The organism is Brevibacterium sanguinis (assembly GCF_003315415.1).
GTDB classification, from domain to species: Bacteria; Actinomycetota; Actinomycetes; order Actinomycetales; family Brevibacteriaceae; genus Brevibacterium; species Brevibacterium celere_A.
In genome coordinates this window covers 115344-230686 of record NZ_QNSB01000002.1, presented here as the reverse complement: position 1 = coordinate 230686, position 115343 = coordinate 115344, and the positions used below count along the sequence as shown (strand labels likewise).

96 protein-coding genes and 1 pseudogene (1 of these 97 only partly in view) are annotated in these 115343 nt (G+C 68.9%); 63 read left to right on the top strand and 34 right to left on the bottom strand.

The window, feature by feature from the left end:
- The 3 genes in view from DFO65_RS03525 to DFO65_RS03515 are tightly spaced (at most 4 nt apart) and all read right to left on the bottom strand, a layout consistent with a single transcriptional unit that may run on beyond the window.
- Positions 1–200, bottom strand: the beginning of a protein-coding gene (locus tag DFO65_RS03525; RefSeq protein ID WP_113903048.1) for a sensor histidine kinase. Its footprint begins 1081 nt before the window's first position; the window shows 200 of its 1281 coding nt (coding positions 1–200); the start codon lies at positions 198–200; its stop codon lies beyond the left edge, outside the window.
- Between the two features lie 4 nt (positions 201–204).
- Positions 205–1224, bottom strand: a complete 1020-nt coding sequence (locus tag DFO65_RS17365) for a response regulator transcription factor (RefSeq protein WP_113903047.1) — start codon at positions 1222–1224, stop codon at positions 205–207.
- The gene (locus DFO65_RS03515; RefSeq protein ID WP_245940446.1) at positions 1224–1916 is read right to left on the bottom strand and encodes a hypothetical protein; all 693 of its coding nucleotides are present in this window, start codon (positions 1914–1916) and stop codon (positions 1224–1226) included. The genes DFO65_RS17365 and DFO65_RS03515 overlap by 1 nt, the downstream gene beginning before the upstream one ends.
- Positions 1917–2005: 89 nt before the next feature.
- Here DFO65_RS03515 and DFO65_RS03510 point away from each other — a divergent pair, with 89 nt between their 5' ends.
- From DFO65_RS03510 to treS, 5 genes are all read left to right on the top strand, one after another.
- Positions 2006–2266, top strand: coding sequence for a hypothetical protein (locus DFO65_RS03510; protein ID WP_113903046.1), 261 nt, complete (start codon positions 2006–2008; stop codon positions 2264–2266).
- 36 nt (positions 2267–2302) lie between these two features.
- The gene (gene glgX / locus DFO65_RS03505) at positions 2303–4492 is read left to right on the top strand and encodes a glycogen debranching protein GlgX (RefSeq protein WP_113903045.1); all 2190 of its coding nucleotides are present in this window, start codon (positions 2303–2305) and stop codon (positions 4490–4492) included.
- 60 nt (positions 4493–4552) lie between these two features.
- Entirely contained in the window at positions 4553–6958 is a 2406-nt protein-coding gene (gene treY / locus DFO65_RS03500; protein ID WP_113903044.1) for a malto-oligosyltrehalose synthase, read from the top strand.
- A gap of 74 nt (positions 6959–7032) precedes the next feature.
- Positions 7033–8847 carry a malto-oligosyltrehalose trehalohydrolase gene (treZ, locus tag DFO65_RS03495; protein WP_113903043.1) on the top strand — a complete coding sequence of 605 codons (1815 nt, stop codon included), beginning with the start codon at positions 7033–7035 and terminating at the stop codon, positions 8845–8847.
- Between the two features lie 53 nt (positions 8848–8900).
- Entirely contained in the window at positions 8901–11186 is a 2286-nt protein-coding gene (gene treS, locus DFO65_RS03490; RefSeq protein WP_113903042.1) for a maltose alpha-D-glucosyltransferase, read from the top strand.
- A 63-nt stretch (positions 11187–11249) separates the two neighbouring features.
- Here treS and glgB read toward each other — a convergent pair whose 3' ends face one another.
- From glgB to DFO65_RS03470, 4 genes are all read right to left on the bottom strand, one after another.
- Positions 11250–15032 carry a 1,4-alpha-glucan branching protein GlgB gene (gene glgB / locus DFO65_RS03485; RefSeq protein ID WP_113903041.1) on the bottom strand — a complete coding sequence of 1261 codons (3783 nt, stop codon included), beginning with the start codon at positions 15030–15032 and terminating at the stop codon, positions 11250–11252.
- A gap of 44 nt (positions 15033–15076) precedes the next feature.
- Entirely contained in the window at positions 15077–17107 is a 2031-nt protein-coding gene (locus DFO65_RS03480) for an alpha-1,4-glucan--maltose-1-phosphate maltosyltransferase (protein ID WP_113903040.1), read from the bottom strand.
- Between the two features lie 176 nt (positions 17108–17283).
- On the bottom strand, positions 17284–17496 hold the full coding sequence (locus DFO65_RS03475) for a heavy-metal-associated domain-containing protein (protein ID WP_113903039.1): 213 nt from the start codon (positions 17494–17496) through the stop codon (positions 17284–17286).
- A gap of 135 nt (positions 17497–17631) precedes the next feature.
- Positions 17632–17922 carry a metal-sensitive transcriptional regulator gene (locus tag DFO65_RS03470; protein WP_113903038.1) on the bottom strand — a complete coding sequence of 97 codons (291 nt, stop codon included), beginning with the start codon at positions 17920–17922 and terminating at the stop codon, positions 17632–17634.
- A 126-nt stretch (positions 17923–18048) separates the two neighbouring features.
- On the opposite strand from DFO65_RS03470, the gene DFO65_RS03465 reads away from it, so the two are divergent.
- The 3 genes from DFO65_RS03465 to DFO65_RS03455 all read left to right on the top strand — a co-directional run bounded on the left by DFO65_RS03465 (position 18049) and on the right by DFO65_RS03455 (position 23212).
- Positions 18049–19791 carry a 2Fe-2S iron-sulfur cluster-binding protein gene (locus DFO65_RS03465; protein ID WP_113903037.1) on the top strand — a complete coding sequence of 581 codons (1743 nt, stop codon included), beginning with the start codon at positions 18049–18051 and terminating at the stop codon, positions 19789–19791.
- A 72-nt stretch (positions 19792–19863) separates the two neighbouring features.
- On the top strand, positions 19864–21906 hold the full coding sequence (locus DFO65_RS03460; protein ID WP_113903036.1) for a sensor histidine kinase: 2043 nt from the start codon (positions 19864–19866) through the stop codon (positions 21904–21906).
- 88 nt (positions 21907–21994) lie between these two features.
- On the top strand, positions 21995–23212 hold the full coding sequence (locus DFO65_RS03455) for an acetyl-CoA C-acetyltransferase (protein ID WP_245940445.1): 1218 nt from the start codon (positions 21995–21997) through the stop codon (positions 23210–23212).
- 12 nt (positions 23213–23224) lie between these two features.
- Here the strand turns inward: DFO65_RS03455 and DFO65_RS03450 are convergent, their stop codons facing one another.
- Positions 23225–23677, bottom strand: a complete 453-nt coding sequence (locus DFO65_RS03450; RefSeq protein WP_113903194.1) for a MaoC family dehydratase — start codon at positions 23675–23677, stop codon at positions 23225–23227.
- 204 nt (positions 23678–23881) lie between these two features.
- On the opposite strand from DFO65_RS03450, the gene DFO65_RS03445 reads away from it, so the two are divergent.
- Positions 23882–24616, top strand: coding sequence for a response regulator (locus DFO65_RS03445; RefSeq protein WP_181778600.1), 735 nt, complete (start codon positions 23882–23884; stop codon positions 24614–24616).
- A gap of 149 nt (positions 24617–24765) precedes the next feature.
- The gene (locus DFO65_RS03440) at positions 24766–26631 is read left to right on the top strand and encodes a penicillin-binding transpeptidase domain-containing protein (RefSeq protein WP_113903033.1); all 1866 of its coding nucleotides are present in this window, start codon (positions 24766–24768) and stop codon (positions 26629–26631) included.
- Between the two features lie 15 nt (positions 26632–26646).
- Here the strand turns inward: DFO65_RS03440 and DFO65_RS03435 are convergent, their stop codons facing one another.
- Positions 26647–28299: a succinic semialdehyde dehydrogenase gene (locus tag DFO65_RS03435; RefSeq protein WP_113903032.1), complete on the bottom strand. Its 1653-nt coding sequence runs from the start codon at positions 28297–28299 to the stop codon at positions 26647–26649.
- Positions 28300–28350: 51 nt separating this feature from the next.
- On the opposite strand from DFO65_RS03435, the gene DFO65_RS03430 reads away from it, so the two are divergent.
- Together DFO65_RS03430 and DFO65_RS03425 are read left to right on the top strand one after the other, a co-directional pair.
- Entirely contained in the window at positions 28351–29598 is a 1248-nt protein-coding gene (locus DFO65_RS03430; protein ID WP_113903031.1) for an amino acid deaminase/aldolase, read from the top strand.
- A 29-nt stretch (positions 29599–29627) separates the two neighbouring features.
- Positions 29628–30971, top strand: coding sequence for a D-arabinono-1,4-lactone oxidase (locus DFO65_RS03425; protein ID WP_113903030.1), 1344 nt, complete (start codon positions 29628–29630; stop codon positions 30969–30971).
- A gap of 34 nt (positions 30972–31005) precedes the next feature.
- On the opposite strand, the gene purB is transcribed toward DFO65_RS03425, so the two are convergent.
- A complete protein-coding gene (purB, locus tag DFO65_RS03420; RefSeq protein WP_113903029.1) occupies positions 31006–32436 on the bottom strand; it encodes an adenylosuccinate lyase in 1431 nt (476 codons plus the stop codon).
- Between the two features lie 252 nt (positions 32437–32688).
- Between purB and DFO65_RS03415 the strand changes: the two genes are divergently transcribed.
- The 6 genes from DFO65_RS03415 to DFO65_RS03390 all read left to right on the top strand — a co-directional run bounded on the left by DFO65_RS03415 (position 32689) and on the right by DFO65_RS03390 (position 39358).
- The gene (locus DFO65_RS03415; protein ID WP_113903028.1) at positions 32689–32934 is read left to right on the top strand and encodes a hypothetical protein; all 246 of its coding nucleotides are present in this window, start codon (positions 32689–32691) and stop codon (positions 32932–32934) included.
- A gap of 17 nt (positions 32935–32951) precedes the next feature.
- Entirely contained in the window at positions 32952–33809 is an 858-nt protein-coding gene (locus DFO65_RS03410) for a hypothetical protein (RefSeq protein WP_113903027.1), read from the top strand.
- A gap of 55 nt (positions 33810–33864) precedes the next feature.
- Complete coding sequence (locus tag DFO65_RS03405; protein ID WP_113903026.1) at positions 33865–35382, top strand: hypothetical protein; 1518 nt, start codon at positions 33865–33867, stop codon at positions 35380–35382.
- Between the two features lie 361 nt (positions 35383–35743).
- Positions 35744–36898: a pyruvate dehydrogenase (acetyl-transferring) E1 component subunit alpha gene (pdhA, locus tag DFO65_RS03400; protein WP_113903025.1), complete on the top strand. Its 1155-nt coding sequence runs from the start codon at positions 35744–35746 to the stop codon at positions 36896–36898.
- Positions 36898–37872, top strand: coding sequence for an alpha-ketoacid dehydrogenase subunit beta (locus DFO65_RS03395; protein ID WP_113903024.1), 975 nt, complete (start codon positions 36898–36900; stop codon positions 37870–37872). The genes pdhA and DFO65_RS03395 overlap by 1 nt, the downstream gene beginning before the upstream one ends.
- A 16-nt stretch (positions 37873–37888) precedes the next feature.
- A complete protein-coding gene (locus DFO65_RS03390) occupies positions 37889–39358 on the top strand; it encodes a dihydrolipoamide acetyltransferase family protein (RefSeq protein ID WP_113903023.1) in 1470 nt (489 codons plus the stop codon).
- A gap of 358 nt (positions 39359–39716) precedes the next feature.
- On the opposite strand, the gene DFO65_RS03385 is transcribed toward DFO65_RS03390, so the two are convergent.
- Positions 39717–40559, bottom strand: a complete 843-nt coding sequence (locus DFO65_RS03385; RefSeq protein WP_113903022.1) for a protein kinase — start codon at positions 40557–40559, stop codon at positions 39717–39719.
- Between the two features lie 526 nt (positions 40560–41085).
- Between DFO65_RS03385 and rpmB the strand changes: the two genes are divergently transcribed.
- The 7 genes from rpmB (at position 41086) to DFO65_RS03350 (ending at position 47064) form a co-directional block, all read left to right on the top strand.
- The gene (rpmB, locus tag DFO65_RS03380) at positions 41086–41322 is read left to right on the top strand and encodes a 50S ribosomal protein L28 (protein WP_113903021.1); all 237 of its coding nucleotides are present in this window, start codon (positions 41086–41088) and stop codon (positions 41320–41322) included.
- Positions 41322–41489 (top strand): 50S ribosomal protein L33, encoded by a 168-nt coding sequence (gene rpmG, locus DFO65_RS03375; protein ID WP_113903020.1) that lies wholly within the window; start codon positions 41322–41324, stop codon positions 41487–41489. The genes rpmB and rpmG overlap by 1 nt, the downstream gene beginning before the upstream one ends.
- Before the next feature lie 6 nt (positions 41490–41495).
- On the top strand, positions 41496–41801 hold the full coding sequence (gene rpsN / locus DFO65_RS03370; protein ID WP_113903019.1) for a 30S ribosomal protein S14: 306 nt from the start codon (positions 41496–41498) through the stop codon (positions 41799–41801).
- A 69-nt stretch (positions 41802–41870) separates the two neighbouring features.
- A complete protein-coding gene (locus DFO65_RS03365) occupies positions 41871–42158 on the top strand; it encodes an HU family DNA-binding protein (protein ID WP_113903018.1) in 288 nt (95 codons plus the stop codon).
- Positions 42159–42379: 221 nt separating this feature from the next.
- Positions 42380–44437 (top strand): bifunctional copper resistance protein CopD/cytochrome c oxidase assembly protein, encoded by a 2058-nt coding sequence (locus tag DFO65_RS03360; RefSeq protein ID WP_245940444.1) that lies wholly within the window; start codon positions 42380–42382, stop codon positions 44435–44437.
- Between the two features lie 422 nt (positions 44438–44859).
- The gene (locus tag DFO65_RS03355; RefSeq protein WP_113903016.1) at positions 44860–46215 is read left to right on the top strand and encodes an MFS transporter; all 1356 of its coding nucleotides are present in this window, start codon (positions 44860–44862) and stop codon (positions 46213–46215) included.
- Between the two features lie 102 nt (positions 46216–46317).
- Positions 46318–47064, top strand: coding sequence for a 3-hydroxybutyrate dehydrogenase (locus DFO65_RS03350; RefSeq protein WP_113903015.1), 747 nt, complete (start codon positions 46318–46320; stop codon positions 47062–47064).
- Between the two features lie 80 nt (positions 47065–47144).
- Here DFO65_RS03350 and DFO65_RS03345 read toward each other — a convergent pair whose 3' ends face one another.
- A complete protein-coding gene (locus DFO65_RS03345; RefSeq protein ID WP_113903014.1) occupies positions 47145–48020 on the bottom strand; it encodes a LysR family transcriptional regulator in 876 nt (291 codons plus the stop codon).
- Positions 48021–48147: 127 nt separating this feature from the next.
- On the opposite strand from DFO65_RS03345, the pseudogene mmsB reads away from it, so the two are divergent.
- The 5 genes and pseudogenes from mmsB to DFO65_RS03325 form a co-directional block, all read left to right on the top strand.
- A pseudogene (gene mmsB, locus DFO65_RS03340) lies at positions 48148–49056 on the top strand (3-hydroxyisobutyrate dehydrogenase); the annotation flags it as partial.
- Between the two features lie 171 nt (positions 49057–49227).
- Complete coding sequence (locus DFO65_RS03335; RefSeq protein WP_113903012.1) at positions 49228–50022, top strand: YggS family pyridoxal phosphate-dependent enzyme; 795 nt, start codon at positions 49228–49230, stop codon at positions 50020–50022.
- Between the two features lie 634 nt (positions 50023–50656).
- On the top strand, positions 50657–51988 hold the full coding sequence (locus DFO65_RS03330; protein ID WP_147233232.1) for a KGGVGR-motif variant AAA ATPase: 1332 nt from the start codon (positions 50657–50659) through the stop codon (positions 51986–51988).
- The gene (locus DFO65_RS16895; RefSeq protein WP_147233230.1) at positions 51981–53417 is read left to right on the top strand and encodes a hypothetical protein; all 1437 of its coding nucleotides are present in this window, start codon (positions 51981–51983) and stop codon (positions 53415–53417) included. The genes DFO65_RS03330 and DFO65_RS16895 overlap by 8 nt, the downstream gene beginning before the upstream one ends.
- An 87-nt stretch (positions 53418–53504) precedes the next feature.
- Complete coding sequence (locus DFO65_RS03325) at positions 53505–55487, top strand: NHL domain-containing thioredoxin family protein (RefSeq protein ID WP_113903010.1); 1983 nt, start codon at positions 53505–53507, stop codon at positions 55485–55487.
- 152 nt (positions 55488–55639) lie between these two features.
- Here the strand turns inward: DFO65_RS03325 and DFO65_RS03320 are convergent, their stop codons facing one another.
- The 3 genes from DFO65_RS03320 to DFO65_RS03310 are packed head-to-tail and all read right to left on the bottom strand — an operon-like array spanning position 55640 to position 59085.
- Positions 55640–56599 (bottom strand): hypothetical protein, encoded by a 960-nt coding sequence (locus DFO65_RS03320; protein WP_113903009.1) that lies wholly within the window; start codon positions 56597–56599, stop codon positions 55640–55642.
- A gap of 32 nt (positions 56600–56631) precedes the next feature.
- Entirely contained in the window at positions 56632–57720 is a 1089-nt protein-coding gene (locus DFO65_RS03315; RefSeq protein ID WP_113903008.1) for an ABC transporter, read from the bottom strand.
- 12 nt (positions 57721–57732) lie between these two features.
- Positions 57733–59085, bottom strand: a complete 1353-nt coding sequence (locus DFO65_RS03310) for an LPXTG cell wall anchor domain-containing protein (RefSeq protein ID WP_113903007.1) — start codon at positions 59083–59085, stop codon at positions 57733–57735.
- A 414-nt stretch (positions 59086–59499) separates the two neighbouring features.
- Between DFO65_RS03310 and dcd the strand changes: the two genes are divergently transcribed.
- The 13 genes from dcd to DFO65_RS03245 all read left to right on the top strand — a co-directional run bounded on the left by dcd (position 59500) and on the right by DFO65_RS03245 (position 72495).
- Positions 59500–60078: a dCTP deaminase gene (gene dcd, locus DFO65_RS03305; protein ID WP_113903006.1), complete on the top strand. Its 579-nt coding sequence runs from the start codon at positions 59500–59502 to the stop codon at positions 60076–60078.
- On the top strand, positions 60075–61097 hold the full coding sequence (locus DFO65_RS03300; protein WP_113903005.1) for a hypothetical protein: 1023 nt from the start codon (positions 60075–60077) through the stop codon (positions 61095–61097). Before dcd ends, DFO65_RS03300 begins: the two co-directional genes overlap by 4 nt.
- Positions 61098–61195: 98 nt before the next feature.
- Positions 61196–64240, top strand: a complete 3045-nt coding sequence (locus DFO65_RS03295; protein ID WP_113903004.1) for a Na+/H+ antiporter subunit A — start codon at positions 61196–61198, stop codon at positions 64238–64240.
- Entirely contained in the window at positions 64237–64761 is a 525-nt protein-coding gene (locus DFO65_RS03290) for a Na(+)/H(+) antiporter subunit C (RefSeq protein ID WP_245940443.1), read from the top strand. Before DFO65_RS03295 ends, DFO65_RS03290 begins: the two co-directional genes overlap by 4 nt.
- A complete protein-coding gene (locus DFO65_RS03285) occupies positions 64758–66341 on the top strand; it encodes a Na+/H+ antiporter subunit D (protein ID WP_113903003.1) in 1584 nt (527 codons plus the stop codon). The genes DFO65_RS03290 and DFO65_RS03285 overlap by 4 nt, the downstream gene beginning before the upstream one ends.
- Positions 66338–66940 carry a Na+/H+ antiporter subunit E gene (locus DFO65_RS03280; RefSeq protein WP_113903002.1) on the top strand — a complete coding sequence of 201 codons (603 nt, stop codon included), beginning with the start codon at positions 66338–66340 and terminating at the stop codon, positions 66938–66940. The genes DFO65_RS03285 and DFO65_RS03280 overlap by 4 nt, the downstream gene beginning before the upstream one ends.
- Entirely contained in the window at positions 66937–67467 is a 531-nt protein-coding gene (locus DFO65_RS03275) for an MrpF/PhaF family protein (RefSeq protein ID WP_113903001.1), read from the top strand. The genes DFO65_RS03280 and DFO65_RS03275 overlap by 4 nt, the downstream gene beginning before the upstream one ends.
- Positions 67457–67852, top strand: a complete 396-nt coding sequence (gene mnhG / locus DFO65_RS03270; RefSeq protein ID WP_113903000.1) for a monovalent cation/H(+) antiporter subunit G — start codon at positions 67457–67459, stop codon at positions 67850–67852. Before DFO65_RS03275 ends, mnhG begins: the two co-directional genes overlap by 11 nt.
- Positions 67842–68594, top strand: coding sequence for a response regulator transcription factor (locus tag DFO65_RS03265; protein WP_113902999.1), 753 nt, complete (start codon positions 67842–67844; stop codon positions 68592–68594). Before mnhG ends, DFO65_RS03265 begins: the two co-directional genes overlap by 11 nt.
- Positions 68591–70024, top strand: a complete 1434-nt coding sequence (locus DFO65_RS17360; protein WP_113902998.1) for a sensor histidine kinase — start codon at positions 68591–68593, stop codon at positions 70022–70024. Before DFO65_RS03265 ends, DFO65_RS17360 begins: the two co-directional genes overlap by 4 nt.
- Positions 70021–70713 carry a hypothetical protein gene (locus tag DFO65_RS03255; protein ID WP_113902997.1) on the top strand — a complete coding sequence of 231 codons (693 nt, stop codon included), beginning with the start codon at positions 70021–70023 and terminating at the stop codon, positions 70711–70713. Before DFO65_RS17360 ends, DFO65_RS03255 begins: the two co-directional genes overlap by 4 nt.
- Positions 70710–71963: an N-acetylglucosamine-6-phosphate deacetylase gene (locus DFO65_RS03250; RefSeq protein WP_113902996.1), complete on the top strand. Its 1254-nt coding sequence runs from the start codon at positions 70710–70712 to the stop codon at positions 71961–71963. The genes DFO65_RS03255 and DFO65_RS03250 overlap by 4 nt, the downstream gene beginning before the upstream one ends.
- 61 nt (positions 71964–72024) lie before the next feature.
- On the top strand, positions 72025–72495 hold the full coding sequence (locus tag DFO65_RS03245) for a cysteine hydrolase family protein (protein WP_113902995.1): 471 nt from the start codon (positions 72025–72027) through the stop codon (positions 72493–72495).
- 134 nt (positions 72496–72629) lie between these two features.
- On the opposite strand, the gene DFO65_RS03240 is transcribed toward DFO65_RS03245, so the two are convergent.
- The 4 genes from DFO65_RS03240 to DFO65_RS03225 all read right to left on the bottom strand — a co-directional run bounded on the left by DFO65_RS03240 (position 72630) and on the right by DFO65_RS03225 (position 76994).
- Complete coding sequence (locus tag DFO65_RS03240) at positions 72630–73538, bottom strand: glycine betaine ABC transporter substrate-binding protein (RefSeq protein WP_113902994.1); 909 nt, start codon at positions 73536–73538, stop codon at positions 72630–72632.
- 107 nt (positions 73539–73645) lie between these two features.
- A complete protein-coding gene (locus tag DFO65_RS03235) occupies positions 73646–74596 on the bottom strand; it encodes an ABC transporter permease (protein ID WP_113902993.1) in 951 nt (316 codons plus the stop codon).
- Complete coding sequence (locus tag DFO65_RS03230) at positions 74596–75891, bottom strand: quaternary amine ABC transporter ATP-binding protein (RefSeq protein WP_245940442.1); 1296 nt, start codon at positions 75889–75891, stop codon at positions 74596–74598. The genes DFO65_RS03235 and DFO65_RS03230 overlap by 1 nt, the downstream gene beginning before the upstream one ends.
- Before the next feature lie 320 nt (positions 75892–76211).
- Positions 76212–76994 (bottom strand): alpha/beta fold hydrolase, encoded by a 783-nt coding sequence (locus tag DFO65_RS03225; RefSeq protein ID WP_113902992.1) that lies wholly within the window; start codon positions 76992–76994, stop codon positions 76212–76214.
- A gap of 187 nt (positions 76995–77181) precedes the next feature.
- Between DFO65_RS03225 and aroD the strand changes: the two genes are divergently transcribed.
- Entirely contained in the window at positions 77182–77955 is a 774-nt protein-coding gene (gene aroD / locus DFO65_RS03220; protein WP_113902991.1) for a type I 3-dehydroquinate dehydratase, read from the top strand.
- A gap of 58 nt (positions 77956–78013) precedes the next feature.
- On the opposite strand, the gene DFO65_RS03215 is transcribed toward aroD, so the two are convergent.
- The gene (locus tag DFO65_RS03215) at positions 78014–80377 is read right to left on the bottom strand and encodes a (Fe-S)-binding protein (RefSeq protein ID WP_113903192.1); all 2364 of its coding nucleotides are present in this window, start codon (positions 80375–80377) and stop codon (positions 78014–78016) included.
- Positions 80378–80585: 208 nt separating this feature from the next.
- On the bottom strand, positions 80586–80885 hold the full coding sequence (locus DFO65_RS03210; protein ID WP_113902990.1) for a DUF4235 domain-containing protein: 300 nt from the start codon (positions 80883–80885) through the stop codon (positions 80586–80588).
- A gap of 223 nt (positions 80886–81108) precedes the next feature.
- Here DFO65_RS03210 and DFO65_RS03205 point away from each other — a divergent pair, with 223 nt between their 5' ends.
- Entirely contained in the window at positions 81109–81336 is a 228-nt protein-coding gene (locus DFO65_RS03205) for a hypothetical protein (RefSeq protein WP_113902989.1), read from the top strand.
- On the opposite strand, the gene DFO65_RS03200 is transcribed toward DFO65_RS03205, so the two are convergent.
- From DFO65_RS03200 to DFO65_RS03190, 3 genes are all read right to left on the bottom strand, one after another.
- A complete protein-coding gene (locus DFO65_RS03200; protein WP_113902988.1) occupies positions 81320–82195 on the bottom strand; it encodes an aminotransferase class IV in 876 nt (291 codons plus the stop codon). The two genes, DFO65_RS03205 and DFO65_RS03200, sit on opposite strands and share 17 nt — an antisense overlap.
- 41 nt (positions 82196–82236) lie before the next feature.
- Entirely contained in the window at positions 82237–83565 is a 1329-nt protein-coding gene (locus DFO65_RS03195; protein ID WP_113902987.1) for an MFS transporter, read from the bottom strand.
- 140 nt (positions 83566–83705) lie between these two features.
- Positions 83706–84860 carry a VIT1/CCC1 transporter family protein gene (locus tag DFO65_RS03190; RefSeq protein ID WP_113902986.1) on the bottom strand — a complete coding sequence of 385 codons (1155 nt, stop codon included), beginning with the start codon at positions 84858–84860 and terminating at the stop codon, positions 83706–83708.
- 365 nt (positions 84861–85225) lie between these two features.
- On the opposite strand from DFO65_RS03190, the gene DFO65_RS03185 reads away from it, so the two are divergent.
- From DFO65_RS03185 to DFO65_RS03160, 6 genes are all read left to right on the top strand, one after another.
- Positions 85226–87247, top strand: a complete 2022-nt coding sequence (locus tag DFO65_RS03185) for a M28 family peptidase (RefSeq protein ID WP_113902985.1) — start codon at positions 85226–85228, stop codon at positions 87245–87247.
- Between the two features lie 237 nt (positions 87248–87484).
- Positions 87485–88579, top strand: coding sequence for a heavy-metal-associated domain-containing protein (locus DFO65_RS03180; RefSeq protein ID WP_181778599.1), 1095 nt, complete (start codon positions 87485–87487; stop codon positions 88577–88579).
- 103 nt (positions 88580–88682) lie between these two features.
- Positions 88683–90959: a heavy metal translocating P-type ATPase gene (locus DFO65_RS03175; protein ID WP_245940470.1), complete on the top strand. Its 2277-nt coding sequence runs from the start codon at positions 88683–88685 to the stop codon at positions 90957–90959.
- Between the two features lie 84 nt (positions 90960–91043).
- A complete protein-coding gene (locus DFO65_RS03170; RefSeq protein WP_113902983.1) occupies positions 91044–91496 on the top strand; it encodes a DUF3817 domain-containing protein in 453 nt (150 codons plus the stop codon).
- Positions 91497–91603: 107 nt separating this feature from the next.
- Positions 91604–93352 (top strand): flotillin family protein, encoded by a 1749-nt coding sequence (locus tag DFO65_RS03165; protein ID WP_113902982.1) that lies wholly within the window; start codon positions 91604–91606, stop codon positions 93350–93352.
- A gap of 81 nt (positions 93353–93433) precedes the next feature.
- Entirely contained in the window at positions 93434–94342 is a 909-nt protein-coding gene (locus tag DFO65_RS03160) for a cation diffusion facilitator family transporter (protein WP_113902981.1), read from the top strand.
- Between the two features lie 60 nt (positions 94343–94402).
- Here the strand turns inward: DFO65_RS03160 and DFO65_RS03155 are convergent, their stop codons facing one another.
- Both DFO65_RS03155 and DFO65_RS03150 read right to left on the bottom strand, forming a co-directional pair.
- Positions 94403–95503: a tartrate dehydrogenase gene (locus tag DFO65_RS03155; RefSeq protein ID WP_113902980.1), complete on the bottom strand. Its 1101-nt coding sequence runs from the start codon at positions 95501–95503 to the stop codon at positions 94403–94405.
- A gap of 101 nt (positions 95504–95604) precedes the next feature.
- A complete protein-coding gene (locus DFO65_RS03150) occupies positions 95605–96486 on the bottom strand; it encodes a LysR family transcriptional regulator (RefSeq protein ID WP_113902979.1) in 882 nt (293 codons plus the stop codon).
- A 90-nt stretch (positions 96487–96576) separates the two neighbouring features.
- Here DFO65_RS03150 and DFO65_RS03145 point away from each other — a divergent pair, with 90 nt between their 5' ends.
- Positions 96577–98202 carry an SLC13 family permease gene (locus tag DFO65_RS03145; protein WP_113902978.1) on the top strand — a complete coding sequence of 542 codons (1626 nt, stop codon included), beginning with the start codon at positions 96577–96579 and terminating at the stop codon, positions 98200–98202.
- Positions 98203–98614: 412 nt separating this feature from the next.
- Here the strand turns inward: DFO65_RS03145 and DFO65_RS17025 are convergent, their stop codons facing one another.
- Positions 98615–99631 carry a hypothetical protein gene (locus DFO65_RS17025; RefSeq protein WP_181778598.1) on the bottom strand — a complete coding sequence of 339 codons (1017 nt, stop codon included), beginning with the start codon at positions 99629–99631 and terminating at the stop codon, positions 98615–98617.
- A 99-nt stretch (positions 99632–99730) separates the two neighbouring features.
- On the opposite strand from DFO65_RS17025, the gene DFO65_RS17020 reads away from it, so the two are divergent.
- Genes DFO65_RS17020 through DFO65_RS03125 form a run of 5 tightly spaced genes read left to right on the top strand, consistent with a single transcriptional unit; the run spans position 99731 to position 103536 of the window.
- Complete coding sequence (locus tag DFO65_RS17020) at positions 99731–101707, top strand: FtsK/SpoIIIE domain-containing protein (RefSeq protein WP_181778597.1); 1977 nt, start codon at positions 99731–99733, stop codon at positions 101705–101707.
- Positions 101704–101970 carry a hypothetical protein gene (locus DFO65_RS03135; RefSeq protein ID WP_113902976.1) on the top strand — a complete coding sequence of 89 codons (267 nt, stop codon included), beginning with the start codon at positions 101704–101706 and terminating at the stop codon, positions 101968–101970. Before DFO65_RS17020 ends, DFO65_RS03135 begins: the two co-directional genes overlap by 4 nt.
- A gap of 32 nt (positions 101971–102002) precedes the next feature.
- On the top strand, positions 102003–103073 hold the full coding sequence (locus tag DFO65_RS03130) for a hypothetical protein (protein ID WP_147233227.1): 1071 nt from the start codon (positions 102003–102005) through the stop codon (positions 103071–103073).
- On the top strand, positions 103063–103251 hold the full coding sequence (locus DFO65_RS16890) for a hypothetical protein (protein WP_147233225.1): 189 nt from the start codon (positions 103063–103065) through the stop codon (positions 103249–103251). Before DFO65_RS03130 ends, DFO65_RS16890 begins: the two co-directional genes overlap by 11 nt.
- Positions 103252–103260: 9 nt before the next feature.
- A complete protein-coding gene (locus DFO65_RS03125) occupies positions 103261–103536 on the top strand; it encodes a hypothetical protein (RefSeq protein ID WP_113902974.1) in 276 nt (91 codons plus the stop codon).
- 38 nt (positions 103537–103574) lie between these two features.
- On the opposite strand, the gene menC is transcribed toward DFO65_RS03125, so the two are convergent.
- Positions 103575–104699, bottom strand: coding sequence for an o-succinylbenzoate synthase (gene menC, locus DFO65_RS03120; RefSeq protein ID WP_113902973.1), 1125 nt, complete (start codon positions 104697–104699; stop codon positions 103575–103577).
- A 162-nt stretch (positions 104700–104861) separates the two neighbouring features.
- Between menC and DFO65_RS03115 the strand changes: the two genes are divergently transcribed.
- Positions 104862–105806, top strand: coding sequence for an FkbM family methyltransferase (locus DFO65_RS03115; protein ID WP_113903191.1), 945 nt, complete (start codon positions 104862–104864; stop codon positions 105804–105806).
- A gap of 10 nt (positions 105807–105816) precedes the next feature.
- Here the strand turns inward: DFO65_RS03115 and DFO65_RS03110 are convergent, their stop codons facing one another.
- Entirely contained in the window at positions 105817–106974 is a 1158-nt protein-coding gene (locus DFO65_RS03110; protein ID WP_113902972.1) for a M20 family metallopeptidase, read from the bottom strand.
- Between the two features lie 48 nt (positions 106975–107022).
- Here DFO65_RS03110 and DFO65_RS03105 point away from each other — a divergent pair, with 48 nt between their 5' ends.
- Positions 107023–108501 (top strand): glutamate-cysteine ligase family protein, encoded by a 1479-nt coding sequence (locus tag DFO65_RS03105; protein WP_113902971.1) that lies wholly within the window; start codon positions 107023–107025, stop codon positions 108499–108501.
- Between the two features lie 69 nt (positions 108502–108570).
- Here the strand turns inward: DFO65_RS03105 and DFO65_RS03100 are convergent, their stop codons facing one another.
- Both DFO65_RS03100 and DFO65_RS17135 read right to left on the bottom strand, forming a co-directional pair.
- Positions 108571–109425 carry an MBL fold metallo-hydrolase gene (locus DFO65_RS03100; RefSeq protein ID WP_181778596.1) on the bottom strand — a complete coding sequence of 285 codons (855 nt, stop codon included), beginning with the start codon at positions 109423–109425 and terminating at the stop codon, positions 108571–108573.
- Positions 109422–109667: a cupin domain-containing protein gene (locus DFO65_RS17135; RefSeq protein ID WP_245940469.1), complete on the bottom strand. Its 246-nt coding sequence runs from the start codon at positions 109665–109667 to the stop codon at positions 109422–109424. Before DFO65_RS17135 ends, DFO65_RS03100 begins: the two co-directional genes overlap by 4 nt.
- Before the next feature lie 437 nt (positions 109668–110104).
- Here DFO65_RS17135 and DFO65_RS03090 point away from each other — a divergent pair, with 437 nt between their 5' ends.
- Together DFO65_RS03090 and DFO65_RS03085 are read left to right on the top strand one after the other, a co-directional pair.
- Positions 110105–111238 (top strand): pyridoxal phosphate-dependent aminotransferase, encoded by a 1134-nt coding sequence (locus tag DFO65_RS03090; RefSeq protein WP_113903189.1) that lies wholly within the window; start codon positions 110105–110107, stop codon positions 111236–111238.
- On the top strand, positions 111235–112173 hold the full coding sequence (locus DFO65_RS03085; protein WP_113902969.1) for a DMT family transporter: 939 nt from the start codon (positions 111235–111237) through the stop codon (positions 112171–112173). The genes DFO65_RS03090 and DFO65_RS03085 overlap by 4 nt, the downstream gene beginning before the upstream one ends.
- 4 nt (positions 112174–112177) lie before the next feature.
- On the opposite strand, the gene DFO65_RS03080 is transcribed toward DFO65_RS03085, so the two are convergent.
- Both DFO65_RS03080 and DFO65_RS03075 read right to left on the bottom strand, forming a co-directional pair.
- Complete coding sequence (locus DFO65_RS03080) at positions 112178–112537, bottom strand: ArsR/SmtB family transcription factor (protein ID WP_113902968.1); 360 nt, start codon at positions 112535–112537, stop codon at positions 112178–112180.
- An 89-nt stretch (positions 112538–112626) separates the two neighbouring features.
- Positions 112627–113214 carry a transglycosylase SLT domain-containing protein gene (locus tag DFO65_RS03075; protein ID WP_245940441.1) on the bottom strand — a complete coding sequence of 196 codons (588 nt, stop codon included), beginning with the start codon at positions 113212–113214 and terminating at the stop codon, positions 112627–112629.
- 172 nt (positions 113215–113386) lie between these two features.
- Between DFO65_RS03075 and DFO65_RS03070 the strand changes: the two genes are divergently transcribed.
- Positions 113387–113638 (top strand): hypothetical protein, encoded by a 252-nt coding sequence (locus DFO65_RS03070; RefSeq protein WP_113902966.1) that lies wholly within the window; start codon positions 113387–113389, stop codon positions 113636–113638.
- A gap of 64 nt (positions 113639–113702) precedes the next feature.
- Here DFO65_RS03070 and DFO65_RS03065 read toward each other — a convergent pair whose 3' ends face one another.
- On the bottom strand, positions 113703–114326 hold the full coding sequence (locus DFO65_RS03065) for a GyrI-like domain-containing protein (protein ID WP_113902965.1): 624 nt from the start codon (positions 114324–114326) through the stop codon (positions 113703–113705).
- Between the two features lie 126 nt (positions 114327–114452).
- Here DFO65_RS03065 and DFO65_RS03060 point away from each other — a divergent pair, with 126 nt between their 5' ends.
- Entirely contained in the window at positions 114453–115190 is a 738-nt protein-coding gene (locus tag DFO65_RS03060; protein WP_113902964.1) for a HEAT repeat domain-containing protein, read from the top strand.
- Positions 115191–115343 lie beyond the last annotated feature (153 nt).

Here is a 115343-nt window from a genome sequence, read left to right as displayed (position 1 = left end):
TCGTCGATGCGGGCGTTGAGGGTGAGCACCCCGGTCTCGGAGAAGATCGTCACCGCGTTGCTCAGCTGCTCGGTCACCGTCGCCCGCATCCGGTCGTCCTCGGCCCGGGCAGCGGACTGGCGCAGGATGATGCTGCACGAGAGCACCGCGATGATCACGGAGGCGACGATGAGGAGGGAGATCTTCCAGCGCAGGGACATCTGATCAGCCTGCGAATCGGTATCCGAATCCGCGCACGGTTTCGATCATGTGCGCCCCGATCTTCTTCCGCAGGCGCTGGATGTGGACGTCGACGACCCGGGAGTCGCCTGCCCATTCGTACCCCCAGACGGTGAAGGCGATCTTCTCCCGGGAGTAGACGTGCTCGGGCTGTTCGGTGAGCAGGAGGAGGACCCGCAGCTCGGTCGGGGTGAGGTGGACCTCCTCGCCGTCGACCTCGACCGTGAGCCGGCCGGTGTCGAGGACGAGCGAGCCCAGCCGGGTGCGGAAGGGGCCGAGTCCGCCGCTGCCGGCGCCCGCCTCGGCGCCCCGTCCCGGCGCCTGGCCGCCGACGGCACGGGTGGGACCGGTGCGGGGATGGGCAGGGGAGCTGCGCGGGCGCGGGGGGACGGCGACGTCGGAGGACGCGCCGAGGAGCTCATCGGGGTCGATGTCGTGCCCCGAGGTGAACTTCCCGCCCTCGCCGAGGTAGGTGTCGTCGGAGTCCAGCTGCGCCCGCAGGCGGTCCCGGTTGTCCATTCCGGGGCTCGGGCCGAGCACCTCGGGGATGCCGTCTCCGGTGATCATGCCGCCGGGGCCGATGACCGTCTCGTGCTCCGAGGAGGTCCCGGTCGTCGGGGAGAAGCCGAGCCAGTCGGTGCCGGTGGTGATGAAGCGGCGGACGACGGCGCGGATGCGGGCGTTGAGGACCTGCATGTCGAAGGGCTTCGTCAGGTAGTCGTCGGCGCCGGCCTCGAGGGCCTGGACGATGTCGATGGCGTCGGAGCGGGCGGAGATGATGATGATCGGGATGGACGAGCGCTCGCGGATGGCGCGGCAGATGGAGGCCCCATTCATGGTGGGCAGCATGAGGTCGAGCAGGAGGACATCGGCGCCGTGGGCCGCGACGAACTCGTAGCCCTCACGCCCGTCGGCGAATGCAGACACCGTGTAGTCGAACCGTTCGAGCCCGATCTGGGTTGTCTCGCGGATGACCTCGTCATCCTCAACCAGCACAATATGCATTATGTTTCTCCATTAAGACGCGTGAAGCGTTGACCCGGTTCAAACCTACCGTCATGGAGGCGGAAAACCTGCACCGACCAGCCCGAAGGGCAGCACGATTCGTCTCCGTCGGCGTACATCGCCTCCTGTACGACGAGGGTGCCGTTCCTGCCCGGGGTCAGGGTGAGCTGGTTCCCGGTGGCGATGAGCTCGAGGCGCGGGCTGCCCTCGGCCTCGCCGACGACGGCGACGGCGATCGTCTCGCTCCGCTGCTTCGGGTTCGCCACCGTCGCGACCTGGAACTTCCGGTCGTCGCCGGTGAAGGGCCTGGCGAACTCGAGACAGGACTCGCAGTCGGCGACGACGGACACCGCCTCGGGTGCCTCCCCGGTGACGGCCCGGCCCGAGGAGTCCTCGATCGCCGTGCGGATCTCGTCGAGGGAGAACGGCTCGTCCGGCGACCCCGAGCTGGCGCCCGGCTGTTCGAACGCGGTGGGGGAGGAGTCCCCGACGTCCTCGACGCGCAGTCCCCGCTCGGGCCCGCAGGCGCCCAGGGCGAGCAGGGATGCGGCCGCGAGCAGGGCGAGGACGCGGGCGCGCCGAGGCGGGACGGCACTCGCGCGCCGGATCGGTGCGGAGGTCCGTCGGAGCGGTGCGGCACTGGGGCTCGCGCGCCAAGGCGATGCGGAGGTCCGCCGGAAAGGGAGGGTCACTCTGTCATTTTCGCCTGCCGGAAGCGGCCAGTCCACCTGCCGTCGTGGTCGAGGACCCGATTCCCAGGTGGACTCGTTAGGCTGGGGGCATGGCAACGACGAACTCACCCCGCACGTCCTCGAGCACGATGTCCTTCAAGGACGCGCTGAAGATCGGACTCGTCTGCGGGATCGCGGTCCTCCTCGTGTCCGTCATCGTCACCCGTGCCTGGCAGGACCCGACGGCGTTCGGCCACAGCTTCCTCTACGCGGCGATCGCCTTCGTCGCCGTCAGCCTCACCGCCTGCGTCCTCAACTGGGTGATGCGCAACGACGACCAGAACGATCAGAGCTTCCCCGTCCTCAAGTGACGGACCGTGCTCGTCGTCGACCACCAAGGAGAACAGATGCAGGTTTGGCCGGGCACCGCCTATCCGCTGGGCGCCACGTACGACGGTTCGGGAACGAACTTCGCGCTCTTCAGCGAGGCGGCCGAAGCCGTGGAGCTGTGCCTGTTCGATGACGACGGCACCGAGACCCGCATCCCGGTCACCGAGTCCGATGCCTTCGTCTGGCACTGCTACCTTCCCCAGGTGGAACCCGGCCAGCGTTACGGCTACCGCGTCCACGGACCCTACGACCCCCAGCAGGGCCTGCGCTGCAATCCGAGCAAGCTGCTGCTCGACCCCTATGCGAAGGCGATCGCCGGGGACATCGACTGGGACCAGGCGATGTACTCGTACGAATTCGGCTCCCCGGAGACCCGCAACGACGCCGACTCCGCCTCGCACATGATGCACGGCGTCGTCATCAACCCGTACTTCGACTGGCAGGGCGATCGCGCCCCGAAGACCCCCTACTACCAGAGCGTCATCTACGAAGCCCACGTCAAGGGCCTGACTGCCCGGCACCCCGAGGTGCCCGAGGAGCAGCGCGGAACGTACGCGGGCGTCGCCCACCCGGCGATCATCGGCCATCTGCAGCGCCTCGGCGTCACTGCGATCGAGCTGATGCCGGTGCACCAGTTCGTCCACGACGACACCCTGCTGCAGAAGTGCCTGCGGAACTACTGGGGCTACAACACGATCGGCTTCTTCGCGCCGCACAACGACTACTCCGCCACGGGGGACGTCGGCCAGCAGGTCCAGGAATTCAAGTCGATGGTCCGAGCCCTGCACAATGCCGGCATCGAGGTCATCCTCGACGTCGTCTACAACCACACCGCCGAGGGCAACCATCTGGGCCCGACGATCTCGTTCCGCGGCATCGACAACGCGCACTACTACCGGCTCGTCGAGGACGACCCCGAGTACTACATGGACTACACCGGCACCGGGAACACGTTCAACGTCCGGCAGCCGCACTCGCTCCAGCTCCTCATGGACTCACTGCGGTACTGGGTGCAGGAGATGCACGTCGACGGCTTCCGCTTCGACCTCGCCTCGGCGCTCGCCCGCGAGTTCTACGACGTCGACCGGCTGTCGACGTTCTTCGAGCTCGTCCAGCAGGATCCGGTGGTCTCGCAGGTCAAACTCATCGCCGAGCCGTGGGACGTCGGGCCCGGTGGCTATCAGGTGGGGAACTTCCCCCCGCAGTGGACCGAGTGGAACGGCAAGTACCGCGACGTCGTCCGCGACTTCTGGCGCGGCGAGCCCTCGACGATCGGCGAATTCGCCTCCCGGATCGCCGGCTCCTCCGACCTCTACGAGCGGTCCGGACGGCGGCCCTTCGCCTCGATCAACTTCGTCACCGCGCACGACGGCTTCACGATGCACGACCTCGTGTCGTACAACGACAAGCACAACGAGGCCAACGGCGAGGACAACAACGACGGCGAATCCCACAACCGGTCGTTCAACTGCGGGGTCGAGGGCCCGACCGACGACCCCGAGGTGCTCGGACTGCGCGCCCGTCAGCAGCGCAACCTCATCGCCACCCTCCTGCTCTCCCAGGGCGTGCCCATGCTGCTCCATGGTGACGAGCTCGGCCGCACCCAGCAGGGCAACAACAACGCCTACTGCCAGGACTCGGAACTGACCTGGATCGACTGGGAGAACGCCGACGAGCCGCTCATCGAGTTCACCGCCGCGATCGTGCGACTGCGCAGCGAGCATCCGACCTTCCGGCGCAGCCGCTTCTTCGACGGGAACCCGGTGCGCACCGGGATCGAGGATCCGCTGCCCGACCTGGTCTGGCTCAACGCGGACGGCGACGAGATGATCACCGACGACTGGAACTCCGGATTCGGCCGCTCGATCGGCGTCTGGCTCAACGGCGACGGCATCCGCGGCGTCGACGACCGCGGCGAGGCGATCACGGACGTCCACTTCCTGCTGTTCTTTAACGCCGACGACGACGAGGTCGAGTTCACCCTGCCCAACGAGGAGTACGGTCCGGCCTGGACCGTCGTCATCGACACCGGCGGCCGGAACACCGACGAGGACCGCTGCCCGGCCGGCACCGGGCTCACGGTGGACGCCAAGTCCCTCGTCGTCCTGCGGGCGCACGCCGAGGAGACCGCCGAGGCCGACCATTCGGTCGAGGCCTCGCTGGCCGGCCGAACCGTCAACCTCGCCGAGATCGACTCCGAGACCTAGAGCACCGAGGCCTGGAGCACCGGCAGGACCGAGAGCACGACGAGCAGCGAGGACATTCGCATGAGAACTCCCCAGTCCACGTATCGCATCCAGGTGCGCCCGTCGTTCGACCTGCACGAGGTGAGCCGGCAGGTCGACTACCTCAGAGCCCTCGGCGCGGACTGGGTCTATCTCTCCCCGCTGCTGGCGGCCGAGCCCGGATCCGACCACGGCTACGACGTCATCGACCACTCCCGGATCGACCCCGGGCGGGGAGGAGCGGACGGGCTGGCCGCGGCAGCCGGTGCCGCCCACGACGCGGGCCTCGGCGTGCTCATCGACATCGTCCCCAATCATGTGGGCACGGCGACCCCGGCGGTGAGCCTCTGGTGGTGGGACCTGCTGCTCCACGGCACGGACTCCCGGTACGCGCAGGCCTTCGACGTCGACTGGGAGTTCGGCGGCGGCAGGGTCCGGATTCCCGTGCTCGGCGACGACGCGGGCCCGCGGGCGGGCAGCGAGCTGGAGAAGCTCACCGTCGAGCCCCTCGATGACGGCACCCCGGTTCTCCGCTACGTCGACCATCGCTTCCCCATCGCCGCCGGAACCCTGCCCGACGACGGGACCGAGATCGATCCGCTCGCCGTGCACGCGAGGCAGAACTACGAGCTGATCAACTGGCGGCGCGCCGACGACGAGCTCAACTACCGGCGCTTCTTCGGCGTCAGCACCCTGGCCGGCATCCGGGTCGAGGTCCCCTGGGTCTTCGACGAGTCCCACGAGGAGATCGTCCGCTGGTTCGCCGCGGGACTCGCCGACGGGCTGCGCGTCGACCATCCGGACGGCCTCCGGGATCCCCGGGGCTACCTCGATCGTCTGGGCGAGGTCACCGGCGGGGCCTACGTCCTCGTGGAGAAGATCCTCGAACCCGGCGAGACCCTGCCGGCGGGCTGGGCGACGGCGGGGACCACCGGCTACGATGCGCTGGCCGACATCGACCGGGTGCTCGTCGACGACGCCGGCAGGCAGGGGCTCGACGAACTCGACGCCGCCCTCTGCGGCGGGACCCGCGACCCCTGGACGGAGCTCATCCACGGCACGAAGCGGACGATCGCCGACGGCCTGCTGCGGTCCGAGGTGCTGCGCCTCGCCCGGCTCGCCCCGGACGTCGAGGACGCGGCCGACGCCCTCGCCGAGGTGATCGCGAACTTCCCGGTCTACCGCAGCTACCTTCCCGACGGGGCCCACCACCTCGCCGAGGCTGTGGAGGAATCGCTGCGCCGCCGGCCCGACCTCGGCGACCCCCTCCGGGCCCTGGTCCCCCGGCTCTCCGACCCGGACGACCCGCTTGCCCTGCGCTTCCAGCAGACCTCGGGCATGGTCATGGCCAAGGGCGTCGAGGACACCGCGTTCTACCGGTACACGAGGCTGACCTCGCTGACGGAGGTGGGCGGCGACCCGAGCGAATTCTCGATCACCCCCGCCGAGTTCCACCGTCGGCAGCTCGACCGCGAGCAGCGGACTCCGGCGGCGATGACGACGCTGTCGACCCACGACACCAAACGCGGCGAGGACGTGCGGGCCCGGATCGACGTCCTCTCCGAGCTGCCCGGGGACTGGGCCGACCTCCTCGGCGAGCTCTCCCGGCGCGCCCCGCTGCCGGACGGACCGCTCGCGAACCTCCTCTGGCAGGCCGTCGTCGGGGCCTGGCCGATCAGCCGCGACCGCCTGCACGCCTACGCCGAGAAGGCCGCCCGGGAGGCCGGGAACTCCACCACCTGGACGGCACCGGACGGCGAGTTCGAGGACGCACTCCACGCCCTCGTCGACTCCTGCTTCGACGATCGGGAGGTGGCCGGGCTCCTCACCGGGTTCGTGGGCCGCATCGCGCAATTCGGCTGGTCGAACTCGCTGAGCGCGAAGCTCATCCAGCTCACCGCCCCCGGCGTGCCCGACGTGTACCAGGGGAGCGAGCTGTGGGAGACCTCCCTCGTCGACCCGGACAACCGCCGGGCCGTGGACTTCGCTGCGCGGCGGGCCCTGCTCGCCGAGATCGACTCAGGCAGGCGCCCGCCCGTCGACGAGACCGGGGCGGCGAAGCTCCTCGTCGTCTCGCGGGCGCTGCAGCTGAGACGAGACCGCCCGGAGCTGTTCTCCGGCTACCGCGCCCTGTCCGCCGAGGGCCCGGCCCGCGCGCACTTCCTCGGTTTCGACCGCGGCGGAGCGCTCACCCTGACGACCCGGCTGCCCGCCCGGCTCGCGGGGCGAGCGACGGGGACGGGCACCGCGGGCGGCGACGCCGGGACGGGCACCGCGGGCGGCGACGCCGGGACGGGCACCGCGGGTGCGTGGAGCACCACCGAGGTCGCCCTGCCCTCAGGATCCTTCGTCGACGTGCTGACCGGGCGCACGCACTCCGGCCGGGCCCGCCTCGCCGAGGTGTTCGCGCAGTACCCCGTCGCCCTCCTGGCACCGGCCGGCCCCTGACCGACCAGGACCATCCGGCCCCCGGGGCGCACCCCCAGGGCAACCGGACCCCCGACCGCAGAGAAGGTGGCACCATGACCTCAGACACAGAGCAGTCGCCGTTCGCCGTCTGGGCACCGAGACCCGAGACGGTCTCCCTGCTCGCCGACGGCGTCGAGCATCCGATGCGGCGCGACGAGAACGGCTGGTGGACGCTGAGCGACCCGGAGGTCGCCGCCGGACTCCGCGCGCTGCCCGCAGTCGACTACGGCTACCTCCTCGACGGCGCTTCCGATCCCCTCCCCGACCCGCGCTCACGACGGCAGCCGGCAGGGGTGCACTCCCTCTCCCGGACCTACGACGCCGCTGCCTTCGCCTGGACAGACGCGGACTGGGCGGGCCGCGAGCTCGCCGGCGGCCTCATCTACGAACTGCACATCGGCACCTTCACCCCGGAGGGCACCTTCGACGCCGCGATCGGCAGGCTCGAGCACCTGAGGTCCCTCGGCGTCGACTTCGTCGAACTGCTGCCGGTCAACGCCTTCAACGGCACCCACAACTGGGGCTACGACGGGGTGCTGTGGTACGCCGTCCACGAGCAGTACGGCGGCCCGGAGGGACACCAGCGGTTCGTCGACGCCTGCCACCGCCACGGTCTCGGCGTCATCCAGGACGTCGTCTACAACCACCTGGGCCCCAGCGGCAACCACCTCCCGCGCTTCGGCCCCTACCTGCACACCGCCTCGGTGAACACATGGGGCGACTCGGTCAACCTCGACGGCCCCGACTCCGACGAGGTCCGGCGGTACATCGTCGACAACGCGCTGATGTGGCTGCGCGACCACCACGTCGACGGCCTCCGGCTGGACGCCGTGCACGCGCTCGTCGACAGCCGGGCGATCCCCATCCTCGAGGAGCTGGCAGCGGCGGCCGATGAGCTGTCGGACGAGGTCGGCAGGCCGCTGAGCCTCATCGCGGAGTCCGATCTCAACGACCCCCGCCTCATCACCCCGCGCGACTCGGGAGGGTGCGGACTGACCGGGCAGTGGAGCGACGACTTCCACCACGCCGTGCACGTCGCCGTGACCGGGGAGACGACGGGCTACTACGCCGACTTCGACTCGCTCGCCGCCCTCGCGAAGGTGCTCACCCGGGGCTTCTTCCACGACAACACCTACTCGTCGTTCCGGCGACGTCACCACGGCCGGGAGATCGACACGGAGCGCACCCCGGCCTGGCGGCTGGTCGTGTGCACCCAGAACCACGATCAGATCGGCAACCGGGCGGCGGGAGACCGGCTGAGCGCGACCGTCGATGAGGGTGGGCTCGCGATCGCGGCGACGCTCAACCTGCTCGGCCCGTTCACGCCGATGCTGTTCATGGGCGAGGAATGGGCCGCCTCGACGCCCTGGCAGTTCTTCACCTCCCACCCTGAGCCCGACCTCGGCGCGGCGACCGCCGAGGGCCGGCTCCGCGAGTTCGCCGCGATGGGCTGGGACGAATCGGTCGTCCCGAACCCGCAGGACGAGACGACCTTCACCGACTCGACACTCGACTGGGACGAGGCGACCTCGGGCGACCACGCCCGCATGCTCGCCCTCTACCGACGCCTCGGACGGCTGCGCCGGGAGATCCCCGAGCTGCGCGACCAGCGCTTCCAGGCGGTGTCCGTCCGGTTCGACGAGGACGAACGCTGGCTGGTGCTGTGCCGCGGCGGCGTCCAGATCGCCGTGAACTTCGGCGTCGGACCGGTCGAGGTGCCCCTGCCGCTCGCCTCCGGCGGTGTCCTCCTGTCCACCGCGGGTGCCGGGGCCGAGGCGCCGGCGGACGACGCGCGAGAGTCCGAGCAGCCGGTGATCCTCCCGGGACGGACCGCCACGGTCTTCCGCCCGTCCCCGGTGGATGATTAGATCGAGTGACAGCGTGCGAACCGGCCTGACGACACCGACGAAGGATTCCACCCATGTCTGACTCACTCCCCCGACAGAGCGACGGCCCTTCCGCGTCCGACACGGCCGGGGATCCCGCAGGGGAACCGGCCGACCAGTCCGCGACCGCCGACATCACCTTCGACGAGGCCTTCTACCCCGCCCGTCCCCGGGCCCTGCGCCCCCGGGCACGGCGCAACCAGCAGTACGGGAACGCCAAGCCGCCGTTCGAACCCGACGGGAGGAACAAGGCGTACGTGGAGTGGCTGCGGAACCAGTCGATGCTCGGCGACGCCAAGACACTCGGCCGGCAGCTCTCCGGCCAGGCGAGCATGTGGCAGAACCCCTACGCCCACCCGAACCCGCGGGCGGCCCTGGAGGCCGCCTCGGTGTGGTTCACCGCCTACCCGCTGTCATTCATCACGCGACCCGGACAGTCATTCCTCGCCGCCCTGGGCGAAGCCGACATGTGGAAGGCGTTCCAGGAGATCGGCATCCACGCGATCCACACCGGACCGGTCAAGCGCGCGGGCGGGCTGACCGGCTGGGACTACACGCCGAGCGTCGACGGTCACTTCGACCGGATCAGCATGGCCATCGACCCGCTGTTCGGCACCGAGGACGAGTTCCGCGCGATGTGCGCCGCGGCCAAGGACCACGACGGCACCATCATCGACGACATCATCCCCGGCCACACCGGCAAGGGCGCCGACTTCCGGCTCGCCGAGATGAACTACCGGGACTACCCGGGCCTCTACCACATGATCGACATCCCCGAATCCGACTGGCACCTGCTGCCCGACGTCCCCGACGGCGCCGACTCGGTGAACATCGACTCCGACACGGAGCGGGCACTGCAGGACGCCGGCTACATCATCGGCCAGCTGCAGCGCGTGATCTTCTACGAGCCCGATGTCAAGGAGACCAACTGGAGCGTCACGCGTGCCGTGATGGACACCACCGGTCGGCTCCGCCGGTGGGTCTACCTGCACTACTTCAAGGCCGGACAGCCCTCGCTCAACTGGCTCGACCCCACCTTCTCCGGCATGCGCCTGGTCATGGGCGACGCTCTTCATTCCCTCGTCGACCTCGGCACCGGCGGACTGCGACTCGACGCCAACGGCTTCCTCGGGGTCGAGAAGGGCGCCGAGGAGATGACCGGCTGGTCGGAGGGCCATCCCCTCTCGGAGGTGGCCAATCAGCTCATCGGCTCGATGGTCCGCAAGGTCGGCGGCTTCACCTTCCAGGAGCTCAACCTCACGATCGACGACATCAAGGACACGTCCGAGGTGGGACCCGACCTCTCCTACGACTTCGTCACCCGACCCGCCTACCACCACGCCCTCGTCACCGGCGACACCGAGTTCCTCCGGCTCACGCTGAACCTCGCCATGGACATCGGCATCGACCAGGCCAGCCTCGTCCACGCACTGCAGAACCACGACGAGCTGACCTATGAGCTCGTGCACTTCGCGACCCGACACAAGGACGACGTCTTCGAGCTCGGCGGCGAGGAGCTCACCGGTGCCGAGGTGGCCGAGACCGTCCAGGAGACGCTGCGCGAGGGAATCACCGGAGAATCCGCGCCGTACAACCTGGTCTTCACGACGAACGGCATCGCCTGCACGAGCGCCAGCGTGATCACCGCGGCTCTGGGCATCACGGATCTCGACGCCATCACCGACGACCAGGTCGAGCAGATCCGCAGCGTGCACCTGCTGCTGGCCATGTACAACGCCCTCCAGCCCGGGGTCTTCGCCCTCTCCGGCTGGGACCTGTGCGGCATCCTCCCCGTGGAGAGGTCGCAGATCGCCACGCTCATCGCCCAGGGGGACACGCGCTGGATCAACCGCGGGGCCCACGACCTGATGGGAGCGAACCCGGGCGCGAAGGCGTCCGCGTCCGGGATGCCCGCGGCCCGCTCGCTCTACGGCAGCCTGCCGGACCAGCTCGCGGACGAGAGCTCGTTCGCCCGTCGGCTGGCCGGGATCCTCGCCGTCCGCGAGGCCCACGGCTTCGCCGCCGGCGTCCTCATCGACGTGCCGGACGTCTCCCACCGGGGCCTGCTCGTCATGGTGCAGCAGCGGGAGACCGGCGCGATCCAGCTCACCGTGCTCAACTTCTCCTCCCAGGACGTCACCGGCAGCGTCAACTCGGCCCACCTGGAATGCGGTGCTCTCGTCACCGACGCCTTCACCGGCGAGGAGATCGGGGCCGTCGACGACCTGCACAGCTTCTTCATCAGCCTGCCGGCCCACCAGGGGACCGCTCTCCTCGTCACTGCGCCCGACGACACCGCCGAGCAGTCGGCCCGAACCTGAGGGATGACCGGCGGACAGGGCCGCCGAGATCGTCAGCGGGCGCCCGCTCCTCCGGACCCGGGCTCACTCCTCCGGGGTCAGGTAGAGCACGCTCAGCGGCGGCAGGCGCAGATCGGCATGAGCCGGCTGACCCAGGTGGTGACCGTCCACCGCGGCGACTTTCCCCAGGTTGCCGACCCCGGACCCGCCGTAAGCCTCGGCGTCGGTGTTGACCCGCTCGAGCCACGTGCCCGCGGACGGCAGGGCCAGCCGGTAGCCCTCGTGCGTCGTCCCGGCGAAGTTCGCCACGCACACCAGCGGCCGGCCGCCGCGGTCCCAGCGCACGAAGGACACGACGTTGCGTGAGGCGTCCGCGCCGTCGAGCCAGTGGAACCCGCCCGGCTCGTTGTCCCGCGAATGCAGCGCCGGCGTGTCCCGGTAGACATCGTTGAGGGTCCTGACCAGGCGCTGCACCCCGGAATGCCGCGGGTCGTCGGTCAGCCACCAGTCGAGGCCGTGATCGTGGGACCATTCGGCCTCCTGCCCGAACTCGGTGCCCATGAAGATCAGCTGCTTGCCGGGATGCGCCCACTGGTAGGCGAGGAACGCGCGGACGTTCGCCAGCTGCTGCCAGCGGTCCCCGGGCATCTTGCGCAGCAGGGAGCCCTTGCCATGGACGACTTCGTCATGGCTGATCGGCAGCAGGTAGTTCTCGCTGAACGCGTAGACGATGGAGAAGGTCAGCTGACTGTGCTGGTACTGACGGAACAGGGGATCCGTGGAGATGTACCCGAGGGAGTCGTGCATCCAGCCCATGTTCCATTTGAGGCCGAACCCCAGGCCGCCGCCGCTGGTCGGGGCGGTGACCCCGGGGAACGCGGTCGACTCCTCGGCGATCATGAGGATGCCCGGGAAGCGCCGATACGCGGTGGCGTTGACCTCCTGGAGGAAGTCGATGGCCTCGAGGTTCTCACGGCCGCCCTCCCTGTTCGGGCTCCATTGGCCGTCGTCGCGCGAATAGTCGAGGTAGAGCATGGAGGCGACGGCGTCGACGCGGAGGCCGTCGATGTGGAACTGGTCGAACCAGTACAGGGCATTGGCGACGAGGAAGTTGCGCACCTCCCGTCTGCCGTAGTCGAAGATCAGCGTGCCCCAGTCCGGATGCTCGCCGCGCTGCGGGTCGGGGTGCTCGTACAGGGCCTCGCCGTCGAACCTCGCGAGCGCGAACTCGTCCTTCGGGAAGTGCGCGGGCACCCAGTCGAGGATGACTCCGATCCCCGCCTGGTGGAGGGAGTCGACGAGGAAGCGGAACTCGTCCGGATGCCCGAAGCGCGAGGTCGGTGCGTAGTAGGACGTGACCTGGTAGCCCCAGGAGCCGCCGAAGGGGTGTTCGGCGACCGGCATGAACTCGACGTGGGTGAATCCGAGGTCGACCACGTAGTCGACGAGTTCGGCGGCGAGCTCACGGTAGCCGAGGCCGAGGCGCCAGGACCCGAGGTGCACCTCGTAGACGCTGACGGGAGCGTCATGCGGGTCGGTCTCCGAGCGGCGGGCGATCCACTCGTCGTCGTGGAACGTGTACCGCGATTCGGTGACCACCGAGCCGGTCGCCGGCGGGACCTCGGTGCCGAACGCCATCGGGTCGGCCTTCTGCAGCCACTGGCCGTGGCGGCCGAGGATCTCGAACTTGTAGACGCTGCCCGCCCCGACCCCGGGGATGAACAGCTCCCAGACTCCCGTCGACCCGAGGGAGCGCATGGCGTGGCCGGCTCCGTTCCAGCCGTTGAAGTCGCCGATCACCCGCACCGCCTGGGCGTTCGGCGCCCAGACCGCGAAGCTCGTCCCGGTGATGTCGCCGTCGGCGCCGGAATGGCTGCGGGGGTGGGCCCCGAGCACGGTCCAGAGCTCCTCATGGCGTCCCTCGCCGATGAGGTGCAGGTCCATGTCGCCCAGCGTCGGCAGGAACCGGTAGGGATCGTCCCTGAGGTGCAGGTCGTCGCCGGTGTAGCTGGTGGCGAGCCGGTACTCGGGAATCCGGCCGTCGGCGGGCCGGAATGCGGCGGTGAAGATTCCGCCGTACTCGTGGGTGAGGGGGATCTCCTCGGTGGGGGTCCGGGCGGCGACGGTCTTCGCCAGGTGCTGGCAGGCGCGGATCGTCACGGTGCCGTCGGCGTCCTGGTGGGCGCCGAGAACCGAGTGGGGGTCGTGGTACGTGCCGTCGGACACCTGGCGCAGGATGTCGTCGGCGACCGGGCGCGGGGCGGGTGGGGCTGCCGTGCCGTCCGCCGGTCCGGACTCCGAGGCAGTCGGTGCGGTGGCATCCGCAGGCTCGGCGGCAGGGCCGGTCGGCTCGGCAGGACCGACCGTCGCGGTCGGCTGATCGGCAGCGTCGGCGGGGCGGCCTGCCGGATTCGACTCGGCGGCAGGACTGCCCGTCGCGGTCGGTTCGGCGGCGGGGCTGCCGGTGACGTCGGATTCGTTGCTCAATATCGCTCCTAGCGGACGTAGCGGAACCTGGAGCCAGCTCGGCCGGTTGCGCAGCTCGTAGACGACTTCGTACAGTGCTTTGTCCAGCCAGTAGACCCGCAGCAGGGGATCGGTGCCGATCGTCGGTCGCCGGGTTTCCCGAGCATATCCGGCGAGGAAGGCCTCCGCTGCTCGCTGCGCCCATGCCGATGTCCGGGCCGACAGCGCCTCGTGGGTCGGGTCCTCGAGTGCGACGACGTTCGCCGCGTAGTCGAACGACCTGAGCACGCCGACGACATCGCGCAGCGGCGAGTCCGGCTCCGAACGCTCCGACAGCGGCCGCAGGGGCTCGCCTTCGAAGTCGAGCACCACCCAGCCGCGCTCCGCGGAGTGGAGCACCTGGCCCAGGTGCAGGTCGCCGTGGATCCGCTGCACCGGACCGATGTCGCCGATCCTCCTCAGCCGGTCGATGTGGTCGGCCAGCTGCTCCCGGTACGGGGACAGCACGTCGCGGGCCTCCGACATGGCCCAGCGCACGCGCTCGGCGAGCCCCTCGACGATGCCGACGGACTGTGCCGGCGTGGGACGGTGGGCGCCGAAGACGTCGGAGAGCGACCGGTGGATGCGGGCCACCGCGAGCCCGAGCTGGTCCGCGGAGTCGCTGAAGTCGACATCGTCCCGCGCCGCATCGACCGCTGCCGTCCAGGCGTCGGTGGAGTCGGCGACGTATTCGGAGAGCACTGCGAGGTGCCCGGACACCTCCTCGTGCGACACCGGGTCGAACCATCTGCCCTCGAGCCACCCCATCGTCCGGGGCACGGCGGTGCAGCCGGCGGCGCTGAGGGCCGCGGTCACCTCGACGTCGGGATTCGCGCCGGCCGACAGCACCCGGAACAGCTTGAGGATGGCCGGCGCCGAGCGGTCGGCGATGACGATGGAGCTGTTCGACTGCTCGCCGGAGAACGCGGCGGTCGGCGCATCGGTGATGGTCGGCTGCGGGACCCCGGCCACGGTGCGGCCGGTGAGTCCCCGGCCGATGTGCGGGGCTCGGCCGGTGATGAGCGTGGCGAGGGATCGGACGAACTGCGGATCGTGGACGCCGTCGTAGACGTGGCACCGTCCCAGCGTCAGATCGTCGACCTCGCCGAGGTGCGCGGAGTCCGGGGCGTCGAGCGGCGAGGTGCGGAACGTCAGCGGAACCTGGATGACGTCCATCCGGTCACCCGAATCGAGCAGGAGGATATGGTTCCTGCCGGTCGCGGTGCCGCCCCGTCCGCGCTCATCGAAGACCTGCACCGTCGACAGCTCGGAGATTGAGACTCCGCGTCCCTTCGCCGGGAACCAGCGCTGCCCCGGCAGCCAGGAGTGCAGGAGCTGGAGCAGTTCGCCGCTGACCGACATGTCCACTCCTCCTCAGTCCGCCCGGTCCGACAGCGGCCGCGCGCTCACGGCCGGGTCCTCACGTGCAGGACATGGGCCGGTTCGACGCGCGGATCGAGCCGCACGTAGTTGTGCTCGCCCCAGGTCCAGGTCTGATCGGACAGCAGGTCGTGCACCTCGAAGTCGGTCTCAGACGCATTCTCGGCCCCGGCGGCGGGGAACAGCTCCCCGAGGTCGAGGTGCACGGTGGTCTCCCTGGTGGCGTGCGGATCGAGGTTGATGACCACGATGAGCGCGTCGTCATCCTTGCGCTTCGAGTACACGAGGATCGAGTCGTCGTCGGCGCTGTGGAGCCGGATGTTGCGCAGATCGCCGAGGGCCGGGTGCTCCTTCCGGATCGCGTTGAGCCGGCGGAGGTAGGGGGCCAGGGATCGTCCCTCGGCCTCGGCGGCGGCGAAGTCCCGGGGACGGTACTGGTACTTCTCGTTGTCGATGTACTCCTCGGTGCCCGGGCGCGGCACGTGCTCGCAGAGTTCGTAGCCGGCGTAGACACCCCACAGCGGGCTCGCGGTGGCGGCGAGGACGGCGCGGATCCTGAATCCCGCGGGGCCGCCGAACTGCAGGTACTCGGTGAGGATGTCGGGGGTGTTGACGAAGAAGTTGGGCCGCAGGAACGCGCCGGAGACGTCGCGGAGCTCGGTGAGGTACTCCTCGAGCTCCTCCCGGGTGTTGCGCCATGTGAAGTACGTGTAGGACTGCTGGAAGCCGAGCTGGGCCAGCGCATGCATCATCGGCGGGCGGGTGAACGCCTCGGCGAGGAAGATGACGTCGGGATGCCTCTCGTTGACGCTGGCGATCAGCCATTCCCAGAACATCACCGGCTTGGTGTGCGGGTTGTCGACGCGGAAGATCCTCACACCGTGGTCGATCCACAGCTCGACGATCCTCAGGACCTCGCGGCTGAGCCCGTCGAGGTCGTTGTCGAAGTTGAGCGGGTAGATGTCCTGGTACTTCTTCGGCGGGTTCTCCGCGTAGGCGATCGTGCCGTCGAGCTGGGTGGTGAACCATTCGGGGTGGCTCGTCACCCAGGGGTGGTCCGGCGCCGCCTGCAGGGCGAGGTCGAGGGCCACCTCGAGGCCGAGCTCGTTCGCCTGCGCGACGAAGTCGTCGAAGTCGTCGAAATCGCCGAGGTCGGGATGGATCGCATCGTGGCCTCCATGCCGGGAGCCGATCGCCCAGGGCGAGCCGGGGTCCTCGGGTCCGGGGTCGAGCGTGTTGTTCGGTCCCTTCCGGTTGACCTCGCCGATCGGATGGATGGGCGGGAGGTAGACGACGTCGAAGCCCATCTCGGCGACGGCCGGCAGCCGTCGGGCCGCCGTCCGGAACGTCCCGGAGATCCAGCGGCCGGTCTCCTCGTCCTGCCTCGCGCCTTCCGAGCGCGGGAAGAACTCGTACCAGCCCGCCCGTCCGGCGAGCTCGCGCTCGACGGTCAGCGGCATCCGCTCGCTGACGGTGACCAGTTCGCGCAGAGGGGCCGCGTCGATCGCGGCCCTCACGTGTGCGCTCGTGGCGGCGGCGAGCCGCTGGTCGGCGGGCAGGTCCGCCGAGGCGAGAGTGCCGATCGCCTCGGCCAGGACGGTGCGATGCTCGGCGGTCCGGCCCGGCAGGTCCTCGGCGGCGGTGAGCAGCTTGAGCCCTTCGGCGAGCATGAGATCGACGTCGACCCCGGCGGGCACCTTGAGGGATGCCGCGTGCTCCCAGGTCGCATTGGGATCGGCCCAGGCCTCGATGACGAAGCTGAAGCGTCCGGTGCTCCGCGGTCGCACTACTCCGACGAAGCGGTCGGTGCCCGGGGTCCGCTCCACGAGCCGGACCCGGTCGATCTCGTCCCCGGCGTCATCGAGCAGGACCGCCTCGGCGCCGATGAGGTCGTGGCCTTCGCGGAAGACCGTCGCGGCCAGCGGGATGTCCTCGCCCACGGTGGCCTTCGCGGGGAAGGCGCCGCCGGCGACCACGGGCTCGATGTCGGTGATGACGATGCGGCCGTAGTGCAGCCGTCGGCTGTCGGGGCTGGGAGCTGCTGAAGTTCTGGTCACATGTACGACCGTATCGGCTCCGCGCACATCCCGACAGTGTCTGCGTCATCGAATCCGCTCACCCGGCGATGATTCCGCACGGACTTCCATGCTCTCGACATCGATTCCGCGCGGTCTTCCGCGCCGGTCGGCGGCTGGTCGGCGGCGCGCAGCGGTCGGTCAGCGGTGCGCGGTCATCATCGGAGGTCGTAACCCGCCTCGTCGACGGCGGCGCGGATCGCCGCGTCGTCGAGCGCGGTCGCCGAGGTGATCGTCACGGGGGAGTCCCCGCCGGTGACGAGCTCGACGTCGACGTCGGTGACTCCCGGCAGCGCGCCGAGCTCCTCCTTGACGGAGCTCACGCAGTGTCCGCAGGTCATTCCCGTGACGGTGATCGTGGTGGTGGTCATGGTCCTTCTCTCTTCGCTGTCAGTCCTCGGGAGCATCGTCGCGTCACGCCGTGTCCGTCGCATCCGGGCGTGCCCGAAGCGTTCGGGCATGCGGGGTCACGCCGTGCCCATCGCATCCGGCCGTGCTCGTCGTCGTCAGCTCTTGATGAGCCGGGCGATCGCGGCGGAGGCCTCCTCGACCTTCCTGCGGGCCTCCTCCTCGCCGGCGGAGGCCGCGTCGACGACGCAGTGGGCGATGTGCTCCTCGAGGAGGTTGATGGAGACCGCGTGCAGCGCGGCCGTTGCGGCGGAGACCTGGGTGAGGATGTCGATGCAGTACTTGTCGTCATCGATCATCTTCGCGATCCCCCGGACCTGTCCTTCGATCCGTTTCATCCGCCGAGCAAGGGCGTCCTTCTGCGGGGTGTATCCATGCTGCTCTGTCATGACCGTACCTTATACCCCAACAGGGTATGGGTCAAGGTGCGTGAGGCGCATCCGCGCGCCCAGGTGCTCGAGTCGCATCCGCGGGCGCGTGGGCGCGCGCACGGGTGCGACTCCTACAATCGAGCCATGCGCATCGCCGAGCTCCACCGCTTCCCCGTCAAGGGTTTCCCCGCCGAGCGGATCGACTCGGCCGACATCCGCCGCGGCCGGGGCATCGTCGGCGATCGCGCCGCGGCGCTGACCAACGGCAGCGTCGACGTCCCCGACGGCTCCTGGCAGAGGTACTCGGCGTTCACGGTGCTCAAGAACGACACCGGCCTGCAGGGATGGCAGGTGAGCGCCTCGCCCGCGTCGGCCGAGCCCGCAGCCGCCGCTGTGACGATCACCCTCACCGCGCCCGACGGCACGGCGACGACGTTCCGCACCGACGATGCCGGACGGCGGGCAGCCTCGGCGCGGTTCCTCTCCGACCGCATCCGGGCCCAGGGACCCTGCCGGCGCAGGCTCGTCGCCGCGGAGCAGGGGATGTTCGACTCCCGGTCGGCCGGGATCTCGATCATCAACCCGGCGACGGTCGCGGCCCTCGGCGGCGACCTCGACCCTCTGCGCTTCCGCGGCAACGTCCTCGTCGAGGGCCTCGCGCCGTTCGCCGAGTTCGGGCTCATCGGCACGATCGTCCGCCTCGGCGAGGCGCGCGTGGCCATCACCGAGTCCATCGAACGGTGCCCGGCGACGACGGTCGACCCCGCCACCGCCGAGGTGGACGTCAACGTCCCGCGGATCCTCGCCGCGACGTGCGGACACCTCCACTGCGGCGTCTACGGCAGGATCCTCGACTCCGGGATCGCGCGGACCGGCGATGCGATCGAGATCGAGGGCGAGGCCCCGGCCGAACTCATCGCCGGGGACCGGACGCCGAGGATGATGAGCGTCGTCGAGCGCACGACGGTCGGGGACGGGATCGTCGAGATCGTGCTGCGCGATGAGCTCGGGTGGATCGGCGGACACGACGAGCCGGGCACGAACCTGCGCGTGCACCTCGATCGGGACGGGCCCTTCTGGCGGACGTACACGATCACCGAGGTCGCCGGGGACGTCGTCCGGATCGCCGTCCGCGTCCTCGGCCGCGGGTCGCGGACGGTGACCGGTCTCGAGGTCGGCGAGCGGATCCTCGTCTCCGGGCCGCATGGGACGATGACCGCCGCCCGGGTGTTCGAGGGCACGACCGCGCTCGTCACCGCCGGAATCGGGATCACGCCCGGGCTCGCGCTCCTGCGCGGCGCCGTGCCGCCCGCGGCCGACAGGATCAGGCTCATCCACGTCGATCGCGGAGGGCGCACGGGTCGGCTGTGGGACCGGGTCCTGGACCGGGCCCGGGGCCTGGGACGGATCGCTGTCGAGGCCCGGCTCCACGACACCGCGCGGTCGGGCCGGCCGAGCCGAGCCGACCTCGTCGAGTGGCTGCGCGGCTGCGACTCCGCGCTCGTCTGCGGCCCTGCCGGATTCACCCGGACGGTCCTCGCCGCGGCCGCCGAGGCCGGAGTGCGCCGCATCCACCGCGAGACGTTCGCGTCCCCGAGCCCCGACCTGTCCGAGGCGGTGGCGCGGTACGGTCCCGCCGAGGTGACCCTCGAGGACTCGGGAACGAGCTTCGTCTGGGAACCGGAGCAGGGCACCCTGCTCGACGCCCTGGAGGCCCGCGGCGTGCCCGCGTCGAGCTCGTGCCGTGGCGGATCCTGCGGCACCTGCGCCCTGCCCCTGCGGGCAGGAGGGGTGGACTATCCCGTGGAACCGGTCGCCCGCGCGGCCGCGGACGAGGTCCTCGCCTGCTCGGCCGTTCCCGCCGGTCCGATCCGCCTCGGGATCTGAGGCTCGGCGACCGCTCCGGGCGGCGATCGCGGTGGGACCGGACGGCGAGTGCGCCGATGGCAGAATGGACCCATGCCCAGGGATCAGCGTGCCGGTGTGTCGGGTCTCCTCGCCGCCCCTGTCAACGGTCTGAGCAGGCGGGTCCGCTTCGGTGTGGCAGGAAGGATCCTGCTCGCGAACTCCGTCATGCTCGTCGGCATCATGGTGCTCACGACGAGCCTGCTCTACATCCAGCTCTCCCAGCTGAACATGAAGCGGGAGCAGGACCTGCTCCGCTCGGCGGCGCAGAGCATCTCCCTGTCGCTGAGCCTCATCGAGCTCGAGGACGCCCAGGCCGGCGCCGAGTTCCCGGCCCCGCCGGCCAAGGAGAAGCTGCAGCCGATGCTCGGGAGCATCATCGACGAGTACGACTTCGACACCGCGGCGATCGTCCCCATCGACTACCTCGACGAACCGCCCTCCCTGGGGACCTCGGGCCGGCAGGAGGATGTCGACTCCCAGCTGGTCACCTCGAACTCGGGAGCCGTCCCGGAGGACTCCCTCGATCGACTCGCGGTGCGGATCGACGGCTCCCGGCTGGCCGAGGGCGGTTCGGCCGTCCGATTCATCGAGGACGGGGGACCCGAGGGCGGGACGATGTACGCCGTGACCCCGATCCTCGCCCGCCACCTCGACTCCTCGGGCCGGCCCGCGAGCGGCACGGCGCCCGGCGCCGGAGGCGAGGAGGTCGTGGGCGCCGTGATCGTCGGCAGCACCGCGGACTCGGTGCGCTCGGGGTTCATCCCGCAGAGCAAGTGGCTCATCGGCATCGCGATCGCGACCCTCGTCATGGGCATCGGCTCGTCGTGGGTGACCTCGCGGGGGCTGCGCCGGGTCACCGGCGACTACGGCGCCACCGAGCTGCGGAACATGCTCGAGTTCTACTCCTCCGTCCTCAAGGCGGTCTCGGAGGGGCTGCTCCTCGTCGACCGCTCCGCCGGGATCGTCCTCATCAACGCCGAGGCGCGCGAGCTCCTCGGACTGCCCTCCGCGGCCCGGGGTACGACCGCCGACGGCACCGGGCGAGGTGGGCCGACCGGAGAAGCCGATGGAACCGTGGTCGAGGGCCCGACGGGAGACGACGTCGAGGATCCGGTCCGCGCGACGATCCCCGCCGAGGCGATGCGCCTGGAGGACCTCGACATCCCCTCGGCGCTGCTCGACCTGCTCTCCTCGGGGCGCTGGGCCCGCGACGAGATCCACTACACCGACGAGCGCGTCCTCGTCGTCAACCAGCAGCCGACGGACGCCGGCAGCGACACCTGGGTCGTGACGATGCGCGATCACACTGAGCTCGCCGAGCTCTCCGGAGAGCTCGTCTCCGTGCGCTCGTTCTCCGACTCCCTGCGCTCGCAGACCCACGAGTACGCCAACCGCCTCCACATGGTCGTGTCCCTGCTCGAGACCGGGCACGTCGACGAGGCGATCGACTTCGCGGCCAAGGACCTCGACGACCTCAACCGCGTCACCGGCGACGGCCAGATGAGCTTCGACCACCCGGTCCTCTCCGCCCTGCTGCGGTCGAAGGTCGCCCAGGCCGCCGAGGCGGGGATCGAGATGACGGTCGACACCGCGGAACTGACGGGTCGCCTCGGCGGGGACGACCGGGACCTTGCGACGATCCTCGGGAACCTCATCGACAACGCCTTCGACGCGCTGAGCCGACCCGACGTGCTGCCGGAGGACAAGAGGGTGCATGTCCACCTCGGCGGGGCGGGTGGGTCCGGCGGCTTCACGATCGAGGTGAGCGACGACGGTCCCGGCATCGACGAGGAGCACCTCGACGCGATCTTCGAGCGCGGATGGTCGACGAAGCACGACGGCATCGACTCCGACCGCGGGCACGGGCGGCAGCAGACCGGGCGGCGCGGGGTCGGGCTCTCCCTCGTCGTCCAGGCGATCCGCCGCCTCGGCGGGGCCATCGACGTCCAGGGCCGCGGTGAGCCCGGCGACGAGTTCAAGGGCGCCGTGCTCACCGTGTGGCTGCCCGATCGCGGGCTTGCGCCTCCGCGCGCGGGGGCGGGCGGCAACCCGCCCACCGGGCCGATCGCCACGGTCTCCGCGGAGCCCGCGTGATTACCGTTGAATGAGATCCGCGGCCGTTGCGGCGAGGAGGGGGCGTAGGCTCCCCTTGAGTCAGTTCGACCGTGCAGGAGGAGGAACAGTGGATCAGGACATCGTCGTCTGCGAACCGTTGCGGACACCGATCGGGGGATTCGGAGGCCAGTTCCGCGACATCCCCGCCCAGGAGCTCTCCGCGACCGTCGTCCGGGAGCTCATCGCGCGCACCGGGCTCGATCCCGAGCTCGTCGCCGACGTCATCATGGGCCAGGGCTATGCGACCGCCGAGGCGCCCTGCATCGGCCGTGTCACCGCGCTGGACGCGGGCCTGCCGGTGACGGTGCCGGGCAAGCAGGTCGACCGCCGCTGCGGATCGGGGCTCCAGGCCGTCATCGACGCCGCCCTCGTCGTCGGCTCCGGCAACGGCGACTTCGTCATCGCCGGCGGGGTCGAGTCGATGTCCCACGCGCCCTTCTACAACGACACGATCCGCTGGGGAGTGCGCGGCGGCAACGCCGAGTTCACCGATTCCCTCAGCCGCGGACGCTCCACCCCGGGCGGCCGGTTCCACCCCGTGGCCGGCGGCATGCTCGAGACCGCGGAGAACCTCCGCCGGGAGTACGGGATCGGCCGGGAGGAGCAGGACGAGCTCGCCCTGACCTCCCACCAGCGCGCGGCGGCCGCGGCCGACGACGGACGCTTCGCCGAGGAGATCGTGCCGGTGACGATCCCCGCGACCCGCAAGACCCCGCAGACCCAGGTCGACAGGGACGAGCACATCCGCCCGGACACTTCGCTTGCGAAGCTCGCGAAGCTGCGCCCCATCCTCGGCGCGGACGACCCCGAGGCGACGGTGACCGCCGGCAATGCCTCGGGCCAGAACGACGGGGCCGCCGCCGCCATCGTCACGACCCGCGCCGCCGCCGAGGCGCAGGGACTCAAGCCGCTGGGTCGCCTGGTCAGCTGGGCGGTGGCGGGAGTTCCGCCGCGGACCATGGGCATCGGTCCCGTCCCGGCTACGGCCCGGGCACTCGAGCGGGCCGGACTGAGCCTGTCGGACATCGACCTCATCGAGCTCAACGAGGCCTTCGCCGCCCAGGCGCTCGCCGTCACCCGGGAATGGGGGCTGGGCAGGGACGACTTCGCCCGGCTCAACGTCAACGGCTCCGGGATCTCCCTCGGCCACCCCGTGGGGGCGACCGGCGGGCGGATCCTGGCGACCCTGCTGCGCGAGATGGACCGCCGAGGCGCCCGCTACGGCCTCGAGACGATGTGCATCGGCGGCGGTCAGGGCATCGCGGCCGTGTTCGAGCGGGTCTGAGCCGGCGCGGACTCACTCGATGACGAGGGTGACCATCTCCGCGATGCAGGCGGGGCGCTCGGCTCCCTCGATCTCGATGACGTGGCTGATGACGAGCTGGGTGCCCTTCGCGGTGCGCGCGACCTCCTTGAGGGTCGCCGTGTCGCGGAGGCGGGAGCCGACCGGGACCGGCTGCGGGAAGCGAACCCTGTTGAGCCCGTAGTTGATCTTCGCGCTCGGTCCCTCGAGGGTGAAGATCTCCGTCGAGAACTTCGGCAGCAGGCTGAGGGTGAAGAACCCGTGGGCGATCGTCGTCCCGAAGGGGCCTGTCGCGGCCCGCTCGGGGTCGGTGTGGATCCACTGGTGGTCGTCGGTGGCGGCGGCGAAGGCGTCGATCGTCGCCTGGTCGACGAGCACCCACTCCGAGGTGCCCAGCTCCTGTCCGACGAGCTCCTCGAGCCCCCCGGTCCCCTGCAGTACGCGCATCGCTTCCTCCATCTTCTCGTCGCCGAGGCGTCCGTGCCCGGTGCGATCACTGCCCATGCTACTGAACGGACGTCCCATCAGCGCGGGAGCCGAGCGCGGAGCGTCGGCCGCTTGCATCCGGGCGTCGCGGGTGTGTCCGAGATGTGCCGGGCTTGGAACACGGATCCCTCAGGTGGCGGGAATCGGCGCGGCTAGACTGACGGCATGCCAGGAACACGAACGTCTGTCTCGAGCATCGGTGTGCTCGTCGTCGAGGACGAGGCTGTCGCGGCACGAGCGCATGCGAAGTACGTCGACCGGATCGACGGCTTCCACACCGCGGGGGTGGCGAAGAACGCGACCCAGGCGATGGCGGCGCTGACGGGCAAGATCATCGGCCTCGAACCCGAGGGCATCGGCCTCGTCCTCCTCGACATGAACCTTCCCGACGGCCACGGGCTGCAGGTCTGCCGCGCGATCCGCGCCCACCGCGTCGACGTCGACATCATCGCGGTCACCGCCGCCCGCGACATGCAGATCGTCCAGGAGGCGCTGTCCTACGGCGTCGCCCAGTACATCATCAAGCCGTTCACCTTCCCCGTCTTCAAGTCGAAGCTCGACGCCTACTCCTCGTTCCGCAACAGCCTCGGCACCGACAGCGGTGAGGGCGAGGTGACCCAGACCGACGTCGACACCGCGATCGCCGCGCTGCGCACCCAGACCGTGACCGCAACGGCCAAGGGCGTTCCCGATGCCGTGCAGACGGAGGTGAGGACGGCGCTGGGCGCGAACCCCGGGCAGTCCGCGGCCGAGCTGGCCGAGAGCCTCGGGGTGTCCCGGGTGACCGCCCGACGCTATCTCGAGGCGATGGCGGACGCGGGCATGCTCGAGCGCCGGCCCCGCTACGGCGCGGCGGGCCGGCCCGTGCTCGAGTACACCGTCGTCGACGACGAGATCTGAACTCCCGTCGCCGCCCGCCGGCGACGCCCACGGACGGCCCGCTCCCGCCGCCGTCGTCCGGCGGGCCTGGTCCCGCCGCCGGCGCACCCAACTCGGCGGGGTGGGCGGCGGAATGGACTTCCGCTCACGGTCGCGCCGATGATGGAGCCATGTCGAAGAGAACCCGGGCAGTGTCGGCCGCGGCCATCGTCCTCGTGCTGCTCATCGCGGCAGGGGCCTTTGCCTATGTGAAACTGCCGGTCCACGCGCGTTCCGCCGCCGAGGCGGCCGTCGCCGACCTCCGCAGCGGCTCCCTGGACTCCTCGGTCTGGACGGACGCGGGTGCGTCACAGAAGCTGCACGACACCGTGGTCGAGAACCTCGGCGAGCACCTCGTCGACACCCGCGGCGTCGAGCTCACCGGGATCGACACCGAGGGCGATGCGACGGTCGCCCTCCTGCACTGGACCTGGACGAACGAAGACGACGAGACCTGGGAGTACGATGCGCGGCTTCCGCTGGAGAGGAACGGGCTGCTGTGGTCGGCCGCGCTCACCGAAGCCGCCCTCCATCCCGAGCTCGAGCCCGGCGGAGTGCTCGAGACCCGGTCGACGCCCACCGCTCGCGGCTCGATCCTCGGTGCCGACGGCGAGTCGCTCGTCGCCGACGGGACCGTGATCGACGTCGGGGTCCGGCCCTCCGGCGTCGAGGAGAGCACGGTCAAGGCCCTCGAGAAGGAGCTCGACATCGACGGGGAGGCGCTGACCACGCGCATCGACGCAGCCGAGCCCGATCACTTCGTTCCCGTCATCACCCTCCGCGAGGACGACTACGAGGCCGTCAAGGACGCCATCCACGACTTGCCCGGCACCGTCTTCGCCACCCGCACCCAGCCGCTGAACCGGACGAAGGGCTTCGCCGCCGCGACGCTGGGCACGGCCGGTCGGGCGTCGGCCGAGGACATCGAGGCCTCCGGGGGAGAACTCACCCCGGAGACGATCGTCGGTCGGAGCGGACTGCAGAAGACCTTCGACGAGCAGCTGCGCGGGCCGGCGAACGAGCAGATCCTCGCCACCGGCGGGGACGGGGAGCCGGTTCTCCTCCACGAGTTCCCCGGCCGCGACGGAGAGGACCTCGAGACCACCCTCGACGTCACGGTGCAGGAGGCCGCCGACGCGGCCGCGGCGACCGCGCGGAAGCCCGCGGCCCTCGTGGCGATCCGCCCCAGCGACGGGCACATCGTCGCCGTGGCCAACCACGATCCCGATGCGGCCGCCTGGGACCGGGCGCTGACCGGCCAGTACCCGCCCGGCTCGGTCTTCAAGGTCGCCTCGGCGCTGGCCATGCTCGACTCCGGGATCTCGCCGTCGACGATGGTCGACTGCCCGAAGACGACGACGGTCGACGGCAAGTCGTTCAAGAACGCCGAGGACCACGTGCTCGGCGAGGTCGCCTTCGAGGAGAACTTCGCCGAATCGTGCAACACCGCGTTCGTCGACGCCGCGCAGAAGGTCTCGAGCGCCGACGTCGCCAACGCCGCGATGAACCTCGGGATGGGCGAGTACGACCTCGGCGTCGGCTCGACGATGTCCGAGGTCCCCATCGATGACGATCCTGTCCTCCATGCGGCCCAGATGATCGGCCAGGGCAACGTCGTCTCCAGCCCGCTGGCGGTGGCGGTGATGGCGGCGTCGGTCGCGAACGGCGACTCCGTCAGCCCGCTCCTCGTCCTCCCCGACGAACGGACCGAGCTCGACGAACGGGTGCTCGAGCCCGGCAGCATCGAGGACCTGCAGTCGATGATGCGCCGGGCGGTGACCGACGGAACCGCGAACGCGCTCGACGATGTCCCCGGCGAGCCCGTGCACGGGAAGACGGGCACGGCGGAGTACGGCAGCGAGAGTCCTCCGCGCACGCACTCCTGGTTTGCCGGCTATCAGGGGGACATGGCCGTGGCGGTCCTCGTCGAGGACGGCGGCTTCGGCGCCGACGCCGCGGTGCCGGTCGCCGAGGAGTTCTTCACCGCGCTCGGCTGAGCGCCCGCGGTCGCCTCAGCGCAGGCGCAGGGCCCGCATGACCGCGAAGGCCGAGGTCATGACCCGGGCGAAGCCCCGCTGATCGAGGGGGCCGAACGGAGCGATCGGGACGAGCCGCTGCTCGGCGATGGTCCGGGCGCGGGTGAACTGATAGAGCCCCTCTGCGCCGTGCCGGTGCCCGAGGCCCGAGGCCTTGACGCCGCCGGACGGTGCGTCGACCGACCCCCACGCGGCGACATAGGCCTCATTGACGTTGACCATCCCCGCCTCGAGCCGCCGGGCCGTCTGCCGTCCCCGTCCGCGTGAGAACACGCTCGCGTTGAGGCCGAAGTCGGATTCGTTGGCCAGACGCACCGCCTCGGCGTCGGAGGAGACCGGATGCACCGAGACGACCGGGCCGAAGGTCTCCTCGCGGTGCAGATCGGCGGATTCCCCGACCTCGGTGAGCACGGTCGGGGCATAGAAGTAGGGCCCCGCCTCGGGGACGGGGCGGCCTCCGGCGAGCACGCGCGCCCCGGCCCCGACCGCCTGGTCGACGTGCGCGCGGACCCGTTCGAACTGTCGCGGGCCGGCCAGTGACCCCATCGACGGGCCGAAGTCGTAGTCGGCGCCGAGCTCCAGGGCGGCGGCCGCCTCGGCGAGCCGGGAGCAGAACTCGGGATGGAGGCTGTGATGGACGTAGATGCGTTCGATGGACAGGCACAGCTGCCCCGCCGAGGCGAAGCACCCCCGGATGGCACCGGCGACGGCAGCGTCGATGTCGGCGTCGGCGAGCACGAGCAGGGGATTCTTCCCGCCGAGCTCGAGCGCGGTCGGCAGCAGGCGACTACCCGCCTCGGCGGCGATGCGGCGTCCGGCGGCCGTGGACCCGGTGAACGAGAGCCCATCGGCATTCGCGAGCAGGGCCGGCCCCACCTCGTCGACCTCGCCGGGCACCAGCTGCCACACGTCCTCGGGCAGTCCGGCGGCGACGGCGAGCCGGCGCATCGCGATCGCCGTCAGCGTCGTCTGGCTGTCCGGCTTGTGGACGACGGCGTTGCCGGCGGCGAGGGCCGCGAACAGATCGGTGGCGCCGAGGGTGAGCGGATAGTTCCACGGGGTGATGAAGCCGACGACGCCGAGCGGCGGACGATCGACCTCCGTGCGGGTGAGGCCCGGGACGGCGCCGCGACGGCGGACCGGTCGCAGCAGCCTCGGCGCGGTCACCGCGTAGTGGCGGCACACGTTGTAGGTGTCGAGGATCTCGTCGTAGGCGTGGATGCGGGCCTTGCCGGTCTCGTACTGGACGATGTCGAGGAGGAGGTCCTCGTGCCGGCGCAGCGCCGAATGCAGTCGCATGAGGACCCGGGCCCGCTCGGCGGGGGTCCGGGCAGCCCAGGCGCGAGCGGCGATGCGCGCCGAGGCGAAGGCCCGATCGACATCGGTCGCTGTGTTCGTCCGGAACCGGGAGATCTCGAGCCCCGTGAACGGTTCGACGCCGATGCTCGGATCCCCGCTCCCTGAGGCCTCCCGGTAGGGGGAGGTGTCGAGGAACTCCTCCAGGCGCGGGGTGAGGTGCGACCGGGCGGTCGCCGGCACCCCGGTGGAGGAGGGCTCCGGGCCGCCGGATGCGCGGTGCTCGGGGGATGCGGGCACCGAGGGGCGCGCCGGCTCCTGGTCGACGGTCATCGTCTCTCCGATCGTGAGGCACCAAGTTACCTACCGGTTAGACTACCTCTCATGGTCAATCGTGAACTGCGTCACGCTCTGCGCGGAGTCGACGGGCCGGTCGCCGTCATCGACCGCGACGCCTTCGACGCCAATGCCCGGGCGCTGAGCGAGCGGGCGGGCGGACTGCCGATCCGCGTCGCCTCGAAGTCCCTGCGCGTCCTGGCCGCGATCGAGCGGGCGCTCGCCGCGCCCGGGTTCTCCGGGGTGCTGGCCTACTCGCTGCCCGAAGCCCTCATGCTCGTCGAGCGGGGGATCCGGGACATCGTCGTCGCCTATCCGAGCGTCGACCGGTCGGCGCTGAGGCGGCTGCTCGCGAGCGTGGAAGCCCGGCAGACCATCACCCTGATGATCGACAGCACCCGTCACCTCGAGCTCATCGCCGAGGTCCGACGGGAGGACGGCAGCGAGTCCGGTCACGCAGCGGACGGCGCGGCGGGACGCGCGGACGGCGCGAGGGCGGGGGACGCGGTGCGGATCTGCATCGACATCGACGCCTCCTACCGCCTCGGCGAAGGGCTTCTGGGCGATCGCCTCCACATCGGCGCCCGCCGGTCACCGATCCGCGACGCCGAATCGGCCGTGGCGCTGGCCCGCCACGTCGTCGATCGGCCGGGATTCGACCTCGTCGGCCTGATGTCCTACGAAGGGCAGATCGCGGGCACCGCCGACGCCGGAAGGTCGCCCGCCCGGGCGGCGGTCCGTCGCCTCCAGACCCTCTCGGCCAGGGAGCTCACGGTGCGGCGGAAGGACATCGTCGCCCGTGTCCGGGAGGTCGCCGACCTCGAGTTCGTCAACGGCGGCGGGACGGGATCACTCGAGTCGAGCGCCGCCGAAGGCACGCTGACGGAGGTCGCCGCCGGCTCCGGGCTCTTCGCCCCGGGGCTCTTCGACGGCTATGCCCACTTCCGTCACCGCCCCGCCGCCTACTTCGCGACACCGGTCGTGCGCCGACCCGGCCCCGGCTGGGTGACGGTGTTCAAGGGCGGACTCATCGCCTCGGGAGTCCCCGGACCCGACCGCCTGCCGACGATCGCCTGGCCACCCGGCCTCGACTACGCGGTACTCGAGGGCGCCGGAGAGGTGCAGACCCCGCTGCGCGGCCCTGGGGCCGAGGACCTCGGGATCGGCGACCTCGTCTGGTTCCGCCACGCGAAGGCGGGGGAGCTCGCCGAGCACTTCGGACAGTTCCTCGTCGTCTCCGGGGCGGGCATCGCCGAGCGGTGGACGACCTACCGCGGACACGGCTGGGTGCTGTGAGACCGTCCCCCGCACGGAGAAGGACAGAGATGCCGACACGACAGACATTCCGGAACTGGTCGGGCCACATCCACGCCCACCCGCGCACCTTCGTCCGCCCCACCTCGGCGGAGGAGCTCGGGGCACTCGTCGCCCGCACCGCGGATCGCGGCGGGCGGATCCGCGTCGTCGGAGCGGGGCACTCGTTCACCCCGCTCGCCGCCGGCGACGACGTCATGGTCAACCTCGATCGGCTGAGCGGCATCGTCGCCGTCGACGAGGCGAGCGCCCGGGTGCGCTTCCACGCCGGGACCCGGCTGCGCGACATCCCGACGCTGCTGCGACCCCACGGACTGGCCCTGGCCAACCAGGGCGACGTCAACCCGCAGGCCCTGGCCGGGGCGATCTCGACCGGCACCCACGGCACCGGGCTCGGCTTCACCGGGTTCGCGGGCACCGTCACCGCGCTCACGCTCATGGGCCCCGACGGAGCCGTCCGCAAACTCAGCCCGGACGGGCCGGCCGCCGAGAGGCACGCATTCGATCTCGCCCGGGTCAGCCTCGGGGCGCTCGGCATCATCACCGAGATCGAACTCCAGTGCGTCCCCGCCTTCGACCTCATCGCCGAGGAGGTCGTCGCCGGCCTCGACGAGCTCCTCGATGGCCTGGTCGAGAAGATGCGCGCGGCCGATCACTTCGAGTTCTTCTGGTTCCCGCACACGACGACGGCGCTGACGAAGACGAACACCCGTGTGCCCGCCGGCGCCGCCGCTCCCGCTCACCTCGCCGAGGCGGGGGTCCGCAATCGCGTCCTCACCTTCCTCGACAAGGAAGTGGTGGAGAACGGGGCGCTGCGCCTGGCCTGCGAGCTCGGTGCGGCGATGCCGGCCCTCGTCCCGCGGATCAACCGGCTCGCGCAGGCGGCGGTCTCCGACCGGACCTATCGGGCGCCGGGACACGATGTCTTCGTCACGCCTCGGCGGGTGAGGTTCAACGAGATGGAGTACGCGGTTCCCCTCGACGCGGGGCCGGCGGCGATCCGGGAGATCAGGGACGCGATCGCCGCACGCGGCTGGCGGATCTCATTCCCGCTCGAGGTCCGCTCCGCGGCAGCCGACGACGTCCCGCTGTCGACCGCCTGCGGACGCGAATCGATGTACATCGCGGTGCACCGCTTCGTCAAGGAGGACTGCGAGGAGTACTTCCGCATCGTCGAGCGGATCTGCCGCAGCCACGGGGGCCGCCCGCACTGGGGCAAGATGCACACCCTGGGGCCCGAGGAACTGCGGGAGATCTACCCGCGGTTCGACGAGTTCCGCAGTCTGCGCGACGCCCTCGATCCGCGCGCCACGTTCGGCAACAGGTACACCGACTCCCTGTTCGGACGCCGCTGAGGACCCGACGTTCCGGTGTCGGGGAGCCTCGCGGTCAGCTCTGCGCGACTCTCCAGTCCTCCACGGCTGCCCGCGCCAGCTCGGCGGCGGCGCCGGTGTAGGCGGCCGGGGTCAGTTCGGTGAGGCGCTCGGTCTCCGCCTCGGGCAGCCCCAGCCCGGCGACGAACTCGCGCAGATCGTCCTCGCCGATGCGCTTGCCGCGGGTCAGCTCCTTGAGCTTCTCGTAGGGGTTCTCCATGCCCGGCACACCCTGGAGGCCGGCGGCTCGCATGACCGACTGGATCGCCTCGCCGAGGACCTCCCAGTTCGAGTCGAGGTCCGCGGCCAGGACGGCGTCATTGACGGCCAGCTGTCCGAGGCCCTTGACGAGGTTGTTCATCGCCAGCACCGAATGTCCGAAGGCGACGCCGATGTTGCGCTGTGAGGTCGAATCGGTGAGGTCGCGCTGCATCCGGGAGGTGACCAGCGTCGAGGCGAGCGAGTCGAGGAGGGCGCACGAGAGCTCGAGGTTCGCCTCGGCGTTCTCGAACCGGATCGGATTGACCTTGTGCGGCATCGTCGAGGACCCGGTCGCACCGGCGACGGGGATCTGCTTGAAGTAGTTCATCGAGATGTAGGTCCACATGTCCGTCGCCAGGTTGTGGGCGATCCGATTGAACCGGGCGATGTCGGCGAAGAGTTCCGCGTTCCAGTCATGGGACTCGATCTGGGTGGTCAGCGGATTGAAGGTGAGCCCGAGGCTGCACTCGACGAAGGTCCGGGCCAGCGTCGGCCAATCCGCGCCGGGGACGGCCGCGAGGTGCGCCGAATAGGTGCCGGTCGCGCCGTTGATCTTCCCGAGGTACTCCGTGTTCCTGATGCGCTCGTACTGGCGGCGCAGGCGGTGGACGAAGACCGCGATCTCCTTCCCCATCGTCGAGGGAGTGGCGGGCTGACCGTGAGTGTGGGAGAGGAGGGGAGTCTCGGCCAGCTCCTCGGCGATGTCGGCGAGGGAGTCGATGAGCGCCCGCGCGCGGGGAAGCCAGACCTGCTCCGTCGCCCCCTTGATGCCCAGTGCCCACGACAGGTTGTTGATGTCCTCGGACGTGCAGCAGAAGTGGACGAGCTCGCTGAGATCCTCGGCGCCGATCTCGACCAGTGCTTCCTTGATTGTGTACTCGACCGCCTTGACGTCGTGGACGGTGACGGCCTCGTGGGCGGCGAGCGTCGAGATGGTCTCCGCGTCGAAGCCCTCCGCGAAGGCCCGGAGACGGGCCACCTCGTCCGCGCTCAGCGAGCGGACGCCGGGGATGACGGAGTTCTGGGCGAGGTGGATGAACCATTCCACCTCGACGACGATCCGGTTCCGGTTGAGCGCCGCCTCCGAGAGGTGATCGATGAGGTCGGCGGTGTCCTTGCGATAGCGGCCGTCGAGCGGTCCGAGAGCGAGGGCGGGCGAGACTTCGGCAAGAGAAACAGTCGGCATGCCCCCATTTTCTCATGCCCCGATCGGGTGGCCGACCGCCTGCGACGCGGGACGGTGACTCGTGCGCGTGATGCTGTGGACTCGGCCGCCACTGCGGTGCGTCAGGGCTGTGGACGCCGGCGGCGTTTCCACAGGCCCTGCCGCGGAGGTTCCCCTGTGCTGACCGTCTGCCTACTCTGGGTCCACTCGAGGGCAGTGACGAGCCGACGCCGCAGGCCGGAGGGGAGCGGCGTCGAGAGCGCGGGAAGGCGAATGATCACCGACGAACTGGCACGCAATCGCGACGAGTGGCATCGGCGTGCGAACGACCTGAGATCCCTGGCCCAGGAATGCCGCGAGATCGACGTCTGGGAGTCCCCCGCCGGCCGGCTCCTCCATGAGAGGCTCGGGGGCCTGTCCGGCTCGATCGCCGTGCTCGCCGACAGAGCCGACGACCTCGCCGAGGCCTACGACCTGCACCTGCAGGTCGTGTCAGTGGGAGGGCGGCTCCAGATATGACGAACAGGGTGGGGGACATGGCGGACAGCAGTGCGGGACCGGAGGGAGACAGCGTGGGGAGTCCGGGGTCCGCGGCGAAGTGGATCGCCGTCGACCTGCCGCGGATCGTCAGGCTGCCCGAACGACTCAGGCTCCTGTGGCCGGTGGAGATGCGGCCGCGACCGGCACCGGATGCCTCAGGACGCTCCACCCACACAGGACCATCCACTGGGACAGAACCATCGACCGAGGCAGGACGCTCCACCGGGACAGGATCCTCGACCGAGGCGGCTCCCGCGTCCGGGACGGCTCCCGCGACCGGGGCGGTTCCCGCGTCCGTCTGCGGGGGACGGCAGGCCGCAGAACTGCAGTCACCCGTGAACCTGCTGTCGACGCCGCCCGACCCGCAGCAGAAGCGCGGCCCCGATGTCCTCACCGCCTGGCTCACGGGGTTCGCCGCCGAGTTCGGACGGGCCGACGCACGACTGACCATCGTCATCAGCTCCGGCGCCGCCGTCGTCCACCTCGAGTGCGCAGTGCGCGAGGCCACCGCCTTGTCGATCCTCGTGCTGCGCGGTGCCGAGTTCGAGCAGATGGCGGCGTTCCAGCTGCTGCGGCGGCTGAGGACCGATGAACTCGCCTCGACCGTCGAGGACCTCGCCGGTCTCATCGAGGCCGACTGCGTTCTCACCCTCACCTCCGTCCATGTCGGCGGCAGTGCGCAGATGGAGTTCCTCCTCAGGCGGGGCGGGCGCTGGATGCGATCCCGGCTGCGCAGGGACAGCGCGGGGATCCGTGCCGACGGGGAGGTCGAGGCGGGCGACCACGCCGTCCGGGCACTTCTCGCCTCGGTCCTCGCCGGTCTCCTCCTCATCTCCGCCCGCGCAGGGACATGACCGCCACCGACACGCGCAGGGACGTGACCGCCACCGACACGAGGGGGACCCGACGATGATCGCCACCCGCAGCCACGGCGGCACATTCCTGCGCGTCGATGACCGCGCCGATCTCAGCGCGACCGGCCTGCGCAGGATCACCGGGAGGATCGATGACCTGCTCGCCGAGGGAACCCTCGCCGACCTCGACCTGGCCACTCTCCTCACACAGGTGCCCGTACCGGTCACGGCGCTCAACCTCGACGCCCGCCGCGTCCTCCTCCACGAGCAGGCCGCGGTGGTCCTCATCGAGCTCGAGGCCACGATCCTCGCGGTCCGCTCGGCGGCCGCGCTCTACCGGCAGGCCGAACGGGGCATCAGCGAGGTGTTCGGCGGGCTGTTCGACTTCTTCGGATACGCCGCGGGACGCGCCTTCGCCCTCAGCCTCCCGGTGCTCGTCCCCACGGCGATCGCCGTCGGCGTTCCCGCCTACGCCGCCGGCCGGATCGTCGACGCCACAGGTCTCGACGACGTCGTCGCCCGACGCTTCGGCATCGACCTCGACCGGACCGCCGCCGAGGTGAAGGAGGACCTCGTCGCATTCGTGTTCGAGAACTCGGACCTCACGGGAGCCGCCATCGAACATGTCCTGCCCGGGTTCGTCGCCGGCGTCATCGGCCTGCCCCCGGTCCTCCTCGATTCGGAGGACGGGCACACCCTGTGGCCGCACGACTCGACCTCGATGACGGCGTGGGTGCTCGCGGGCGCGACGGCCTTCGGCCTCCTCCTCCCCTCCGATGTCGAGGTGTGGCGGGCGCCGGGGATCACCCCAGCCCATGAGCGCCCGCCGCGGGACATCGAAGAGCTCTACCGCCGGGAGGCCGCCTGCCACCGAGGCGTCGACTCGGGCCAGGTGCGCATCGAGGAGGTGGTCTCACCCGACGGCGCCACCCGCTACATCGTCTACGTTCCCGCCACCACCGACTGGTCCCCGGAACCCGGGGAGAACACCACCGACCTGACGACGAACGTCGAGGGGATGGCCGGCCACGACACGGTGATGAGGGAGATGGTCCGGCAGGCGATCGCGGATGCGGGAATCGGGCCCGAGGACGAGGTCATGCTCGTCGGCTACTCCCAGGGCGGGATCACCGCGGGGTCCCTGGCGGCGGACCCCGCCTTCCTCGCCGATGTCAACGTCACCGCGCTGCTCACCGTCGGGGCGCCGATCTCCGACTTCGCCGTGGCCGAGGGCGTCGACGTGCTCTCCATCGAGCACGAGCAGGACCTCGTCCCCGACCTCGACGGCGACGAGAACCCGGGCCGGGACAACTGGTCGACGGTCACCGTCGACTACGACCCCGACGAACTCCGGCGCGCCCCGCACCTCTCCGAGAAGTCCGCGGCCGAACTCGACGCGATGTTCGCCTCGGCGGGAGCGGCGCATTCCTCCGCCGCGTACACGGCGTCGATCGGACTCATGGTTCGTGCCGGCCACCCGGACCTGCGGAGATTCACCTCGGCGAACGCGGGGTTCTTCTCCGGGACGATCAGCGACACCAAGGACTACCAGGGAAGACGCAAACGCAGCTGAGCACACGGGGCAGGCACGGTCGCCTCGGTGAGGAAGTCCCGTCGCGGCGGCGATCGTCGGGACCGCGGTGATCGGAAGTACGTTGGTCGGACGCCCACGCAACTCGGCCGGGATCGACAATTCGCCCACCGGGCCTTTGGCCGAAGAGTACACGGGTGTCATTCGACCCCTAGGCTGAGAGCGACCAGACCACCTCGCACCCGTCGATGTGGCGCCCAGCAGAGGGATTCGTTATCGTAGTCATACCTGTGAAACTCATCACTCAAGGGCGAGGACTCCCACCAGAGTCATCGGCCCGAAGCAGCGAGTCCACCGCTGGTCACCTCCGGCGCTGTTGGACCTTGAACGAAGGAGAACTGAAATGACCTCCAACATTTCAGTGGGAGCCGGGACTGCCCACAGTCAGTCCTCGGAACCTCGGATGATCCAGATGCTCACCGAAGACGGCAACCGCGTCGCCTCGGGCGAATATGACGCCTTCGCGGCGGAACTCACCGACGAGGACCTGCGGGGGTTCTACCGGGACATGGTCCTGGTGCGCCGCATCGACTCCGAGGGCTCAGCTCTCCAGCGTCAGGGGCAGCTCGGCCTCTGGGCTCCGCTGTTCGGCCAGGAGGCCGCCCAGATCGGGATGGGCAGGGCCGCCCGCCCCCAGGACTTCGTGTTCCCCACCTACCGCGAGCACGGACTGGCCTACACCCGCGGCGTCGAACCCGAAACCCTCCTCGGCATCTTCCGTGGTCAGAACCATGGCGGATGGGACCCGCAGGAGCACCGCTTCCACACCTACACGATCGTCATCGGCTCGCAGACCCTGCACGCCACCGGGTACGCGATGGGCGTCGCCCTCGACGGTGACGTCGGCACCGGCGATCCCGAGCGCGACACGGTCGCGATCGCCTGCTTCGGCGACGGCGCGAGCTCTCAGGGAGACGTCTCCGAAGCGCTGACCTTCGCGGGAGCATTCCACGCCCCCGTCCTCTTCTTCTGCCAGAACAACCAATGGGCGATCTCCGAACCCACGCACGTCCAGACCGCGGCACCCCTGTGCAAGCGCGGCGAGGGATTCGGCGTCCCCGGCATCCGCGTCGACGGCAACGACATCATCGCCATGTACTCCGTCGCCCGCGCCAGCCTCGACTCCGTCCGCTCCGGGAACGGCCCGATGCTCATCGAGGCCTTCACCTACCGCCGCGGTGCCCACACCACCGCCGACGACCCGACCAAGTACCGCGACCGGGCCGAAGAGGAGATCTGGGAGGACCGGGACCCCATCACCCGCCTCAGGGCCTACCTCGACAAGCACACCGACACCGACGACGAGTTCTTCGCCGAGGTCGACGCCGAGGCCGACACCCTGGCCGCACGCATCCGCCACAACTGCATGACGATGGAGGACCCCGCTCCCGAGGAGATGTTCGCCCATGTCCTCGCCGAGCCGCACCCCCTCGTCGAGGAGGAGCGGGAGCAGTTCAGGGCCTACCACGCCTCGTTCGCCGATGCGGGTGAGGCCTGATGGAGAAGCTTCCGCTGTCCAAAGCGATCACGGCGGGACTGCGCAAGGCCATGGAGGACGACCCGAAGGTCGTCCTCATTGGTGAGGACATCGGCAAGCTCGGCGGCGTCTTCCGCGTCACCGAGGGCCTGCAGAAGGACTTCGGGCCGCAGCGGGTCATCGATTCCCCGCTCGCCGAGTCCGGGATCGTCGGCACCTCGATCGGCATGGCCATCCGCGGGTACCGCCCCGTGATCGAGATCCAGTTCGACGCGTTCATCTTCCCGGCCTACGACCAGATCGTCACCCAGGTCGCCAAGCTCCACAACCGGACGCTGGGCAAGGAGCGGATTCCGCTCGTCATCCGGGTGCCCTACGGCGGCGGGATCGGCTCCCCCGAGCACCACTCGGAGAGCCCCGAGACGCTCTTCGCCCACCACGCGGGACTGCGCCTGATTTCGCCCTCGAACTCCCATGACGCCTACTGGATGATCCAGGACGCGATCAGGAGCGAGGACCCGGTGATGTTCTTCGAGCCCAAGCGCCGGTACTGGCAGCGCGGGGACGTCGACACCGCCGAGCGCGGCCTCCACATGCATTCGGCCCGGGTCGTCAGCGAGGGCACCGACGTCACCCTCGTCGCCTACGGACCGCTGGTTCCCACCGCCGTCGACGTCGTCGCCGCGGCGGCCGACGAGGGCAAGAGCGTCGAGCTCATCGACCTCCGCAGCTTCAATCCGATCGACTTCGCCACGATCGAGGCGTCGGTGAAGAAGACCGGTCGGCTCGTCATCGCCCATGAGGCCCCGACCTTCCTGGGGCTGGGATCGGAGATCGCAGCCCGCGTCTCCGAACGCTGCTTCTTCACTCTCGAGGCACCGGTCCTCCGCGTCGGCGGCTACCACACCCCGTACCCGGGTTCGCGGATGGAAGAGCACTACCTGCCCGACCTCGATCGCATCCTCGACGGTGTCGACCGGGCGCTGGCCTACTGACTTCAGGAGAGAATGAATGAGTTCCGAATTTTCGCTTCCTGACGTCGGTGAGGGCCTCACCGAGGCCGACATCGTGTCGTGGAAGGTCGCCGCCGGCGACACCGTGACCGTCAACCAGATCCTCGTCGAGATCGAGACTGCGAAGTCGCTCGTCGAGCTCCCGAGCCCGCAGGCCGGCACCGTCGACGCCCTCCTCGTCGAGGAAGGTCAGACCGTCGAGGTGGGCACCCCGATCATCCGATTCGGCGGAGGTGCCGACGACGGTGCCGCCTCGGATGGGTCTGCGAACGACGGCGCCTCGGCGGCCGGTGAGGCGCCGGCCTCGGCCGGCGCCCCCGTGGCCTCGGCCGGCGACGGTGGGGACGGAGACGGTGCCGGTGGTGCGACTCTGGTCGGCTACGGGGCGCGAGCGGCGTCGTCGAAGCGACGGCCCCGCAAGGGTGGCGTCGTACCCGCACCGCGCTCCCAGGCGGACACCGCTGCCGCACCCGTCGCGATCTCGGCGTCCGCACCTGCCGCGACGTCCGCGGCTCCGACCGCCTCGGCGACAGGTCCCGCCGCGACCGCCTTGGCGCAGGAGGCCGCCGGGGCCGCCTCGGCGGGCAAGCCCCTGGCGAAACCTCCCGTCCGCAAGCTCGCCAAGGACCTCGGCATCGACCTCTCCACGATCACGCCCACCGGCTCCCGCGGCGAGGTGACCCGTGAGGACGTGCAGGCCGCGGTCGAGCGGCAGGGCACTGCCGACGCCGCCGCGGTCGCTCCAGCCGCCTCGGCGGGCATCGGATCGGACGCTCGGCGCGAGGAGCGGATCCCGTTCAAGGGCGTGACGAAGATGATGGCGAAGGCCATGGTCGACTCCGCCTTCACGATGCCCCATGTCACCGAGTTCCTCGACGTCGACGTCACGGAGACGATGGATTTCGTGCGCCGGCTCAAGGCGACGAAGTTCCTCGGTGAGGACGTCAAAGTCTCGCCCCTTCTCCTCGTGGCCAAGGCTGTGACCTGGGCTGTCGGTCGCAATCCTCGCATCAACTCGTGCCTCGAGGGCGAGGAGATCGTCGTCAAACGGTACGTCAACCTCGGCATCGCGGCCGCGACTCCGCGCGGGCTGATCGTGCCCAACATCAAGAACGCCGATTCTCTGGGACTGACCGAGCTCGCCGAGCGGATCCAGGACCTCACCGCGCTGGCCCGGTCGGGCAAGACCCCGCCGGCGGACCAGTCGGGTGGGACGATCACCATCACGAACGTCGGAGTGTTCGGCGTCGATGCCGGCACGCCGATCATCAATCCGGGGGAGGCGGCGATCCTCGCCTTCGGTCAGATCCGCAAGCGGCCCTGGGTCGTCGGCGACGAGATCGTCCCGCGCGACATCACGACGCTGTCGGTGAGCGCCGACCACCGGGTGGTCGACGGGGAGATCATCTCGAAGTTCCTCGCCGATGTCGGTCGCGGCCTCGAGGACCCCAGCCTGCTGCTCGCCTGACGAACGGGCTGCTGGGCCGGTCCGGCTGGCTGAGCGGGCCGCCTGCGGGCATTTCAGAGGCGCAGCCGCAGAACACCCCGTTGCAGCGGGGTGTTTTGCGGTTGGCGGGGTGTTTTGCGGAGCTGACGCGGCGTATTGCGGTCACCGGGGTGTTTTGCGGAGCTGACGCGGCGAATTGCGGTCACCGGGGTGTTTTGCGGAGCTGACGCGGCGAATTGCGGTCACCGGGGTGCATTGCGGAGCCTACGGGGTGTAATGCGCTTGCCGGGGCGGGGTGCGGTGCCAGCGGGGCGTCCTACGACTGCCCGGTGGCGTGCGGAGCCTGCGCCCTGCCGGACTCCTCCGGCCCGCTGGCGCCTCAGCCGTCGAGGTAGGCGCTGTTGTTCTCGGGGCTGCCGTCCCTGACCAGCCGCTTGGCGAGACAGTGGTCCCGGTCGAGGCCCCAGGAACGGCACTGGTCGAGAGCCGGGCCGGGGCTGTCATATGCGGTGTCGACGACCGTGACGAGGAAGCCGCCCTCCCGGTACGACCCCCAGTCCTCGCTGCGGATGAGGATCGCTCCCGGGTACTTGACCCGGTTGGCCTCGTACTCGTTGAGGATGTCCTGAGCGCTCCACGTGCGACCGTCGGCCTGCATGCCCGCCTTCTTGGCGCTCAGCTGGGTCACCCAGCTGCCTTCCAGGTCGGCGGCCTTCTCCGTGCCGTCGTCGGCGTAGGCGGCGAGCTCCTCGGCGGGACTCGCGCTCGGCTGGACGAGCTCCTCGGACGGAGATGGCGACGCCGATTCGCCGCCGACGTCGACCGGCACAGTGCCGGTCGAGGGGGCCAGCCACCGCACTCCGAAGAATGCGAGCATGGCAAGGACGATGACGATGGCGACGATGACCGTGACGACCTTGAGCCCCGCCCGCTTCGATGACTGCGACACCGGCTCGGCGAGTTCCGGGGGGACACCCGGGGGAGGGCCTGCCTGTCCGTGAGCTCCCTGGGCCGACCGGTCGGCGAGTGCGGTTCGCGTGCGGGACAGAGGTAGGTCGCCGGTGTGCCTCTGGATGTACTCGTAGTACGTCGAGGTGTCGAGCTCGGCCGCCGAGGCTTCGGAGTCCCGGACGGCCCCGCGACCGGACCGATCGGAGTGTCCCCGATTCCAGTCATCGCTGGTCGCCGGTCGGATTCGCGGCCTCGGTGGAACGTCGCTCATCGGTCCTCCTGAGTGCCAGACGTGGCGGCAGTCATCTCATTACCTTGGCACGAGATCGAAGTGCGGGCAACACGGCCGCTGGGAACGGAGGGTCATGCTCGGCCAGGATGTGAATTTGCCCTACGGGCCCGTTTCTCCGTAGAATTGCTGTCTGTTGTGTCGTGTCGGTCGGTCCTCGACTGCCCGCCGCGAGATGACATGGTGCTCACCCACCGCTGCACTCCAGCTTCGGCCATCTCTCACAGGCTACGGCTTCAGCGCTGGTGAGACATCTCGCCCGAACGGGCAAACCTGTTTTGGCGTACACAATTTTCATTGCGAACGTCACGTGCCGGAATCGATCTCCGGCTCGTCGGATGCGAGTCCGATGGACAGCCTCGTGAAAATTTGTTGATGTCTTCCGACATCGGCGCAAGCTGAACGCAGGATCGGCGGATCGCAGCCCAGGCGGCTGCGCCCCTCGCCGAGGATCCTCGCGGCACGTGCTTGTTTCGAGAGTCGGTAACTTGTGAACTGGAGGAGAGACATGGCAGCAACCTGCCAAGTGACCGGGGCAGTCCCCGGTTTCGGACACAACGTGTCCCACTCGAACCGTCGCACCAAGCGTCGGTTCAACCCGAACATCCAGAAGAAGCGTTACTACGTTCCATCCCTGCGTCGCAACGTCACCCTCAATGTGTCCGCCAAGGGCATCAAGGTGATCGACGTGCGCGGAATCGATGCCGTGGTCACCGAACTCATCGCCAAGGGAGTGAAGCTCTGATGGCCAAGACACAGGATGTCCGCCCGATCATCAAGCTCAAGTCGACCGCTGGCACCGGGTACACATACGTGACCCGGAAGAACCGCCGGAACAACCCGGACCGCACCGTGCTCAAGAAGTACGACCCGGTTGTTCGCAAGCACGTCGATTTCCGAGAGGAGCGCTGATCACGCATGGCTAAGAAGTCAAAGATCGCACGCGACAAGCAGCGTCGCGTCATCGTCGAGCGCTACGCAGAGCGTCGCGCCACCCTCAAGCGTCAGCTCGTCCACCCCGACAGCACCGACGAGCAGCGCGAGGAGGCACGCCTCGGCCTGCAGAAGCTGCCCCGCGACGCCTCCCCGGTTCGCGTTCGCAACCGTGACCAGGTGGACGGTCGTCCCCGTGGTTACCTGCGGAAGTTCGGTCTCTCCCGTGTGCGGTTCCGCGAGATGGCGCACAACGGCGAGTTGCCGGGCATCACCAAGTCAAGCTGGTAATCTCGAGGAAGTTCGTTATCGGAAAAACGGACCGGTAACCGACCGACTTGTCCTAAGGAGGACACTTTTATGGCTAAGAACCGTAGTGAGCTCGTAGCAGAAGTTGCAGAGAAGTCGGGCCTGACCCAGAAGCAGGTCTCGGACGTTCTCGATGGTGTCTTCGATGTCTTCTCCGACGTTGTCGCCCAGGGCGAAAAGCTCACCATCCCCGGATGGTTGGCAGTCGAGCGGACCGAACGTGCCGCTCGCAAGGGCCGGAATCCCCAGACTGGTGAAGAGATCCAGATCAAGGCCGGCTACTCCGTGAAGCTGTCCGCCGGTTCCAAGCTCAAGGCCGCTGCCGGCAGCCCTGAGTGATCCTCGGCTGAAACACGTGCCTGTGAGATGACCCGAACCCCGAGGTTCGGGTCATCTCGCGTTCCCGGGCAGCGCTCAGGGGGCAGCGCCGTGCTCCGGCGCGAGATCTCGGCCACGTCCCAGCCCGCTGGTTGGCAGTCGGTCAGTGCCGAGGGCTACCCTGGAGGCATGGACGCACCGGGATGGCCCCAGACCGCGACAGACCTCACGAGCCCGGTCGCGTGAGCTCAGCCAGCCTCGAACCGGTCGTCCGGTTCGCCTTCCGCGCCGCCGTCCCGATCGTCGTCGTCACCGGACTGATCGTCGGGACTCTCGCCATGCTGTTCACCGGTGCGGCCGACGCCACTCTTCTCAACGACCCGGGCCCGTACGTGCGCTTCGGTCTGCCGGCGGCGAAGTTCGTGTTCAACGTCGCCATGACGCTGACCCTCGGCGCCCTGATGTTCGCCCTGCTCATCCTCCCCCGGACCCAGGGCCGCAGGATCGGCAGGAGCCGCGACGGCGGGGACGAGCCCGGTCCGCATCCGCTGTGGGAGAGGGCCGTGCGCATCGCCGAGGTCGCCTCGGTGGCCTGGACGATCTCGGCCATGGCGGTGCTCGTCCTCACGTTCGTCGACACCGTCGGCGCCCAGGCCTACCTCGACTTCTCGAACCAGCTCGGAGTCTTCCTCACCCAGATCGCCTTCGGGCAGCTGTGGGTGCTCATCGTCGTCCTCATCGCCTCGACCTCGGTGATCTGCTTCGGGTCCCGGTCGTATCCGGGCCTCGCGCTGGCCGCGGTCCTCGGAGTCGGGGCGATGATCCCCTTGGCCCTGATGGGCCACTCCGCCGAGGCGTCGGGGCACACCCAGGCCGTCAACAGCATCGGCCTCCACCTTCTCGGGATCACCCTGTGGCTGGGCGGACTCTTCGTCGTCGCCCTGCTCGGCACCCGGCTCGCCCGGTCCCCGCAGCTGCGGACCCTCATCGGACGCTATTCGACGGTCGCGCTCGTCGCCTTCGCCCTCGTCGCGTTCTCCGGAGTCGTCAACTCGGCGTTGCGCATCCGCGATCTCGACGACCTCATGACCCCCTACGGGCAGGTCGTCCTCGCCAAGGCGATCGCCACGGTCCTCCTCGGTCTCGTGGGCCTCTGGCACCGACGCTTCGTCATCGCCCGGCTCGGCACCGCAGCCTCGGCGACGGTCGAGTTCTGGCGCCTGATCATCGTCGAGTTCGTCGTCTTCGGGGCGACGATGGGGCTCGCGGTGGCACTGTCGCGGTCGCAGCCGCCGGTGCCCCAGGAACCCGTCGGCGACCCCACGCCCGCGCAGATCCTCACGGGGGAGCCGCTGCCGCCCGCCCCGACTCCCGCCCGGTACTTCACCGAGTGGTCTCTCGACCCGCTGTGGGCGGCGGTGGCGCTGGGACTCGGAGCCGCGTACCTCGCCGGCTTCGTCCAGCTCCGGCGCCGAGGCGACTCCTGGTCCGTCCTGCGTCTGATCAGCTGGCTGCTCGGCATGGTCCTCCTCTTCTACGTCACCTCCGGCGGAGCCCGGGTGTACGGGGAGGTCCAGTTCTCCGGGCACATGATCCAGCACATGCTCCTCGTCATGGTCGTCCCGCTGCCCATGGTCCTCGGCGCTCCGATCACGATGCTCATGCGGGCGACGACCCCGCGCACGGACGGCTCCCGCGGTGTCCGGGAATGGGTCCTGTGGCTCGTCCACACGCCCTATCTCCGCTTCTTCGCCAACCCCATCGTCGCGAGCGTCAACTTCGCGGGCTCACTCGTCGTCTTCTACTACTCGGGGATCATGCAGTACGCCCTCGAGACGCACATCGGCCACGAGCTGATGATCGCCCACTTCCTCGGCGCCGGATACCTCTTCGCTCAGGCGCTCATCGGGATCGACCCGGGAGTCGAGCGCTTCCCCTATCCGCTGCGGCTGCTCATGCTGCTCATCACGATGGCCTTCCACGCCTTCTTCGGCATCTCGATCATGAGCTCCGAGGTCCTCATCGAAGGCGACTGGTTCGGCAACATGGGCACCGACTGGGGCTACTCGGCGATCGAGGACCAGCAGACCGGCGGGGCGATCGCCTGGGGCATCGGTGAGATCCCGACGCTCTTCGTCGCGATCATGGTGGCCATGCAGTGGGCGCAGTCCTCCGACCGCGAGGCCAAGCGCCTCGACCGCCGTGAGGCGCGCACCGATGACTCGGAGCTGCGGGCATACAACGAGATGCTCGCGAAGATGGCCGATCGCGACGCGAAGATCGACCCCCGCCGCCGCTAGGCACTCACCTCGGCGGCCGAACCGGTCGACGCTGCCCGCCGGCTGACGGTCACTGCCGACCGACGCTGTCGGCCTCTTGCGGTCGACGCGGTGTTCGGCGGTGACGGTCTCCACGCGCTGACGGTCCCTGCCGGCCGCCGGCTCACGGTCTCCGCGGGCCGACGCACTCCGGACCGCTCGTCACACCCGAGCACACCCGCTGTGCAACAATGCCCAGGCGCAGTTCTCGGATTGTCGCCCTCGCAAGCGCAAATTCCGCAGTCGATGACGCAGACTGTTGTCTACATCATATTCACGGGGTCCACTCGGAACCCGGCGTCGCACCGGCGAACCGCACAGTCGCGGGACGTCGGCAGCCGCTGGGACGACCGACCCCTCCGCCCTTCCACAGAAGCGGCGGATCGTGGACAACAAGGAGAGACATGAGTTCTTCGAACAGCGCCGAGAGGGCGACGCTTCGCTCGCAGCTGCGCAAAGTCGTCGCCGCGTCGATGGCCGGAACCGTCGTCGAGTGGTACGAGTTCTTCCTCTACGGATCGGCCGCCACCCTCGTCTTCAACTTCATCCTGTTCCCGCCGGCGGAGGACCCGCTGACGCCGATCCTCCTCGGCTTCGGCACCTACGCCGTCGGCTTCATCGCCCGCCCGTTCGGCGGCATCATCTTCGGCCACTTCGGTGACAAGTACGGCCGCAAGAAGCTGCTCCAGCTCTCGATCATCCTCGTCGGTGCGGCGACGTTCCTCATGGGATGCCTGCCGACCTACGACCAGATCGGTCTGCTGGCCCCGATCATCCTCATCCTCCTGCGCATCGTCCAGGGCTTCGCCGTCGGCGGCGAATGGGGCGGTGCGATCCTCCTCGTCGCCGAGCACGCGCCGAACAGGGAACGCGGATTCTGGGCCTCGTGGCCGCAGTCGGGCGTCCCCCTGGGGAACCTGCTCGCCACCGGCGTCCTCTTCATCCTCACCGCGTCCCTGCCCGAAGAGGCGTTCCTCTCCTGGGGTTGGCGAGTCGCGTTCTGGCTCTCCGCGGTCATCGTCCTCATCGGCTACTACATCCGCACCCGCGTCTCCGACGCCCCGATCTTCGAACAGGTCCAGGCCCAGGAGATCGAGGAAGGCGTCGACTACGGCGTCAAGGCCGTGTTCAAGCGCTACCCGCGCGAGGTCTTCTCGGCCATGGGACTGCGGTTCGTCGAGAACATCCACTACTACCTCGTCGTCACGTTCTCGATCACGTACCTGGCGACCGTGCCGAAGATCGCCTCGGCCGAGATCCTCGGGCTGTTGCTCGGCGCGCACGCGATCCACGCCCTGCTCGTGCCGATGGTCGGAGCCCTGGCCGACAAGGTGGGGCGCAAGCCGCCCTATGCTGTCGGCATCGCGCTGACGGCCACCTGGGGCTTCTTCGCGTTCCCGATGTACGACACGGGCAGGCCCGGGCTGATCTTCACCGCGCTGCTGCTCGGGCTGATCTTCCACGCCCTCATGTACGCCGGACAGCCGGCGATCATGTCGGAGATGTTCCCCACCCGGATGCGCAACTCCGGAGTGTCGACGGGCTACCAGGTGACCGCGATCGTCGCCGGATCCTTCGCCCCGATCATCGCCACCGCGCTGCTCCAGGCGACCGACTCGTCGGTGCCGATCGCCGTCTACCTGCTCGTGGCCGCGGCGATCTCGATGGTCGCGCTCCTCTTCACCCGGGAGACCAAGGGCATCGAGCTGCGCGATCTCGACCAGGCCGATCGCGAACGCCGAGGCGTCGGCCGGCTGTGAGCGCGCCGAGGCGGCCGGGGCCCGACCCCGGCCGCACTGCCGCACCGGCCTCGGCCGGGCACCTGGGAACGGAACTCCAGGGAATGGAGACGGAGGAGACCAATGACTGATCTGACCGGAAAGCGCGCCCTCGTCACCGGCGGCGCCTCGGGGCTGGGCAAGGCGATGGGCGAAGCGCTTGCGACGGCGGGCGCCCACGTCATCGTCGCCGATGTCAACGAGGACGACGCCGCGGCCGTCGCCGACGGCATCGGCGGCGAGGCGTGGGGTGTGGACCTGTCCGACACCACGAGCCTCGAGACCGTCGACCTCGACGTCGACATCCTCATCAACAATGCTGGAATCCAGCGCATCCACCCGATCACGGAGTTCCCTCTCGAGGAGTGGCGGCTCATCACCACCCTCATGCTCGAGGCCCCGTTCGTGCTGACCAAGGCGGTCCTGCCGGGGATGTACGAGAAGGGGTGGGGGCGGATCGTCAACGTCTCCTCCGTCCACGGGCTGCGCGCCTCGGCGAACAAGTCCGCGTACGTCGCGGCCAAGCACGGGCTCATGGGGCTGACGAAGACGACCGCGCTGGAGGCCGGCCCGCACGGGGTCACGTGCAACGCGATCAACCCCGGGTACGTGCTCACGCCCTTGGTCAAGGGGCAGATCGCCGAGCAGGCGAGGACCAACGGCATCAGCGAGGACGAGGTGCTCGAGAAGGTGTTCCTCGGCCACTCGGCGGTGCCGAGGCTCGCCGAGCCCGAGGACATCGCCCAACTCGCCCTGTTCCTCGTCAGCGACGCCGCCGCCGTCGTCAACGGCAGTGCGCACAGCGTCGACGGAGGGTGGACCGCCGCCTGATCCACCTCCCCACTCGACCCGACGGGACAAATTCGATGTGGCGCCACATCGAATTTGTCCCGTCGGGTCGAGTGAGAGGGTCAGAGCACCTCGAGGACGCTGCGCACCCCGGCGTTGCGCAGCGACTCGTGGCGGACCGAAGCCCAGTAGGAGACCGGCTTCGAGAACTGCTCGGGCAGGACCGGGGCGAGTCGGCTGTTGTGGCGGGCGAGGAAGTCCGGGAGGATCCCGATGCCCACGCCGTTCGAGGTCGCGAGCACATGGGCATGCACCGAGGTGGAGCGGAAGAACCCGGCGCTGCGGGGGAGCGCCTCGGCGGCCTCATCGAGGTCCTCGACGTGCAGGGAATGCTCGATGTAGTAGATGAGCCGGTGCTCGGCGAGGTCCTCGAGACTGCGCGGCATGGTGTGGGTGCGGGCATACTCCTGAGAGGCGTAGAGCTGCAGACGGTAGTCGCGGATGTGCTTGGCGATGCTGCGGGGCGCCTCCGGCTTCCCGACGACGACCTCGATGTCGACGCCCGAGCGGTACTGCCTGGCCCGCTGGGTCACCGTCATCAGCTCGACCTGCAGCCCGGGGTGCCGCGACTGCAGCCGGGTCAGCGCCGGCACCGCGTATTCGAGGGCGAACGCCTGCGGACAGGCGAGCCGGATCGTCCCGGCCAGCGCCGAGCTGCCGCGTGCATCGATGCGCGCGAGGGCGGACTCGATGTCCTCGGCCACCGGCAGCAGCTCCCGCCCGGCCGCGCTGAGCTCCCAACCGTCGGGGGAGGCGACGAGAACCCGCTCCCCATAGGCCTTCTCGAGCGCCGCGATGCGCCGGGAGACGGTCGTGTGGTTGAGGCCCAGGCTGTGGGCGGCGGCCGTGAACTTCCCCAGCCGCGCGACGGCGAGCAGCGTGAGGAGATCCTCGGGCGAGATCTGCGGATGCGAACCACCGGGTGCGTGTGTGGGCATAGTCGTCCCATCGTATCTGCGTGAGCGCACATGATCGGTGCGGAAGAGGTGATCCAGCCCTGCTGTCCGCGGAGAGCTCCTGACGTAATGTGAAGGGGAACACGACTCACCGGATGCGAGGAGGCATGCTATGTCGACGATGGGATGGATCGGCCTGGGGAACATGGGCCGACCGATGACCGCGAACCTGGTCAAGGCGGGACACACCGTCAACGGCTACGACGTCGTCCCCGACGCGGTCGCCGCTGCGGCCGAGCACGGCGTCAATCCCGTGGGCTCGCTGGCCGAGGCGGTCGCGGGCGCCGACATCGTCTTCACGATGCTGCCGAAGGGCGAGCACGCCCGCGCCGTCTACCTCGGCGACGACGGCGTCCTCGCGCACGCGGACACGAGGTCCCTGCTCGTCGACTCCTCGACGATCGACTTCGACTCCGCCCGGACCCTGCACACCGAGGCGGCCGCCGCCGGCTTCCGATTCGTCGACGGTCCCGTCTCCGGAGGGGTCACGGGCGCCGAGGCGGGAACCCTGACCTTCATGCTCGGCGGCAGCGACGAGGACGTCGCCGAGGCGAAGCCGTTCATCGAGCCGATGGCCGGCAACATCTTCCACGCCGGCGGGGAGGCGGCCGGTCAGGCCGCGAAGATCGTCAACAACATGATGCTCGCGATCAGCCTCCAGGGCGTGGTCGAGGGGGCCGTGCTCGCGCAGCGCTTCGGCCTCGACCCGACGACGTTCTGGAACATCGCGAAGGTCTCCTCCGGCGACTCGTGGCCGCTGCGCACCTGGTACCCGGTGCCGGGCGTGACCGAGACCGCGGCGTCGAACAACGGCTTCGCTCCCGGCTTCGCCGCCGCGCTCATGCACAAGGACGTCGGCCTCGCGCTCGCCGGCGGCGAGTCGCAGGGCGTCGACCTGCCGGCCGCCTCGCTCGTCCACGGGCAGCTGCAGAAGCTCATCGACGACGGCTTCGCCGGTCTCGACACCTCGGCGCTCATCCGCAACATCGACCCCAAGGCCGAAGGCCTGCCCGGCTGACCCGCGCGAGCTCTGGGCTGCAGCCCGACTTCTCGAGCGGCCCGGTTTCCCTCGAGAGTCCCGGCTGCAGCCCGATCCCTCGAGGGGAAGCGGTCCGCTCGGTTCGCGCACTCGTGCCGGTCCGCCCGCCGGTCCTCCGACGCCGGCCGGCGCCCGTGCGATCATGGGTCCATGAGCTCAGTCGATCCCACCGCATCCTCCCAAACCCACTCTGAATCACAGGCATCCCTGTCCGGCGACACCAGCGCGTCCCTGCCCGAGGACGTCGCCATCTCGATCCGGGCCAAGCTCGACGAAGTGGCCACTCGCGCCGCAGCCGCCGCCGAGGCGAGCGGACGTCAGGCGACAGATGTGTCGATCATGCTGGCCACCAAGACACAACCGCCGGAGAAGATCCGAGTGGCCCTGGAGCACGGCTTCACCCTCATCGGGGAGAACAGGGTGCAGGAGCTCGTCGGCAAGGCCGAGGCGCTCGCCGACATTCCGCATCAGGCACATCTCATCGGGCCGTTGCAGAAGAACAAGGTCAACCACACTCTGCGCCACGCCGACTGCATCCAGTCGGTCGACAATCTCGAGCTCGCACTCAAGATCAGCAAGCGCCTTGATGTCCTCGATGAGAAAATCGACATCTTCGTCCAGGTCAACACCTCCCGGGAGGACTCGAAGTTCGGCGTCGCCCCGGAGAAAGCGGAGGAGCTCGTCGCGGCTCTGCGCGATTTCCCGCGACTGCGCCTCCGCGGCCTGATGACGATCGGACTGCCCGGCCAGACGCCTGAGGAGATCCGGCCCAGCTACTCCGATCTGCGCGAGCTCAGCCGCCGACTCATCGGGGCAGGCGTCCTGCCCGCCGAGGCGACCGCACTGTCGATGGGCATGAGCAACGACTTCGAGCTGGCGATCGCCGAAGGCGCGACGATGGTCCGCATCGGCTCCAGCGTGTTCGGGGCACGGCACTACAGCTGAGCCGCTCACTACGAGCCCGACCGCGGACACGTCCCACCGTGACCCTGCGGTCACGTCCCACGATGACGCCGACGATGCGCGGGGAAGCCATTTTGATTAGAACGCTTTCGGCAGTACCTACTCCGATGTCTCGAAACGCGCGAGTACCGGCAGTGCTTGCCCATCATGTGTACAGTGGATCCATGCAAGCACCGGACTTTGAGGCGGCAGCGAAGCGACACTTCGCCGACGCGAAGTTACTCCATGGGTCCGGGCGCCTTCCAAACGCCGACCACCTAAGTGGATTCGCTGCCGAATGTGCGCTCAAGGCCCTTGTCGCATGGGAACTGGGCGGCCAGGTTATCGGCGGATTCGCCCATTGGCCGGCCTCGACTCATGGAAACTCCAAGATACGGGAGCATCTAGGTGGCCAACTTTGGAGCGCTGTCGCGACTCTCGCCAACACTCGCGTTGCAACTGAGGAGGTGCGCCGTCTTTTGACCAACGATCCATTCGGGGACTGGCACGTCTCAGATCGATATGCGCTTGGAGACCATCTTTCCGGGGACGCTGTACTACGACACATAGATGGCGCCAAGCAAGCTCTGAAAGCGCTCGAGTCAGTCAAGCTTTCGAACATGACCGGAGCTACAAAGTGATTCGTTTCAATGAGGCAGGTACTGCAGCGGTCGAACTCGCAGAGTCGGTAGCACAAGAGTATGATTCAGACGTAATAGTTGTGCGAGATCTTCTTGGACGTAATGCATTGGCAATTAAGGAGATCGAGCCAGCTCGGGTAGAGGAGCTTCGTGAAAGCCTTCGCGAGAAATGCTCGCCGTTTGTTGGCGCGGAGCCTGTAATACTGCTGAGCGAGATGTTCGCGCCCGAGTTAATCACAGAATCGGACGAATTGCGACGTGCACCCGAGAGAATCGCGCCGTCGGGAAAAGTACGTGTACTTGAACGCAGTGCACTTTCTTCTGATTGGATTGGGCAACCGCTTTCGCGAGGCTCTTCCCCGCATCGTATTGCATTATACGGGTTCAAGGGCGGTGTTACTCGCAGTACCGCAACATTTGCTCTCGCCCATCATCTTGCTCGAGCTGGGAAAGTGGTGCTAGTTGTGGACTTGGATCTCGAGTCACCCGGCATCACTAGTATGTTGGCACCGCATCCGTATATGTTGCCTGAGCACGGTATTATTGACCATCTCGTGGAATACCCGCTCCGAAACGACGAGGACCTTGATCTAACTGTACACTCGATGGCTGCCGGTGCGCTTGATGGGAACGGAGAGGTGTGGCTCGCACCGGCTGCTGGGACTCCAAACCCTAATGGAGACGGCTATCTCGACAAGCTGAGTAGGGTGTACTTCGACCTGCCTGCCGACGCTACACTCGACCGCAATAAAGTGACTTTCGCGGAACGCATTGAAGCGGCGGTTCTTGCGTGTGAGAAACAGGTGGCTGAACGTAGCCGAGCCGTCGATGTCGTTTTGCTTGACAGCCGCTCAGGAATCCATGATATTGCAGCAGTGGCAATCACTCAGCTCAGTACACTTGCGTTACTATTCGCAACTGACAATACCCAGACGTGGAACGGCTACAGCCAGCTTTTCAGTCGATGGGGTCAACGTCTCGATCCGGCGCGCCGAGATGAAATCCGACAGAAACTGCAGATGGTCGCTCCTCTCGTGCCTAAAGAATACGAGGCTTATTTACGCAGGTTCACAGATAACGCGCAAGAATGCTTTGCCAGAACACTGTATGACGAACCTCCGGCGGGATCGTTCCAGGATGTGTTTAATTTTGCCCCTAGCGACGAGTCGGCTCCTCATTTTCCAATCCCGATTCGTCATATTGACGATTTAGTCGGACTTGTTCCTGGAGCTGATGACGGCTGGGTAAGTAGTGATGTCGCGCAACTTGCTTATGGGGAATTTGTTACGCGAGTGGAAATGATGATACAAGAGAGCAGCAATGTCTGAGAAACTCACCGCACAACAATACCGGGATCTGATTGAGCGGGCGATCGGAACGAGTGATTCTGACTCGGAACCTCCGAACAGCCGGACTCTTTACACGCCACCGGGGCATAGGGCTGCTCTTGATCCCAATGCCTCTATCGTGCTTGGAGGGCGCGGAGTGGGCAAGACCGCCTGGTTTCACGCGCTACTTGATAAAGAGATGCGAGAGATCGCCGCAGATCGGTATCAAATGCCCGCATTGCGCAGGGTTCGTGTTCATATCGGCTTTGGGTCGAAGAACCGACCGGACAACTATCCTGGACAGCGGACGTTGAACATGTTGCTCGATAAAGGGCACGAAGCTGTTGATATCTGGTATGCCGTAGCTCTGTACAATTTTGAGTCGGCTCCGGTCAGAGCTCTTGCGGATTGGGAATCGCGCACAGGCTGGGTGCTGCAGAACCCCGAAGGATTTGAAACCGAGTTGGCCCGGATCGATGAGACGACACGCGCCGAGGGCGTAACCCGACTCTTATTGTTTGATGCGCTTGACTTGTTGCACAGTGATCGTGCCCAGGCAGACGTTCTTGCATCCGGTGCACTCCGACTGGCTCTCGAACTGCGCACAAAGACGCGCAATCTTCGCGCTAAATTGTTTCTCCGCCCAGACATGTGGGAGTCGGCTGATACAAACTTTACGGACGCTAGCAAGTTGCTCACCAATATGGTTGACTTGCGTTGGGAAGCGGCAAGCCTCTACTCGTTGCTATTCCATCTTATGAGTAGCGCAGGCACCAATGATGCAAGAACCTTTCAGGACGAAGCTTCTTGGGTTCCTCGCAAAGACGGGTCCGAGGATGAGCTGAAGCGAGCTCTAGGACTTATCACTTCGGAATTTATGGGAAATAATTACCGAAAGGGTCGTACATACACATGGATTCCCAATCATCTCGCCGATGGACGCGGACAGACCAGCCCGCGCAGTCTGCTGGCCGCAATACATAAAGCGGCTGGAGAAACCAAAATTCACCATCCAAACTCAGGAAAGGCTTTGCATTGGGACGATATCCGAACCGGTGTGCAACATGCTTCTGAAACGCGGGTGAAAGAAGTGAAAGAGGACATTCCGTGGGTTGGCTACACGCTCGAGGCATTGAAGAAGAAGATTTCTGTACCGGTTGATCAGGGAGAGGTCGAAAGGTACTGGGATCAGGCAGGTCTCAAGAATACGCTTGAATTTCAAAGTACTGCTACGAATGGACTCGCCATCGATGACGAGCGCTCACCAACTGGCCCGTCCGGAATGGAGTATACCGATTTAGTTCAAGACCTCCGGGATCTCGGAATTTTCACTGTGAGAGCTGATGGTCGTCTGGACCTTCCAGACGTGTATCGAATCGCGTTTGAGATTGGGCGAAAAGGTGGTGTGCCGCTTGCTCGAAAGGCGTAGGAATGCCAGTTTTCGTGTAGTGCCGAAACCGATGGAACTGTGACACTGCGGATGCGCGGATCCGCGCGGGTCTGAGACACTGGAGCCATGACTTCCAGCCCGCAGACCTCCACCGCTCCCACTGACTCCAAGCACGTCAAAGTGCGTGCCCCGGAACTCGTCGGCCGCCGGTGGATGAACTCCGGCGGCAAGGACCTCAGCCTCGCCGATCTGCGGGGCAAGGTCGTGCTCCTCGACTTCTGGACCTTCTGCTGCATCAACTGCCTGCACGTCCTCGACGAGCTGCGCCCGCTGGAGGAGAAGTACTCCAAGGAGCTCGTCATCATCGGCGTCCACTCGCCGAAGTTCGAGTTCGAACGCACCGTCGAGGCCGTCGACCAGGCCGTCGAACGCTACCAGGTCGAGCACCTCGTCCTCGACGACCCCGACCTCGTCACCTGGCAGGCCTACACCGCCCGGGCCTGGCCCACGCTGGCCGTCATCGACCCCGAGGGCTACCTCGTCGCCACCCTGTCCGGGGAGGGCCACGGCGCCGGCCTCGGCGAGATCATCGAGGGCCTCATCGCCGAGCACTCGGCGAAGGGGACACTGCACTCGGGTGACGGGCCCTATGTCCCGCCGCCGGCGCCGGAGACCGATCTCTTCTACCCGGGCAAGGTCACCCGCCTGCCCTCGGGCAACCTCCTCGTCGCCGACTCCGGGCACCACAGCCTCGTCGAGTACGACCCGACCGGCGTGACGATCCTCCGCCGCATCGGCACCGGCGAGCGCGGGGCCGCGGACGGCGACTTCGCCTCGGCGAGCTTCAGCGAACCCGGCGGCATCGCGGTGCTGCCCGACGACATCGCCGCGACGGCCGGGTACCGGCTCGTCGTCGCCGACACCGTCAACCACGTCCTGCGCGGCATCGACCTCGACTCCGAAACCGTGACGACGATCGCGGGCACCGGGGACCAGCACATGGTCGGCGCCGTCGACAACGTCCGCGGCACCCACGGCCCCCTCGGCCGCTACGACGGTCCCGCGCTCGACGTCAAGCTGTCCTCGCCGTGGGACGTCCTGTTCGTCCCGGACACCGCCGAGGTGGTCGTCGCGATGGCCGGCAACCACACCATCTGGTCCTTCGACCCGGTCACGGGCTCCATCCGCCTGCTCGCCGGCACGATGAACGAGGGCCTGCTCGACGGTGACGCCGAGACCGCCTGGTTCGCGCAGTCCTCCGGTCTCGACCTCGGCCCGGAGGGGGATGTGCTCATCGCCGACTCCGAGACCTCGGCGGTGCGCCGCCTCGACCCCGCCACCGGCGCGGTGTCGACCCTCGTCGGTGCGGGGCTCTTCGACTTCGGCTTCCGCGACGGCCCCGCCGGTGACGCCCGGCTGCAGCACCCCCTGGGCGTGCGCACTCTGCCCGACGGGTCGATCGCGATCGCCGACACCTACAACGGCGCGATCCGCCGCTACGATCCCACGACCGACGAGGTGACGACACTGGCCCGGGGGCTGCGCGAGCCCTCGGACATCCTCGTCGTCGATGCCGCAGGACCGTCCGACCAGGAGGAGACGGGGGCCGGCGTCGATCCCGGTTCGAGCGCGGAGGCCGCCGAGGCGGAGCTGCTCGTCGTCGAATCGGCCTCCCACGCGCTCACCCGGGTGAAGCTGCCGAAGGACGCCCAGCGGGTCGACGAAGGGGCGCTGTCGACCAGGCGCCCGCCGACGGAGATCGCTCCCGGTCCCGTCGCGATCTCGGTGAGCTTCAGCGTTCCCGCCGGTCAGAAGCTCGACGACCGGTGGGGCGATCCCACGTTCCTCCAGGTGTCCGCGACTCCGCCGGGGCTCATCGTCTCCGGTGAGGGGGGAGCGGAGGGACTCGAGCGCGACATCGTCCTCAACCCCGACTGTCCCTCAGGCGTCCTCCACGTCACCGCCCGCGCGGCCGCGTGCGACGGGGAGCCGGGAGGCGAGATCCCGCTCCACGCCGCCTGCCACCTCTACCAGCAGGACTGGGGGATCCCGGTCGACCTCGTCGACACCGCCCCGAACGAGCTCACCCTCGACCTCCGCGGCGCCTGAGGCGGGCACCGCGAGGTGCTCGGTCAAGAGTTCGGTGGATTTGCGAGGTGTGCGTCTGTCGCTCCAGCGAGGCAGCTCTTGACCGACTCCGGCGAATGGGTGGACCACGACGCAACTCTTGACCGAGTCGGTCGCGCCGGCGGCCGAGCGCCCTACAACACGGTGACGTCGCCGAGGCGGCGCGGTTCGAAGCGCACCTCGGAGGACCTGACGACGACCGAGCCCGAGAGGACGAACGAGAGCTTCTCGTCGAAGTCGTGCTCGGCGGCGGTGACGATGTCGCGGTAGCGGCCCTGCACCCTGAGCTCGACGGTGGTGGGGGTGAGCTCGAGGTCGTTGCCCTCGGCCTCGAGCGCGACCGTCGGCTCCCGTTCGAGACTCCACGTGACGTCCCCGAGGATCTCGTTGTCGGTGTCGTAGCCGAACACGCACCCGGCCGGCTGGAGGGTCGTCGCCTCGACGCATCGGTGCATGTGCTCGTCCACCTGCTCGCTCACCGCCTCCTGGAGCTGCTTCGTCGGCTCGGGGGCCAGCGACACGGTGGGGGTGGCGCCGGGCGCGCCGATCTCGACGCGCTCGGACTGCGATCGCAGGTATGTGCCGTCGAAGCCGACGAGGTACGTGGCCGGGAACAGGACGGGAACCTCGCCGGCGGCGACGCTGTAGCCGTTGACCGTCGCCGTCGAGGAGCCCGAGACCTCGAGGCCGAGGGTCGGCCAGGCCTCCTGCTCGATCGCCCACCGATGGAACAGGCCGGCGGCGGGCGGGAGCCTGACCATCGTCAGCTCCACGGTCTCCGGACGCGAGCCGAGGACATAGGACAGCGACACCGTGGCGGAATCGCCGTCGGTGGAGATCGTCCTCGCCTCCGCATCACGCGGGAGGTCCGGGGCGGCGGAGAGCACTTCGCTGCTCAGCGCGAGCGTCGACGTGGGCGTGGGGCTCGAGAGGTAGGAGAACGCGCGCTCGGCATCCCCGCGGCCGATCGCCGCGACATAGGCCTCGGCGGCGCGGGCGGGCGTGTAGACGACGGCGTTGAGGAGGGGGACCGAGGCCACCGTGAGCACGATGACGACGAGTGCGGCGATCAGAAGGCTGCGCGACGTTCGCATTGACTCTCCTGCTCGACCGGGTCCCAGAGATCTCAGTGTAATGGACCCTGCTCGATCGAGTACGCGTGCAGTCCCGCGGTGTCGACCTCGACGAAGACATGGGTGCCCACCCTGACGTTCGCCCGCAGCTCGGCGATCGACTCGCCGAGGCCGGGGTGGAGGATCCCGAAGCCGCCCGGGCCCCCGGCGGGGACCCCGAGGCCGTCGCGGACCCCGGCGAGGTCGGCGAGGTCGACGTCGAGGGCCAGCCCCATCTCCGTGTCGACGGGGGAGAGCTTGGCCTGGATGCAGGACCCGCGGTCGCGCAGGCCGACGACGATCGCCTCGAACACCGTCGCCGAGGTGAACGCCGGGTCGTGCTCGTCGAGCGACAGTCGGGCGCTGCGCCACCCGAGGGTGACGAACACCTTGCCGTCGAGCTCCGTCCGGGCGCGGACGGCCGAGTGCCCGATCGACAGCCAGCCCTTGCGTGCCAGTCCGGAGTAGATGTTGACGCCGCTGAGCTCGGCGGGCAGTGCTCCCCGCGGTTCGGTGACGATCTGCTCGAGGCCGCCGAGCGCGACGAGCTCGCCCTTCTCGATGTTCGCGATGCCCGCCTCGGCGATCGTGAAGTCGGTGAGCGTCGTCGAACTGAACACGACGCCGCGGCCGGATTCCGCGGCTCGCTCCGCGAGTCGGGCGCGCAGCCCGGTGCGGACGTGCCCGGGGACCCCGGCGAAGGGATCGACGAACGCCAGCCACCGGGCGCCGGTGGCCCAGGCGACGGCGAAGCGCAGCCGGGCCGCGTCAGCTGGCTCGAGGTCGTCGAGGCGCGCCCGCAGGACACCGGGACGCACCCCGAAGTCGGAATACGCCGCCGCCAATGCCGCCTCCCCAGATCCGGCATCGACACGGCGGAGATACTCCCTCACCCATCTGCGCACACGCCGCCGACCGGCACGGATGCCGGTCGGCAGGTGTGGTTCGGGCGCGACCGAGGTCAGGGCGGCCACGGATGACACCACCTCGGCGGTGTCATCCGGGCTGCCCATGAGACCGAGCACGGACCCGGCGCGAAGGCGACCGAGATCGATCTGATGTCTGCCGAGGCTCAGCCCCGACAGGGACAGTTCATCGCTCACCGATCGGTCTCGTCAGAACTCCGCAGGGTCGTCGGAGACCTGGGTCCGGCGACGAGTGATGACGACGGCGGCGGCACCGACGACGAGCAGCCCGACGCCGAGAGCCAGTCCGGTCATCTCGGCGCCCGTGCGCGGCAGGTCGTTGCCGGTGTCCTCGGACACCGAGGTGCCGTTGGTGACGACGGTGAAGCTGCCGCCCTGCGGCTTGTCGAAGCTCGCGGCCTGGGCGCGGACGTTGTAGGTCCCCAGCACGGCCTTGACCTTCGCCTGGACCCCGAAGGTCGCCTTGCCCTCGGCATCGGCGGTCTTCGTCATCGTGTACCGGTCGACCTTGCCCTGGGCGTGCTCGACGACGATGGTGATCTCCTCGCCGGGCTCCGCACCGGTGATGCCGAGCTTGATGCCCTTGTTGAGGAAGTCCTCGGAGCTGATCTCGGTCGGCTCGATGGACAGCGCCGCCTGAGCCTGCACGGCCTTGGGGGCGTTCTCCTCGGTACCCGGGCTCGGAGCGGCTTCGGCGGTCTCCGAGGGCTTCGCCGCGGGAGCGTCCGTGTCCGGAGCCGTCGGGGCCGCGGGTTCGGATGCGTCGGCGGGCGCGCTCGGCTCGTCGGCCGGGGCCGTGGGCGCCTGGCTCTGGGCCGCGTCCTCCTCGGAGGTCTCGGTCGGCTCCGGGGTGGTCTCGGTGGGCTTCGGAGCCGGAGCGGTCGTCGCTGGAGACTCGGGCGCGGCAGGCGTCGTCGACGGCGGTGCCGCGGGGGCGGCGGGTGCGGTCGACGACGGGGCCGGAGCCGTCGTCGAGGGCTCGGAGGTCTCCGAGGGGGTCTCGGTGCCTGGCGTCTCGGGGCTCGGTGGCTGGGCCGGGGTGGTCGACGGCGCGGGACCCACGGGCCGCTCGCACTCGGGGGCCTTGGCGTCCTCGTCCTTGTCGGACTCGTCGGCGACGACCTCGAACGAGACCTTCGAGGAGGTCTTCTCCGTCTTGAGGTCGGTGAGGTAGAGCGTGTACGTGCCCAGCGGCACCTGCGCGTTCTCGGTCGTGGAGAAGAAGTAGGTCCCGGAGACCTTGCCCTTCTCGTCGACGGTCAGCTTCGTGTCGGGTGAGTACTTGGTCCCGTCGGTGCCGACGACCGTCACGGTCGCCTTGTCGTCGGGGGTGAATCCGGTGCCGGAGAACCCGATGCCCTTCGTCTTGTCCGCGATCTCTGCACGGGTGACCTGGGCTGCGGCGAGAGTCGCCTGCGGGTCCGAACTGTCGGGAACCGCAGAGTCGTTGGACGACTGTGCGTCATCGTAGGCACAGAGCGGACTCTGCGGCAGCGAAGGAGCTGACGTGGCGAACGCGGGAGCGGCCGCCAGGCCTGTCATTGCAACGGCTACTGCGGGGGCAAGCACAAGACGCGAGGTCTTCACAGTAATGCCTTTCGGTTGATGTCAACCCACGAAAGGCGATGGAACTCCCGGCATCCCTGGCTTGAGAAGAGGAAGGCACCATCGTGCGCGGGTTCGTACAGCTCACAACTCTAGAGCATTCACTCGGGACTGTCTGGAGACACACGGGGGAAATCCAGTGAATGATCGCGTGTCCGTTACGTAATCGTTATCAAACGTCGGCGTGTCGCTGCTCGAACGGAGGCGATATCGGTGCTGTCGGAGTGACTCGGGCGCTGCGGGCGTCGCTTCGACCCGAGGCCCTCCGGAGGGAGTCCGTGCCCTGCCGGGCTCCCGGCGGACCGCCGGGGACCGTGCGCGGGAGGGCCCGGGACGACTACCATCGGTGGGGTGACTCTGCTTTCCGATCGCGACATCCGCGCCGAGCTCGACTCCGGCCGCATCGCCCTGGATCCCTACGACCCCTCGCTCATCCAGCCGGCGAGCGTCGATGTCTGCCTCGACCGCTACTTCAGGCTCTTCGACAACCACAAGTACCCGGTCATCGATCCCTCACTCGAGCAGTCGGAGCTCACCCGCTTCGTCGAGGTGGATCCCAGTGAGCCGTTCGTGCTCCATCCCGGGGAGTTCGTCCTCGCCTCCACGCATGAGCTCGTCACCCTGCCCGACGACATCGCCGCCCGTCTCGAAGGGAAGTCCTCCCTGGGCCGGCTGGGCCTGCTCACCCACTCGACCGCCGGCTTCATCGACCCCGGGTTCACGGGGCACGTGACCCTCGAGCTGTCGAACGTGGCGACGCTGCCGATCACCCTGTGGCCGGGGATGAAGATCGGGCAGCTGTGCTTCTTCCGGCTCTCCTCGGCGGCGCTGAATCCCTACGGCTCCCGGTCGACCGGGAATCGCTATCAGGGCCAGCGCGGCCCCACCGCCTCTCGTTCGCATCTCGACTTCTATCGGAGGGACATGTGATCTCCCGGCGCGAACTGCGCCTGCAGCGTGAAGCGGCCGAGCGAGCGGCCGCCGCCGCCTCCAGGCCGCCCGACACCCCCGCCTCGGCGGATCTGCGCGACTTCCACCTCCTCGTCCTCGACGCGGGCGTGGAGGTCTCCGACGTGCTGGCGCTCGTGCACAACAAGCTGCCGGACGTCCCTCCGCGGCCCGACGAGAACGGCCACTTGCGGCTGAGCCGGCATTCGCGCCTCAGCGGAGGCGTCGACCTCGACCCGGCGACGAGGGCGGCCCTCGAGCTGCCGGACTGGGCGAGTCGGGTCATCGCGCTCGACTGCCCGCGCGACCGCGAGCCCGCGCCCCCGCCGGAGTGGTTCGAGGACGCCGACGGACTCCACGAGGCGTTTCCCGCCGGTCTTCCCGACAGGGAGGAGGAGCGGGCGCTCAGCCTCATCCTCGCCATCGCCTCCCGTCTGCACACGGCCGTGCGCCTGGCCGACGAGCCCGACCTGCCGGTGCGGGTCCTCGTCCCCGACCCCGAGGCGAAGGTCGACCTCTACATCTACTCCTCGTACTGGCTCGAGCCGGAGGTCGCCCTCTCGCTCGTGCGCCGTCACGCTCCGCACGCCTTCCAGCCGAGTGCACCGACCCCCGACGAGGCGGTGCTGGCGCAGGCGAGCCTCGACGATCCGCTCTTCGATGCCAACGCCCCGCTCATCGTCGACGGCTATTCGCTGCTCATCCCCCTCGGGGAGATCGACGAGTCGGCCGGCACGATCGAGGTGCGGGTGACCGAGGCCGACTGGGTCCCGCCGATCATCGGCGCCCACACGGCATCGCAGCAGATCGAGTACCACGTGCACTGGATGGACACGGAGAACGAGCGCTACCGGACCGGGCACAGCCGCCGCTTCCGGCGGATGCGCCGGTCGGTCGCCGAGCTCGTCGACGGCATCGGCGCCGAGCTCCTCGTCGGAACCGGGGGCGTGGGCCTCGACGAGAACGGCTTCCTCGTCACGAGCAGCCAGCTGCGCGCCTGAGACGCCCCTCGCGATTGGGACATGAGCCGTCGTCCATGAGAAAATCCTCGGAGAACGGAATCTGGGATCCATGACGGAGGTGTCCGCCGGTGATAACCATGACAGCAGTCTTCCTTGTGGCTGCTGTCCTGGCGTTCCCGCTGGTCAGGCTCATCGGGCGCTCCGCCTTCCTCCTCCTGGCCCTCGTTCCCGCCGCGGGACTGGCCCTCAGCGTGTCGAAGGCCCCGGCCATCCTCGGCCCCGGCGGTGCCCCCTGGGTGGAGAACCTCGACTGGCTGCCGGAGCTCGGACTCGAAGGCGTGTTCCGCCTCGACGTCCTGTCGTGGATCATGAGCCTGCTCGTGACCGGGATCGGCGCCCTCGTCTTCGTCTACTGCACCCGCTACTTCCCGGCCGACGAACCGGGTCTCGCCCGCTTCGCGGCCGTGTTCATGGCATTCGCGGGGATGATGTACGGACTCGTCGTCGCCGACGAGCTCCTCATGCTCTACCTCTTCTGGGAAGGCACCACGGTCTTCTCGTACCTCCTCATCGGCCACAGCCAGTCCCGCCGCCGCTCCCGGCAGGCCGCACTGCAGGCGCTCATCGTCACCACCGCCGGCGGGCTCGCGATGTTCGTGGGCATGGTCCTGCTCATGAGCGTGACCCGGACCGGGCGGATCTCCGTCCTCGTCGAACGCGGTGCGGCCGGCGTCGACACCGGACCGGTCATCGTCACCGCCGTCGTCCTCATCCTCGTCGGTGCGGTGTCGAAGTCGGCGCTGCTGCCGTTCCACTTCTGGCTGCCCGGGGCGATGGCGGCGCCGACGCCCGTCAGCGCGTACCTCCACGCGGCCGCGATGGTCAAGGCCGGGATCTACCTCGTCCTGCGCCTGGCTCCGGGGTACCACACGCTGCCCGGCTGGTCGGAGATGCTGCTCACCCTCGGCCTGCTGACGATGTTCATCGGCGGCTGGCAGGCGCTCAAGCAGACCGACCTCAAGCTGCTGCTCGCCTTCGGCACCGTCTCCCAGCTCGGCTTCCTCATCACGATGTCGTCCTTCGCCGGCCGCGACATCACCCTGGCCGCCCTCGCCCTGCTCATCGCCCACGCCCTGTTCAAGTCCTGCCTGTTCCTCTGCGTGGGCATCATCGACCACCGCGCCGGCACCCGTGACCTGACGAAGCTCTCCGGCGGCTGGCGGGCATTCCCCGTCGTCGCCGTCTGCGCGACGATCGCGGCCGCCTCGATGGCCGGGCTGCCGCCGCTGTTCGGCTTCGTCGCGAAGGAGGCGGTGTACTCGACCCTCCTCCACAGCGGTGACAAGGCGTCGATCATCGCGCTCATCGGGGTGATGATCGGCTCCACCCTCACCGTCGCGTACTCGGCGCGGTTCGTCTGGGGCGCGTTCTCCTCGAAGGAGGGCGTCGAGGACATCGCCCGCCGCGAGGAGAACGTCACCCTCGTCGTCGCCCCGCTCATCCTCACGGTCCTCACGATCGCCCTCGGCCCCGCGGCCTCCATGGCGGATCGCCTCTTCGTCGCCTGGACGTCCCAGCTCCCGGCGGACCACCCCTCCGACGGCGGCTACCATCTGGCGCTGTGGCACGGCCTCGAGCCCGCGCTCGGCCTGTCCGCGGTGACGGTCGCGGCGGGCCTCGGGCTGTTCGTCGTCCGCGACGCCTTCGCCAAGGTCCAGTCGACGCTGCCCTCGGGATTCGAGTTCCAGCTCCTCTACCGCCGGCTCATCAACGGCATGGAGGCCTCGGCGCTCTGGGTCACCTCCCACACCCAGCGCGGTTCGCTGCCGTTCTACCAGAGCGTCATCTACCTCGTCCTCGTCGGCGGGGTCGGCCTGGCGGTCCTCGTCAACGACACGTGGTCCATCGACTTCCAGCTCTTCGCCTCCCCTCTCGACTTCATCGTCGCCCTCGTCCTCATCGTCGTCGCGATCTCGGCCACCCGGGCGAAGAAGCGCTTCACCGCCGTCGTCGTCGTCGGGATCTCCGGCTACGCGATGGTCATGTTCTTCGCGTTCACCGGCGCCCCCGACCTCGCGCTCACCCAGGTGCTCGTCGAGACGATCACGATCGTCGTGTTCGTGCTCGTCCTGCGCCGTCTGCCCGCCCGGATCGGCGAGTCGACCGGCCGCTTCACCCCCGCCTGGCGGGCGATCATCGGCGGCAGCGTGGGCGTGACGATGATGCTCGTCGTGCTCATCGCCGCCGGTGTCCGGGTCGGCGACCCCGCCTCCGTCGACTTCGGTCGACTCGCCTACGAGATCGGGCACGGGAAGAACATCGTCAACGTCACCCTCGTCGACATCCGCGTCTGGGACACCCTCGGCGAGATCTCCGTGCTCGTCGCCGCCGGCACCGGAGTCGCCGGACTCATCTTCGTGCGCGGTCGGGAGGGCCACCTGAGCCGACTGGCCACGGCCCACGACCCGCGGGAGCTGCGCGGACGGATGCGGTTCCAGCCCGTCGTCGAGGACATCGCCGGTCCCACCGGCTCCGAGACCGAGGACGTCCAGGAGAGGCGCGCCTCCTGGCTCATCGCCGGACGCACCCTGGCCCCGCGCAACCGCTCGATCATCCTCGAGGTCACGGCGCGACTCATCTTCCACGCCGTGCTCGTCTTCTCCGTCTACCTCCTCTTCGCCGGACACAACGCTCCCGGCGGCGGGTTCGCCGGCGGCCTCGTCGCCGGCCTGGCCCTCATCGTCCGCTACCTCGCGGGCGGGAAGTTCGAACTCGCCGAGGCGGCGCGCTTCACTCCCTCGGGACTGCTCGGAACCGGACTCATCCTCGCCGTCCTCACCGGGATCGGCGGCTGGATCTGGGGAGACACCGTGTTCCGCTCGGTCTTCATCGAAGGAGACGTCCCCGTGCTCGGCCACCTTCACTTCGGCACCCCGACCTTCTTCGACATCGGCGTCTACCTCATCGTCGTCGGCCTGATGCTCGACATCCTCCGCTCGCTGGGCGCCGAGGTGGACCTGCACCAGGAACGTGACGAGGCCCTCCTGTCCTCCCGCCTCGATGAGTCGTTCAACCTCTCGGAGAACCTCGGGCCGCAGGCCGGACACGAAGCCGTGTCGACGATCCTCGACCGGGTCAACCACCTCGACGTCGACAACGGCGCGGAAGGAGGGCGACTGTGAGCCTGCCCTTCATCCTCGTCCTGGCGATGGGCGTCCTCTTCGCCTGCGGCATCTACCTCATGCTCGAACGCTCCCTGACCCGGGTGCTGCTCGGCTTCATCCTCCTCGGCAACGGCGTCAACCTGCTCATCGTGCTCACCGCCGGGCGCGGCTCCGCGCCGCTGACCGACGGCGTCGACCTGTCGACCGTGGGCATGTCCGATCCGCTGCCGCAGGCGCTCGTCCTCACCGCGATCGTCATCACCTTCGCGGTGACGGCGTTCCTCCTCGCGATGATCTACCGCTCCTGGCGCCTGGTCAGGGCCGACTCCCTCCAGGACGACGCCGCGGACCTCCAGGTCGCGATCACGAGGATCATCGACTCCGAGGCGGAGGCGAGCACCGAGTACGACGACACGGAGTTCGGCGACGAGGCGGAGAGTCCGATCGTCGGCGCCGTCGACCTCGACCAGGACGGCCGCCGGGTCGACCGGATCACTGCGCCCGGGCCGTCGACGACCGAGCGGGAGGACGATCGATGACCGAACTCCTCTCCGTCCTCGTCCCGCTCCCGGTCCTGCTGCCGCTGCTCGGCGCGGGACTGGCGCTGGCGCTGTCGCGCCACTCCCGGGCGCAGAACGTCGTCTCGATCGTCGTCCTGTCCGCCGTGATGATCATCGCGTTCATCCTCCTGTTCGGGGTCGACCGGGAGGGCGCGCAGGTCGTGGCGATCGGCGGCTGGCAGCCCCCGGCGGGCATCGTCCTCGTCGCGGACCGGCTCTCGGTGCTCATGCTCGTCGTGTCCTCGATGGTCACGCTGTGCGTGCTCGTCTACGCGCTCAGCCAGGACGCCTCGGACGACTCGAACGAGACCCCGATCTCCGTCTTCAACCCCAGCTACCTCGTGCTCTGCGCGGGTGTCGCCAACGCGTTCCTCGCCGGGGACCTGTTCAACCTCTACGTCGGCTTCGAGATGCTGCTGCTCGCCTCCTATGTGCTCCTCACCCTGGGGGCGACGGCCGAGCGCATCCGGGCGGGAGTGACCTACGTCGTCGTCTCGCTCGTCTCGTCGATCATCTTCCTCACCGCGATCGGCGTCATCTACGCCGCGTGCGGGACGGTGAACATGGCGCAGCTCTCCGAGCGCCTGGGCCAGCTGCCGGCCGACGTGCAGATGATCCTCCACGTCCTGCTGCTGCTCGGGTTCGGCATCAAGGCGGCGGTGTTCCCGCTCTCCTTCTGGCTCCCCGACTCGTATCCGACGGCGCCGGCACCGGTCACCGCGGTGTTCGCGGGACTGCTGACGAAGGTCGGCATCTACGCGATCATCCGCACCGAGACCCTGCTCTTCGTCGACAGCTCGCTGCGGGTGCCGCTGCTCGTCGCGGCGGCGCTGACGATGCTCGTGGGCATCCTCGGTGCGATCGCGCAGTCGGAGATCAAGCGGATCGTGTCGTTCACCCTCGTCTCCCACATCGGCTACATGCTCTTCGGCGTGGCCCTGGGGACGACGTTCGGCCTGGCCGCGGCGATCTACTACACGGTCCATCACATCATCGTCCAGACCGCGCTGTTCCTCGCCATCGGCATGGTCGAGATGCGCGGGGGGTCCACCTCGACGCGGTCCCTGGGCGGGCTGATGGTGCTCTCACCGCTGCTGACGATCGTCTTCTTCATCCCGGCGCTCAACCTCTCCGGGATCCCCCCGTTCTCGGGATTCATCGGGAAGGCCGCCCTCTTCGCGGCCGGCTTCGCGGGAGAGGACTGGCTCAACGTCACGCTCATCGTCGTCGGCACGGTGACCAGCCTGCTCACCCTCTACGTCATCGGCCGCACCTTCAACCTCGCCTTCTGGCGCGATCCCGCCGATGCCGAGGAGCCCACGGAGGAGCTCGTCGCGGAGTTCGCCGAACGCAAGCAGGTCCTCCGGGCCGGCGGGACGTGGACCCCGACGATCGGGGTGCCGGGACCGATGTTCTGGGCGACCTCGGGGATGGTCCTCGCCTCCCTCGCGCTCACCGTCGGCGCGGAGCCGCTGTGGGAGCTGTCCCTGCGGGCGGCGGAGAACCTCTCCGAACCGCTCAACTACGTCAACCAGGTGCTCGGAGGTGACGCCGCATGAGCCCCCACCGCGCCCGCGCGCCCCGCCAGCCCCACCGCGCCAGGGGATTCGTCCAGCAGCTCGTCCTGCTCTTCTCCCTCGTCGTGCTCTGGGTGATGCTCTGGGACACCGTGTCCGTGCTCAGCGTCGTCAGCGGACTCGTCGTCGCGATGATCATCGTGCGGGTGTTCTACCTGCCGCCGGTCATCCTCTCCGGCCGCTTCAACGTCGTCCATGCCTTCGTCTTCGCGATGTGGTTCCTCCACTCCCTCGTCCTCGCCTCCGTCGGGGTGGCGCGGATGGCGTTCCGACCGCGCGCCGTGGGCGCGGGCTCCGTCATCGCCTGCGACCTGAGGACGAGTTCGGACCTGCTGATGACGCTCATCGCCGACACCGCGAGCCTGATCCCCGGCTCGATCATCATCGACGCCGACCGCGCCCACGGTGTGCTCTACCTCCACGTCCTCGACGCCGACTCCGAGGAGAAGGTCCTCTCCGCGAAGCGGGAGGTCTACGTCATCGAACGGCTGCTCATCCGGGCGCTCGGCTCCCACCGCGACCTCGCGGAGCTGCGGATGAATCCGGATCCGATGGCCCGGGCCGACGGAGGTGCACGATGAACGGCATCCTCCTCGACACCATCGTCATCGCGACCTCCCTGCTGCTCGCCGCCTCGGTGGTCCTGGCGCTCTACCGCGTCATCCGCGGCCCGTCGATCCTCGACCGCATGATCGCCACCGACGTCGTCCTCGCCTCGATGATGTGCGGACTCGGCGGGTTCATGGCGATGACGGGCAGGACGGACCTGCTGCCGGTCCTCATCGTCCTGGCGATGCTCGGCTTCGTCGGCTCCGTGAGCGTGTCCCGGTACGTGTCGAAGTCCGATTCCATGACCACCGGCGCCGAGGTGGGCTCCCTCGGCGACTTCTCCGCCTCCGACTGGCACGTCGGCGCCCAGGACGAGGCCCCCGGCGATGCCGACGCCCAGTGGCCCGACGATGTCGCACGCGGCATCGCGAATGTCAGCGACGGACCCGCCGGGGTGACCGTCGGCGACGACGAGGCCCACCAGACCTCGACCCGGCCGGCGGGGGCCGACGACCACGACGAGCGGCTGACGGGTGAAGGAGGCCGCGATGGCTCTTGACATCATCTCGGCAGTGCTCGTCCTCCTCGGCGGGATCCTCTGCCTGGCGGCGGGACTGGGTGTCCTGCGCTTCGCCGATCTGCTCTCACGCATGCATGCGAGCGCGAAACCGCAGGTCCTGGGCCTGATCCTCGTCGCGATCGCCATCGCGATCCAGTTCCCGTCATGGGCGACGGTGACGACTCTGGCCATCATCATCTCGTTCCAGCTCGTCACGATCCCGGTGGCCACGCACATGGTCGGGCGCGCAGGGTATCGCACCAAGCACCTGCGTCGTTCTATGCTGTACCGGGATGAGCTGGCCGAGGCCGTGGATCGTGCGGAGGCGAGGGAGATCGCCAGAGAACGCCGGCGCGAACACGGAACGGACGAGAATGACGGTTGAACGTGAGCACGATTCCAGGCCACTGGTCCTGGTCGCCGATGACGAACCCGATGTCCTCGGCGCGGTCGTGCCGTTCCTCGAGAGGTCCGGTTTCCGGGTCCTGGCCGCCGGCGACGGACTCCTCGCCCTCGACGAGATCCACCGGCACCGTCCCGACGTCTGCGTGCTCGACGTGCTCATGCCCGGTGCGGACGGCAGGCAGGTCCTGCGCCGGCTGCGGCAGGAGGAGAACTGGGTTCCCGTCCTGCTCCTGACCCAGGTGGGCGAGGCCGTCGAGCGGGCGATGGCGCTCGAGGAGGGCGCCGACGACTACCTCAACAAGCCCTTCGACCCGCACGAGCTCGTCGCCCGGATCCGCGCCGTCCTCCGCCGCACCCGCAACGACGGCCCGCCCCTGGCCACCGCCCCGGTGCTCGTGTCGACCTTCGGCCTGCGCGTCGACCGGGTGAGCCGGCGGGCCTGGCTGGGCCAGCGGGAGCTCGTCATCACCCCCAAGGGCTTCACCCTGCTCGAGTACCTCATGGTCCATCGCGATGAGCTCATCGAGCGCAGCCGGCTGCTCGAGGTCCTGTGGGGGTTCGAGGAGGCCGTGGGCACCCGTGCCGTCGATTCCCGGGTCGCCGAGCTGCGGCGCGTGCTCGGAGAGGATGCGGCCGAACCGCGCTGGATCGCGACGGTGCAGGGACGCGGATACCGATTCGTCGGCGAGGTCCGCGGCGACGACGGGCGGAGGCGAGCATGACCCAGTTCCTCGTCATCGAGGTCCAGGTGTGGCTGTTCCTCGTCCTGCTGGCCCTCGTCCTCATCGGCCTGGGCCTCGGCGCGTTCTTCGGCTGGCGGCACCTGCGCCGGCGCGAGGCCCGGATGCGGGAGTCCATCGAGACCGCCGCCGCCGAGGAGTCGATGGCCAAGCGCAACCGCATGCTCATCCGCCTCGACCACGAACTGAAGAACCCCCTGACGGCCCTGCGCACCTCGGCGGCGACGATCCGTCAGATCGTGCGGGAGGACGGCACCATCGCCGAGGTGGAGCCTGCCGCGAAGCAGGTCGACGTGTCCTCACGGCGGGTGGCCCGGCTGCTCGCCGACCTGCGGAAGCTCGCCGACGTCGAGACCCGCGTCATCGAGTACACCCGCGTCGACCTCGACCGCCTCATCCACCAGGCCGTCGAGGACGCCTCGACGGCGCCGGGCGCCGAGGACCGGATGATCGTCGCGACCGTCGCGCGTGCCCCGTGGCGCCTGCCCGACGTCGCCGGCGAGGAGGACCTGCTGCTCACGGCGATCCTCAATCTGCTCGGCAATGCCCTCAAGTACTCCTCTCAGGGCGAGGTGGTCGAGCTGCGCGCCAATGAGCAGATCATCGACAATCACCGGTGGGTCGTCGTCGAGGTGGCCGACACCGGCAGCGGCATCCCGCTCGCCGAGCAGGAGCAGGTGTGGGACGAGCTCTCCCGCGGCTCCCGGGTGCGGGCGGTGGCCGGCTCGGGCATGGGGCTCTCGCTCGTCCGGGCGATCGTCGCCCGCCACGGCGGATCCGTGCAGCTGTTCAGCCAGGAGGGCGTGGGCACCTCGGTGCGTATGGTGCTTCCGGTCCTCGGCGATGCGATGCCGGTGACCGTGCCGCAGATGTCCGACGGCGTCAACCGGGCCGCCGCCGGCTCCCGACCGGTCCAGCCCGTGCAGAACCCCGACATGCGCCATGCTCCCGGCTTCCTGCCGCCCCGGCAGCCGAGCGAGGCCGAACTCCAGGGACGGATCCTCGGCACTCCGCGGCGGACCTCGAAGCGGCGACTGGAGCGCGTCGACGGCAACCTCATCAACCGCTCGACAGGGGAATCGGTGAGCGGAGGGTTCCCGCCGGACTCCGGTCAGCATTCGCAGTTCAAACCTCCCCGGCGCGATCCCGTCGGCAACGGACCTGTCGGGCCGGGGCCCGCGCAGAGCGGTCCTGTTCCCAGCGGACCGGTCGGCAGCGGGCCGGTCCCCAGCGGCCCTGTTCCCAGCGGGCCGGCCGGGATGCCGCAGCGCGGCCCGCAGAGCGGGCCCGTCCCCACCGGCAGCGGACCGGCCGCACCGGCCTATCCGCCGGTTCAGCCGACCCGACCGCCGCACGATCCCTCGCAGCCCTACCCCAGCCGCCGCGACCTGCGTTCGGGCAACGGGTCATGACCTCTCGGTCCCGCACCCTGACCGCGGTCGGAGCCGCGGCCGCCCTCGGCCTCGTGCTCAGCGGCTGCTCGGCGCTGCACATCCGCACGGCGGAACGGGACTCGGGCCCCGTCCGGGTGGCCGTGCAGGAGACCGCCGGCGAGGACCCGACGCCCGAACCCACCGACGGAGGGATCCCCGAGGGGATGAGCCGAAGCACCTTCAACCTCGGCGCCGAATGCCCCGTGACTGTGAGCTTCGCCGTCGGCTCCGACTGGACCCAGGCCTCGACGACCGATTCCTTCCACGTCCTGTCCCGCGGCGACTCGATCGCCCAGGGCGACGTCATCATCGTCAACTGCTCGCAGGCCTTCGACGACTCCCCGCAGGCCGTGGTCGACTCGCAGAAGAAGTACTCGTTCTCGGAGCAGGGCTCGATGGTCCAGGCCGAGCACTCGGGAACGATCGATGCCGGCTCCTACTGGACCTACCAGGGAGTTCTCGGCCCCACCGAGATCTTCGCGATCGATCAGAAGTCCACGGTGATGTACGGGGCGCGCATCGGCTACCAGACCAACGGCCGTCTCGTCGACATCGGCGTCGAGATGCGCGCGCTCGAGACCGACGTCGAGGCCGCCGAGGACTTCAAGGCGATGCTGCCGACCATCGAGATCGACGGGAACGGACTCGAGACCCCGACGTTCCGATGAGCGCTGTCACTGACGAACCGGTGGGTCCTCGCGCCGAGGTGATCGTCCACAGCGCCGTCATCCTCGACGGACCCGAACACGCCCCCGCGGTGCTCCGTGCGCAGACCTCGCAGTCGACCGGAGGCGTCGCCGACGGCTGGATCGCCGTCGCCGACGGCGTCATCACCGCCCGCGGCCGCGGAACCGACTGGACGGGACTGGTCACCTCGGCGACGGTCGAGGTCGTCGACGCGGCGGGAGCACGACTGGCCCCGGCCTACGTCGACATGCACTGCCACGGTGCCGGCGGGTTCGGTGCCGAGGACGGCGCGCACGGGCTGCCCGGACTGCTCGGGGTCCACCGCGCGCACGGGACCGGTCGGATCGTCCTGTCCTTCGTCGCGGACACCGTCGAGAACCTGTGCCGGTCCCTGGTCGAGGCCGCGCGGACGACGGCCGGCGACCCGATGGTGCTCGGACTGCACGCCGAGGGCCCCTTCCTCGCCCCCGGCTTCCATGGCGCCCACCGTCCTGAGGCGCTGACGGCACCCACCGCCGAGGCGGTCGACCGGATCCTCGCCGCCGCAGACGGAGCCCTCGTCCAGGTCACCCTCGCCCCCGAACTGCCCGGGGCGCTCGAGGCGATCAGCCGATTCGTCTCGGCCGGGGTGAAGGTCGCGGTCGGGCACACGGGTGCGACCTGCGCCGAGGCGGCGCGGGCCTTCGACGCGGGCGCGAGCATCCTCACGCACACCTTCAACGGGATGCCGGGCATCCACCACCGGGAGCCGGGGCCGATCCTCGCAGCCGTCGACGCCGGGCACGTGACCCTCGAGCTCATCGCCGACGGCGTCCACGTCGACCCCGCGGCGATGCGGATGATCGCGGCACTGGCTCCCGGCCGCATCGCCCTCATCTCCGATGCCCTCCCGGCGACGGGGATGGGCGATGGCCCCTTCCGCCTCGGTGGGCGTGCCGTGCACGTCGAGGAGTCGATCGCCCGCGTCCTCGATCCCGAGGGACGGCCGGGAGCGCTGGCGGGATCGACGCTCACCCTTGATCGGGCGGTGGCGCGTGCGGTGGATGCGGAGGCGATGACCCCGCTCGAGGCGGTCCGGGCGGCGAGCCTCGTGCCATTTCGGGCACTCGGCCTCGTGGACCGGGATTCCGGTGCGCTGCTCGACGTCGGTCGAACCGCTGACTTCCTGCTCCTCGACGACGGGATGGCGGTTGGCCGGGGGTGGATCGGCGGAGATCCGCTTCCGCGCTGAGGCGCGGCCTCGGCGGGGGCGCGGTTCCCCGCCGAGCCGGTCACATGGCACGATAGGGACCATGGATGCCCTGCTCCTCATCGACACCGACGACATCAGCTTCACCTCCGACGAGGCGGCCGAGACCCTCGGCGGAATCGTCGCCCGCACGCGCGCGGTGGGCGGAGTGCTCATCTTCGCCTCGACGAACGACGAGGTCGCCGAGCGCGACGACGAGGAGCTGAGCATCTTCGGTCCCGACGAGGAGGACCTCATCCTGCGCTCGGAGACCCCGGACATCTTCGAAGGCATCGACGACCTGGCCGCGGGCCTCCACGATCTGGCCGTCGACCGGATCGTCGTCGCGGGCGCCGACGACGGCCCCGGTTCAGTGTGGGCCTCGGCGATGGCCGCTCTCGTCTGCAACTTCGACGTCATCGTCCTCTCCGACGCCGTCATCGACAGCGACGGTCGAGCCGTCGACTGGATGGCCGCGGCCGAGGAGGCCGGGGCCATGGTCAAGCGCACCGCCGACACCTGGCTGCGGATGTAGGACGGCAGGCCCCGAAGCACGGAGCGCAGGAGAGTGGCCCGCGAGCTTGACGCCCACGGGCCACTCTCGATCCCTGCGGTCGGCAGCCGTACCGGAGCCGGCAGCCGCGCCGACGCACGCGCCGGCGGAGTCTCCTACTCGGTGACGATGCCCTCGTAGGCGTCCGGGTGGCTCTTCAGCCACTCGGCGACCGCCTCGTCGCCCTTGTCCTTGTACTTGTTGACCACGAGGTCCTCGAGGGAGCCGTACTCGGCGTCGTCGAGCTTGATCTTGCCGATGTACTCGGCGGCCTCCGGGAACTCCTCGGCGAAGCCCTTGGTGGCCGTGAAGTGCAGCTTCTCCGGCGAGCCCATGGCACCCTTGGGATCCTCGAGGTCCTTGACGTCATAGGTGTTGTTGGCCCAGAACGGACGCCACAGCGTGACGACGATGTCCTCCTTCTTCTCGATCGCATTGCCGAGCTCGGTGAGCATGGCCGCCGTCGAGGAGGTGACGAGCTTGTACTCACCGTCGAGGCCGTATTCGGGCATCATCGAGTCCTGGGTCTGCTTCGTCAGACCGGCTCCGGGTTCGATGCCGACGATCTCACCGCCGAAGCGATCGGCCTGCCCCTTGAGGTCCTCGATGGAGTTGATGTCCTCCATGTAGGTGGGAACGGCGATCGTCAGCACGGCGTTCTCATAGTAGGCTCCGACGTCCTCGAGCTGATCGCCGTATTCCTCCATGTACTGCTTGTGCGTGACCTCGGGCCACGACGACGGATACATGTCGACGTCCCCGTTGGCCACACCGGCGTAGAGGACGGCGGCATCGCTGAAGGTCTCCGTCTCGACCTCGAATCCCATCTTCCCGAGCTGGTCCTCGAGGAGGTAGGAGATGCTCTCGCCGTCGGTCCACCCCGTGACGTAGCCGAGCTTGATGGTTCCCTTGTCGCCTCCGCCTTCGCCTCCGCTGTCCTCACTGGCCTGCTGCGAGCAGCCGGTGAGCGCCAGCGCCAGCACTGCTCCCACAGCGGCGATCTTCGCGCCGAGATGCTTCTTCATGGTGGTCCTTTCCTCGAATCACTTCATTGGATGGTCGTGGAACTTCTCTGGAGCAGATGGAAAATCGTCCGTCGACTGCCGAACACGTCGTCAGACCATGGTCGGTGTCATCCCTGCGCCGGGTGGGCCAGGGCGGCCGCCTTGGCCGCGTCGTCGGCCTCGGCCTTCGACCGAGCCTCGGCCTGGGCCGAGTTCCTCCGCTTGAGCTTGCCGAGCAGGGAGTTCGGATAGTCCTTCGCGGTACCCAGTGCGGCGGTCACCCGGTCGAGATAGACCGCGATGATGACGACGCCGAGTCCGGCCTCGACGCCGAGCGGCAGGTTCTGGGTCGCCACCGCCTCGACGACGTTCTTGCCGAGCCCGTCGGCACCGACGAAGCCGGCGATGACGGCCATCGCCAGGGCGAGCATGATCACCTGGTTGATCCCGGCCATGATGGTCGGGGTCGCCAGGGGCAGCTGCACCCCGCGGAGGATCTGGCCCGGAGTCGCCCCGAAGGCCTGGCCGGCCTCGACCGTCTCGGAGTCGACTCCGCGGATGCCCAGCTCGGTGAACCGCACCCCCGGGGGCAGGGCGAAGATCACGGTCGAGACGAGGCCGGGGACGACGCCAATGCTGAAGAACGTCACCGCGGGGATGAGGTAGACGAACGCGGGCATCGTCTGCATGAAGTCGAGGATGGGTCTGACGACCGCGGAGACGGTGTCGTTGCGGGCGGCGAGGATGCCCACGGGGATCGCGATGACGATGGCGATGAGCGCGGCGATGATGATGAGTGCCAGGGTCTGCATGGAGGCGACCCACTGGTCCATCGTCATGACGAAGAACATCGCGATGAGGGTGCCGACGGCCATCTGCCACGATCGCAGCACCCAGCCGATGAGGGCGAGCAGGATCATGATGACGAGGGGATGGAGGTCGACGAGCACCTCGGTGAGCGATTCGATGAGGAACCGGAAGAGGAATGTGAAGAAGTCGAAGAGCCAGTCGAGGTTCTCCTTGAACCAGTCGAAGACGACGTCGACCCACTCGCCGATCGGAATCCTGATGTTCTCCATCACACACCTTCCCTCGACGTCGCGGGTTCGGCCGCTGATCGGTCCTCGGATTCGGCGAGGACCTGGTCGATGACTCCGGTGTCGACCGGAACGTGACGGTCGTGGTGCTCCTCGTGCTCTCCCGAGTGCGTGCCCAGCGCCGCGAGCAGCGTGGCCCTGGGCACGACGCCGACCAGCTGTCCGCGGTCGTCGGTGACCGGAACCGGCAGGGGAGTCTCGGCCGACGGGAGGAAGAGATCGACGAGGAGATCATCGGGGGAGGCCGTCTGGGGGACGGGCCGGATGATGCCGTCGAGGGTGGTCGCGCCGCGGCGGATGTGATCGATGGATTCGCGGTCGAAGACCACGCCGAGGAACCTGCGGTCCCGGTCGGTGACGTAGACGGCCGAGGAATTGCTCTCGCGCATGCTGCGCAGGGCGACGCGGGGGCCGTTCTGATCGGTCACGACCTGACGCGGCTTCTCCATGACGTTCCGGGCGGTGAGCACACGGGCGCGATCGACGTCCTGGACGAACTGGGCGACGTAGTCGTTGGCGGGATCGGTGAGGATGTCTTCCGGGGTGCCGATCTGGACGATCCGGCCGTTGCGCATGACGGCGATGCGATCGCCGAGGAGCATCGCCTCGTTGAGGTCGTGGGTGATGAAGATGATCGTCTTCTTGAGGTCGCGCTGGAGCTCGATGAGCTGTTCCTGCATCTCCCGGCGGATGAGGGGGTCGAGGGCGGAGAAGGCCTCGTCCATGAGCAGGATGTCGGTCTCCGCGGCGAGTGCGCGGGCGAGCCCGACGCGCTGCTTCATGCCGCCGGAGAGCTGGCCGGGGAACTTGTCACCCCATCCCTCGAGGCCGACGATCTTGAGCCAGTGGTCGGCGCGTTCGGACCGTTCGGCGACGGGCACCCCTCGGATCTCCAGGGCGTAGGCGGCGTTGTCGCGCACCGTTCGATGCGGCAGCAGTGCGAAGTGCTGGAACACCATGGAGATGTGCTCATTGCGGACGCGGCGCAGGGTCGCCGGATCCGCGGTGGCGGTGTCGGTGCCGAGAACCTCGACGGATCCTTCCGAAGGCGTCCAGAGTCCGTTGATCGTCCGGATCAGCGTGGATTTCCCGGACCCCGACAGTCCCATGACGACGAAGATCTCACCGGCCTCGACCTCGAAGCCGGCGTCGATGACCGCGGCGGTCCCGAGCGTCGTCAGCTCGTCGCGGTCCGCGCCGTCCTTGAGCCGTCTGATGACCTCGTCCGGACGCTTGCCGAAGATCATGTAGACGTTCGACGCTTTGACTACGCTCACGCATTTCCTCCTTGAAATCGTGGCACTCTGCCGGGCAGGGCGGTGCACCGCCCTCGGTGCAGGAGGATCGACCGGGACGAGGACCGCTCGTGCGTCTCACCCGGCCGATTCGGTTGCCGGTGCGAGCTCCCGGACCCGTCGGCGGACGCGTCCGAGCCGATTCCCATCCCGCTCCGAGCAGAGAGGATGATCGCGGCTCGCTCTAGAAGTCTCGCATCGATCGCTCACTTCAGACGTCATCATGGGCCATCGTATGCATTTCGTTATAAACCCGTCCTGCCTGCGCGAATGCCACCCCGGTCGTCCTCCGGGAGGCGGGATCACCCGTTCGGGTCGGCAAGGAACCCGATGATCTCGGGGGTGACCTGATCGGCGAACTCCTCGAAGAACCCGTGGCGGCCGCCGGGGAGGATGACCAGGCGGGAATCGGGGATCCGCTCGTGCAGCAGCCGGGCGTTCCCGACCGGGTTCATGAGGTCGGCGTCGCCGTGGATGACGAGGGTCGGTGCGGTGATCGACGGCAGCCTGTCCCAGGCGTCGTGCTCGGCGCTGATGCGCAGATGGGCGGCGGACTCCGCGGAGCTCATCGAGGGATCGCCGAGCAGCGTGCTGTCCGTCGGCGTTCCCGGCCAGTCGGGGGTGTAGAAGAGCGAGTGCAGGTAGTCGAGGTACTCAGCGCCGCGCAGCGTCGCCAGGGCTCTGCCCACCTGGCGAGGACGCTTGATCGCATGGGAGCCGCCGGGGGTGGTGCAGCCGAGGACGAGGGCGTCGACGCGGTCGGGATGGTCGATCGCGATCATCTGGGCGATCCGCCCGCCCATGGACGTGCCGTAGACGGCGGCGCCGGGAATGCCGAGGAAGTCGAGGACGGCGACCGCGTCCGCGGCGAATCCGCTGCTCGAGGCATCGCCCATGGGCCCTCTGCTCCGTCCGGTCCCGCGATAGTCGAAGGTGATCGTGCGGATCTGCGGTTCGAACTCTCCCCGGGTGCGCTGCCACCACGTGTGCGAGTTCGACTGGCCCTGCAGGAGGAGCAGCGCGGGTGCCTCGGCGGGCCCGCTGACCTGCACGGCCAGCGGACATCCGTCCCACGCTCTCGTCATCAGATGATCCACCCCGCCCACTCTACTTCCCGACCGGTGACAGCGATGGCGGGAACTGCGATGAGCGGAGACTGCTACGGCGGGAGCAGCGACGGCCGAAACCGCGACGGCCGGGAGCGGGCGAATCCATGCAACAGGGCGCGGCCGAATCCGCGCGGTCAGGCGCGAGGGCGCATACGCTGGGAGGATGAAGCCCCTGCCATTCCTCAGCACGCCCCCGAACTGGTCGCCGGCGACGACGAACAGGCGTCGCCCGGCCGTCATCGTTCCGCTGCAGAGCACGACCGGTGCCGAGCTCGCCGCGTACTCCTCCCGCGCCGCCGCCACGGGACTCGTCGACGTCATCGAATGGCGCATCGACCCCCTGGGTCCCCGCTCCGAGGCGATACTCGAACTGGCGCCGCAGGTGCTCTCGGCCGGACTGCCCGTGCTCGTCACCCTGCGCACCGCGGGGGAAGGGGGCGCCGCCGAGGTCACCGACGAGGAGTACCGTGAGATCCTCTCGCGGACCGTCCCGGAGCTGTCCGGATCCGCTGACGTTCCCGTCGCCCTCGACGTCGAGATCGCTCGCCGAGGCGCGGACGAGCTCATCGCCCACGCACACGAGCACGGGGTCGCCGTCGTCGCCTCCCACCACAACTTCACCGCCACGGACTCTCCGGCCGACCTCGGCGCGACGTTCGACCGGATGGCGGCGGCGGGCGCCGATGTCGCGAAGATCGCGATGACGCCCGGATCCGCCCATGACGTCACGACGGTCCTCGAAGCCACCGCCGAGGCGGACGCGCGCCTGGACTGTTCCGTGCTCGGGATCTCGATGGGACAGCTGGGGCGCGCCACGCGCATCCTCGGAGCCGACTTCGGCAGCTGTGCGACCTTCGCGCAGCTCGGGCTCGCCTCGGCGCCGGGGCAGATCGACGTCGCCGAGCTCGCGGCCATCCTCGACAGCCTCTACGGCTGAGACGAATCGACGCGGCCACCTCGTCGAACGAGATGGCCGCGTCGGTGGCGGTCTCCGATCAGCTGGGGGTTTCGGCGGGTGCGACGGCGGTCGCTCCCGTCCCGCCCTGGCCGCGGCGGACCCCGGCCAGCAGCATCTGGGACACGTCGAGGACCTCGACGCCGTCGGAGGCGTTGCCCTCGGCCTGCTCCGAGGTCAGCCCGTCGGAGAGCATGACCCGGCAGAACGGGCAGCCGATCGCGATCTGCTCCGCACCGGTGGCCACGGCCTCCTTGGTGCGGTTGATGTTGATGCGCGAACCGATGGTCTCCTCCATCCACATGCGGGCACCGCCGGCGCCGCAGCAGAACGACCATTCCTTCGACCGCTCCATCTCCCGGTACTCGACTCCCGGCAGGGAGCCGATGAGCTCGCGCGGAGGGGTGTAGATGCCGTTGTGGCGGCCCAGGTAGCAGGGATCGTGGTAGGTCACGGGGGTCGCGACGGCTTCGCCGGCGGCCGGGGCCACCGGGGTCAGGCGCTTGTCGCGGACCAGCCGGTTGAGCAGCTGCGTGTGGTGGACGACCTCGAAGTTCCCGCCCAGCTGCGGGTACTCGTTGGCGATCGTGTTGAAGCAGTGCGCGCACGTGACGACGATCTTGCGCGCCTTCATCTCGTTGAGCACCTCGACGTTGGCCTGGGCGAGCATCTGGAACAGGAACTCGTTGCCCGCCCGGCGGGCCGGGTCTCCGGTGCACGACTCCCCGTCGCCGAGGACGGCGAAGTCGACGCCGGCGATGTGGAGGAGCTCGGCCACGGCCTGGGTGGTCTTCATCGCACGGTCCTCGAAGGCTCCCGCGCAGCCGACCCAGAACAGGTACTCGGTCTCTCCGAGGTCCTCGATGTCGGCTCCGACCTGCTTGACCTCGAAGTCGAGGTTCTTCGCCCACTCCATCCTCTTGCGCTGGGACATGCCCCACGGGTTCTGCTTGTTCTCGAGGTTCTTGAACAGTCCGGACAGCTCGCTCGGGAACGCCGACTCGATGAGCACCTGGTAGCGGCGCATGTCGACGAAGTGGTCGACGTGCTCGATGTCGACCGGGCACTGCTCGACGCAGGCGCCGCAGGTCGTGCACGACCACAGGGCGTCGGGGTCGATGACGCCGAGCTCGGTGAGCTCCTCGACGTCCTGGGCGCCGACGAGGGGACGCACCGCCTCGGTCTGCGCCGCCTCGGAGAGGGTGCCGAGGAGGTCGAGGTTCTCGTGCGGGTCCGAGATCGAGTTGTACTCGTCGAGGGCCTTCGCGTAGGCCTTCTTCTCCTTCTTGTCCGCGTCGGGGCCCGGTTCGGCCGGGGGAGTCGCCTCGGCCTGGGCCTGCTGGGCGGCCTGCATCCACGGGGCCTTGGCGTTGGCGTGGTTGCGGAGGTTCATGATCATCAGCTTGGGGCTGAGCGGCTTCTCCGTGTTCCAGGCCGGGCACTGGCTCTGGCAGCGACCGCACTCGGTGCACGTGCTGAAATCGAGGAGGCCCTTCCACGTGAAGTCCTCGATCTTGCCGGCGCCCATCGAGGCGTCCTCATCCATGTCCTCCATGTTCTCGAAGTCGATTGGTTCCCCCTTCGAGACCATGGGCTGCAGCGGACCGAGGCTCGTCCTCCCGTCGGCGTGGCGCTTGAACCAGATGTTGGGGAAGGCGAGGAATCGATGCCAGGCCACGCCCATCGTCGGGGTGATGCCCACGGTGACCATCCACGCGTAGGAGATGAGCAGCTTGATGAGCGCGACGACGACGATGAAGGCCTCGATGAAGCCCGTCGACGCCCCGGACAGCAGCTCGCCGATCCAGAAGAAGAACGGGAAGTGGAGGATCCCGTTGGTCAGCTCTCCCGTGCGCGATTGGAGCACGTACTCCGCGCCGCGCAGCAGCGCGATGCAGCCGGCCACGCCGAGGATGGTGAACTCGACGTAGTACGCCTCCCAGAACGTCGACCCGAAGAACCGCGAGTAGCGGCCCTTCTGCTTCGGCTTGTTGAGCTGCCGGACGACGATGAGGTAGATGATGCCGAGGAGGCCGAAGAAGGCGAAGAACTCGGTCACCCATTCGTAGGGGAAGAAGTGCCCGATGAGCGGGAGGACCGCATAGGGGTTGAACAGCTGCATCGTCGCCTGCGCGAGGGTGAGGACGAGGACGCCGAAGGACACCATCGTCACCCAGTGGGCGATCGCCACGATGGGGAGCCGGGCCATCCGGGTGTGCCCGAGGAATTCGCGCAGCAGGGTGACGGTGCGGGCCCAGGGCTCCCGCGTGCGCTCGCCCTCGAGCGTCGGCGCGCCCAGCTTGAAGTATCGGACGAAGCGGACGATCCGGTTGATGAAGAACGTCCAGCCGACGGCCGTGGCCGCCAGTCCGATGACCACAGCGACGAGCTGCAGGGCAAACATGTATTCCTCCGTCAGGGTCGTGGGTGACGCGGTGCCGGCGATGGCGCGCGTCGAATGCACAGACTGCGGTCAGTTTACTCTCGGCGCGACTCCGATCACATGCGATGACCGATCGTTCGCTCAACTTCGGCGACAGGGCGGCACCGACGCCGTCCCACGGTTCCCCCGGCCGGGAATTAGGTCAGGGACCTATGCCCTTACGCAGTCCTCAGGCGACGCCTTCGACCATCTGCTTGCGGTACTTCTTCGGCAGGGCCTCGTCGCCGAAGTTGTTGCGCACGGTGGTGGCGGCGAGGCGCTGGACGACGAGCTGCGCGACGGCCACTCCGACGCCGGAGACGATCGTCCAGGCGAGGGCCTCGGACATCGAGATCTCGTCATCGACCGGGTTGACCGGAGCGGGACGCTTGGTCGACTTCTCCCAGGCGAAGGTCAGCACCTTCCGGGCGGCGAAGGCGGCCGCGATCGGTGCTCCGACGCCGATGATCTGCCAAGCGAGCTTTCCCATGCTCGTGTCCTCTCTGTTGGGCCGGAAGTGCGCGCACATCCGGGTCCGATTGCCTACGTCACCACAGTAGCGCAGGGCGGTGACGTCGAGCGGTGGTCCTCGGCCGCCGGTGCGAGTCGACTTCATCCTTTCGAGGGATGTGCGGATCGACCGGTGCCGATAGGTTGGGATCGAGACGGCTGCCGGGGCCGTCGGGGCACTGGACGCCGGAGGCGAGGTCGGAATGCTCTACAGGTGGAAGGCCGCTGTGGTCGCGGGGCTGTTCGTGCTCGGCGCCGTGTGCTTCCTGCTCGGGCTGTTCCCCGCGCTGGCGGGCCTGTTCTGGACGCTGTGGCTGTCGGGCTGCGGCGCGTGCATCGCCGGTCTGATCCTCGCGGTGACGATCCCCTCCCGAGACGCGGGCCGCCGGACGCCGGAGGAGCGGGCCGACGCCCTCAGCCGGTGCCGATGATCTGCTGGAGCGCGCGGGTGAGTGCGTCGTCCCGGCTGATCGGGGCGCCGTCGAGCGAGGTCAGGGCGACTGCCGTGCGCATCGAGGACACGAACCAGGCACCGTCGGCGGTGCGGATGTCGTCGAGGCGGAGATCGGCGTAGTCGGCACCGAGCCCGAGCTCCCCGGCGTGATCGAAGATCAGCCGCTGCGTCGTCCCCCACAGGAGGCCGGCGGCGGGATCCGGGGTGAGGAGGCGGTCGCCTCGGCGGATGATGAGGTTCGACGTCGGTCCTTCGAGGACGATTCCGTCGTGGGAGACGAAGAGCGCCTCGTCGGCGCCGCGCTCGGCCGCATACCTGCCGGCGGCCTGGTTGATCGCATACGAGATGGTCTTGGCCCCGATGAGCAGCCACGGCGCCTTGCCGCCGAGGTACGCATCGTAGCCGCGGTCGAGGCTGATCGCGCTGATGCCCTCGGCGCGGGCACGCAGGACCGCCTCGCCGATGGGGACGCCGAAGGCCCAGCCGCGCGGGGAGTCGAGCCCCCGGGAGAAGGTGTAGCGGACACCGAACTCCCTGCTCTCCGGGTCTTGGGCGCGCACCTCGGCGATGACGGTGTCGAGGGCGCGATTCCACAGCGCCGGATCCGGATCGGGCAGATCGAGCGCCGAGGCGGAGTCCCGGAAACGGGCGAAGTGCCGGTCGCGGGCGACGACGACGGCGTCGCCGGAGGGCTCGTCGACCCGGACGAGCACGGTCTCGAAGATCCCGTCGCCGCGGTGGGCGGAGAGGTCGTCGACGGGGAGCTGGGCGGAGCCGAGGTCGGCGAGTTCGAGAGAGGAGGCGCTGGGGTCGATGAGGACGAGGGCGTCGGTCATGGGCACCAGTCTAGGACGTGGTCGGGGCCGGACCGGCCGGTTCAGCCGATGGTCGGGTCGATTCCGCGGGCGGCGATCCGCGCGCTCTCCGACCGCTGGATCGGACCGGACGCGAGGACCGCGACGAAGGAGATGAGCGCGAGCGCCATGAGGTACACGGCGATGGGCAGCCACGCGTTGTCGAACCGGCCGAGCATCCACGTCGCGAGCAGGGGCGCGGTCCCACCGGCGAGAGCGGCGCCGATCTGATAGCCGAGCGTGACCCCCGTGTAGCGGACGCGGGTCGTGAAGATCTCCGAGGTCAGGGTGCCCAGCGTCGCGGTGACCGGGGGCCAGAAGATGCCCAGCCCCAGGGTCACGGCGGCGTAGACCGCCCAGTTCATCCCGACGTCGAGGAGCATGAAGAAGGGGGCGGCGAACAGGGCGACGAGGATGGTGCCGCCGAGGTAGACGGGCTTGCGGCCGAGGCGGTCCGACAGCGCGCCCATCGCCATGATCATTAACGTGGAGACGAGGGCGGCGACGCTCACCGCGTTGAGGACGACCGACTGCTCGTAGTCGAGCACTCCGGTGGCGTAGCTGACGACGAAGGTCGCGAAGATGTAGAACGGGGCGGTCTCGACGACTTTGGCGCCGATGGCGACGAGCACCGAGCGCCAATGATCGCGCAGCGTGTCCTTGATGGGGAGCTTCGCGATCTGCCCGGTGTCCTTGGCCTCCTGGAACGCCGGAGTCTCATTGAGGCCCTTGCGGATCCACAGACCCACGACGACGAGGACGACCGAGGCGATGAACGGCAGTCGCCAGCCCCAGGATTCGAAGGCGGGCGCCGGCAGGGTGGACACGAGGGCGAACGCCAGGGTCGACAGGAGCATCCCGATCGTGATGCCGGTCTGCGGCACCGAGCCGAAGAAGCCGCGGCGGTGCTGCGGCGCGTACTCGTAGGCGAGCAGCAGCGCCCCTCCCCATTCGCCGCCGATCGCCATGCCCTGGACGATGCGGAGGACGATGAGGAGGGTCGGCGCGAGCAGCCCGACCTGGTCGTGGGTGGGCAGGAGGCCGATGGCCACCGTCGACCCGCCCATCAGCGACAGGGTGATGACGAGGGTCTTCTTCCGCCCGATGCGATCGCCGAGGTGGGAGAACAGGACTCCGCCGAAGGGCCGGATGAAGAAGGTCAGGGACAGCGACAGGTACGAGAGCATGAGCGAGACGAGGGGGTCGTCGCTGGGGAAGAACTGCTTGTCGAAGATGAACGCCGCCGCGGTGGCGTAGAGGAAGAAGTCGAACCACTCGATGGCGCTGCCTGACAGGCTGCCGATGAGCACCCGGCGATTGGTCGCCGGGGTGTTGACTGCGGTGGCGGGCATCGTCGCTCCTGTCGTGGATGGTCCGGGCCGGATGCCCGGGGAGGTGACAGGTCGAGAGTACAGGCCACTGCGTCGGTCGGTCTCGGCCGGTGCGCTCGCGGACAGCGGGCGTCGGCCTGTGCAGCTGCGGGTGCACCGCCTCAGCCGGTGCTCACGCCGAAGAGCAGGCCGAGGGCGTAGGTGATCGCGGCCGCGCCGAAGCCGACGGCGAGCTGCCGCAGCGCCCGGGGTCCGGGAGCGGTGCCCGAGAGCAGGCCGACCGTGCTCCCGGTGAAGAGCAGGGCGATGCCCACGAGCCCGGCCGAGAGGACGACCGCGGGGATCCCCGACATCCCGAAGATGTAGGGCAGGATCGGGATGAGGGCGCCGGAGGAGAAGAAGCAGAAGCTCGACAGGGCCGCGCCGAGTCCGGTGCCGAGCTCGTCGCGGTCGACACCGACGTCGAGGACGGGCAGGGTGGGGGCGTGCTGGTTCTTCGCCGCCGCGATGATCCGGTGGGCGTGGGCCGCGGCCTCCGCGGGATCCTCGCCGCGGGCGCGGAAGACGAGGGCGAGCTCGTTCGCGTCGATGTTGAGGTCGGCGACGGCGTGGCGGGATTCGGGGTCCGGCGTCGACGCGTCGAGGAGCTCGCGCTGTGAGCGCACCGAGATGTACTCCCCGGCGCCCATCGACAGGGCTCCGGCGAGCAGCCCGGAGATCCCGGTGAGGAGGATGACCGAGTTCGAGACGCCGGCGGCGCCGACGCCGAGGACGAGGGCGAGGTTCGACACGAGACCGTCGTTGGCGCCGAACACGGCGGCGCGGAAGTTGCCCGACAGACGGGCGCGGGAGCGGGCGGCCAGGGCCCGGACCACCTCGGCGTGGATCCGCTCGTCGGCGGCCATCTCCGCCGACGCCGCGTCGTCGTCCTGATAGGGCGAGCTCGTCTCCGACTGCTGGGCCAGGGCGAGGATGAAGACGGAGCCGAAGAGCCGACCGAGGAAGGCGAGGCCGAGGGTGACGAGGTCGGGAGCACGCTTCTTCCCAGCCTGGTCGCCGAGGAGGTCGATCCAGTGCTGCTGGTGCCGGGACTCGGCGGCGGCGAGTTCGAGGAGGATCTCCCGGTCCTCACCGGTGCGCCGCCGGGCGAGGTCACGGTAGACGCGCTCCTCGAGGCGCTCGTTGGCGAGGTAGCGCTGCCACCGTCGGATCGTCCGGGAGTCCGGCGTAGGCCCCGTGCCCGGATCGTGGGACGCGGCGGGGCCCGGCGAGCCGCGGCCGGCGTCGAGGAAGCGCTGGGGATCGTTGTTCGTCATTGGAGGAAGACTACTGACAACCCGCTCTCAATTCAACACTTGCGCAATCGCGTAACTGTTGTTCGTTATTGTTTCGTGACCTACCGGGCGGTCAGGATGGGCTAGATTGAGACACATTGTGAGTTCTGTCACCGTTTCGTAACAGTAGTATGTGATTCGTTATATGCGAGGGCATACGCGGGGCGGGCGGGACCGCGCTTCCCCTTTGAGCACGGAGTGAGCCACCGGCCGTCGGCAGCTGTTCGCCGCCCACGGGATCCGGGGCCTTCGCTCTGCGGTCGAAGGCGCAGTCGATCGATCAAGGTCGCTTGAGCGCTGCGGACGAGGCACGGCCCCAGTGGCAGACATGTTGGGAAAGGAACCACATGAAGTTGCGCACCAGAGCATGGCTGGCGGTCACCGCCTCGGCGGGATTGGTCCTCAGCGGCGTGTCCCCGGCGATGGCCGCCGGGACCTCGGCCCCGACCGACCCCGGGCCGACCGAGCACACGGACATGGGCGTCACCGGCGACGATGTCATGAAGCACCTGCAGGCGATCTCCGACATCTCGACGAAGCACGCCGACGACGGCTTCCGCTCGCTCGGCTCACCGGGCTACGAGGAGTCCGTGGAGTACGTCGAGAAGACCCTCGAGGCGACCGGGGCGTTCGACGTCGAGCGCCAGGAGTTCGAGGTCGAGAACCACACCGTCGACAGCTTCTCCGCCACGGTCGACGATGAGGAGCTCAAGGCGACGGTCGCCACCTTCTCCGAAGGGGCCGACCTCACCGATGCCTCGCTGCGGCTGCTCAACGACGACGACTACAGCGACCTCCAGGGCAGCCAGCTGGGCTGCGAGGCAGCCGACTACCCCGACGACATCGGCGGATCCGTGGCGCTCGTCACCCGCGGCAGCTGCACCTTCGCCGAGAAGGCCATCGCCGCGGGCGAAGCGGGCGCGGCGGCGATCATCCTCGCCAACAACGACGCCAACGCCCCCGATGAGGACCTCAACCCCACGCTCGGCGGCCGTGCTCAGGGCAGTGCACCGACGATCGCGGTGTCCTACAACAAGGGCCAGGAGCTCGCCGACAAGGTCATCGCCGCCGGCGACGATCCCGCCGCCCTGCCTGTGGTCGACATCGCCCTCGAGGTGACGTTCTCCATCGACACGACGTGGAACGTCATCGCCGAGACCAAGGCCGGCGACCATGACAACGTCCAGATGTTCGGGGCCCACCTCGACGGTGTGCCCGAAGGTCCCGGTGTCAACGACAACGGCTCCGGCTCCGCGGCCCTGCTCGCCAGCGCCGAGGCGCTCGCCGAGCAGCCGACCGAGGTCGACAACGCCATCCGCTTCGGCTGGTGGGGTGCCGAGGAGGTCGGGCTCGTCGGTTCGACCGAGTACGTCGCCTCCCTCAGCGAGGCCGAGGTGAAGAAGATCAAGGCCTACCTCAACTTCGACATGATCGGCTCCGACAACTACGTCGTCGGCACCCTCGACTCCAACGGCAGCGATGTGCCCATCCCCGGCGACGTCACGGTCCCCGAGGGGTCGGCCGAGCTCGAGAAGATCTACACCGACTACTTCGACGGCATCGACCAGAAGCACATCGGCACCGACTTCTCCGGACGCTCCGACTACAAGGCGTTCATGGACGCGGGCATCCCCGCCAGCGGCCTGTTCTCCGGCGCGGACGGCGTCAAGACCGAGCAGGAGGCCGAGTGGTTCGGCGGCACGGTCGGCCAGCCCCACGACACGAACTACCACAAGCCGACCGACACGATCGAGAACGTCAGCGAGGAGTCCGTCGGGATCTTCGCCCCGGCGATCGCTTATTCGGTGCACACTCTGGCGTACGAGCTCAGGGACGAGCCGACCGACCCTCCGACCGATCCGACCGACCCTCCGACCGACGACCCGACGGATGATCCGACGCCGACCGACGATCCGACCGAGGATCCCGCGGCACGGGACCTGAGCATCGAGCCGCGGACGATCGACGAGAAGGACTTCGTCTCCGACGAGGGCGTTCGGGTGACGGCGGCCGGCTGCACCGCCGACACGACCGCGACCATGACGGTCGAGCCCCGCAACGGCAGGATCGAGAAGTTCGAGCAGTCCGCCGAGGTGGGCGCCGACGGGGTCGTCACGTTCGCCGTCCGCGGACTCGACAGGTCCAAGGCCGCCGACTACATCGGCGCCTACGACGTCACCGTCGACTGCGAGGGCGGGGACCCGCTCACCGGCTCGTTCGAGGTCGTCAGCTCCAAGGGCGACGGTCCCGGGGCCGGCGGCGACCTGCCGCGGACCGGCAACGAGGCGCTGCCCCTGGTGATCTCGGCCGGAGCGCTCATCGTGCTCGGCGTGCTCATGACCATGGGCGCCCGGCGCCGCAGGAGCTGAGCCGGGCACGCGGTTGAGTTCTGGCTGCCTGAGCAGTCAGGACTCGACCGCGGCGAGGCCTCCCTCTCATCGGAGCGATCCGAGGAGAGGGAGGCCTCTTCTTGTGCCCGCCGAGATCGGTGAGCGTCCCGGTCTCCCGCGATTGACTCCTACCCCCTAGGGGTATATGGTGCAGTCAGGACCCAAGGGGGTCCGGGATCACAGGCCCACGTGGGCAACAGGCAGGGAGGGTTCGGAATGCAGGCGAGCACGATCGGACGACTCATCGGCGCTCTCGCGGTGCTCGCGCTCGTGCTCGTGGCCGCCTTCGGGCTCGGCCGAGCACTCGGCCCGGTCGGCCCGACCGCCGCGGATCCCGCTGCGGGGGACCAGCCGATGGGAGAGGGCGACGAGAGCGCTGAGGCAGGCGGCCATGGCGCCGCGACGGACGCCGGTCATGATTCCGCGACGGAAGACCCCGGGGCAGCGGACGAAGCGACCTTCTCGGCGGGGCTCTCCCTCGATTCGGGCGGCTACCGCCTCGGCGAGCTGTCGGCACCGACGAAACCCGAGGACAGGGGGGAGATCGCGTTCACGGTGCTCGACGAGAACGACCGGGCGGTGACCGACTTCGACGTCTCCCACGAACAGGAGCTCCATCTCATCGTCGTCCGCGCCGATGGCTCCCATTTCCACCACGTCCACCCCGAACGCGACGAGAGCGGCCGGTGGACCCTGCCGTGGTCCTGGGACGCGGCGGGCACCTACCGGATCTATGCCGACATCGTCCCCTCCGCCACCGGCGAGCCGCTCACTCTGTCCTCGACCGTCCAGGTCGCCGGCGACTACCGACCCGAGAGCGTCGGGGACACGGTGACCTCGGTCGAGGTCGACGGCTTCGAAGTGAGCCTCGACGGTGAGCTGACGGCCGGAGAGAGCTCACCGGTGACGATCGCCGTGCGCCGCGACGGCAAGCCCGTGACCGACCTCGAGCCGCACATGGGCGCCTTCGGGCACCTCACGGGACTGCGCCACGGGGACCTCGCCTACCTCCACGTCCACCCGCACGGGAAGGAGCCGGGTCCGGGCGACACCGGCGGTCCATCCATCGACTTCGAGATCACCGCCCCGACCGACGGCCGCTACCTCCTCTACCTCGACTTCAAGGTCGACGGGCAGGTGCACACCGCAGGCTTCGTCGTCGACGCGGGCACAGCACACATCGACGACCCGGCCGAGAGCGCAGACGGCGCAGCGACCGGCGACGGCGAACAGCCCGGAGGGGACCGGAACGCGCCCGCTGACGCCGACGGACACGAGCACGAAGGAGACGCCCATGGCCACGGCGAATGAGGGGACAGCCACGACCGGAACCAGCACCGACACCAGCACAGGCACCGGCACCAGCACAGGGGGCGATCGCGGCGACTCCAGCGTCGAGCTGCTCATCAGCGGCATGACCTGCGCGTCGTGCGCGAACCGCATCGAGCGCAAGCTCAACAAGCTCGACGGGGTCACCGCCACGGTCAACTATGCGACCGAGAAGGCCAAGGTCAGCATCGCGACCGGCATCGATGAGGCCACCCTCGTCGAGGCGGTCGAGCAGGCCGGATACAGTGCGAAGCTGCCCCAACCGCCGGCGTCCGCGCCCTCGGCCGCCGCCGGATCCGACACCGCCGGGCCGACCGAGGAGGACGGCTCGGTCCGTGCCCTGCGCACCCGGGTGATCATCTCCGCGGTGCTCACCGTGCCGGTCATCGCGATGGCGATGATCCCGGCGCTCCAGTTCGACTACTGGGGATTCGCCTCGCTGACGCTGGCCGCACCGGTCATCGTCTGGGCGGGACTGCCGTTCCACCGGGCGGCGTGGCAGAACCTCAGGCACGCCACCGCCACGATGGACACGCTCATCTCGATGGGGACGGGCGCCGCCCTCCTGTGGTCCCTCTACGCCCTGTTCCTCGGCACCGCGGGGGACCGGGGGATGACCCACCCGTTCTCCCTGACCATCGACCCGAGCCGCGCGGACGGCGCGAGCAGCATCTACCTCGAGGTCGGAGCGGGAGTCATCACCTTCATCCTGCTCGGTCGCTACTTCGAGGCCCGAGCCAAGCGCCGTTCGGGCGCGGCGCTGCGTGCCCTGCTCGAACTCGGGGCCAAGGAGGTCTCGGTCCTCCGCGACGGTCGCGAGGAGCGGGTCGGCATCGACGAGCTCGGTGTCGGCGACCGCTTCGTCGTCAGGCCGGGGGAGAAGATCGCCACCGACGGGACGATCGTCGAGGGCACCTCCGCGGTCGACGCCTCGATGGTCACGGGCGAATCGGTGCCCGTCGAGGTCGGCCCCGGCGACGGTGTCGTCGGCGCCACCGTCAACGCGGGCGGCCGCCTCGTCGTCGAGGCGACGCGGGTGGGCGCGGACACGCAACTGGCGCAGATGGCGCGGATGGTCGAGGACGCGCAGACCGGCAAGGCCGGGGCCCAGCGGCTCGCCGACCGCATCTCCGGGGTCTTCGTCCCCATCGTCATCGCGCTCGCGGTCGCGACCTTCGGATTCTGGGCCGGCACGGGCGCGGGGCTGACGCCCGCTTTCACCGCCGCGGTCGCCGTGCTCATCGTCGCCTGCCCGTGCGCACTGGGCCTCGCGACACCGACGGCGCTCATGGTCGGCACGGGCCGCGGAGCGCAGATGGGCATCCTCATCAAGGGACCCGAGGTGCTCGAGACGACCCGCCGCATCGACACGATCGTCCTCGACAAGACGGGAACCGTGACCACCGGGCGGATGACCCTCCTCGACGTCGTCGCCGCCGAGGGCGAGGACCCCGACGAGGTGCTGCGGATGGCCGGGGCGCTCGAGGACTCCTCCGAGCACCCCATCGCCCAGGCGATCGCCGCGAGCGCGCGCGAGAGGCTCGGCGATCTGGCGGCAGTCGAGGACTTCGCCAACGTCGCAGGGCTCGGTGTTCAAGGCCTCGTCGACGGCAGCGGTGAGCACCGGGCCGTCCTCGTCGGACGCCCGACGCTGCTCGCCGAGCGCGGGCAGCCGCTGCCGCCCGCGCTCGGCGAGGCGATGGATGCCGCCGCCGGCCTGGGCCGCACCGCCGTCGCCGTCGGATGGGACGGCAGGGCGCGCGGAGTGCTCGTCGTCGCGGATGCGATCAAGCCCACCTCGGCGCAGGCGATCACGCAGCTGCGGGAGCTGGGACTGACCCCGATGCTGCTCACCGGTGACAGCGCAGCCGTCGCCGAGGCGGTCGCCGCGGAGGTCGGCATCGACCCCGGCCATGTCATCGCCGAGGTCATGCCCGCCGACAAGGTCGAGCGGATCAGGAGTCTGCAGGCCGAGGGCAGGCGGGTCGCCATGGTCGGCGACGGGGTCAACGACGCCGCGGCACTCGCCCAGGCCGACCTCGGCCTGTCGATGGGCACCGGCACCGATGTCGCGATCGAGGCCTCGGACCTCACCCTCGTCCGCGGCGACCTGCGCGCCGCGGTCGACGCGATCCGCCTCTCCCGGCGCACCCTCGGCACGATCAAGGGCAACCTGTTCTGGGCCTTCGCCTACAACACCGCGCTGATCCCCGTCGCGGCCGCCGGACTGCTCAACCCGATGCTCGCCGGAGCGGCGATGGCGTTCTCCTCCGTCTTCGTCGTCTCCAACAGCCTGCGCCTGCGGACCTTCCGAGCGCACGCGAGCGCGGCCGGCCCGGACGGTGCGACGGCCGCGAGGTGAGCGACCGGAGCCCGGCGAGACTCGCACGCTCAGTCGGTGGGCGGTTCAGGGAGTGGTCATCTCGACCCGGCACAATGGTCTCCCGTGACTCCGAAACGATTCTTCAACTTCTTCGCCGTCGCCGAGGCGATCACCTGGGCCATGCTCATCACCGGCATGATCCTCAAGTACGGGACCGAGACGACGGAGATCGGGGTGAGGATCGGCGGAAGCGTCCACGGATTCGTCTTCCTCTGCTTCGTCCTCGCCGTCATCCTCGTCGGGGTGTCACAGCGCTGGCACGTTGGGCGGATCCTCATGGGACTCGTCGCCGCGGTCGTCCCGTTCGCGACGATCCCGTTCGAGATCGTCTCCGCGAGGGCCGGGGCCCTCGACGGGCAGTGGGGGCTCGGCGCGGACGGTCGTGAGCCGCGCGGCCCTCTCGAGCGGCTCTGCGCGTGGGCGATCCGCTCGCCGTGGCTCGCGGCGGGCGTCGGCCTCCTCGTCGTCATCGTCGTCTTCACCGCGCTCCTCGTCGTCGGCCCTCCCGGGAGCTGAGATCCGCCTCGGCGATCCGCCCCTGTGTCCGCGGTCTCGCCTAGGATGAGGGCAACGGGCTGACCACCCCTCGGCCCGCATCCCCTCGAGCGATGGAAGGCCCGCCCATGGACCTCATTCTCGGCGCCGGAGGAATCGGCGTCATCGTCATACTCGCCCTGATCGCGCTCGTCGTGATCCTGCGCTCCTACAAGATCGCCTCCCCCTCCGAAGCGCTCATCATCACCGGCCGCAACTCCTCCGGTGCCAGCGGCAGCGGACGCATCGTCATCGGCGGCCGTGCCGTCGTCTACCCGATCGTGCAGAAGGCCTTCATCCTCTCCCTGTCGTCACGGCAGATCTCGGTCGAGATCGACGGCATCTCGAAGAACGGCATCGCCCTGCGCCTGCGCGGCGTCGCCCAGGTCAAGGTCGGCGGCACCGAGGACGACGTCCGCAAGGCCGCCCAGCGCTTCCTCGACCAGCAGGACCAGATCGACCACTACTCCAAGGAGATCCTCTCGGGCACCCTGCGCGCGGTCGTCGGCACCCTGACGGTCGAGCAGATCATCCAGGACCGCGCGTCCTTCGCCGCCCAGGTACAGGAGGAATCCGCGCACTCGATGAACAACCAGGGTCTGGTCATCGACACCTTCCAGATCTCCGCGGTCGAGGACGAGGGCAGCTACCTGCGCGACTGGGGCCGGCCTCAGGCCGCCGAGGTCGCGAAGAACGCCGCGATCGCCGAGGCGAACGCCTCCCGCGCCGCCGCCGTCGAGGAGGCGCTGCAGAACGAGGAGACGCAGAGGCAGCAGGCGCTGACCGACCAGGCCATCGCCGAACAGCAGCAGCAGCTCGCCCTGCGCCGGGCCGCACTCAAGGAAGAGGCCGATCAGCGTCAGGCGACGGCCGACAACGCCGGGCCCCTGGCCGCGGCGGCGGAGAAGCAGAAGCTGCTCGAACGCGACCGGGTGGTCGCGAAGGAGGCCGCGGAGCTGCGCACCGAGCAGCTCGACGCCGAGGTCAGGCGGCCTGCGGATGCCGAGAAGTACCGGCAGCAGGCCGAAGCCGATGCCCGGGCCTATGAGATCGAGGCGCAGGGACGCGCCGAGGCGGCCGCGGAGCTGCATCGCCGCTCCAAGGAGGCGGAGGCGATCCGGCTCGAGGGCCAGGCCCAGGCCGACGCGATCCGGGCGCGAGGCGAGGCCGAGGCCCAGGCACTCGAGGCTCAGGCCGAGGCCTACAAGAAGTTCAATGACGCCGCGGTGCTGTCGAAGGTCCTCGAGGTCCTTCCGGGCATCGCAGGCGAACTCGTGGCGCCCTACGCCAACATCAAGGACCTCTCCATCGTCTCGACCGACGGCGAGTCGAAGCTCGCCAACTCGGTGTCGAACAACCTCGCCCAGGTCCTCGAGGTCGTGCGCGGCACGACCGGCATCGACCTCACCGACCTCGTCGGCAGGGCGGCGAATCAGGGCAGCGGGCGATCCGCGGCCGGTCGATCGACCGGCGGCGCTCCCGTCGATGGCACGTCTGCCGGCGGGGACCGGGACTCCGATGGTCGATCGCCCGGTGCCGGGAACCGGCCCGCCGATGACAGTGACCGGTCGGCCGATGACGGTTCCGAGGAGGTCGTCGAGGGCGACATCGCGGAGTCGACCTCCCCGGATTCCGGGCAGTCGGGCCGCCGTCCGGGCTTCGACCCGCAGGACTTCCTCGGCCCCGACGGGGACCTCGACCTCCGGCATATCGGGGACGAGGTCAAGCGGGCCACCGGCATCGACGTCCAGGCCTACATCGCCGAGGCGCTCCGCCGCCGCGAGGACCGCGACGATCCCGATGGCGGGAAGGACGGCCGGAGCCCGAGCGCCGGATAGCGGACGGCCCCTTTTCCCTCACATTCCCCTCACTGATATAAACACATGCGCATATGTTAATGTGATGGGGGAGGGATACTCATGGCACACGATCATTCTCACGCCTCGGGTTCACGAGGGAGACTGGCGGTGGTCTTCACCATCGTCGCGGTGATCTTCGTCGTCCAGGTCATCGGTTCGATCTGGACGGGCAGCCTGGCGCTGCTCGTCGACACCGGGCACAATGCGGTCGACCTCATCGGCATCGGCGTCGCGCTCTTCGCCGCCACCCTGGTCCGCCGGCCCCCGCGCGGCCAGCGGACCTGGGGGTTCCGGCGAGCGGAGGTGCTCGCCGCAGGCGCCCAGGCGACCCTGCTGCTCGGGCTCGGCGTCTACAGCCTCATCGAGGGCATTCGGCGTTTCTTCTCGCCTCCCGAGGTGCCCGGTCCCGAACTCCTCCTCTTCGGTGCCGTCGGGCTCATCGGAAACGTCGTGTCGATCGGTCTCCTCGCCTCGTCGAAGGAGGACTCCCTCAACCTCCGGGCCGCGTTCCTCGAGGTCATCGCCGACGCTCTCGGGTCCTTGGCCGTCGTGCTCGCGGCCCTGGCGATCTGGCTCGTCGACTGGAGCCGGGCCGACGCCGTCGCCGCCCTCGTCATCGCCGCCCTCATCGTCCCCCGCGCCTTCGCCATCCTCCGGGAGACCGGCTCGATCCTGCTCGAGACCGCGCCCCGCAGCCTGGACCTCGAGAGCGTCAAGGCGCACATCGAGGGCGTCGAGCATGTGCAGGAGGTCCACGACCTCCACGTGACGAGGATCGACTCGAATCTCCCGGTGCTCACCGCCCATGTCGTGCTCGCCGACGAATGCTTCTACGACGGCCACGCCCCGCGGATCCTCGGGTCCCTGCAGGCCTGCCTCGCCGAGCACTTCGAGATCGCGATCGAGCACTCGACCTTCCAGTTCGACCGGGCGAAGGACGCGGCGCGGGAGACCCGCTCCCACCGCTGAATCGACGAGTTCGCACGGCCGGTCTGCGCGCGCTGCGGGCTGTGCGGGGAGCCCGCGCGGTCAGTTCGCGCGGGCGTGGATGTCCTCGAGTTGGGAGACGATCGCCTCGGTCATCTCGACGGTGTTGGAGTCCCCGCCGAGGTCGCGCGGCAGGATGCCTGCGGCCGTGACGTTCTCGATCGCCTGCCTGACCTCGTCCGCCTGCTCGTCGAGGCCGAAGTGGTCGAGCATGAGCGCGGCCGACGAGATCGCCCCGATCGGGTTCGAGATCCCCTTCCCGGCGATGTCCGGGGCCGAGCCGTGGACGGGCTCGAACATCGAGGGAAAGCGCCGTTCGGGATTGAGGTTGGCGCTGGCAGCGAGCCCGAGGCTGCCGGCCAGGGCGGAACCGACGTCGGAGAGGATGTCGGCGTGGAGGTTCGAGGCCACGACCACTGACAGGTCCTCGGGGTGGAGGACGAACTTCGCGCTCATCGCGTCGACGAGCACGCTTTCGGTCTCGACGTCCGGGTAGTCCTGCGCGACCCGGGCGAAGACCTCGTCCCACAGCACCATCCCGTACTGCTGGGCATTCGACTTCGTCACGCTCGAGACCTTCTTCACGCTCCGGGAGCGCGCGATGTCGAAGGCGAAGCGGATGATGCGCTCGCAGCCGACCTCGGTGTGGACGCTCGTCTGCAGGGCGACCTCGTTGCCGGGTCCCCGGCCGCTGAGGTTGCGTCCGCCCATGCCGGCGTATTCGCCTTCGCTGTTCTCGCGCACGACGATCCAGTCGAGCTCGGTGTCATCGGCCTTGCGCAGGGGCGAGCGGACCCCGGGCAGGAACGTCACCGGGCGGATGTTCGCCCATTGGTCGAAGGGCTGGGTGATCGCCAGGCGCAGTCCCCACAGGCTCGTGTGGTCGGGGACCTCGCTCGAACCGACCGCACCGAAGTAGATGGCGTCGTGTGCCTTGAGCTCCTCGAGCCCGCCCTCGGGGATGTAGCGACCGTGCTCGAGGTAGTACTCCGAGCTCCACGGGAACTCGGTGACGTCGAAGGCGATCGCGCCCTCGGAGAGCTTGGCGACGGTGTCGAGGACGCGCAGACCGGCCGCGACGACCTCACCGCCGATGCCGTCTCCGGGAATGGACGCAATGGAAAAGGTCTGGTTCTCGCTCATGGCTCAGCTTCCGCTCATCGGTTCGGTCGGTCTGCACCCATTGAGCCATCCCACGTCGGATAAGTCCAAGACCTGCTGACGATGAGAACTATCGGGTATGCCTATAGATCCAGGTGGGAGGCGATCTCCAGGAATCGCGCCGCCGCCGGAGTGAGCCCGTCGGGCCGGGCGACCGCGCAGACGTGGAGCGCTGGGGCATCCCTGATCGGCAGGAGGCGCACGGTCCCCGTCTCCGCGAAGGCCGCCCACGAGGACGGCAGGACGGCGTGGCCGACTCCGGCGCTCACCAGCGGCAGGATCGAGGTGCGATGGGCCACCTCGGCGACGATGGAGATGTCGATGCCCTCGGCGATGAGCTCGTCGACGAATGCGCGCATGAGCGAACCCCGGTGGGAGACGACGAGCCGAGCGCCGGCGAGGTCACCGCGCTCGACGACCTCGGCGGCGGGCAGGGAGGCGTTCGGGCCGGCGGCGAGCATGAGGGGCTGGTCCATGAGGTGGACGACCCGGAAATCGGGTACCCGGGGAAGCTCACGACCCCCGAGGAAGCCGAGCTCGACCCGCCCGTGGCGGACGGAGTCGATGGTCTCGTCGACGGTGAAGGTCGCGGCCACATCGACGGCGACCTGCGGGTGCTCGGCGGAGAAGCGGGAGATCAGGGTCGTCAGCGGTTCGATGCTCGGTGACGGCATCGCCGCGATCCGCACCCGCCCGGAGGTCAGTCCCCGCAGACCGCGGATGTGCTCCTCGGCGGCCTCGAGGTCACGCAGCACCAGGCGCGCGGGGCCCTCCAGCTCTCGTCCGGCGTCGCTGAGGGCGATCGTCCGCCCGATCCGGTGGAAGAGAGCCACTCCCAGCTCGCGCTCGAGGCCCTTGATCGTCTGCGACAGGGAGGGCTGGGCGACGCGAAGGGTCTCCGCGGCGCGCGTGAAGCTTCCGGCGTCCACGACGGCGAGGAAGTGGCGCAGCTGTCGAATGTCCATAGGCAGATCCTATTGGTCGCAGAGGAAATTGGGTCTGGACTATTCGCCGAGGCTGGGCCAGGCTGTTGGACAACCGAGGAAAGGACCATCATGAGTGCTCCCCACGGACGGGCCAACGGTGCCCCGTCGAACTCCAGGACGGATGTCCACGCCGCGCTGCTCGGAGGCAAGACCTTCCGCAGCCTGAGCGAGCAGAAGCTCTCCCCACGCGAGGAGAAGTTCGAACGGGCGCGCATGACCTCGGGCTTCGTCCTGGCCCCGCTCGTGAGCATCGTCTTCGCGCTCATCCCCATGGGGCTCAGCGATCAGCAGCACATGCTCGCCGCGGTCCTCCTCGGCGTCATCGTCCTGTGGATCACCGAGCCCGTCCCGATCCCGATCGGCGGGCTCATCGGCGTCGGCGCCGTCGTCGTGCTCGGGATCGTTCCCGCCGAGGACGCGATCGGGCCGTTCGGATCCTCGACGATCTTCACGTTCATCGGCGCCTTCGTCCTCGCCCAGGCGATGCTCCATCACGGGATCGCCCAGCGCGTGGCCCTCAGCGTCCTCAACCTGCCCGGCGTCGGTTCGTCGATCTACCGGGTGATCATCGCGTTCGGCCTCATCACGTGCGCGCTCTCGGCGTTCGTCTCCAACACGGCCACGGTGGCGATGCTCATGCCCACGGCGCTCGGCATCCTCGCTGTCATCGCCGAGCTCATGCAGGAGCGCGGGATCGTCAAGGAGGACTTCGACCCGCTGCGCCTGAGGGTCGGCGCGGCGCTGCTCCTCATGCTCGCCTACGGAGCGAGCGTCGGCGGTCTCCTCACGCCCGTCGGCTCACCGCCGAACCTCATCGGACGCGGCCTCATCGAGGAGGCGACGGGGGAGAAGATCTCCTTCGGGCAGTGGATGGTCATGGCCGCTCCCATCTGCGCCGCGATGTTCGTCGTCCTCGCCATCGTCATGCTCATGCTCAACAAGCCCGAGATCCGCAAGATCGAGGGAGTCGAGGAGTTCGTCCGCAAGGAGCTCGCCGAGCTCGGGCCGATGTCCCGGGCCGAGAAGAACACGCTCGTCGCGTTCGGCGTCACCGTCCTGCTGTGGCTGCTGCCGGCGTTCGCCGCCCTCTTCGGCGGCACGGACTCCACCGTCTACACCTTCCTCGACGAGCGTCTCGACGAGGGCGTCGTCGCCGTCCTCGGCGCTTCTCTGCTGTTCATCCTGCCGGTCGACTGGAAGCGGCGCGAACCGACCCTGACCTGGACCCAGGCGGCGAAGATCGACTGGGGGACGATCATCCTGTTCGGCTGCGGCATCATCTTCGGCTCCCTGCTCGCCGACACCGGGCTCGCCGAGACGATCGGCACCGGGTTCGCCGAGATGACCGGGGTGACGAGCGTCATCCCGATCACGATCGTGTCGGTCGTCCTGGCGATCCTCATCTCGGAGACGACCTCGAACACCGCCTCGGCGGCCGTCATCGTCCCGATCGTCATCCCGCTGTGCACCGCTGCCGGCATCGATCCGTTCGTGCCGGCCCTGGCCGCGACCTTCGCCGCGTCGTTCGGCTTCATGCTCCCGGTCTCGACCCCGCAGAACGCGATCGTCTACGGCACGGGAGCGGTGCCGATCACGAAGATGATCCGCACCGGCATCGTCTTCGACATCTGCGGCGCCGTGCTCATCGTCGCCCTCATCCCGATCATGGTCGGGATCGTCGGCCTCGGCCAGTAGACGAGGACGCGGATCCTCGCCGAGGCGGTCGTCCGGGCTGTGAATCCTCCACCGTTTCCGCGTGCGTCGGTATTCCAGCGTGACAACATGTGAAATGGAAATCGCAGAAGGAGTAATGGCGATTGTAAACTCATGAACATCGGCCGCGAAGTGAAACTATCGGGAGACTCCATCGATGCACACCACGAGACTTGCCCCGCATGAAGTCATGAACGCTGCAGAGGGACTGCAGAATCGCTTCCTGAGAGGGTCCGCGGAGGCGAGTCGGCGAGTGCATGAGCTGAGGCGGACGCGTGGCCAGTGGGACGACGACGAAAGAGCGATCTCGGGGTCGGTCGCCCAGACGCAGGCGCTCCTCAGGGCGCATGTATCGCTCGCGGAAGATCTCAAGTTCTGGCTGCAGGACAGACTGTCAGGGTCTGATAGGTCGTGGAAGGTCCTCGCCAGACTGCATCAAGAAGGTGGCATCGAGGCGGTACCGGTGCCGTATGAGCAGAATGCGAACGGAGGGATCGACTACGACTTCAGCCGACTCGACCAGGTGAAGAACGACATCGTCCTGCACCGTCGAGATCTCGATAGAGCTCGCCTGCTCACCGCCGGTGTGAGCAGGCATCTGAGCCGGGGACTCACAGTGTTCGAGGGCATGCGACTTCATTGCATCGCCATGGCGCACGATATCGCCCAGCGTCTCGTCAAGGAGAGCAGCCACTTCGACGAAGTCTCCAATGAGAACTCCTCGAAGTACAGAGCTCAGCTGGCGGCCATCGGAGCAGAACTTCGCAATGAGATCAGTGACATCCAGGGATCCTTCGACAGCGTGATCAGGTCGGCGGGGCCTGGCGCTGTCGAACAGTGGAGGGATGCGGACTTCCAGCGCTGGGAACTGCCGTCGGCAGTCGTTCCGCAGTTCATCGGCGCACTGCACTACACCGGCCCCGAACTCGCGGAGTTCGACAACGTTCGGCTCGAGGCTCCGTTCCTCAAGGACATCCGCAAGCTCGGCAATGTCCTCCACCCCTACTCGGGCAGATCGGCGAATCGTGAGGAACTTGACGCCGTCGTCCGCAACTTCCTTGCCAGGACTTTGTGCTCCTTCCCCGCGAAGAACCTGAGGGTGGGCGTCATCGATCCGCTGGGGATGGGCAATGCCGTCTCCCGATTCATCCGCCTCGGCGACTACAATCCGGAACTCATCTCCGGCCAGGTGCGCAGCAACAATGCCTCGATCAAAGACCTGCTGAGCACCCTCACCGCGCACATCGAGCTGGTGGTGCAGAAGTTCCTGCGCGGCACCTACTCCTCGCTCGCCGAGTACAACGAGGAAGCCGGCGAGGTGGCCGAAGCGTATCGGCTCCTGATCGTGCAGGACTTCCCCAGCCAGTTCGACGATGAGATGCTCCATCAGCTCCAGCGCATCATCGAACACGGGCCCAAATGCGGAATCTTCACCTTCATGACAGCGAACACCGACTCGAACGAGGACGATTTCCGCCGAATCGACATCAACCGGCTCCCGCTTGCCTCGATGACGGTCACGAGCGGGAACTTTGCGCCAAGCGGGAGCACTCCGCAGGGTGATTCCGCACGGTTGCTCAAGCTGAGCGATGATCCCATCCGGGAACTGGGCGAGGCCCGAGGTGGTGCGGTCATCGATGCGATCGTCGACGCGGTCGGAAGGAGTTCGCGCACGCTCGACATCGACACCGCGCTCGAGAAGACCTTTGCGAAGTTCGCCGAGATCGCCGCGGCCGGCACGAAATCCGACCTGAGCCAGGACCTGGTGGTGCCGGACCTCGGTGATCCCGCGACGTGGTGGAAGAACCACGCAAGTGACAGCGTCGTGGCCCCCATCGGGCGGCAGGGCGCCACAGATATCGCATTCCTCCGGCTCGATTCGGGAAATCTCACCGGTGCGCTGATCGTCGGTCGTCCGGGATCCGGGAAGTCGACGCTGATACACACCATCCTGGCCGGTCTCACGACCATGTACGGTCCGGACGAACTCGAACTCTATCTGCTGGACTTCAAAGAGGGTGTGGAGTTCGCAGACTATGCGGAGTACTCGCTCCCACACGCCGCCTGCATTGCGGTGGAGAGCGAGCGCGAGCTGGGAATGAACGTTCTTGTCTCTCTGACCCATGAGCTCAAACGCAGGGCGGAGGCTTTCAAGGCGGCGAAGGTCCAGAACATCGGCAGCTACCGAAGTCGCGGCCACGAGTTGACGAGAATCGTGGTGTTCTTCGACGAGTTCCAGGTGCTGTTCAACGAGGATGACCGGATCGGTCAGGAATCGGCCAGGGCGATGGACCTCATCATCAAGCAGGGGCGAAGTCACGGGATCCACATCGTGCTCAGCTCTCAGACTCTGAGTGGAATGATCGCGATGAACAAGCAGTCCCTGCAACTTCTCAACGTCCGTGTTCTCCTGCCCAGCTCCACAGAGGACGCCATGACAGTGATGGACGATCACAATCCCGCCCATAAGCTCATCAAGTCGCGTGGGGAGGGGATTCTCAACAATGCCTCCGGTCGTGAATCGGCCAATATTCAGTTCAACGGAGCATACGAGAAGGACCAGGTTCGACGGGACCGAATGAAGCTGCTCCGGACCAAAGCCGTGGACGAAGGCTTCTTGCGGACCCCGCGCATCTTCGAGAGTGGCACACAGGCCCATCTGGAAGCCGAGGACAGGGCAAAGTTCGCTCCCACCCCGCCCTCGGACCCGAGCACACAGGCCTCGACCTTGTCTCTGCGTCCGGGCACTGCATTCGCGTTGAGTTCGGACCTGCGAATCGAGTTGCGGCGGGAGGCCGGAAGCAACATCATCCACGTCGACCGCAATACCACGGAACAGCTTGTGGGCACCGTGGCCGCGCTCTGGCTGTCCGCACGAGCCTCGAATCCATACACCACCCACGAGGTCATCGGCTTCTCCCATGTCCCACCGGCGATGCACGAGATCATCAGGGGCCTCGCGGACGAGGGAATCGCCACTTTCAGCGGAAGCAAGTCCGCGGACTCCGCACTGCAGAGGTTGGGAGCGGAACTCGATCGTCGTCAGGAAGAGCAGGACTTCTCGTCCGCGCCGATCGTCCTCACTCTTCTCGGAATCCAGAAAGCACGCGACCTCGACCCCAACAGCTACTCGAGTTCGCTGAGCTTCGACGACGATTCAACGGTGTCCCTGCACGAACAGATCGAGAGAATAGCCGCAGAGGGCCCGGAGGTCGGAATCCACATCATCGCCACGGTGGATACCTGCCAGGGTCTCGAGAAACGCTTCAGTCGCAAACTCCAGCACGAATTCTCCACCCGGCTCGTCGGCTCGATGTCGGCCGAGGACATCGGAAGTCTCACCTCGCCGAGCGTGCGCGTCCGACCTCACCAGGGTCAGATGCTCTACTACGACATCGACACCGGAGCCACTGTGAAATACCTTCCCTACGTCCTGAACGACACGAACTGGATCTCCACGATCCTCCCGACAGGAGCAAGACAATGAGCGATCGCGTTCACGCCAATGCCCCCGAGCTCGAAGCATTCTCCCGCAGACTGCGCGGCAACGGTGAGAATGTCGTCAAACTCGCCAAGGAACTGGAGTACACCCTCCGGACGATCGACTGGAACGATCGAGTCAAGGACCGGATCGACCAGGATGTCCATGATGCGACCCGCGGTCTCAAGAAGCTGGCCGAGAGTCTTTTCGACCATTCGCGTGAAGTCGACATCAAGGCCCGACAGCTCAGAGACTTCCTTGGACGATGAGCTCCGAGAAGGTCCATTCGAGCTACGGGGCATTGAGCGCGCTGTCGTCCAGCCTGCTCCAGTTCAGGTCGAATCTCGAGACCTCGACGCGTGATGTCGAGCATTCTCTGCAGTCGAGCGCCGCTGATGCTGACAACGCCGTGTCGAACCGACGTCGCGACCTCGAATCCGCCGTGTCGGATCGTGTCCGCGCGGAGAGCCTGATGCGTTCTGCGGAGGCTGAACTGTTCGCAGCCGAGTCGGAACTCGACTCGGCTCTGGGCGCGGATCCTCGATATCGCGGACCCGCGGTTTCTCGGGCACGCGCGCGAGTGGCCCGTGCACACCAAGGCCTGGGCAGCGCGCAAGTCAAGCTGCGAGAGTCCGAGGGCCGCGAGCATGAGAAGCGACGGCTGCTGGAGAGAAGCGAGAATGCGCGGCGAAAGATCCATCTGGCTCTCGATGAGTACCGGTCCTCGGTGAGCGCGGCTCGAGCCGTGGAGACCACGATCGCGATGGCAGCACTGGCGAAGTTGTCGATCCTCAAGGGGATCCTGTCGACCTATCTGAGTTCCTCGTCCCGCAGCCCTTCACCTGGAAGCTCGATCCGCAATGCGAGCCGAAGATCCGCCACCGGTGGTGGAACCGGGCACGGAGGAGACTCGGGTGCGGACTCGGTCAACGCGGGCACCGACCCGATCAACTCCGCGCGAGAGGACAGGCCGATCGACTGGGCCGCGTTCTCCTTGCGGCCCGACTCCCGCGAGGTACAGCTCGCGGTACTCGGACCCCAGCTTCGGCGACTGTTGGGCATCGACGACGGTGAGACGATCTTCGCTTCCGGCCACGAGCACGAAATCTGGGCACGGCGATGGGTCGGCGGGGGAGCCGCGATGTTCCGACGAGATCCCAGTCGGAGCAACTTCGATGCCCGCGATCTGCGCGAAGGGCTGAGCGCACCGGATTCGTTCGGCGCCATGCACGAATGCGTCACCGACCAATCGATCACGGTCGACCCCGTGACGGGCCGATTGGTGTCAGGTGAGAGCTTCCTGAATGCGCTCGTTGCTGCGGGCGCCGAGGTGCTCCCGCTGCGTTTCGAAAGGGGTTCGGATGTCGATTGAAGATGCAGCGCTCAAGCTCAAGTCATCGATGAGGACCATCATGCTCAATTGGAACGATGCCCAGGCGACGAGGATAGAAGCGGAACTCGTCCTGCCGCTGATCTCCAATGCCACACGATTGAGTCAGCAAGCCGATGATGCGCTCGCCAGCGTGGCACGTGCTCGAGAGGAACTGTGAGGAAACACCATGAACCTGCCTGAATTCGGCATGCCGGAGCGTCTGAACGTGCCCCCCTTCGGCGAGCAGCGGGCGCGGCTCGGGCGACAGATCGTGCTCGGGCTGAAAGTGCTGGCCATCGTCATCGTTCTCTGGCTGATCATCGCAGGCGTCACCTCGTGCGTGAATGCAATCTCGAATATGGGGAGCACTGCCTCTGGCCACCACGGTTCCGTCGGCACGGCAGCGTCCTCAGCGGTTGCCTCAGGTTTCGCAACGGACTCACTCAGCGGCCTCGGCCAGTAGGGGAGGACCCGGATCCTCGCCGAGGCGGTCGACCGGGTTCAGCTCGCGGGCAGAATCTCGTGTGTGGCGGTGCGGAACCTCTCGAGCTTGGCCGGGTCGACGGAGACGCCGAAGCCGACGCCGGTCGGCACGTCGACGACGCCGTCGTGCATGACGATCTCCTCGGTGATGTCCTCCTGGAAGAACCGGCTCGAGGCGGAGATGTCACCGGGGAGGGTGAAGCCGGGCAGGGAGGCCAGCGCCGCGTTCGCCGCCCGGCCCAGCCCCGTCTCGACCATCCCGCCGTGCCAGACCGCGACGCCGTGGGCGGAGGCGAGGTCGTGGATCTTCTTCGCCTCGATGTAGCCGCCCACGCGCCCGGGCTTGATGTTGATGACGGCGGCCGCGCCGAGGGCGATGGCATCGGCGGCCGCCTCGGCGGAGACGATGGACTCGTCGAGGCACATCGGCGTCTCCATGAGCTTCGCGAGCTCGCTGTGCTGGCGGATGTCGGCCTCGCCCAGCGGCTGCTCGATGAGCAGGAGGCCGAACTCGTCGAGGCGCTTGAGGTGAGCGGCGTCGACGAGGGTGTAGGCGGCGTTCGCATCGACCTGGAACCCGAAGTCGTCGCCGAAGGCCTTGCGCACGGCAGCCACCTCGGCGATGTCCTTGCCGGGCTTGATCTTGAGCTTGATGCGGGCGTACCCCTCCTCGAGGTAGCCGCCGATGACCGTGACGGTCTCCTCGACGGAGTCCTGGATGCCCACGGACACACCCGAGGGCACGGAGTCGACGACGCCGCCGAGGTACTCCTTGAACGACTGCCCGCGCTGCTTGAGCTGGGCCTCGATGACGGCCATCTCGAGCGCCGACTTCGCCATCGGGTGGCCGATGACATGGCGCAGATGCCAGGACACGGTCTCGGCGGTGAGGTCCTCGACGTCGAAGAGGATCGGCGCCAGCCACCGGCGGGTGACGTCGATGCCCGCGGCGACGTACTCGGAGGAGTAGAGCGGGGAGATCATCGCCACCGACTCGCCCCAGCCGGTGATCTCACCGTCCGGGGTGTCGAACCTCGCCTCGACGAGGTAGCAGTCCTTCTCCGTCTCCCGCATGAACGAGGTCTCGAACGGGGTGACGAGGGGCAGCGACACTTCGTGGAGGGTCAGTGATGTCAGCTTCATGTCAGGGGTCCTTCTGCGGTGGGCGAGCGACGATGTTGGTTCCAGACTAGTACGTCGCCGCGCGATGACGCCGAGCGGGCGACCGGCCCGCAGCCTTCACCCGTGACGCAGGTGACATTGGTACGGTGTGGCAAAGGGTCACACGTGGCGAAGGGGACTGTCGTGAACGACTATCTGCGCACTCTGGCAGCTCGCAAGCAGTCGTGGTTCGGGCTCAAGCTGCCCGTCAAGGCCGCGCTCGCGCAGCCGTTCCTCCACCCCCTGCTGCGCGCGGTCGCGCCGCGCGTCAGAGGGCTCAAGATCGGCAGGCTCCCCGCGCCGATCGAACTCACCGAGGTCCGGGGCCGCGCCGGTGGCGCCGAGTTCCACCTCGTCGATCCCTTCCGCTGCGAGATCGCCAAGGAGTTCTACTGGGGAAGGGGCCGGCGGACCGAGCCCGAGGACGCCTTCGCCCTCGACCTCATGGTCGAGCTCAGCCGCGATGCCGACGTGTTCGTCGACATCGGGGCCTACACGGGCGTGTTCACGATGGCCGTCCTCGCGAGCAACCCCACCGCGATCGCCCACACGTTCGAGATCATCCCCGCCGTCGTGGCCGGGCTGGAGAAGAACGTCGCGCGCAACGGCCTCGGCGACCGGGTCACCGTCCACCCCACGGGTGTCGGCCGGCCGGGCACGACGATGCAGGTGCCCACCGGCGACGGCGGCTCGGCGCTGCCGTCGTTCTACTCGGCGAGCATGGACTTCGGCTCCGGCGCCGAGGTGCGCTTCACCTCCCTCGATGAGCTCCTCCCCGACCTGCCGCCAGGCAACCCCCGGGTGACCGTGAAGATCGACGTCGAGGGCGCCGAGAACGACGTCCTCGGACACGGTGAGGAGTTCCTCGACATCCTGCGCCCCGACATGCTCTGCGAAGTGCTCGCCGATCGCGCGAGACCCGCCGAGCTCATGGGCATCCTCGGCCGGTACGGGTACCGCTACTACCTCGTCGGGCCCGACCGGCTGAGCGCCCGGGAACGGATCGTGCCCGATCCGGACCTGCGCGACTGGCTGCTGACGACGAAGAGCCCCGAGGAGCTCCGCGCCGAGGGCTACCCGGTCGACTGAGCCGCCCTCCTCAGGCTCCGAGCTGGTCGGCGATGAGGGCGGCGAGCAGCGCCGTGCGCGGCGGGATCTCGTCGATGACGGCGTGCTCGTGCTCGGCGTGCGCGCCGTCGCCGACCGCGCCGAGCCCGTCGAGGGTCGCGATCCCGTCACCGGCGGTGAAGTTCCCGTCGGAGGCGCCGCCGACGGCGACCCCGGTGGGCGCGGCGATGCCGAGGTCCGCGGCCAGGGCGACGGCCCGGTCGAAGAGGCCGGCCGAGCGCTCCGGCTCGAAGGGCGGACGGTTGATCCCGCCGAGCACCTCGACCGACGAGCCCTCGAGCGGCGGGCGGGTCGCGAGAGTCCGGATCGCGGCGTCGACGCGCTCGAGCTCGGCCGCGGTCCGGGCGCGGACGTCGATATCGACGTGCGCCTCGGCGGGGACCGTGTTCGTCGTCGTTCCCGCGCTGATCACGGTCGGGACCACGGTCGTGCCCGCCTCGGCGTCGGCGATGTCCGCGACCGCCGGCAGCGTGAGCGCCAGCGCCATGCCGGCGTTGATCCCCTTCTCCGGCTCCAGTCCCGCGTGGGAGGCCCTGCCCCGGAAGACGAGCGTGTACATCGATGTGCCCTTGCGTTCGAGCTTGAGCGCTCCGCCCGCGCTCGCCTCCATGACGTAGACGGCTCGCGCCTCGGCCGCCTCGGCGCGGATGAGCTCCGAGGATGTCACGGATCCGATCTCCTCATCGCCGGTGATGAGGATCGAGAGCCCGTCGAGGGCGGCCTCGCCGAGGTGCTCGCCGAGGATCGCGGTCGCGTGGATGCTCATGATCGCCCCGGTGAGCATGTCGAAGCAGCCGGGTCCGCGGACGAGGCCGTCGGCGGTGGAGAACGGGATCCGGTCGAGTGTCCCGTGCGGCCAGACGGTGTCCTGGTGGTTGACGAGGACGACACGGGCGGGCCCGGTGCCGAAGCGCAGCCGCACGTGGGTCGTGCCGTCGACGGTGATGAGCTCGGCCTCGGCGCCGAGGCGCTCCTTCAGGAGCGCGGCGAAGTCCGCGGCGCCGCGGGCCACGGCCGTCTTGTCGTGCGACGGGGTCTCGACGGAGATGACGCGTTCGAGATCGGCGAGGATCTGGGGGAGGCGATCGGTCGCGGAGCGGACGAGGTCTGCGGTCAATGAGGTCGACATGGTGGGATTCTATCGCCCGCGGGAGCCGGTCTGTGGTTTGCTTGGACCATGGGTGAAGCAGTGAACTCGAGGCGGTACACGCCCGAGGAGCGGACGCAGTACCGTGAGAAGCTGGCGGAGAACCTCGAGCTCTTCGACACGTACCTGCGCCATGCGGAGTTCCGCTCCGCGGGCACGATCGGCCTCGAACTCGAGCTCAACCTCATCGACGCCGACGGCCGGCCGAGCCGGAACAACACCGACGTCCTCGCCCACCTCGGCGATGAGTACCAGACGGAGATCGGCGCGTTCAACCTCGAGCTCAATCATCCGGTGCTCCAGGTCGCCGGTCAGGGGCTCAAGACCCTTGAGCGGGGAGTCGCCGACCGCCTCCGGCGGGCCCAGTCCGCCGCCGAGGCGGAGGGGCTGCGGATCGCCGCGATCGGGACCCTGCCCACCCTGACCACCGAGTTCCTCGAGGCCGAGGGCTGGATGACCGAGGAGAACCGGTACGCGGCGCTGAGCAACTCCGTCATCGACGCCCGCGGCGAGTACGTCCGCATCGAGCTCGCGGGGGAGGAGACCTACCGGCGGGAGTTCTCCGACATCGCACCCGAGGCCTCGTGCACCTCGATGCAGCTGCACCTGCAGGTGGCCCCGAACAGGTTCGCCGAGGCGTGGAACGCCTCCCAGGCGATCGCCGCGGCGCAGGTGGCGATGAGCGCGAACTCGCCCCTGTTCCTCGGCCACCGGCTCTGGCACGAATCCCGGATCCCGGTCTTCACGCAATCGATCGACACCCGCACCCCCGAGCTCGTCAACCAGGGGGTGCGGCCGCGGGTGTGGTTCGGCGAGCGGTGGATCACCTCGGTGTTCGACCTCTTCGAGGAGAACGTCCGCTACTTCCCGCCGCTGCTGCCAGAGACGAAGGACTTCGTCGAGTTCACCGAGGCCGATGCGCCGAAGCTCTTCGAGCTCGTGCTCCACAACGGGACCGTGTGGCGGTGGAACCGGCCGATCTACAACTCGGGCGACAACGGCGCCCATATCCGGGTGGAGAACCGGCTGCTCCCGGCGGGGCCGACCCCGGTCGACATGGTCGCCGACGCCGCCTTCTACTACGGGCTGGCCGAGTTCCTCGTCGGGGAGAATCGACCGGTGTGGTCGCGGATGTCGTTCGCCGAGGCGGAGGAGAACTTCTTCCACGCGGCCCGCGACGGAATCCTCGCCCGGGTGAAATGGCCGAAGATCGGGCACATCGACGTCGCGGACCTCGTCATCGACGTCCTCATCCCGCAGGCCAGGCGGGGTCTGAGCCGGCTCGGCATCGACAACGATCTCATCGAGGAGTACCTGTCGATCATCGAGGGTCGGGCGCACGGCCGGGCCAATGGTGCGACCTGGCAGCTGCGGATGCTCGACGAGCTGGCCCCCGGTTCCGCTCCCGAGTCGCCGCAGCGGCGTGAGGCCCTCAAGCGGATGCTCGAGAGGTACCTCGAGAACCAGGCGAGCGGCCGTCCCGTCCACACGTGGGATGTCAGGGCCTGAGGATCGCAGGAGTCGCCTGCTCGGTCCCGCCGTCGCACGGGGTGGCCGGTCGGCTCCGGGAGCTCCTGCTCAGCCCTCGCCCGTGAGGTGGTCGAAGTCGCCGCGCGTCCAGGCCGCGTGACGCCGGGCCGAGTCGCTCACCCTCTGCTTCGCCTCCTCGCCGAGGTGGGGGACGAAGTTGGAGTAGAGCCGCTCGAAGTCGTAGCGGGCGACATGGGCGGCGATCCGCTCCGCGACCGCTCCCGAGAGCGGCAGCCGGTTCGGGTAGGAGCGCATGAATGACACCGTCCGGCGGTCCGGGTTGACGAGCATCGTGTCCCCGGCGAGCAGCACTCCCGCACCGTCGGCTGCCGCCCAGTGGACGACGGCGCTGCCCGGGAAGTGGCCGCCGGGCTGCGAGGCGCGGATCCCGGGCACGGGCTCGATGGTCCCCGACCATTCGAGGAGCAGAGCGGGACGGTGTCCGAGCCAGCCCGAGTCCGCGGCGGAGACGAGGACGTCGACTCCTCCCAGGGCCTGTGACCACAGGGACTGGACGCCGAACATGTGCGGATGGGTGGGGATGATCGCGCGCATCGGCCCGAGGGCACGGACCGCGGCGACCGCCTCGGCGGTGATGGCGGCGGGGACGTCGACCATGACGGTCCCTGCGTCGGTGACGATGACCTTCGCCTGCTGGCCGATGCCGACTCCGCCGCTGACGTCGAGGCCCCACAGTCCCGGTTCGCGCTCGACGACGTCGATCTCTCCGGCGAAGTCCTCCCACCGCACCCACGTCTGCCGCCGGTCCGGGGCCAGGTACTGGCGTTCGTCGGCGCAGATCGGGCAGAGCTCGGGCAGGTCGCCGGCGTCGCGTTCGACCCCGCACACGGCGCACTGGACGATCGGCGCCGCATCCGCTGCGTCCGGCGGCTGTTCGCTCATGAGAGCCTCTCGACCTCGACGAAGACGACCGGGTCATCGCCCGGGTTGGACACCTCGTGCTCGCTTCCCGCCGGGCGCGTGTAGCTGGCGCCCGTGGCGAGCTCGGCGACGGTCTCGGTCCCGTCCGCGTTCCTCACGTGCATCGCCGCCGTGACGAGGGGCACGACGACGTACTCGTGATCGTGCCGGTGCATGGGGATGCGGCCGCCGGGGTCGATCGTCCACTTCGTCACCCGGAATATCCCGTTGTCGAGCTGGACCTCTCCCGTCGACCCCGGGGACTCGTGGCCATCCGTGTCGCCGGCGTCGGGGCGGCCCGCGGGGGCGGGCTCGTGGGCGTCTGCATTCACGATCTGATCTCCTTCGATGCTCGCGATCCGGGCACTCTCACCTTAGACCGGGCACGCGGCACGGTCCACGCCGTCCTCCGGCAGACCCTGTCCCGCTGCCTGCGGGCAGAGGGCGCGGCCGATAGCATGAGCGGCATGCGCCATTCCTTCGCAGGCCCCGCCGAGGCGGCCGACGACATCCGTTCGACCCGCGGTCCCGGACGAGACCCCGGCGGTCCAGGGCTCGACCCCGACATTCCCGGGCTCGGCCCAGGTCAGACCATGACACGGGGGTGGTCGTCGTGAGCCGCATCTCCGCCCGCGCCGGGCTCGTCGAACCGTTCGCGGCCATGGGCATCGTCGCCCGCGTGCAGCAGCTGCGCAGCGAGGGTCGTGACACGATCGCCATGTGCCTGGGCGAGCCCACCCAAGGGGCGCCGGCGGCCGTGCGCAGGAGAGCCGCGGAGGTCCTCACCGACGGCACCGACCTCGGCTACTCGGCGATCTTCGGCATCCCCGAGCTGCGGGAGGCGATCGCCTCCCACTACCGCGACTGGTACGGCCTCGACGTTCCCGCGGATCGCGTCGCCATCACCACCGGCTCGTCGGGAGCATTCCAGATCGCGTTCCTCACCTGCTTCGACGCGGGCGGGCGGGTGGCGCTGGCCCGCCCCGGCTACGGCGCGTACAAGAACATCCTCGCCGCCCTCGACTGCGAGGTCGTCGAACTCGACTGCGGTGCCGAGACCGGTTTCCAGCCGACCGTCGACCTCCTCGACGCGGCCCACGCCGAGGCCCCGCTGGCCGGCCTCATGCTCGCCTCGCCGGCGAACCCGACGGGGACGATGATCTCCGCGGAGCACCTCGGCGAGCTCGTCGCCTGGTGCCGTGAGCACGGCGTGCAGGTGATCTCCGACGAGATCTACCACGGGATCAGCTACATCGGCACGCGCGGGGAGACCGCGCTCGCCCACGACGACGACGCGATCGTCATCTCGTCGTTCTCGAAGTACTGGGCGATGACCGGTTGGCGACTGGGCTGGGCGATCCTCCCCGAGCACCTCCTCGACGCGGCCCGCAACGTCGCCGGCAACCTCGCCCTGTGCGCCCCGGTGCCGGCCCAGCACGCCGCGGTCGCGGCCTTCGAGCCGGAGTCCTACGCCGAGTGCGAGGCGGCGGTGGCCTCGTTCGCCCGCGCCCGCGACCATGTCCTCGACGCGACCGCCGACCTCGGGTTCACCGGCATGGCCCCGCCCGACGGCGCCTTCTACATGTACGCGCGCATCGACGACCTCCTGGCACGATCGGGGACGGCCACCTCGGCGCAGTGGTGCTCCGACCTGCTCGAGGCGACCGGGGTCGCCCTGGCCCCGGGCGACGACTTCGACTCCGTCCACGGCCCGCAGTCGGTGCGCCTGTCCCTGGCCGTCGGTGCGGAGCGGACCGCCGAGGCGATCGACCGCATCCTCGATCACCTGAGATGACCGCTGAGCCTCCTACCCCCACCGGTGGTCCCCGGCGGAGGCCCCTGTCGCCGGGGACGGCGACGTTCGGGGTCATCGCCTCGGCGATCTTCCTCGGTGCCTCGGGACTGTTCGTCATCCTCGCCGATGCCACCGCTCCCACCGCGGCGTTCCTCCGCTGCTGGATCGCGGTCCTCGCCCTCGCGCCCCTGGTCCTCGGCGAGCTGAGGCGACGGGGCAGGCTGCCGCAGAGGGCGACGATCGTCACCCTCTGCTCCGGAGTCGCGCTCGGCCTCGACTACGTGCTGTGGGCCCAGAGCGTGCTCGACGCCGGTGTCGGCGTCTCGACGGTTCTCATCAGCGTCCAGGTCATCGTCTTCCCGGCCCTGGTCTGGGCGCTCGGAGGGTCACGGCCGGGGCTGCTCTTCATCGTCTGCGTCCCGGTGATGATCGTCGGCATGCTGCTCACCGGGGGAGTCCTCGGAGCCGACGTCACGGCCGACAACCCCACCCGCGGCGCGATCCTCGGCGTCCTGTCCGGGGTGCTCTACGGTGTCTACATCTTCGGCATCCACCACTGCCGCCGACTGGCCCCGACGTTCGTCGTCACGCCCGTGGCGGTGGGCACGGTGTCGGCGGGGGTGATGACCGCGATCGCGGGCGTCGCGTTCGGCGGGCTCGACTTCGACCTCGGTGTCGACGGGTGGGCGTGGATGGTGGCGCTGGCGATCTTCGGACAGGCCCTGTCGTGGGTGCTGCTGAGCTTCTGCAGCCCGCACGTGCCGGTCTCCCGCACCGCCGCACTGATGCTGCTCCAGCCGCTGTCGGCCGTCGTGCTCGGGTCCCTCGTCGCCGGGGAGCGGATGCAGCCGGCGCAGTGGATCGGGGCGGTCCTCGTCGCAGGGATCGTGTGGGCCCTCGGCGGCGGACCGGAGGCGCTGAAGCGCAGGCGATGAGGCGTCAGTGCTCGTGCAGCTCGACGGTGTGGGCCAGGGCGTCGAGGATGATGTGCGCGACGTGGTCGTCCTTGAGCGAGTAGTAGGCCTCGCGTCCGATGCGGTTGACCCCGACGAGGTGGAGCCCGCGCAGGAACTTCAGGTGCTGGGACACCAGCGGCTGGGACAGGCCCGTCGACTCGACGATGTGGGTGACCGTCGCCTCGCCGTGGGCGAGGACGAGCAGCATCTTCAGCCGCGAGGGGGTCGCCAGGGCCTTGAACAGGTCGGCGGTCTCGGAGATGGCCTCGAGATTGCCCTCGGGGTTGCGCAGGAGTGCTTCGACATCGGCGCTGACCGGGGCAGGATCTTCAGTGGAGGCCATGGGAAGAGAGTACCGGAACCGCGGCTCCCGGCGGATCGGCTCGGGGTGCCGTGCCGAGGCCGATCGCACGTCGGCTCCCGGCGATCCGCTCAGTGCATCGCCTCGACGTCGTCCTGGGAGTTGATGAGGTCCTGCGCGAGGTCCTTCCACTGCTGGTAGGCGTCGGGCAGCGCCGAACGCTGGACCGCCTGCGCGGCCTCGGTCTCCGTCATCGACTGCCATCCCTCGATCTGGTCGAGCCCGGGATTCTCCACCTCCGGGTTGATCCCGTAGAAAGACTTCGTGGCGAACACGGGATCGGTGAGCTCCCCCGGCTCGCCCCATCCCTGAGAGGGCCGCTGCTGGAACAGCCCGACGGAGTCCCGGTCGCCGTGCTCGAGGTTGCGCAGCGAGGATTCCTGGAGCGCGGTCATGAGAGCGATCCGGATCGCCTGGTCGTCGAAGCCGCCGCCGCGGCCGACGGCGATGATGAGCCGGGCATGCTCGATCTGCTGTGCGGTGAGCTGATTGACCGTGGCCATCTGCACCTGCCTGATCGCGGTCGACCCGAAGGACACGGGAGCGTTGACGATGACGACGGCGGCGACCAGCAGTGCTGTGATCGCCGCCCCCAGGCCGATCAGGGCGCCGAGGAGCACGGACCGAGGGCCCTGGCGTCGATGAGTCTGGTGAGGCATGAATGTCACGATACGACAACGAACTGGGGGATTCGTGAGTCCACGCCGTGGTGCCGCCCACACGGCATCGAAACCGCACGATCCTCATCGTCGCAGATCAGGGTGTCATCGAGCATGACCGGGGCACCGTCATCGGTGCCGGATGTCCCGACTGTGCGTCTAGGATCTCCTCATGGTCCTCTTCGCTCGTCGGCAGGCTCGTCCGCCCGCATTCGGCTGTGCCGTCGCGCTGATCACCCTCGTCGTCGGCGGGATCCTCATGCTGGTCCTCGTCGGCGTCCTCTTCGTCGTCGGGCTCGGGCTGAGCGCCGACATCCCGGTCCAGGATCCCGAGCTCAGCCCGGGCTCGGGCATCGGATCGAGCCCACCGGCGACGCCGCAGGGCACCGCACCGGTGACGGGGCAGTGGACGGGAGAGGGCTGAATCGCGCCCTCCTGCTCGCCCGGCCCAGCCGCGGCCGACTCCGGCGTCTCTCGCTCGGGCGCGGTCATCGGACGATCGGACGCACCGGCTGGCGGAGAATCGTCCGCAGCTTCTCCGGGGCCGCCCGGCGCAGATCGCTGAGGTAGATCTCGTGGTGGCGGCCGGTCAGCTCGAACCCCGCGGCCGGGACCACCTCGTGGTGCATCCGGTCGAGCACCGCCGACTCGGCGTCGAAGGGGCCGATGTGCAGGGTCTGGACGCACGTGCCCTCGCGCAGCGTCGAGAATCGGACCTCACCGAGGCGGGGGACCTCCTTCTTCCCGGCCACCTCCGCGGCGGCGGTGGCGACATCATCGGCGCCGAGCCAGTCGGGGACGAGGAGCATGAGCGTGAAGTCCCAGCTCGACTTGTCGCGGGCACTCGTGAAGACGCTCATGTCCTCCGCCCACCACAGTCCCTCGAGCGGCGGCACGACATGATCGCGGCCGAGCTCCCGCTTGCTGAGGAACTTGAGCGCGTAGGCGAGTGGGTAGAGGGCGGCGACGGCCGAGGCGAACTCCGGTGAGGTGTTCGGATCGCCGTGCCCGTCGATCATGAGGTAGTGCCGGTCGGGGATGTCGATCACGGAGAAGACGCCGGTCTTCGCCGTGTAGTCGGGCAGCGCCTTCTTGAGGTCGATCTTCTCCATGTCAATCTCCGCTCGGCGGGTGTGACCCGATTCTAGGGCGGCTGACCGGCTTTCGGAGCGATCGGTGCACTGATCTCCTGCCCGCCGCTTGACCTTGACACTGTGCGAAGGTCTTGAGTGGGATGCATGGAAGCGAACACCGAGACACAGTCACAGGTCCCGAGGGCACCGGCTCCGAGCAGTGGGATCCCCGACGAGCTCAGCGCGGCACTGGGCTCCCCGAACCCGCAGGCGCGTCTGCGCGCAGCGCTGGCGATCGGGACCGGTGCCCAGGAGCGCCATCTCGACGCGCTCGTCGACAGGTGCAGGAGCGAGCCGGACTTCTTCGTCCGCGACATGCTCACCTGGGCCCTGACCCGACTGCCCGCCGATGCGACCGTGCCCAGGCTCGTCGCCGAACTGCGGTCCGATGTCGCGCAGGCGCGCAGCCAGGCCCTGCACACCCTGTCGAAGATCGGCGACCGGCGGGGGTGGGAGGCGACGGACCCGGCCATCATCGGCACCGGGCTCATCGCCGATCCGGACACCGAGGTGGCCCGCAGCGCCTGGCGAGCGGCCGTGGCCCTGGTGCCCGGTGACAGGAGGGGACGGCTGGCCCGAGCCCTGGTGACCCAATTCGGACGCGGTGATCTCGACACCCGCAAGAGCCTCAGCCGCGCCCTCGTCACCATCGGCGACGAGGCCGTGTCAGTGGTGGATGAGAGTCTGCGAGCAGAGGAAGAACCAGTGCGGACGCACGCCATGGCGACCCGGGAGATGATCGACGACCCGGACGCCGGATTCGCTCACGCCTTGAGCGAGGCCAAGCGGGTGGTCGCGCTCGGGTCCGAGCAGCAGGCGCGGATCGGCCAAGGGAAGGGCTGATCCGGCGGCGGTGCGAGCGGGTGGGGCAAGCCCGACCGCACCGCCACCGGCTGCTCGGACCCCTCCCTCCGACGGACCGGCACCGACGACGCGCCAGCGGTCCGGCACCGGCGGCGCGACGGCGGTCCGGCACCGACGACGCGACGGCGGCCC

Bases quoted from the DNA above. Each gene is read 5' to 3' on its own strand.
- DFO65_RS17365 (WP_113903047.1), bottom strand. From the start codon at position 1,224: ATGCATATTGTGCTGGTTGAGGATGACGAGGTCATCCGCGAGACAACC.
- DFO65_RS03510 (WP_113903046.1), top strand. From the start codon at position 2,006: ATGGCAACGACGAACTCACCCCGCACGTCCTCGAGCACGATGTCCTTC.
- glgX (WP_113903045.1), top strand. From the start codon at position 2,303: ATGCAGGTTTGGCCGGGCACCGCCTATCCGCTGGGCGCCACGTACGAC.
- treY (WP_113903044.1), top strand. From the start codon at position 4,553: ATGAGAACTCCCCAGTCCACGTATCGCATCCAGGTGCGCCCGTCGTTC.
- treZ (WP_113903043.1), top strand. From the start codon at position 7,033: ATGACCTCAGACACAGAGCAGTCGCCGTTCGCCGTCTGGGCACCGAGA.
- treS (WP_113903042.1), top strand. From the start codon at position 8,901: ATGTCTGACTCACTCCCCCGACAGAGCGACGGCCCTTCCGCGTCCGAC.
- glgB (WP_113903041.1), bottom strand. From the start codon at position 15,032: ATGTCGGTCAGCGGCGAACTGCTCCAGCTCCTGCACTCCTGGCTGCCG.
- DFO65_RS03475 (WP_113903039.1), bottom strand. From the start codon at position 17,496: ATGACCACCACCACGATCACCGTCACGGGAATGACCTGCGGACACTGC.
- DFO65_RS03470 (WP_113903038.1), bottom strand. From the start codon at position 17,922: ATGACAGAGCAGCATGGATACACCCCGCAGAAGGACGCCCTTGCTCGG.
- DFO65_RS03465 (WP_113903037.1), top strand. From the start codon at position 18,049: ATGCGCATCGCCGAGCTCCACCGCTTCCCCGTCAAGGGTTTCCCCGCC.
- DFO65_RS03460 (WP_113903036.1), top strand. From the start codon at position 19,864: ATGCCCAGGGATCAGCGTGCCGGTGTGTCGGGTCTCCTCGCCGCCCCT.
- DFO65_RS03450 (WP_113903194.1), bottom strand. From the start codon at position 23,677: ATGCGCGTACTGCAGGGGACCGGGGGGCTCGAGGAGCTCGTCGGACAG.
- DFO65_RS03445 (WP_181778600.1), top strand. From the start codon at position 23,882: ATGCCAGGAACACGAACGTCTGTCTCGAGCATCGGTGTGCTCGTCGTC.
- DFO65_RS03440 (WP_113903033.1), top strand. From the start codon at position 24,766: ATGTCGAAGAGAACCCGGGCAGTGTCGGCCGCGGCCATCGTCCTCGTG.
- DFO65_RS03435 (WP_113903032.1), bottom strand. From the start codon at position 28,299: ATGACCGTCGACCAGGAGCCGGCGCGCCCCTCGGTGCCCGCATCCCCC.
- DFO65_RS03430 (WP_113903031.1), top strand. From the start codon at position 28,351: ATGGTCAATCGTGAACTGCGTCACGCTCTGCGCGGAGTCGACGGGCCG.
- DFO65_RS03425 (WP_113903030.1), top strand. From the start codon at position 29,628: ATGCCGACACGACAGACATTCCGGAACTGGTCGGGCCACATCCACGCC.
- purB (WP_113903029.1), bottom strand. From the start codon at position 32,436: ATGCCGACTGTTTCTCTTGCCGAAGTCTCGCCCGCCCTCGCTCTCGGA.
- DFO65_RS03415 (WP_113903028.1), top strand. From the start codon at position 32,689: ATGATCACCGACGAACTGGCACGCAATCGCGACGAGTGGCATCGGCGT.
- DFO65_RS03410 (WP_113903027.1), top strand. From the start codon at position 32,952: ATGGCGGACAGCAGTGCGGGACCGGAGGGAGACAGCGTGGGGAGTCCG.
- DFO65_RS03405 (WP_113903026.1), top strand. From the start codon at position 33,865: ATGATCGCCACCCGCAGCCACGGCGGCACATTCCTGCGCGTCGATGAC.
- pdhA (WP_113903025.1), top strand. From the start codon at position 35,744: ATGACCTCCAACATTTCAGTGGGAGCCGGGACTGCCCACAGTCAGTCC.
- DFO65_RS03395 (WP_113903024.1), top strand. From the start codon at position 36,898: ATGGAGAAGCTTCCGCTGTCCAAAGCGATCACGGCGGGACTGCGCAAG.
- DFO65_RS03390 (WP_113903023.1), top strand. From the start codon at position 37,889: ATGAGTTCCGAATTTTCGCTTCCTGACGTCGGTGAGGGCCTCACCGAG.
- DFO65_RS03385 (WP_113903022.1), bottom strand. From the start codon at position 40,559: ATGAGCGACGTTCCACCGAGGCCGCGAATCCGACCGGCGACCAGCGAT.
- rpmB (WP_113903021.1), top strand. From the start codon at position 41,086: ATGGCAGCAACCTGCCAAGTGACCGGGGCAGTCCCCGGTTTCGGACAC.
- rpmG (WP_113903020.1), top strand. From the start codon at position 41,322: ATGGCCAAGACACAGGATGTCCGCCCGATCATCAAGCTCAAGTCGACC.
- rpsN (WP_113903019.1), top strand. From the start codon at position 41,496: ATGGCTAAGAAGTCAAAGATCGCACGCGACAAGCAGCGTCGCGTCATC.
- DFO65_RS03365 (WP_113903018.1), top strand. From the start codon at position 41,871: ATGGCTAAGAACCGTAGTGAGCTCGTAGCAGAAGTTGCAGAGAAGTCG.
- DFO65_RS03355 (WP_113903016.1), top strand. From the start codon at position 44,860: ATGAGTTCTTCGAACAGCGCCGAGAGGGCGACGCTTCGCTCGCAGCTG.
- DFO65_RS03350 (WP_113903015.1), top strand. From the start codon at position 46,318: ATGACTGATCTGACCGGAAAGCGCGCCCTCGTCACCGGCGGCGCCTCG.
- DFO65_RS03345 (WP_113903014.1), bottom strand. From the start codon at position 48,020: ATGCCCACACACGCACCCGGTGGTTCGCATCCGCAGATCTCGCCCGAG.
- DFO65_RS03335 (WP_113903012.1), top strand. From the start codon at position 49,228: ATGAGCTCAGTCGATCCCACCGCATCCTCCCAAACCCACTCTGAATCA.
- DFO65_RS16895 (WP_147233230.1), top strand. From the start codon at position 51,981: ATGTCTGAGAAACTCACCGCACAACAATACCGGGATCTGATTGAGCGG.
- DFO65_RS03325 (WP_113903010.1), top strand. From the start codon at position 53,505: ATGACTTCCAGCCCGCAGACCTCCACCGCTCCCACTGACTCCAAGCAC.
- DFO65_RS03320 (WP_113903009.1), bottom strand. From the start codon at position 56,599: ATGCGAACGTCGCGCAGCCTTCTGATCGCCGCACTCGTCGTCATCGTG.
- DFO65_RS03310 (WP_113903007.1), bottom strand. From the start codon at position 59,085: ATGACAGGCCTGGCGGCCGCTCCCGCGTTCGCCACGTCAGCTCCTTCG.
- DFO65_RS03295 (WP_113903004.1), top strand. From the start codon at position 61,196: ATGACAGCAGTCTTCCTTGTGGCTGCTGTCCTGGCGTTCCCGCTGGTC.
- DFO65_RS03285 (WP_113903003.1), top strand. From the start codon at position 64,758: ATGACCGAACTCCTCTCCGTCCTCGTCCCGCTCCCGGTCCTGCTGCCG.
- DFO65_RS03280 (WP_113903002.1), top strand. From the start codon at position 66,338: ATGAGCCCCCACCGCGCCCGCGCGCCCCGCCAGCCCCACCGCGCCAGG.
- DFO65_RS03275 (WP_113903001.1), top strand. From the start codon at position 66,937: ATGAACGGCATCCTCCTCGACACCATCGTCATCGCGACCTCCCTGCTG.
- mnhG (WP_113903000.1), top strand. From the start codon at position 67,457: ATGGCTCTTGACATCATCTCGGCAGTGCTCGTCCTCCTCGGCGGGATC.
- DFO65_RS03265 (WP_113902999.1), top strand. From the start codon at position 67,842: ATGACGGTTGAACGTGAGCACGATTCCAGGCCACTGGTCCTGGTCGCC.
- DFO65_RS17360 (WP_113902998.1), top strand. From the start codon at position 68,591: ATGACCCAGTTCCTCGTCATCGAGGTCCAGGTGTGGCTGTTCCTCGTC.
- DFO65_RS03255 (WP_113902997.1), top strand. From the start codon at position 70,021: ATGACCTCTCGGTCCCGCACCCTGACCGCGGTCGGAGCCGCGGCCGCC.
- DFO65_RS03250 (WP_113902996.1), top strand. From the start codon at position 70,710: ATGAGCGCTGTCACTGACGAACCGGTGGGTCCTCGCGCCGAGGTGATC.
- DFO65_RS03245 (WP_113902995.1), top strand. From the start codon at position 72,025: ATGGATGCCCTGCTCCTCATCGACACCGACGACATCAGCTTCACCTCC.
- DFO65_RS03240 (WP_113902994.1), bottom strand. From the start codon at position 73,538: ATGAAGAAGCATCTCGGCGCGAAGATCGCCGCTGTGGGAGCAGTGCTG.
- DFO65_RS03235 (WP_113902993.1), bottom strand. From the start codon at position 74,596: ATGGAGAACATCAGGATTCCGATCGGCGAGTGGGTCGACGTCGTCTTC.
- DFO65_RS03225 (WP_113902992.1), bottom strand. From the start codon at position 76,994: ATGACGAGAGCGTGGGACGGATGTCCGCTGGCCGTGCAGGTCAGCGGG.
- aroD (WP_113902991.1), top strand. From the start codon at position 77,182: ATGAAGCCCCTGCCATTCCTCAGCACGCCCCCGAACTGGTCGCCGGCG.
- DFO65_RS03215 (WP_113903192.1), bottom strand. From the start codon at position 80,377: ATGTTTGCCCTGCAGCTCGTCGCTGTGGTCATCGGACTGGCGGCCACG.
- DFO65_RS03210 (WP_113902990.1), bottom strand. From the start codon at position 80,885: ATGGGAAAGCTCGCTTGGCAGATCATCGGCGTCGGAGCACCGATCGCG.
- DFO65_RS03205 (WP_113902989.1), top strand. From the start codon at position 81,109: ATGCTCTACAGGTGGAAGGCCGCTGTGGTCGCGGGGCTGTTCGTGCTC.
- DFO65_RS03200 (WP_113902988.1), bottom strand. From the start codon at position 82,195: ATGACCGACGCCCTCGTCCTCATCGACCCCAGCGCCTCCTCTCTCGAA.
- DFO65_RS03195 (WP_113902987.1), bottom strand. From the start codon at position 83,565: ATGCCCGCCACCGCAGTCAACACCCCGGCGACCAATCGCCGGGTGCTC.
- DFO65_RS03190 (WP_113902986.1), bottom strand. From the start codon at position 84,860: ATGACGAACAACGATCCCCAGCGCTTCCTCGACGCCGGCCGCGGCTCG.
- DFO65_RS03185 (WP_113902985.1), top strand. From the start codon at position 85,226: ATGAAGTTGCGCACCAGAGCATGGCTGGCGGTCACCGCCTCGGCGGGA.
- DFO65_RS03180 (WP_181778599.1), top strand. From the start codon at position 87,485: ATGCAGGCGAGCACGATCGGACGACTCATCGGCGCTCTCGCGGTGCTC.
- DFO65_RS03175 (WP_245940470.1), top strand. From the start codon at position 88,683: ATGACCTGCGCGTCGTGCGCGAACCGCATCGAGCGCAAGCTCAACAAG.
- DFO65_RS03165 (WP_113902982.1), top strand. From the start codon at position 91,604: ATGGACCTCATTCTCGGCGCCGGAGGAATCGGCGTCATCGTCATACTC.
- DFO65_RS03160 (WP_113902981.1), top strand. From the start codon at position 93,434: ATGGCACACGATCATTCTCACGCCTCGGGTTCACGAGGGAGACTGGCG.
- DFO65_RS03155 (WP_113902980.1), bottom strand. From the start codon at position 95,503: ATGAGCGAGAACCAGACCTTTTCCATTGCGTCCATTCCCGGAGACGGC.
- DFO65_RS03150 (WP_113902979.1), bottom strand. From the start codon at position 96,486: ATGGACATTCGACAGCTGCGCCACTTCCTCGCCGTCGTGGACGCCGGA.
- DFO65_RS03145 (WP_113902978.1), top strand. From the start codon at position 96,577: ATGAGTGCTCCCCACGGACGGGCCAACGGTGCCCCGTCGAACTCCAGG.
- DFO65_RS17020 (WP_181778597.1), top strand. From the start codon at position 99,731: ATGACGGTCACGAGCGGGAACTTTGCGCCAAGCGGGAGCACTCCGCAG.
- DFO65_RS03135 (WP_113902976.1), top strand. From the start codon at position 101,704: ATGAGCGATCGCGTTCACGCCAATGCCCCCGAGCTCGAAGCATTCTCC.
- DFO65_RS16890 (WP_147233225.1), top strand. From the start codon at position 103,063: ATGTCGATTGAAGATGCAGCGCTCAAGCTCAAGTCATCGATGAGGACC.
- DFO65_RS03125 (WP_113902974.1), top strand. From the start codon at position 103,261: ATGAACCTGCCTGAATTCGGCATGCCGGAGCGTCTGAACGTGCCCCCC.
- menC (WP_113902973.1), bottom strand. From the start codon at position 104,699: ATGAAGCTGACATCACTGACCCTCCACGAAGTGTCGCTGCCCCTCGTC.
- DFO65_RS03110 (WP_113902972.1), bottom strand. From the start codon at position 106,974: ATGTCGACCTCATTGACCGCAGACCTCGTCCGCTCCGCGACCGATCGC.
- DFO65_RS03105 (WP_113902971.1), top strand. From the start codon at position 107,023: ATGGGTGAAGCAGTGAACTCGAGGCGGTACACGCCCGAGGAGCGGACG.
- DFO65_RS03100 (WP_181778596.1), bottom strand. From the start codon at position 109,425: ATGAGCGAACAGCCGCCGGACGCAGCGGATGCGGCGCCGATCGTCCAG.
- DFO65_RS03090 (WP_113903189.1), top strand. From the start codon at position 110,105: ATGGGCATCGTCGCCCGCGTGCAGCAGCTGCGCAGCGAGGGTCGTGAC.
- DFO65_RS03085 (WP_113902969.1), top strand. From the start codon at position 111,235: ATGACCGCTGAGCCTCCTACCCCCACCGGTGGTCCCCGGCGGAGGCCC.
- DFO65_RS03080 (WP_113902968.1), bottom strand. From the start codon at position 112,537: ATGGCCTCCACTGAAGATCCTGCCCCGGTCAGCGCCGATGTCGAAGCA.
- DFO65_RS03075 (WP_245940441.1), bottom strand. From the start codon at position 113,214: ATGCCTCACCAGACTCATCGACGCCAGGGCCCTCGGTCCGTGCTCCTC.
- DFO65_RS03070 (WP_113902966.1), top strand. From the start codon at position 113,387: ATGGTCCTCTTCGCTCGTCGGCAGGCTCGTCCGCCCGCATTCGGCTGT.
- DFO65_RS03065 (WP_113902965.1), bottom strand. From the start codon at position 114,326: ATGGAGAAGATCGACCTCAAGAAGGCGCTGCCCGACTACACGGCGAAG.
- DFO65_RS03060 (WP_113902964.1), top strand. From the start codon at position 114,453: ATGGAAGCGAACACCGAGACACAGTCACAGGTCCCGAGGGCACCGGCT.